The sequence below is a fragment of the Caballeronia pedi genome (genome assembly GCF_001544915.2).
Lineage (GTDB): Bacteria > Pseudomonadota > Gammaproteobacteria > Burkholderiales > Burkholderiaceae > Caballeronia > Caballeronia pedi.
On the sequence record NZ_FCOE02000031.1, the window covers coordinates 1 to 95,443 of the forward strand.

The 95,443-nt window shown below is 64.1% G+C and carries 80 protein-coding genes and 1 other RNA gene; 28 read left to right on the forward strand and 53 right to left on the reverse strand.

Translation table 11 applies throughout. The features are described from left to right. Positions 1 to 153: 153 nt before the first annotated feature. From phaC to AWB80_RS31480, 3 genes are all read right to left on the reverse strand, one after another. The gene (gene phaC / locus AWB80_RS31470) at positions 154 to 2,157 is read right to left on the reverse strand and encodes a class I poly(R)-hydroxyalkanoic acid synthase (protein ID WP_061178595.1); all 2,004 of its coding nucleotides are present in this window, start codon (positions 2,155 to 2,157) and stop codon (positions 154 to 156) included. Positions 2,158 to 2,474: 317 nt separating this feature from the next. Continuing rightward, positions 2,475 to 3,311: a peptidoglycan editing factor PgeF gene (gene pgeF / locus AWB80_RS31475; protein ID WP_061178596.1), complete on the reverse strand. Its 837-nt coding sequence runs from the start codon at positions 3,309 to 3,311 to the stop codon at positions 2,475 to 2,477. Further along, positions 3,308 to 4,468: an RluA family pseudouridine synthase gene (locus tag AWB80_RS31480; RefSeq protein ID WP_061178662.1), complete on the reverse strand. Its 1,161-nt coding sequence runs from the start codon at positions 4,466 to 4,468 to the stop codon at positions 3,308 to 3,310. Before AWB80_RS31480 ends, pgeF begins: the two co-directional genes overlap by 4 nt. A gap of 86 nt (positions 4,469 to 4,554) precedes the next feature. On the opposite strand from AWB80_RS31480, the gene AWB80_RS31485 reads away from it, so the two are divergent. Next, on the forward strand, positions 4,555 to 5,388 hold the full coding sequence (locus AWB80_RS31485; protein WP_061178597.1) for an outer membrane protein assembly factor BamD: 834 nt from the start codon (positions 4,555 to 4,557) through the stop codon (positions 5,386 to 5,388). Positions 5,389 to 5,465: 77 nt separating this feature from the next. On the opposite strand, the gene yoaA is transcribed toward AWB80_RS31485, so the two are convergent. From yoaA to AWB80_RS31500, 3 genes are all read right to left on the reverse strand, one after another. Beyond that, entirely contained in the window at positions 5,466 to 7,694 is a 2,229-nt protein-coding gene (gene yoaA / locus AWB80_RS31490; protein WP_061178598.1) for a DNA repair helicase YoaA, read from the reverse strand. A 95-nt stretch (positions 7,695 to 7,789) separates the two neighbouring features. Next, positions 7,790 to 7,975, reverse strand: coding sequence for a DUF465 domain-containing protein (locus tag AWB80_RS31495; protein WP_061178599.1), 186 nt, complete (start codon positions 7,973 to 7,975; stop codon positions 7,790 to 7,792). A 111-nt stretch (positions 7,976 to 8,086) separates the two neighbouring features. After that, entirely contained in the window at positions 8,087 to 8,887 is an 801-nt protein-coding gene (locus AWB80_RS31500) for a flotillin family protein (protein ID WP_061178664.1), read from the reverse strand. A gap of 264 nt (positions 8,888 to 9,151) precedes the next feature. On the opposite strand from AWB80_RS31500, the gene AWB80_RS31505 reads away from it, so the two are divergent. Continuing rightward, positions 9,152 to 11,491 (forward strand): Tex family protein, encoded by a 2,340-nt coding sequence (locus tag AWB80_RS31505; protein ID WP_061178663.1) that lies wholly within the window; start codon positions 9,152 to 9,154, stop codon positions 11,489 to 11,491. Between the two features lie 77 nt (positions 11,492 to 11,568). Here AWB80_RS31505 and AWB80_RS31510 read toward each other — a convergent pair whose 3' ends face one another. The 17 genes from AWB80_RS31510 to ndk form a co-directional block, all read right to left on the reverse strand. Next, the gene (locus AWB80_RS31510) at positions 11,569 to 13,461 is read right to left on the reverse strand and encodes a potassium transporter Kup (RefSeq protein WP_061178600.1); all 1,893 of its coding nucleotides are present in this window, start codon (positions 13,459 to 13,461) and stop codon (positions 11,569 to 11,571) included. 262 nt (positions 13,462 to 13,723) lie between these two features. Then, positions 13,724 to 14,284: a phosphoribosyltransferase gene (locus AWB80_RS31515; RefSeq protein WP_008349397.1), complete on the reverse strand. Its 561-nt coding sequence runs from the start codon at positions 14,282 to 14,284 to the stop codon at positions 13,724 to 13,726. Between the two features lie 101 nt (positions 14,285 to 14,385). Further along, positions 14,386 to 15,732, reverse strand: coding sequence for an adenylosuccinate synthase (locus AWB80_RS31520; RefSeq protein ID WP_061178601.1), 1,347 nt, complete (start codon positions 15,730 to 15,732; stop codon positions 14,386 to 14,388). 152 nt (positions 15,733 to 15,884) lie between these two features. After that, on the reverse strand, positions 15,885 to 17,036 hold the full coding sequence (locus tag AWB80_RS31525) for an ATP phosphoribosyltransferase regulatory subunit (protein WP_061178602.1): 1,152 nt from the start codon (positions 17,034 to 17,036) through the stop codon (positions 15,885 to 15,887). Between the two features lie 126 nt (positions 17,037 to 17,162). After that, positions 17,163 to 17,348 (reverse strand): DUF2065 domain-containing protein, encoded by a 186-nt coding sequence (locus tag AWB80_RS31530; protein ID WP_061178603.1) that lies wholly within the window; start codon positions 17,346 to 17,348, stop codon positions 17,163 to 17,165. 60 nt (positions 17,349 to 17,408) lie between these two features. Next, positions 17,409 to 18,311 carry a protease modulator HflC gene (hflC, locus tag AWB80_RS31535; protein ID WP_061178604.1) on the reverse strand — a complete coding sequence of 301 codons (903 nt, stop codon included), beginning with the start codon at positions 18,309 to 18,311 and terminating at the stop codon, positions 17,409 to 17,411. 11 nt (positions 18,312 to 18,322) lie between these two features. Next, entirely contained in the window at positions 18,323 to 19,726 is a 1,404-nt protein-coding gene (gene hflK / locus AWB80_RS31540) for an FtsH protease activity modulator HflK (protein WP_061178665.1), read from the reverse strand. 67 nt (positions 19,727 to 19,793) lie between these two features. Then, on the reverse strand, positions 19,794 to 21,062 hold the full coding sequence (gene hflX, locus AWB80_RS31545) for a GTPase HflX (protein WP_061178605.1): 1,269 nt from the start codon (positions 21,060 to 21,062) through the stop codon (positions 19,794 to 19,796). An 88-nt stretch (positions 21,063 to 21,150) separates the two neighbouring features. Further along, positions 21,151 to 21,387 (reverse strand): RNA chaperone Hfq, encoded by a 237-nt coding sequence (hfq, locus tag AWB80_RS31550; protein ID WP_035930711.1) that lies wholly within the window; start codon positions 21,385 to 21,387, stop codon positions 21,151 to 21,153. A gap of 161 nt (positions 21,388 to 21,548) precedes the next feature. Then, entirely contained in the window at positions 21,549 to 22,889 is a 1,341-nt protein-coding gene (gene der / locus AWB80_RS31555) for a ribosome biogenesis GTPase Der (protein ID WP_061178606.1), read from the reverse strand. Between the two features lie 394 nt (positions 22,890 to 23,283). Next, entirely contained in the window at positions 23,284 to 24,429 is a 1,146-nt protein-coding gene (gene bamB, locus AWB80_RS31560; RefSeq protein WP_061178607.1) for an outer membrane protein assembly factor BamB, read from the reverse strand. A 124-nt stretch (positions 24,430 to 24,553) separates the two neighbouring features. Further along, the gene (locus tag AWB80_RS31565) at positions 24,554 to 25,183 is read right to left on the reverse strand and encodes a tetratricopeptide repeat protein (RefSeq protein WP_061178608.1); all 630 of its coding nucleotides are present in this window, start codon (positions 25,181 to 25,183) and stop codon (positions 24,554 to 24,556) included. A gap of 102 nt (positions 25,184 to 25,285) precedes the next feature. Beyond that, positions 25,286 to 26,635 (reverse strand): histidine--tRNA ligase, encoded by a 1,350-nt coding sequence (hisS, locus tag AWB80_RS31570; RefSeq protein ID WP_061178609.1) that lies wholly within the window; start codon positions 26,633 to 26,635, stop codon positions 25,286 to 25,288. 6 nt (positions 26,636 to 26,641) lie between these two features. Then, positions 26,642 to 27,970 (reverse strand): flavodoxin-dependent (E)-4-hydroxy-3-methylbut-2-enyl-diphosphate synthase, encoded by a 1,329-nt coding sequence (ispG, locus tag AWB80_RS31575; RefSeq protein WP_061178610.1) that lies wholly within the window; start codon positions 27,968 to 27,970, stop codon positions 26,642 to 26,644. 135 nt (positions 27,971 to 28,105) lie between these two features. Then, positions 28,106 to 29,218 carry a helix-turn-helix domain-containing protein gene (locus tag AWB80_RS31580; protein ID WP_061178611.1) on the reverse strand — a complete coding sequence of 371 codons (1,113 nt, stop codon included), beginning with the start codon at positions 29,216 to 29,218 and terminating at the stop codon, positions 28,106 to 28,108. Between the two features lie 161 nt (positions 29,219 to 29,379). After that, positions 29,380 to 30,522, reverse strand: coding sequence for a dual-specificity RNA methyltransferase RlmN (rlmN, locus tag AWB80_RS31585; RefSeq protein ID WP_061178666.1), 1,143 nt, complete (start codon positions 30,520 to 30,522; stop codon positions 29,380 to 29,382). Between the two features lie 153 nt (positions 30,523 to 30,675). Next, the gene (gene ndk / locus AWB80_RS31590) at positions 30,676 to 31,101 is read right to left on the reverse strand and encodes a nucleoside-diphosphate kinase (protein ID WP_061178612.1); all 426 of its coding nucleotides are present in this window, start codon (positions 31,099 to 31,101) and stop codon (positions 30,676 to 30,678) included. Positions 31,102 to 31,436: 335 nt separating this feature from the next. Between ndk and AWB80_RS31595 the strand changes: the two genes are divergently transcribed. After that, the gene (locus AWB80_RS31595) at positions 31,437 to 32,135 is read left to right on the forward strand and encodes a Bax inhibitor-1/YccA family protein (protein WP_061178613.1); all 699 of its coding nucleotides are present in this window, start codon (positions 31,437 to 31,439) and stop codon (positions 32,133 to 32,135) included. A gap of 82 nt (positions 32,136 to 32,217) precedes the next feature. On the opposite strand, the gene rlmD is transcribed toward AWB80_RS31595, so the two are convergent. From rlmD to surE, 6 genes are all read right to left on the reverse strand, one after another. After that, a complete protein-coding gene (rlmD, locus tag AWB80_RS31600) occupies positions 32,218 to 33,543 on the reverse strand; it encodes a 23S rRNA (uracil(1939)-C(5))-methyltransferase RlmD (protein ID WP_279628679.1) in 1,326 nt (441 codons plus the stop codon). 148 nt (positions 33,544 to 33,691) lie between these two features. Further along, entirely contained in the window at positions 33,692 to 34,468 is a 777-nt protein-coding gene (locus AWB80_RS31605; protein ID WP_061178615.1) for a 3'-5' exonuclease, read from the reverse strand. Between the two features lie 48 nt (positions 34,469 to 34,516). Continuing rightward, the gene (gene rpoS, locus AWB80_RS31610; RefSeq protein ID WP_061178616.1) at positions 34,517 to 35,614 is read right to left on the reverse strand and encodes an RNA polymerase sigma factor RpoS; all 1,098 of its coding nucleotides are present in this window, start codon (positions 35,612 to 35,614) and stop codon (positions 34,517 to 34,519) included. A 12-nt stretch (positions 35,615 to 35,626) separates the two neighbouring features. Beyond that, the gene (locus AWB80_RS31615) at positions 35,627 to 36,580 is read right to left on the reverse strand and encodes a peptidoglycan DD-metalloendopeptidase family protein (RefSeq protein ID WP_061178617.1); all 954 of its coding nucleotides are present in this window, start codon (positions 36,578 to 36,580) and stop codon (positions 35,627 to 35,629) included. A 4-nt stretch (positions 36,581 to 36,584) separates the two neighbouring features. Further along, a complete protein-coding gene (locus AWB80_RS31620) occupies positions 36,585 to 37,679 on the reverse strand; it encodes a protein-L-isoaspartate(D-aspartate) O-methyltransferase (RefSeq protein ID WP_425266902.1) in 1,095 nt (364 codons plus the stop codon). Beyond that, complete coding sequence (surE, locus tag AWB80_RS31625; RefSeq protein WP_061178667.1) at positions 37,649 to 38,407, reverse strand: 5'/3'-nucleotidase SurE; 759 nt, start codon at positions 38,405 to 38,407, stop codon at positions 37,649 to 37,651. Before surE ends, AWB80_RS31620 begins: the two co-directional genes overlap by 31 nt. A gap of 103 nt (positions 38,408 to 38,510) precedes the next feature. Between surE and AWB80_RS31630 the strand changes: the two genes are divergently transcribed. Beyond that, entirely contained in the window at positions 38,511 to 39,485 is a 975-nt protein-coding gene (locus AWB80_RS31630; RefSeq protein ID WP_061178619.1) for an NADPH:quinone oxidoreductase family protein, read from the forward strand. Positions 39,486 to 39,533: 48 nt separating this feature from the next. Then, positions 39,534 to 40,520, forward strand: a complete 987-nt coding sequence (locus tag AWB80_RS31635; RefSeq protein ID WP_061178620.1) for a glycosyltransferase — start codon at positions 39,534 to 39,536, stop codon at positions 40,518 to 40,520. A 10-nt stretch (positions 40,521 to 40,530) separates the two neighbouring features. Here the strand turns inward: AWB80_RS31635 and AWB80_RS31640 are convergent, their stop codons facing one another. The 10 genes from AWB80_RS31640 to ffs all read right to left on the reverse strand — a co-directional run bounded on the left by AWB80_RS31640 (position 40,531) and on the right by ffs (position 49,565). Then, positions 40,531 to 41,505, reverse strand: a complete 975-nt coding sequence (locus AWB80_RS31640) for a glycosyltransferase family 9 protein (RefSeq protein WP_061178621.1) — start codon at positions 41,503 to 41,505, stop codon at positions 40,531 to 40,533. Between the two features lie 235 nt (positions 41,506 to 41,740). Then, on the reverse strand, positions 41,741 to 42,565 hold the full coding sequence (locus AWB80_RS31645; protein WP_061178622.1) for an ABC transporter permease: 825 nt from the start codon (positions 42,563 to 42,565) through the stop codon (positions 41,741 to 41,743). Between the two features lie 13 nt (positions 42,566 to 42,578). Next, complete coding sequence (locus tag AWB80_RS31650) at positions 42,579 to 43,406, reverse strand: ABC transporter ATP-binding protein (RefSeq protein ID WP_061178623.1); 828 nt, start codon at positions 43,404 to 43,406, stop codon at positions 42,579 to 42,581. Between the two features lie 3 nt (positions 43,407 to 43,409). Beyond that, a complete protein-coding gene (locus AWB80_RS31655) occupies positions 43,410 to 44,447 on the reverse strand; it encodes an ABC transporter substrate-binding protein (RefSeq protein WP_061178624.1) in 1,038 nt (345 codons plus the stop codon). Between the two features lie 50 nt (positions 44,448 to 44,497). Further along, positions 44,498 to 45,703 (reverse strand): CaiB/BaiF CoA transferase family protein, encoded by a 1,206-nt coding sequence (locus tag AWB80_RS31660; protein ID WP_061178625.1) that lies wholly within the window; start codon positions 45,701 to 45,703, stop codon positions 44,498 to 44,500. A gap of 30 nt (positions 45,704 to 45,733) precedes the next feature. After that, entirely contained in the window at positions 45,734 to 45,958 is a 225-nt protein-coding gene (locus AWB80_RS31665) for a DUF1653 domain-containing protein (protein WP_061178626.1), read from the reverse strand. Positions 45,959 to 45,971: 13 nt separating this feature from the next. Further along, the gene (gene recR, locus AWB80_RS31670) at positions 45,972 to 46,568 is read right to left on the reverse strand and encodes a recombination mediator RecR (RefSeq protein ID WP_061178627.1); all 597 of its coding nucleotides are present in this window, start codon (positions 46,566 to 46,568) and stop codon (positions 45,972 to 45,974) included. A gap of 40 nt (positions 46,569 to 46,608) precedes the next feature. Further along, a complete protein-coding gene (locus AWB80_RS31675; protein WP_061178628.1) occupies positions 46,609 to 46,935 on the reverse strand; it encodes a YbaB/EbfC family nucleoid-associated protein in 327 nt (108 codons plus the stop codon). A gap of 105 nt (positions 46,936 to 47,040) precedes the next feature. Further along, positions 47,041 to 49,302, reverse strand: coding sequence for a DNA polymerase III subunit gamma/tau (locus AWB80_RS31680; RefSeq protein WP_061178629.1), 2,262 nt, complete (start codon positions 49,300 to 49,302; stop codon positions 47,041 to 47,043). A 164-nt stretch (positions 49,303 to 49,466) separates the two neighbouring features. Continuing rightward, positions 49,467 to 49,565, reverse strand: an RNA gene (gene ffs / locus AWB80_RS31685) — signal recognition particle sRNA small type. 343 nt (positions 49,566 to 49,908) lie between these two features. Here ffs and trxA point away from each other — a divergent pair. The 10 genes from trxA to AWB80_RS31735 all read left to right on the forward strand — a co-directional run bounded on the left by trxA (position 49,909) and on the right by AWB80_RS31735 (position 66,180). Further along, on the forward strand, positions 49,909 to 50,235 hold the full coding sequence (gene trxA, locus AWB80_RS31690; protein ID WP_008349330.1) for a thioredoxin TrxA: 327 nt from the start codon (positions 49,909 to 49,911) through the stop codon (positions 50,233 to 50,235). Between the two features lie 274 nt (positions 50,236 to 50,509). Beyond that, positions 50,510 to 51,775 carry a transcription termination factor Rho gene (rho, locus tag AWB80_RS31695; protein WP_035501035.1) on the forward strand — a complete coding sequence of 422 codons (1,266 nt, stop codon included), beginning with the start codon at positions 50,510 to 50,512 and terminating at the stop codon, positions 51,773 to 51,775. 109 nt (positions 51,776 to 51,884) lie between these two features. Beyond that, positions 51,885 to 52,712, forward strand: coding sequence for a M90 family metallopeptidase (locus AWB80_RS31700; RefSeq protein ID WP_061178630.1), 828 nt, complete (start codon positions 51,885 to 51,887; stop codon positions 52,710 to 52,712). 138 nt (positions 52,713 to 52,850) lie between these two features. Next, the gene (locus AWB80_RS31705; protein ID WP_061178668.1) at positions 52,851 to 53,105 is read left to right on the forward strand and encodes a type B 50S ribosomal protein L31; all 255 of its coding nucleotides are present in this window, start codon (positions 52,851 to 52,853) and stop codon (positions 53,103 to 53,105) included. 215 nt (positions 53,106 to 53,320) lie between these two features. Continuing rightward, positions 53,321 to 55,084, forward strand: a complete 1,764-nt coding sequence (locus AWB80_RS31710; RefSeq protein WP_061178631.1) for an ArnT family glycosyltransferase — start codon at positions 53,321 to 53,323, stop codon at positions 55,082 to 55,084. A 40-nt stretch (positions 55,085 to 55,124) separates the two neighbouring features. Beyond that, positions 55,125 to 56,486: an MATE family efflux transporter gene (locus AWB80_RS31715; protein ID WP_061178669.1), complete on the forward strand. Its 1,362-nt coding sequence runs from the start codon at positions 55,125 to 55,127 to the stop codon at positions 56,484 to 56,486. 92 nt (positions 56,487 to 56,578) lie between these two features. After that, entirely contained in the window at positions 56,579 to 62,584 is a 6,006-nt protein-coding gene (locus AWB80_RS31720; RefSeq protein ID WP_061178632.1) for an Ig-like domain-containing alpha-2-macroglobulin family protein, read from the forward strand. A 4-nt stretch (positions 62,585 to 62,588) separates the two neighbouring features. Next, positions 62,589 to 64,793 (forward strand): penicillin-binding protein 1C, encoded by a 2,205-nt coding sequence (gene pbpC / locus AWB80_RS31725; protein WP_061178633.1) that lies wholly within the window; start codon positions 62,589 to 62,591, stop codon positions 64,791 to 64,793. Between the two features lie 197 nt (positions 64,794 to 64,990). Further along, positions 64,991 to 65,566 (forward strand): ComEA family DNA-binding protein, encoded by a 576-nt coding sequence (locus tag AWB80_RS31730; protein ID WP_061178634.1) that lies wholly within the window; start codon positions 64,991 to 64,993, stop codon positions 65,564 to 65,566. A 149-nt stretch (positions 65,567 to 65,715) separates the two neighbouring features. Further along, positions 65,716 to 66,180, forward strand: a complete 465-nt coding sequence (locus AWB80_RS31735) for a YidB family protein (RefSeq protein ID WP_061178635.1) — start codon at positions 65,716 to 65,718, stop codon at positions 66,178 to 66,180. 165 nt (positions 66,181 to 66,345) lie between these two features. Here AWB80_RS31735 and clpB read toward each other — a convergent pair whose 3' ends face one another. After that, the gene (clpB, locus tag AWB80_RS31740) at positions 66,346 to 68,943 is read right to left on the reverse strand and encodes an ATP-dependent chaperone ClpB (protein WP_061178636.1); all 2,598 of its coding nucleotides are present in this window, start codon (positions 68,941 to 68,943) and stop codon (positions 66,346 to 66,348) included. Between the two features lie 157 nt (positions 68,944 to 69,100). Continuing rightward, the gene (locus AWB80_RS31745) at positions 69,101 to 69,598 is read right to left on the reverse strand and encodes an Rrf2 family transcriptional regulator (protein WP_061178637.1); all 498 of its coding nucleotides are present in this window, start codon (positions 69,596 to 69,598) and stop codon (positions 69,101 to 69,103) included. Positions 69,599 to 69,864: 266 nt separating this feature from the next. On the opposite strand from AWB80_RS31745, the gene AWB80_RS31750 reads away from it, so the two are divergent. Next, on the forward strand, positions 69,865 to 70,404 hold the full coding sequence (locus AWB80_RS31750; RefSeq protein ID WP_087131754.1) for a group III truncated hemoglobin: 540 nt from the start codon (positions 69,865 to 69,867) through the stop codon (positions 70,402 to 70,404). 24 nt (positions 70,405 to 70,428) lie between these two features. On the opposite strand, the gene AWB80_RS31755 is transcribed toward AWB80_RS31750, so the two are convergent. From AWB80_RS31755 to AWB80_RS31765, 3 genes are read right to left on the reverse strand one after another with little or no spacing between them, the layout of a single operon-like run. Next, positions 70,429 to 70,902: a molybdenum cofactor biosynthesis protein MoaE gene (locus AWB80_RS31755; RefSeq protein WP_061178638.1), complete on the reverse strand. Its 474-nt coding sequence runs from the start codon at positions 70,900 to 70,902 to the stop codon at positions 70,429 to 70,431. A 1-nt stretch (position 70,903) separates the two neighbouring features. Continuing rightward, entirely contained in the window at positions 70,904 to 71,161 is a 258-nt protein-coding gene (gene moaD / locus AWB80_RS31760) for a molybdopterin converting factor subunit 1 (RefSeq protein WP_061178639.1), read from the reverse strand. Further along, positions 71,158 to 72,381, reverse strand: coding sequence for a molybdopterin molybdotransferase MoeA (locus tag AWB80_RS31765; protein ID WP_341866845.1), 1,224 nt, complete (start codon positions 72,379 to 72,381; stop codon positions 71,158 to 71,160). Before AWB80_RS31765 ends, moaD begins: the two co-directional genes overlap by 4 nt. A 245-nt stretch (positions 72,382 to 72,626) precedes the next feature. Here AWB80_RS31765 and AWB80_RS31770 point away from each other — a divergent pair, with 245 nt between their 5' ends. The 6 genes from AWB80_RS31770 to AWB80_RS31795 all read left to right on the forward strand — a co-directional run bounded on the left by AWB80_RS31770 (position 72,627) and on the right by AWB80_RS31795 (position 77,662). Beyond that, complete coding sequence (locus AWB80_RS31770; RefSeq protein ID WP_061178641.1) at positions 72,627 to 73,172, forward strand: NUDIX hydrolase; 546 nt, start codon at positions 72,627 to 72,629, stop codon at positions 73,170 to 73,172. Between the two features lie 18 nt (positions 73,173 to 73,190). Next, positions 73,191 to 73,922 carry a leucyl/phenylalanyl-tRNA--protein transferase gene (aat, locus tag AWB80_RS31775; RefSeq protein ID WP_061178642.1) on the forward strand — a complete coding sequence of 244 codons (732 nt, stop codon included), beginning with the start codon at positions 73,191 to 73,193 and terminating at the stop codon, positions 73,920 to 73,922. A gap of 94 nt (positions 73,923 to 74,016) precedes the next feature. Next, on the forward strand, positions 74,017 to 74,844 hold the full coding sequence (locus tag AWB80_RS31780) for an arginyltransferase (protein WP_061178643.1): 828 nt from the start codon (positions 74,017 to 74,019) through the stop codon (positions 74,842 to 74,844). A gap of 96 nt (positions 74,845 to 74,940) precedes the next feature. Further along, entirely contained in the window at positions 74,941 to 75,963 is a 1,023-nt protein-coding gene (locus AWB80_RS31785) for a quinone-dependent dihydroorotate dehydrogenase (RefSeq protein ID WP_061178644.1), read from the forward strand. A 112-nt stretch (positions 75,964 to 76,075) separates the two neighbouring features. Beyond that, positions 76,076 to 76,876 carry a cystine ABC transporter substrate-binding protein gene (locus tag AWB80_RS31790; RefSeq protein ID WP_061178645.1) on the forward strand — a complete coding sequence of 267 codons (801 nt, stop codon included), beginning with the start codon at positions 76,076 to 76,078 and terminating at the stop codon, positions 76,874 to 76,876. 126 nt (positions 76,877 to 77,002) lie between these two features. Further along, a complete protein-coding gene (locus tag AWB80_RS31795; RefSeq protein ID WP_061178646.1) occupies positions 77,003 to 77,662 on the forward strand; it encodes an amino acid ABC transporter permease in 660 nt (219 codons plus the stop codon). Between the two features lie 21 nt (positions 77,663 to 77,683). Here AWB80_RS31795 and AWB80_RS31800 read toward each other — a convergent pair whose 3' ends face one another. From AWB80_RS31800 to AWB80_RS31815, 4 genes are all read right to left on the reverse strand, one after another. After that, positions 77,684 to 78,733 (reverse strand): Gfo/Idh/MocA family protein, encoded by a 1,050-nt coding sequence (locus AWB80_RS31800; RefSeq protein WP_425266903.1) that lies wholly within the window; start codon positions 78,731 to 78,733, stop codon positions 77,684 to 77,686. A gap of 92 nt (positions 78,734 to 78,825) precedes the next feature. Further along, a complete protein-coding gene (locus tag AWB80_RS31805; protein ID WP_061178648.1) occupies positions 78,826 to 79,578 on the reverse strand; it encodes a FadR/GntR family transcriptional regulator in 753 nt (250 codons plus the stop codon). 481 nt (positions 79,579 to 80,059) lie between these two features. Continuing rightward, positions 80,060 to 81,211: a glycosyltransferase family 4 protein gene (locus AWB80_RS31810; RefSeq protein WP_061178649.1), complete on the reverse strand. Its 1,152-nt coding sequence runs from the start codon at positions 81,209 to 81,211 to the stop codon at positions 80,060 to 80,062. Positions 81,212 to 81,403: 192 nt separating this feature from the next. Continuing rightward, the gene (locus AWB80_RS31815; RefSeq protein WP_061178650.1) at positions 81,404 to 81,910 is read right to left on the reverse strand and encodes a GNAT family N-acetyltransferase; all 507 of its coding nucleotides are present in this window, start codon (positions 81,908 to 81,910) and stop codon (positions 81,404 to 81,406) included. Positions 81,911 to 82,292: 382 nt separating this feature from the next. On the opposite strand from AWB80_RS31815, the gene AWB80_RS31820 reads away from it, so the two are divergent. The 3 genes from AWB80_RS31820 (at position 82,293) to AWB80_RS31835 (ending at position 86,510) form a co-directional block, all read left to right on the forward strand. Next, positions 82,293 to 83,315 (forward strand): DUF1839 family protein, encoded by a 1,023-nt coding sequence (locus tag AWB80_RS31820; RefSeq protein ID WP_061178651.1) that lies wholly within the window; start codon positions 82,293 to 82,295, stop codon positions 83,313 to 83,315. A gap of 992 nt (positions 83,316 to 84,307) precedes the next feature. After that, a complete protein-coding gene (locus AWB80_RS31830) occupies positions 84,308 to 85,054 on the forward strand; it encodes a Crp/Fnr family transcriptional regulator (RefSeq protein ID WP_014191659.1) in 747 nt (248 codons plus the stop codon). A gap of 34 nt (positions 85,055 to 85,088) precedes the next feature. Further along, positions 85,089 to 86,510: an undecaprenyl-phosphate glucose phosphotransferase gene (locus AWB80_RS31835; RefSeq protein WP_061178671.1), complete on the forward strand. Its 1,422-nt coding sequence runs from the start codon at positions 85,089 to 85,091 to the stop codon at positions 86,508 to 86,510. 67 nt (positions 86,511 to 86,577) lie between these two features. Here AWB80_RS31835 and rpiA read toward each other — a convergent pair whose 3' ends face one another. The 3 genes from rpiA to AWB80_RS31850 all read right to left on the reverse strand — a co-directional run bounded on the left by rpiA (position 86,578) and on the right by AWB80_RS31850 (position 88,578). Then, positions 86,578 to 87,267, reverse strand: a complete 690-nt coding sequence (gene rpiA, locus AWB80_RS31840) for a ribose-5-phosphate isomerase RpiA (RefSeq protein WP_061178653.1) — start codon at positions 87,265 to 87,267, stop codon at positions 86,578 to 86,580. Positions 87,268 to 87,332: 65 nt separating this feature from the next. Continuing rightward, positions 87,333 to 87,728: a SirB2 family protein gene (locus AWB80_RS31845; protein ID WP_061178654.1), complete on the reverse strand. Its 396-nt coding sequence runs from the start codon at positions 87,726 to 87,728 to the stop codon at positions 87,333 to 87,335. Between the two features lie 13 nt (positions 87,729 to 87,741). Further along, positions 87,742 to 88,578, reverse strand: coding sequence for an N-acetylmuramoyl-L-alanine amidase (locus tag AWB80_RS31850; protein ID WP_061178655.1), 837 nt, complete (start codon positions 88,576 to 88,578; stop codon positions 87,742 to 87,744). Between the two features lie 217 nt (positions 88,579 to 88,795). Between AWB80_RS31850 and dcm the strand changes: the two genes are divergently transcribed. From dcm to AWB80_RS31865, 3 genes are read left to right on the forward strand one after another with little or no spacing between them, the layout of a single operon-like run. After that, complete coding sequence (gene dcm / locus AWB80_RS31855; protein ID WP_061178656.1) at positions 88,796 to 90,067, forward strand: DNA (cytosine-5-)-methyltransferase; 1,272 nt, start codon at positions 88,796 to 88,798, stop codon at positions 90,065 to 90,067. Next, positions 90,067 to 90,513: a very short patch repair endonuclease gene (locus AWB80_RS31860; RefSeq protein WP_087131751.1), complete on the forward strand. Its 447-nt coding sequence runs from the start codon at positions 90,067 to 90,069 to the stop codon at positions 90,511 to 90,513. The genes dcm and AWB80_RS31860 overlap by 1 nt, the downstream gene beginning before the upstream one ends. Further along, complete coding sequence (locus tag AWB80_RS31865; RefSeq protein ID WP_061178659.1) at positions 90,510 to 91,760, forward strand: type II restriction endonuclease; 1,251 nt, start codon at positions 90,510 to 90,512, stop codon at positions 91,758 to 91,760. Before AWB80_RS31860 ends, AWB80_RS31865 begins: the two co-directional genes overlap by 4 nt. A 44-nt stretch (positions 91,761 to 91,804) precedes the next feature. On the opposite strand, the gene rlmB is transcribed toward AWB80_RS31865, so the two are convergent. Continuing rightward, positions 91,805 to 92,548 (reverse strand): 23S rRNA (guanosine(2251)-2'-O)-methyltransferase RlmB, encoded by a 744-nt coding sequence (rlmB, locus tag AWB80_RS31870; protein ID WP_061178660.1) that lies wholly within the window; start codon positions 92,546 to 92,548, stop codon positions 91,805 to 91,807. 102 nt (positions 92,549 to 92,650) lie between these two features. Further along, a complete protein-coding gene (rnr, locus tag AWB80_RS31875; protein ID WP_061178661.1) occupies positions 92,651 to 95,119 on the reverse strand; it encodes a ribonuclease R in 2,469 nt (822 codons plus the stop codon). Positions 95,120 to 95,443 lie beyond the last annotated feature (324 nt).

Sequence of the window (95,443 nt, forward strand, 5' to 3'; positions counted from 1 at the left end):
CGCGATCTTCGCGAGCGAACCGCCGAACTTGCCTACCGCCGTACGCGCGGCCGATACGATCACTACGTCAGTCATTTCAGTTTCCTTTGGCATCGAATGTTAATGCGGTTCCGAACGGTCTAATGCGCTCTCGCGCACAGTCACACGCGCCGTTCAGATATCGCGTTCCAATACGTAACGGCCAGGTGCGGCCTCGATCACCGGATAGGTCTTCGACCCCTGCGCGCCCGGCTTGACCTGCTCGCCGGCCTGCGCGGCGAGCCACTTCGACCAGGTCGGCCACCAGCTTCCGGGATGCTCCGCCGCAGCCTCGAACCACGCATCGGGGTTCTCGGGCAGATGCTCGTCGTTGCTGTCGATCATCCAGAAACTGCGCTTGTTCTTCGACGGCGGATTGATCACGCCCGCGATGTGCCCCGACGCGCCGAGCACGAAGGTCTGCGGACCGTTCAGCACCGGCGCGGACGCATACGCCGATTTCCACGGCACGATATGGTCTTCGCGCGAACCGTAGATGAAGGTCGGCAGCGTGAGACGCGACAGGTCGACCTTCTCGCCGCATACCGTCAGCGCATTCGGATTCTTCAGCTTGTTCTCGAGATACGTATTGCGCAGATACCAGACGCACATCGGGCCCGGCAGGTTCGTCGAATCGCTGTTCCAGAAGAGCAGATCGAACGCCTGCGGCGTGCGGCCCTTCAGGTAGTTGTCGACGACGTAGTTCCACACCAGATCGTTCGGGCGCAGATACGAGAACGTGTTCGCGAACTCGACGCCGCGCATGAGACCGGCAGGCGCGCCGTTCTTGCCGCCGATCGACTGCTCGCGCATCTGCACGTGCGCCTCGTCGACGAACACGTCGAGCACGCCGGTGTCCGAGAAGTCGAGCATCGACGTGAGCAGCGTCATCGATGCCGCCGGCTCCTCGCCGCGCGCCGCCGCCACGGCGAGCGCGGTCGCGAGTATCGTTCCGCCGATGCAGAAGCCGAGCGTATTGATCTGATCCTCGCCGGTGATCTCCCGCACGACGCCGATGCTCTCGAGCACGCCCTCTTCGACGTAGTCGTCCCAGGTCTTATGCGCGATCGACTGATCCGCATTGCGCCACGACAGGATGAACACCTGATGCCCTTCTTCGAGCGCGTAGCGCACGAGCGAGCTTTCCGGCGAGAGATCGAGGATGTAGAACTTGTTGATGCAAGGCGGCACGATCAGGAGCGGGCGTGCGTACACCTTCGGCGCGAGCGGCTTGTACTGGATCAGTTGCAGCAGCTCGTTCTCAAAGACGACCGAGCCTTCCGTCGACGCGATGTTCTTGCCGACCAGAAAACGCGATTCGTCCGACTGGGAGATCTTGCCGCGCTGCATGTCGTTCAGCAGGTTCATCATGCCCTGCCGCAGGCTTTCGCCCTTGCTCTCGATCAGCGCTTTCTGCGCTTCGGGATTGAGCGCGAGGAAATTGCTCGGCGCGGCGGCGGCGGCCCATTGCTGAATGGTGAAGCGGATGCGTTCGCGCGTTTTCGGATCGCTCTGCACCGCGTCCGCGAGTTCCTGCAGATAGCGCGCGTTCAGCAGATACCACGCGGCGGTGAACGCGTACGCGGGCGTCGATTGCCACGAGATGTCGGTGAAGCGGCGGTCCTTCAGCGCAGTCGGATCGATGCTCTGCGCGCCCGCCTGCTTCAGCAGTTCACCCGCATCGCGCGAATAATTGCTCTGCAATTCGTGAAGACGCTCGGGCGGAATCGCGGCGGTCGGAATTTTCGGGAGCGTCGGCAAACCCTGCATCGCCGCGCCGAAGCCCGGCATGCTGCTCGCCAGCTTCGCAAATTCCGCAAGGCCGTTCATCTTCGTGAAGTCGGGCATTTGCGGCATCGCGCCCAGTGTCGGGAACGCGGAGGGGAAACCGTTCGGGAAACCATTGGCGAACGCGCTGAATGCGGCAAACGGATTTGCAGCCGCGCCAGCGGCGTCACTCGCGGCATTCGTCTGTGGAGAGAATTTCGACCATTGCGCGGGATCGGCGACGGAGCGCCACGCATTGAGCCATTGATCGAACGCCTGCTGTACGCCAGTCGTATCGGCCGGTGATGCCTCGGCCGAAGTGCTGTCGGCGGTACGGGAGCGGGAAGATGAGGAAGTAGATTTGGAAGCCATACCCGCTATTGACCTGTGAGTCTCGCAAGACTTGGATTGCTAACGCAGGCATCGCCGGGCTTTCCTCGACCAGCGCGCAAGTGTTGGTGCGCCTTATGCGCGTGGCAAGTAGTGCCTTGCTACGCCGTGCCCGATTGAATGAATTCCAGGAACATTCTTGCTCCAGGATGTCAGGCATGTCAATGCTTCGTCCCGATTTTGCCGCAGTGCGATATTTTTTTAATTATCGTTTTCCCCCATGCGAAATATTACGCTCATACGAGGCTTCGTCATGGGAAGGAAACGGTTGTCGGGCACACTGCGACTGCTGACTCCGGTCAATCTGCGAGCCAGATCATCGCTGCCATGCGGCCAGTCACGCGGTCACGCCGATACGAATAAAAACGCTCGTTTTCCGTGACCGTGCAATGCGTGCCGCCATAAATGCGCGCGGCGTCCACGCCCAGATCGGCGAGACGCAGGCGTGCGAGCGCGTAGATATCGGCGAAATATTTGGCAGGCGCGCCGCCCGCCGGTCTGAACGCGGCTTTCGTCATATCGCGACGATCCGGCCGCGCGGCCGCGACAAAGGCATCGAGCACGTCCTCACCGACTTCGAACGCCGCCGGACCGATCGCCGGCCCGAGAAAGGCGTTGAGCGTCGACGCCGGCACGCCCGCGAGCGTCGCCACGCGCTCGCCCGTCTTCTCGATGATGCCGCCCGCGAGACCCCGCCAGCCCGCGTGCGCGGCGCCGACCGCGCGGCCGTCGTCATCGCAGAAGAGCACGGGCAGGCAGTCGGCCGTCATCACGACGCACACGATATCCGCGCGATCCGTCACGCTGGCGTCGGCGCGCGTGCGATCGCCGTGCGCGAGGCGGTCGATGACCACGTGCGCATCCTCGACCTGCGTGCCGTGGATCTGTTCGAGCCACGCAGCCGGGCGATTACCCGTCGATGCGAGCGCGCGGCGGCGATTTTCCTTTACCGCCTCCGGCGCATCGCCCGACGAAAAGCCGAGATTGAGTCCGCCCGCGCCGGGCGTGCCGCCGCCGTATGGCGCCTCGCTCACGCCGCCCGCGCGCGTCGACACGAATGCCCGCACGCGCGGCGAAACGCGCCAATGCGGCCACAGACAGTCATTCGGTTGCAGTTCGGCTGCGTCGCGCGTCATGCTTCGTCGTCCTCGTCATCTTCGTCGTCCCAGTCGTCTTCGTCCGTGCCCATTTCATAGGCTTCGGCGAAGTCGTCGTCCTCGTCGAATTCGACGTTCTCGTCATGCCCGAAACCGAGTTCGGTCGCGAGCGCCGCGAGATCGTCGGGCACGTCCGCGCGCCAGTGCACCTCCTTGCCCGTCGCCGGATGAATCAGGCCGAGCCGCCACGCGTGCAGCGCCTGACGCGCGAAATCGTTGGGCAGCGGCCGAACCGATCGTTTGCCGCGCGCGTGCCCGTACACCGGATCGCCCAGCAGCGGATGCTGGATGTGCGCGCAGTGCACGCGAATCTGATGCGTGCGGCCGGTTTCAAGGTCGCAGTGGATCGCGCTGACCGGCTGACCGTGCCACGTCGCCCGGTCGATGGTCCGGAAATGCGTGCGCGCCGGCTTTCCCGATGCGGTCTTCACGACCGCCATGCGCGTGCGCTCGCGCGGATCGCGGCCGATGGGCGCGTCGATCGTGCCGTCTTCGGGCATCGTGCCCCACACGAACGCGACATAGCGGCGCTTCACCGTGCGCGCCTGCAACTGGCGCACGAGGTCGGTCTGCGCCTCGAGCGTGCGCGCGACGACCATCAGTCCGGACGTTTCCTTGTCCAGCCGATGCACGATGCCCGCACGCGGCAGGCCGGCGGCGGCATCGCCGTAACGATGCAGCAGGCCGTTGAGCAGCGTGCCGCTCCAGTTGCCCGCGGCCGGATGCACGACCATGCCCGCCGGCTTGTTGACGACGACGAGCGTGTCGTCCTCATACACGATATGCAGCGGCACTGGCTCGGGCGCGAACGCGAGCTGCTCCGGCAGGAGGTCCGGCACGAGCGTGATCGTCGCGCCGAGCGGCACGGGCTGACGCACTTTCGCGCCCGCGCCGTCGACCAGCACGCGCCCTTCCTCGATCCAGCTCTGCAGGCGGCTGCGCGAGAACTCCGGAAAAAGTTTGGCGAGCACCTTGTCGAGCCGGTCGCCCGCAAGTGCGTCGGGCACGCGCGCCTCGCGCGGCGCTTCGCGGCCCGCGCCGCCGGTCGAATCGGCGGATGCTGAGCCGGCGCGGGTGGCGCATGGGCTATAATCTTCAGGTTGGTCTTTGGTACTACGAGTACTTGAGCGGGTCATTTGAACGAGATTCGGCGGCATGATTTGAATGCCGCGCCGGAAATACAGCTAGAACAGCGAGAATCAGCCAGGAATAGCAAGCACTGATGCGAGCCTTCAACACCATTCATCTCTCGATGCGTCAATCGATCAAGTATCTGGCACTGGCCGCGAGCGTCGCCATCGTAACGGCCTGTCATGGCCTGCCCGAGAAGACCGACGAAACGGCAACGTGGAATAACAACAAATTATATACGGAGGCACAGGACGCGCTATCCGGCAGCGACTGGGGCAAGTGCGCCAAGTATTTCGAAGCGCTCGAAGGCCGCGACCCGTTCGGCCATTTCGCGCAGCAGGCGCAGATCAACGTCGCGTACTGCAACTGGAAGGATAGCGAAACCGCCAACGCCGACCAGGCCATCGACCGTTTCATCAAGCTGCACCCGGATCATCCCGAGATCGCCTATGCGTACTATCTCAAGGGCATGATCCACTTCAACGACGACCTCGGCCTCTTCGGCCGCTTCTCGGGTCAGGACATGAGCGAGCGCGATCCGAAATCGCTGCGCGAGTCCTATGACGCGTTCAAGGTCGTCGTCGACAAATATCCGCAAAGCAAGTACGCGCCCGACGCCGCGCAGCGCATGCGCTATATCGTCAACGCGCTCGCGTCGCACGAAGTGCATGCGGCGGATTATTACTATCGCCGTGGCGCGTATGTGGCCGCGATCAACCGCGCGCAACTCGCGATCCGCGAGTACAAGAACGCGCCGGCGACGGAAGACGCGCTGCACATCATGATGCTGTCGTACGAGAAGCTCGATCAGCCGCAACTCGCCGACGACACCAAGCGCGTGCTCGCCGCGACGTTCCCGGACAGCCCGTATGTCACAGGCAAGCGCCGCGCGAACGCCGACAAGCCCTGGTATCAGATCTGGTAACACGCTTCCAGACAGAAACGGCCGGTTGAATCAACCGGCCGTTTTTTTGCATCGACGAAAACTTAGGATGCCGATCGTTATTCGGCCAGCTCCGTCTTCCATTTCGCCGCATCACTGAAGAATTCGCGCACGACGTCGAGTTCGCGCGTGCGCTTGAACGGCGGCAGGCTTTGCCAGATGCGTCGCCCGTAGGGTTTGTCGACGAGCCGCGTGTCGCAGATCATCAGCACGCCTCGATCCGTCTCCGCGCGAATCAGACGCCCCGCGCCCTGCTTGAGCGTGATCACCGCCTGCGGCAACTGGTGCACCGCGAACGGGCTCAGGCCTTTTTTCGTCAGTGCGTCGAGACGCGCGGCAAGCACCGGATCGTCGGGCGGCGCGAACGGCAATTTGTCGATGACGACGAGCGACAGCGCATCGCCGCGCACATCGACGCCTTCCCAGAAGCTCTGGCTGCCCACGAGAATCGCGTTGCCGTACGCGCGGAATCGATCGAGCAACTCGGTGCGGCTCGCGTCGCCCTGCACGAGCAGCGGATTGTCCCAGCCGCGCCGCTCGATCACATCGCGCAGACGCGTGGCGATCCGGTCCACCGCGCGCAGCGTCGTGCACAGCACGAACACGCCGCCACCCGCCGACTCGATCACGGGCAGCGCGGCTTCGAACACGGCATCGGTGAATTGCGGCGAGGAAGGCTGCGGCAGATTGCGCGGAACGTACAGCAAGCCTTGCGACGGGTAATCGAACGGGCTCGGCAAGGTCATCGAACGGCGCGCGTTGAGGCCCATCTGCGCCGCGTAATGCGTGAAGTCGCCGCGCACCGAAAGCGTCGCCGATGTGAAGATCCACGCGCGTGGCACGCCCGCGCGCTGTTTCGCGAAGATCGGCGCGACCGACAGCGGCGTCTCGTGCAACTGAACCGTGTGCGAGAACACTTCGATCCAGCGCACCATTTCGTTCGGCTCTTCCTTCGCGGCTTGCCTCGCAGTCTCTTCGTCGCCGACGACGGCGCGTTCGAGCGAAGTCGGCGGCGTGGTCCAACCGGCCAGCAGATCCTGCAATTCGCGCGCGCGACGAACCAGCGCCTGCAGCGATTCCGCGCGCTCCGCATGAGACGCCAGCGCGGACGTGAGCGCCGACAGATGCGTCTCCAGCGTGTCGAGCGCTTCGAAGAGCGGATGGCCGTCAGGCAACTGCCCGAGCGACAGGCGCACCGAATCTTCCTTGAACACGAGCCGCAGATCGCGCGCCGCGCGCTCCAGCGCCGCGCCGAGCTTGGTCCAGTCCGCCGCATCGCGCGCGTGCGAAAGACCTTCGGCGACCGTATCGCGCGCGAGTTCGAGCAACTGCGTGGTCGAGAGCGTCTCGCCGAAAAAGAGCGTCGCCGTCTCGGGCAACTGATGCGCTTCGTCGAAGACGATGGTGTTCGCGGTCGGCAGAAGTTCGGCCATGCCGGTGTCGCGCAGCATCACATCGGCAAAAAAGAGGTGATGATTTACCACGACGATGTCTGCCTGCTGCGCTTCCTTGCGCGCCTGCATCACGAAACATTCCTTGTAATGCGGGCATTCCTGGCCGAGACAGTTGTCGCGCGTGGACGTGACCATCGGCCAGACCGGCGAATTTTCCGGCACGCTCGCAAGCTCGGCCTTGTCGCCGGTGCGGGTGATCTTCGCGAAACGGATGATTTCCTGCAGATGCGACGTGTCCTGGCGCGTCGGCAGGCGGCCGTTGTCGGCGGTGCGTTCCAGGTAGTAATGGCACAGGTAGTTGGCGCGGCCCTTGAGCATCGCGATGGACACCGGCACCGCGAGCGCGTCGCGCACGGTCGGGATATCGCGCTGAAAGAGCTGATCCTGCAGATGCTTGGTGCCCGTCGACACAATGACCTTGCCGCCCCACAGCATGGCCGGGACGAGATACGCGTAGGTCTTGCCCGTGCCCGTGCCCGCCTCGACGATGAGCGTGTTCTCGCCGCCGTCGATGGCCGCGTTCGCCGTCGCGATGCCGATGTCGTCGGCCGGCTGCTCGTCGGACGCGTACGGCTTGTCCGACGGCCCGAGCTTGCGCGCGGGGCGGCGTTGCGCCTCGAACATCGCGGGCTCGGGCATCGCGCGGCCCGACGCTTCCATCGCGGCCGCGACCGAGCGCGCCATTTCGATCTGCGAGGCGCGCGGCCGGTAACCGTCGATCGCGCGCGCGAGCAGGCCTTGCGCGGCGAAGATGGCATCCAGCTCGACGCCGCGCTTGCTGGTCAACGCGAGCGGCGCGTTCGCGTCGTCAGTGTTTTGTGTGGGTGAGTTCAAGGCGTGCTAGATCCTGCGGCGGGTTTCGGCGAGATTCGGCGGCCGCGCACGCGAAGCGCCGACGCCAGCACGAGCCCGCGGCCGGCGCGCGGCGTTCAGTGCGCGTCCGAGTCCAGCTGCAATTGCAGCAGGAGTATGGTGTCCTTCACCTTGAGCTTGCGCTTTTTCAGGCGCCTCAGCTCCAGGTCGTCGATGCCGGACAGCTTGTCGATCAGCGTGTCCAGGCTATGGTGCTCTTCCTGCAACTGCGCGATGCGATCGCGAAGCACGGCGGCATCCATGGCGGGTTGTCGGGGTGCGTGCGGGGATTCACTCAAGCGCTGCTGCATGCTCGCCTCCTTTCATCCACTTTGCTCGGGCCAGCCCGCGTTCGCGCGGCGAGTCCGACGGTCCTACTTGGCTTGCTGTTGTTGCTGTTGCTGCAGTTTCAGCTGCTCCTGGCGCTCCTGTTCCTGCTGCTGCGCCTTTTCCTGCGCCTTTCTGGCGGCTTCCTTCTGACGGGCCTCGACTTCCGCGCGATGTTGCGCGGCTTCCTGCTGCTTCTGGTCGAAGCGCTGAGCCTTTTGCTCGCGCTCCTGCGCATCCTGCACGCCGCGCGCGCGCGCTTCGTCCAGCTTCTTCTGATAGTCCGCCTGCTTTTGATCGTACGCCGCCTGATTGGCCGCGCGCTGCGGCGCCTCGGCGTTGCGTTCGGCGGCGGCGAGCGCGTTCTGGCGCTGCCTGTCCTCGAAAGCCTTCTGGCTCGCCTGCTCGCTCGCCGCGCGCTGCGGCGCTTCCGCCTCATATTGCGCCCGTTTGATCGCCGTCTGCTGGTCGCGTTGCTTCGCGCGTTCGGCGCGCTGCTCGTCGTCGAGTGCGAGTTGTTGCTGGCGGATCTGCTGACGCGTCTCGCGCATTTCGTTGCGCGCGTTGTCGAGACAGTGGTTCACGAAGAACTTGCTGTAGCAGTCGTGCTGCTTCACGCCGTAGCGGTAATTGTTTTCCTCGGTGCGCTGATCCAGCGCCTTCTGACGCTGGGCGAACTCGCCTTTCAGCGCGTCATCGGCGCTTTGTTCAGCGGACGGCGCCGCGTCGAGCGGACGCGCGCTCACGGACGTACCGGGATCGATCGGCTTTGCGGATTGAGCGAGCGCGCCGTGCGGCGCGAGTGCGCCCGACGCGCACAGCAGCGCCAGAGCCGCGGCGGCAGGCACATTTGAAAGGCGAAAGTTGTGCAAATGGATGAACGGCAACGTGATAAAGAATCAGGTGCAGAAAGGTATGCATTAGGCCTGTGCGATGTCCAAATTCTATCACCGCGCGCCGGAGCGCTCCGCCATTTATGGCAAAATGCCCCGCTCAGTATCCCGGTCCGAACCCCGCTCGCCATGCGGCCGCCCGCCCGCAGCGCCTCGCCTACGCGAATCGGCGCGCCCGGAGCGGAGCTGCCGCCGCCGAGCCGCAGACAGCGCAGAATCATGACGGAAACCGTAGCACTCAAGATCGTACAGCGCATTGCCACCGAACTCACCGTGCAGCCGCGCCAGGTCGCCGCCGCCGTGCAGCTTCTCGACGAAGGCTCGACTGTCCCGTTCATCGCCCGGTATCGCAAGGAAGTCACCGGCAATCTCGACGACACCCAGTTGCGCACGCTCGAAGAGCGCCTGCTCTATCTGCGCGAACTCGAAGACCGCCGCGCGACGATCCTGCAAAGCATCGACGAGCAAGGCAAGCTCTCCGACGAACTGCGCGGCGCCATCGAAGGCGCGGACAGCAAGCAGGTGCTCGAAGATCTCTACCTGCCGTACAAGCCGAAGCGCCGCACGCGCGCGCAGATCGCCCGCGAAGCCGGTCTCGAACCGCTCGCACAGGCGCTGCTCGCCGATCCCACGCTCGATCCGCAAGCCGAAGCCGCGAAGTTCGTCGATGCGGAGAAAGGCGTCGCCGATACCAAAGCCGCGCTCGACGGCGCACGCGACATCCTCTCCGAGCAGTTCGGCGAAACGGCCGAAGTCCTCGGCAAGCTGCGCGAGCATCTGTTCGGTCAGGGTTTCGTCATGTCGAGCGTGGTGGACGGCAAGCAAGGCGAGGAAGGCGAGAAGTTCCGCGACTACTACGACTACAGCGAGACGATCCGCACCGTGCCGTCGCATCGCGCGCTCGCGCTCTTTCGCGGCCGCAATGCGGGCGTGTTGAGCGTCAAGCTCGGTCTCGGCGAGGAACTCGACGCGCAGATTCCGCACCCGTGCGAAGCGATGATCGCGCAGAAGGTCGGCATCGCCAATCGTGGCCGCGCCGCCGACAAATGGCTCTCCGACGTATGCCGCTGGTGCTGGCGCGTGAAGGTGCAGCCGCATATCGAAACCGAACTGCTCACGCAGTTGCGCGAACAAGCCGAGCACGAGGCGATTCACGTGTTCGCGCGCAATCTGAAGGATTTGCTGCTCGCGGCGCCGGCCGGCCCGAAGGCCGTGATCGGTCTCGATCCGGGTCTGCGCACGGGCGTGAAGGTCGCGGTCGTCGATCGAACCGGCAAGCTGCTCGCCACCGACACCATCTATCCGCACGAGCCGCGCCGCGACTGGGACGGCTCGCTCGCGAAGCTCGCCCGCATCGCGCAGGCGACGCAGGCCGAACTGATCTCCATCGGCAACGGCACCGCGTCGCGCGAAACCGACAAGCTCGCGAGCGAGCTGATCGCGAAGCATCCGGAACTGAAGTTGCAGAAGATCGTCGTGTCCGAAGCGGGCGCGTCGGTGTATTCGGCCTCCGAGCTTGCCGCGAAGGAGTTTCCGCAACTCGACGTCTCGCTGCGCGGCGCGGTATCGATCGCGCGGCGTCTGCAGGACCCGCTCGCCGAGCTCGTGAAAATCGAGCCGAAGGCGATCGGCGTGGGCCAGTACCAGCACGACGTGAATCAGCGCGAACTGGCGCGCTCGCTCGATGCAACCGTCGAGGATTGCGTGAACGCCGTGGGCGTCGATGCGAACACCGCGTCCGTCGCGCTGCTCGCGCGCGTGTCGGGTTTGAACGCGACGCTCGCGCGCAATATCGTCGAGTATCGCGATACCAACGGGCCGTTCCCGTCGCGCGAGCATCTGAAGAAGGTGCCGCGCCTCGGCGACAAGACCTTCGAGCAGGCGGCGGGCTTCCTGCGCATCAACAACGGTGAGAATCCGCTCGATCGTTCGTCGGTGCACCCGGAGGCGTATCCGGTCGTCGAGCGCATTCTCGCGAAGATCAAGAAGCATATCGGCGATGTGCTCGGCAAGCGCGAAGCGTTGACGGGACTTTCGCCGACCGAATTCGTCGACGAACGTTTCGGCCTGCCGACCGTGCGCGACATTCTCACCGAACTGGAAAAACCCGGCCGCGATCCGCGCCCCGAGTTCAAGACGGCGACCTTCAAGGAAGGCATCGAGAAGATTTCGGACCTCGTGCCGGGCATGATCCTCGAAGGCGTCGTGACGAACGTTGCGGCGTTCGGCGCGTTCGTCGATATCGGCGTGCATCAGGACGGGCTCGTGCACGTCTCGGCGTTGTCGACGAAATTCATCAAGGACCCGCACGAAGTGGTGAAGGCGGGTCAGGTCGTCAAGGTGAAAGTGCTGGAAACCGATGTGAAGCGCCAGCGCATCGCGCTGACGATGCGCCTCGACGACGACCTCGCGCCCGCGACGCCGGGCAATGCGGGCGCGCCATCGCGCGGCGGGCAGGACCGCCGTTCGGGCGGCGGACGCGATAACCGCCCGAACCAGCGTCGCGAGCCGGAACAGGCCGGCGCGATGGCCGCCGCGTTCGCGAAACTGAAACGCTGACGCGCAAGGCTGCCAAACAAAAACCCCACGTCTTGCGACGTGGGGTTTTCTTTTTGCGCTGCCGAAGAAACGAAGCGTCAGATCTCGATCTTGGTGCCCAATTCGACCACGCGATTCGCGGGAATACTGAAGAAATCCGTCGGCTTGGCCGCGTTCTGATGCATCCACGCGAACACGCGCTCACGCCACACCGACATGCCCGGCAATTCCGTCGGCACGACGGTCTCGCGCGCCATGAAGAACGACGTGTCCATCAGTTCGAAGGTCATCGCATGCGTGCGCGTGATCTGCTCCAGCACGGCCTTCACATCGGGGGTTTCGTTGAAGCCGTAAGCCGCCTTCGTGAGGAACAGCCCGCCGCCGATATCCTTCACTTCGAGACGATGCGCATCGTCGACATAGGGAATGTCGCGCGTCGTGAAGTTCATGAAGATGGTGCGTTCGTGCAGCACCTTGTTGTGCTTCAGGTTGTGCAGCAGACTCACGGGCACGAGCGAATCGCTGCCGGTGAGATAGATCGCCGTGCCCGACACGCGATGCGGCGGATGCGCGAGCAAGCCCTGCAGGAACGGCATCAGCGGGATACCGTCCGCGGCCGTGCGATCCTTCACGATCATCCGGCCCTTGTACCACGTCATCAGCAGGAAGAAGAGCGCCCCGCCGATACACAACGGCAGCCAGCCGCCCTGCTCGATCTTCAGCAGGCTCGCGCCGAAGAAGCCGATGTCGATCATCAGGAACACGGCGATCATCCCGCCGACGAGAAAACGGTTCCAGCCCCACAGATTCACCATCACGACCGACACCAGAATGGTGGTCGTGAGCATCGTCGCGGTGACGGCGAGGCCGTACGCGGCGGCGAGATTCTCGGAGCTCTTGAAGCCGATGACGATGCACAGGATGATGAAAAGCAGCATCCAGTTGACGAGCGGAATATAGATCTGGCCGATCGCCAGTTCCGACGTATGCAGGATCTTCATGCGCGGCACGTAGCCGAGCTGGATCGCCTGGCTCGTCAGCGAATACGCGCCGGAAATGACCGCCTGCGATGCGATCACGGTCGCGACCGTCGACAGGATCACGAGCGGCAGCAACGCCCAGTCGGGCGCGAGCAGGAAGAACGGGTTCTCGATGGCCTGCGGCGAGTGCATCAGCAACGCGCCCTGACCGAAATAGTTCAGCAACAGCGACGGCATCACGAAGCCATACCAGCCGTAGCGAATCGGCTTCACGCCGAAGTGACCCATGTCCGCGTACAGCGCTTCCGCGCCGGTCAGCACCAGCACGACCGAGCCGAGCACGATATACGCCTGCACGACGTGCTGCGCCATGAAGGAAAAGGCGTAGTAAGGATTGAGCGCGGCGATGATGCGCGGCTCCATGACGATATGCATGGCGCCGAGCACCGCGAGCGTCGCGAACCACACGACCATGATCGGCCCGAACAGCCTGCCGACCACCGCCGTGCCGTGGCGCTGAATCCAGAACAGCGCGATGAGGATCACGATGGTGATCGGCAGCACGTACGGCGTGAGCTTGGGCGCGGCGATCTCGAGACCTTCGACCGCCGACAGCACGGACATCGCCGGCGTGATGACCGCATCGCCATAGAACATGCATGCGCCGAAGATGCCGAGCATCATCAGCACGCCCGAGACCTTGCCCGCCCCGCCCACGCTGCGCAGCGCGAGTGTGGTCATCGCGAACACGCCGCCTTCGCCGTTGTTGTCGGCGCGCATGACGAACAGCACGTATTTGACGGCGACCACCATGACGATCGCCCAGAAAAGCAGAGAGATGACGCCGAGGATCGACGCCTCGGACAAGCCGATGCCGTGCGATGGGCTAAAGGCTTCCTTCAATGAGTAGAGAGGACTCGTGCCGATGTCGCCGAAGACGACGCCGATGGCCGCCAGCGCAAGCGAAGACATCGGTTGTTTATGCTCGTGCGCGTGAGTCGTGTTAGTCATAAGAGCGGAGTATCCGTCCAGGGCGGAAAAAAACGAACGCCATTCTATCCAACGTCGCACGATAAGACGCCTGCCCGGGTGTTGCTGCAACGCCACGAGAGACGCGAGTGAGAGTTTAGCATCGTGCCCCGCGTGCGTCGGCGGGGATGCTCGTCACCATTTGTCGCTGCTTCGTCCGGTTCCACGAAAGCAAAACGCCGTTGCGCCCGGCTGCGTGCCAGGCGAACGGCGTCGGTCCTGCGTGACGATCAGGCGCGGCGAATCATCCGCGTCCGTTTTGCGTGCCTCGCTTGATCCACGCGCCGAGGTTGTGCGGGCGCACCGTGTCCCATTCCTCGAACGGCTGATGAATCCACGGATTCGTTTCAAGATGCTGAACGTGATAGTCGGGCTTGACCTTGGAGCACGCCTTGTACCAGAGCACCGCCGAGCGCACCGCCGTGATCGCCGGATAACGCTCCTTCAGATGCTCCTGCACGCGCGCGAGCGTCACGCCCGAATCGACCAGATCGTCGACCAGCAACACGTTGCCGGACAAATCGCCGCGCGTCATCGTGATGTACTGCGCGATGTCGAGATCGCCCTGCTCCGTGCCCGCGGCTTCGCGATACGAACTCGTGGCCAAAATGGCGAGCGGCAGATCGTAAATGCGCGAAAGCTGATCGCCCACGCGCAGCCCGCCGCGCGCGAGACACAGGATCTTGTCGAACTTCCAGCCCGACTCGTGCACCTTCAGCGCGAGGAGTTCGATCAGCCGGTGGTATTCATCCCAGCCGACCCAGAGGTTCTTGTCGTCGTTGCGCGGGTCCGTCATCGCGATCATGGTGAGGCTCTTTCAAATGCTTAGGTTATATACGAAATGTGGCCGCAGGGAGGCGGCCACATTCTTTACAGCGTCCGAATCAGGTTGAGGCTCTTGGGCGCTCAGACCTTGAACGGATGGCGCAGCAGGATGGTTTCGTCACGGTCCGGACCGGTCGACACCATGTCGATCGGCACGCCGGCCACTTCCTGCACGCGCGACAGATACTTGCGCGCGTTTTCCGGCAGGCTGTCCCATTGCGTGATGCCGATGGTGCTTTCCTTCCAGCCGCCGAAGGTTTCGTACACCGGCTCGCAACGCGCCACTTCCGAAGCGCCGCGCGGCAGGATGTCGACCAGCTTGCCGTCGAGCGTGTAGCCCGTGCACAGCTTCACTTCGTCGAGGCCGTCGAGCACGTCGAGCTTGGTCATGCAGAGGCCCGAGATGCCGTTGATCTGGATCGAGCGGCGCAGCGCGGCGGCGTCGAGCCAGCCGGTGCGGCGCGGACGGCCGGTGACCGAGCCGAATTCCTTGCCGACGGTCGCGAGATTCAGTCCGATCTGATCCTGACGCTCGGCGTTGTCGGCGTCGTACAGCTCGCTCGGGAACGGGCCCGAACCGACGCGCGTGCAATACGCCTTGGTGATGCCGAGAATGTAGTTCAGACGCTGCGGCCCGATGCCCGCGCCTGCAGTGGCCGCGCCCGCGACGCAATTGCTCGACGTGACGTACGGATACGTGCCGTGGTCGATATCGAGCAGCGTGCCTTGCGCGCCTTCGAACAGCAGGTTGCGGCCGGCGTGGTTTTCGTCGTAGAGGCGACGGGAGACGTCCGTGACCATCGGCGCGAGACGGTCGGCGTAACCGAGCATCGTTTCGAGCGTTTCCTGAAAGTCGACGGCCTTCGCGCCGAGATACTGGGTCAGCACGAAGTTATGGAATTCGAGCGTTTCGCGCAGGCGTTCTTCGAACACCGTACGGTCGAAGAGATCCTGCACGCGCAGACCGCGACGAGCCACCTTGTCTTCGTACGCCGGGCCGATGCCGCGGCCGGTCGTGCCGATCTTGCCCGCGCCGCGCTTGGCTTCGCGCGCCTGGTCGATGGCGACGTGATACGGAAGAACGAGCGTGGCGGCTTCGGAAATGAAGAGGCGCTTGCAGACGTCGACGCCCGCGGCTTCCAGTTCGTCGATTTCCTTGAAGAGCGCTTCCGGCGACAACACGACGCCATTGCCGATGTAACAGGCCGTGCCCGCGCGCATGATGCCCGAAGGAATGAGGCGCAGAATGGTTTTCTTGCCGCCGATGATGAGCGTATGGCCGGCATTGTGACCGCCCTGGAAGCGCACGACGCCCTGGGCGTGGTCCGTCAGCCAGTCGACGATCTTGCCCTTGCCCTCATCACCCCACTGGGTGCCCACCACGACGACATTGCGCCCGGGGTTCACATTCACTGCACTGGCAGACATGTTGATTCGTTAGCTGGTTAAAAACGTATTTTACCTATGTTCGCGAAAGGTTCCGAGTTTTTCGGGCCGTGCTTCGCGAATTCGTCACGCTCGTGTGATTGGCATGGACTAAGAAAAAGTCCTTGCCGATCAAGCGATTGTATTCGTCGCGCTCAGGCGCGCGCCTCGACCGTCCACGTGCCGTCGCGCTCGACGAGCACGCGGTCGAACGCAAACTCGTCCAGATCGTGATCGTGGCCGGGCAGCGCCTGAATCACCACTTCGCCGGCGTCGCGCAGCGCCAGAATCGCCGCGAGCAGCGGCTCGTCGTGCTTCCACGGCGCGAGGATCGCGCTGCCGCGCGCATCGACCGGTGAAATGCGCGCCACTTCGCGCAGATCGAGCGAAAAGCCCGTCGCGGGCCGCGCACGTCCGTACGCAAGACCGACGTCGTCGTAACGGCCGCCGCGCGCGACCGCGTTCGGCACGCCATCGACGTAAGCGGAAAACATGACGCCGCTGTGATACGCGTACCCGCGCAGGTCCGCGAGATCGATCATCAGCTCCGCGCCTTCGACCCGGCCGGCGAGGAACGCGAGATCGTCGAGCGCGCGCGCGATGACCGGCAGATTCGGCAGACGCCCGCGCGCGATCTGCAGCACCGACGCATCGCCATACAGCGACGGCAGCGCGCGCAGCGCCTCGCGCGGCACCTGCCCGAGATGCGCGGTGAGTTCGTTCAGACGCGGCACGTCCTTGCTCGCGAGCGCGTCGTACAGCGCTTCGCCCAGCGATGCCGCCGCGGGCTCCAGTTCCAGCAGCGCGGCCAGCACGCCCGCATGACACAGATCGAGACGCACTTTCTTCAGACCCGCGAGATGCAGCGAGTCGAGCATCAGTTGCTGAATCTCGAGATCCGCTTCGAGGCCTGCATGGCCGTAGATTTCTGCGCCGATCTGAATCTGCTCGCGCGTCGCATGCAGTCCGCGCGGACGCGTGTGCAGCACGACGCCCGCGTAGCACAGGCGCGTCACGCCCTGCCGGTTCAGCAGATGCGCATCGATGCGCGATACCTGCGGCGTGATATCCGCGCGCAGGCCGAGCGTGCGCCCGGACAGTTGATCGACGAGCTTGAAGGTGCGCAGATTGAGATCGCTTCCGCCGCTCGTCAGCAACGATTCGAGATACTCGAGCATCGGCGGCATCACGAGCTCGTAGCCGTACGAACGAAAACGGTCGAGCAGACGGCGGCGCAGCTCTTCGATCTTGCGGGCTTCCGACGGCAAGACGTCGGCGATATTCTCGGGCAGTAACCAGGTGGACATCGATACGTTTCCTACGGGACGCGAGGCTCGGCGCATTTCACGCGGCGCTCGCGGACTTCAACGGTCAGGGACGAAAGGATAAGGACAAGATAGGCGAAATGGCGGCGTGCTGCCGGTGTCGCCGGCTCACGTCGCGATCAGCAGCAGAATCAGGCCGAGCACCATCGCGATCAGCCCGCCGATGCGGATATGGTGCAGCGGCCGCTCCGCGATGCGGCGAAAGGTATCGCGCCACGCGGTCGGAAAAACGAAGGGAAACATGCCTTCGATAATCAGCATCAACGCAAGAGCGAGCAGTAACGTCTCGGCCATGTCCGGGGAAATTGAAGCGCCGCGCGACGGACATAGTCCAGCGCGCGGCGCGGGCGATGATCAGCGCTTCGCCGTGGCGGGGGCCGACGTATCCGGCGCGCCGCCCGTCGGGCTCTTCATGAAACGGAAGAAATCGCTGCTCGGATCGACGACGATCACGTCGCCCGGCTTGAACGTCTTCTTGTACGCTTCGAGGCTCTGATAGAACTGGTAGAACTGCGGATCGCGTCCGTACGCATCGGCCGCGATGGCTGCCGCCTTGCTGTCGCCTTCGCCCTTGATCGACTGCGCCTGGCTGTAGGCGTCCGCGAGAATCGCCTGTTGCGTGCGTTCGGCGTCGGCCTTGATCTTGTCCGCTTCCGCCGTGCCCTTCGCGCGCTCGTTCGCCGCCGCCTGCTGGCGCGCCGCGATCATGCGCTTGTAGACAGAATCCGCCACCGCCGACGGAAAGTCGATGCGCGTCATCTGCAAATCGACGAGTTGCACGCCGAACGCCGCGGCCGCGGCCTCGACGCTCTTCTGCGCTTCGCTGGCGAGCGTCTGCTGGTTGCCGAGCGCGTCGGTCAGCGAACGCTTCGCGAAGCCGCTCGCGAGCGACGCGCGAGTGAGCGCGACGATGCGCTCCTCGGCCGTCTGCGTGTTCTTCTCGTTGCTTTCGAAGAGCTTCAGAGGATCGGCGACGCGGTATTTGATCACCGTGTTCACCAGCACTTCGTTCTTGTCCGCGGTCGAGAAGCGATCGGCGCCGGATTCGTCGATGGTGAGCGTGCGCGTGTCGATGAGCGTAAGCGTCTGGAACGGCGGCGGCAGCTTGAAGTGCAGGCCGGGGCCTTCCTGTCGCGGATTGCCTTCGCCATGTGCGGCGACGATGGCGGCATGTCTTTCGTCGACGGTGAAGATCATCGACGAACCGATGAACAGCACGATGACGACGGCGACGACGAGCGCAATGATTCGATTCATGTTCGCGCTCCTTATTGCAGGTCTTCCGACCGGCTGCGGGAGCGGAACGCGTCGCGCGAGCGCAGCGGATCGCCGCCGGCACTCGCGCTCGCTCCACTGGCGGCACTCGCCGCGCTGGCAGGCGCAGTCGCAGCCGGCGCGGATGCGCTCGCAGGACCCTGCGCACGCGCCTGCGGAGCTTCGGCCGTGGCCGGAGCACCCGATGCGGCCACGCCGCTCGTGCCTTCCGTGGATTCCTTCACCTGCTGACGATTGGCTTCGATGAGCTTGTCGAGCGGCAGATAGACCACGTTATTGCCGGCCTTGCTGTCGACGAACACCTTTGTAGTGCGCGAGTAGATCTGCTGCATCGTGTCCAGGTACATGCGTTGACGAATGACCGCGGGCGCCTTCGAATACTCCGCGTACACCTCCTTGAAGCGTTCCGCGTCGCCCTGCGCCTGCGTGACCTCGCGATTGCTGTACGCCCTCGCCTCGTCGATCAGCTTGCCCGCGTCCGCCTTTGCGCGCGGCAGCAACTGATCCGCGTAGGCTTGCGCCGTGTCGCGCGCGCGTTCGTTGTCCTGGCGCACGCGCGCCGCTTCCTCGAACGCGGACTGCACCTGTTGCGGCACCTGCACGCTCTGCACCGCGACGCCCGTGACCTGCAAACCGGTGCGGTACGTGTCGAGCGAACGCTGGATCGCTTCGATCAGGCGCGCGCGCAGCGCCTCGCGATCCTTGTAGAGCATGTCGTCCGTCTTGAGTCCGCCCGCGATCTCGCGAATCGCCGCCTGCGCGGCCTGCGTGACGCTGTCGTCCGCGTTGACGCTGCGGAACAGGAAATCGGTGGGCGACTTGATCTGATACTGCACGGCGAAGCGCACGTCGACGATATCGGCGTCGTTCGTCAGCAGCGATGCGTCGCGCACGTTACCTTGCGACAGCGCGGTGCCGCGCCCCACTTCGACCGAACGGATCTGCGAGGTATCGACGATGTCGTTCGACTGGAACGGATACGGCAGACGCCAGTGGATGCCTTGCGCGACCGTCTGACGATACTTGCCGAACTGCGAAACCACGCCGACATGGCCGTCCTGAACGACGAACACGCCGCTGCCGAGATAGATGGCGATCAGCACGCCGATCACGATGCCGACGCCGATCTTCGTGCCGCGCCCGTTGTCGCGCGGCGCGCCGCCGTTGCCGTTGCCGGGCTTGCGTCCGAACACGCCTGCGAGGCGGCGATTGAACTCGCGCCACATCTCGTCGAGATCGGGCGGACCTTCGTCCTTGCCGTTCGGGCGCTTGCCGTCTTGCGGACGCTTCGTGTCGTTCTTCACGCCATTGCCTTCGCCCCGACCCCAGCGCGGATCGTCGATCGAAAAGACGGCATGCTCAGCTTGCCGGTTAGTCCGCTCTTTGTAGTCGTTCACTCGGTGATTCACCATTAGACAGCCGGTCGGCCGGGTCGATGCCGGGGCGATGCGATTCCGAAGCAGCTCAATGTCCGTGCTCGGGAACCTTTCGATCGTCACGCTCAACGGGCGGCCGATGGTCGTCCGGCTGCGCGTTGGTGTCGTGTATGGCGTTTGACCCGGACTGCGTGGATTGCGTTGCTTCGGACGCCTCGTGCGACTCCGGAAATTCGGCGAGCACGCTGGGCAGTCCCGCGTCGGGTTCGTCGGATTCCGCCGTGGCGATTTCGGCGATGGCAGCGCGCAGCGCATCGAGCCCCTGACCCGTGCGTGCACTCAAGAAAACGCGCGAAATATTACCATACTCGTCCCTTTCAACCGCCTCGTCGCGGGCCGCGAGTTCGGGCACCGCATCGATCTTGTTGAAGACGAGAATCTGGCGGATATTGTCCGCGCCGATGCCGCGCAACACCTCGTTCACCTGATCGATCTGATCGAGGCGCACCGCGCTCGATGCATCGACGACATGCAGCAGCACGTCCGCGTGAATGGTTTCCTCCAGCGTCGCGCGGAAAGCCGCGACGAGCTGGTGCGGCAATTCGCGGATGAACCCGACCGTGTCCGACACGACCACATGCCCCGCTTCCTCGCCGAGGAACACGCGGCGCGACGTCGTATCGAGCGTGGCGAAGAGCTGGTCGGCGGCGTACGCCTGCGCCTTCGTGAGCGCGTTGAAGAGCGTCGATTTGCCCGCGTTCGTATAGCCGACGAGCGACACCGACATCGTCCGGTTGCGCACCCGCTGACGCCGCTGCGTACCGTGCTGGCGGCGCAGCTTTTCGAGCCGCGACTTGAGCGCCTTGATGCGCTCGCCGATCAGACGGCGGTCGGTTTCGAGCTGCGTTTCGCCGGGTCCGCGCAGGCCGATACCGCCCTTCTGCCGTTCCAGGTGAGTCCATGCGCGAATCAGGCGCGTCGACAGATATTGCAACTGCGCGAGTTCCACCTGCAGCTTGCCTTCGTGGCTGCGGGCGCGCTGCGCGAAGATATCGAGAATGAGACTGGTGCGATCGACCACGCGGCGATTCAGCGCAACCTCGAGATTGCGTTGCTGCGCGGGCGCGAGCGCGTGATTGAAGATGACGAGTTCGACGTCGTTTGCTTCGCACTGCAGGCGCAGTTCCTCGACCTTGCCGCTGCCGATGAACATTTTGGCATCGGGGCTCGAACGGCGGCCGGTGAGCGTGACGGCGGGATGGGCGCCCGCACTTTGTGCGAGCAGGCTGAGTTCTTCCAGACTGGCTTCGAAATCGATCTTGCCGAAGTCGATGCCGACGAGCGCTGCGTTGATCAAATTGATGTGTTCAGGTTTTTTGAAGCGACCGGCGAGTTGCTTAATGTTCGCTTTAGAAGTGGCAAATTAGCGCCGGCCGCAACGATGTTTAGGACGTTTCAGCGTCCGGGTGGAAATTCACCGGACGGGCGGGCACGACCGTGGAAATGGCGTGCTTGTAGACCATCTGGGTGACCGTATTTCGGAGCAACACGACGTACTGGTCGAACGATTCGATGTTCCCTTGAAGCTTGATGCCGTTGACCAAATAGATCGACACCGGCACGTGCTCTTTACGCAGTGCGTTCAAAAACGGGTCTTGTAACAATTGCCCTTTGTTGCTCATAGCAAACTCCGTGTTTTTTTGCAGGTTGGAAGTATTGTGGACGAAGAAAAAGAGATCCGCCGACAATCGCTACACTATAGCCGATTTTCGCTGTTTTACGTTTCCGGCCCCCGTCGGCCGAATGGCCAGCGAACGCCGTAACGCAAGGCTTCACGCGGTTCTCACTCCTTGTCCGCGTAAGGATTCCGGCTCGACCGGAACTCTATGCGAAGTGGAGTGCCGGCGAGCCCAAAAGTTTCGCGAAAGCGCCCTTCCAGATAACGCTTGTAGGTATCCGTGATCGCGTCGAGCGCGTTGCCGTGCACGACGATGATCGGCGGATTCTGGCCGCCCTGGTGCGCGTAACGCAGCTTCGGCCGCACCGGGCCGCGGCGGCGCGGTTGCTGGAATTCCACCGCGTCGATCAGCGCGCGCGTGAGCTTCGGCGTCGGCAGTTTGGCCATCGCGGCGGCGTAGGCGTCGTCGACCGATTTCATCAGCGCGCCGATGCCCGTCTTTTCCAGCGCGGAAACGTAGTGGAATTTAGCAAAGTCCAAAAACTTGAGCTTGCGCGTGAGGTCCGCCTTCGTGCGCTCACGCACATGCGAATCCAGCCCGTCCCACTTGTTCACGCCCACCACCAGCGCGCGCCCCTGTTCGACCACGAAGCCCGCGATGTGCGCGTCCTGTTCCGAAATATCCTGCTGCGCATCGAGCAGCAGGATCACGACGTTGGCGTCCGAAATCGACTGCAGCGTCTTCACGACCGAGAACTTTTCGATCGCTTCGAACACCTTGCCGCGACGGCGCAGGCCGGCCGTGTCGATCAACGTGTATTTGCGGCCTTGCCGCTCGAAATCAACATAGATCGAATCGCGCGTAGTGCCGGGCATATCGAACGCGATCACGCGCTCCTCGCCGATCAGCGTGTTCACGAGCGTCGACTTGCCGACGTTCGGACGCCCGACGATCGCGATCTTGACGCCGTGCTGCGCCTTCTCTTCCTCCGATTCTTCCGGCTGATCCTTGTACGCGAGATCGAGCGCGTCGTTGATCATCTCGAGGACGCCATCGCCATGCGCGGCCGAGATCGCGCGCGGGTCGCCCAGGCCGAGCTCATAGAAGTCCGACGCGACCGCCGTGTACTTCATGCCCTCCGCCTTGTTCACGACCAGAAAGAGCGGCCGGCCGGTCTTGCGCAGATAGTCGGCGATCGCCTTGTCCTGCGGCGCGAGGCCGTTGCGCCCGTCGACGATGAACACGACGACGTCGGCCTCTTCGACCGCCTGGCGCGTCTGGCGCGCCATCTCGTGCAGGATGCCGTCCTTCGCCACCGGCTCGAAGCCGCCCGTGTCCACCACGAGATACGGCCGCTCGCCGCCCAGACGGCCTTCGCCGTAATGGCGGTCACGGGTGAGGCCGGGCAAGTCCGCGACGAGCGCGTCGCGCGAGCGCGTGAGCCGGTTGAAAAGGGTCGATTTCCCCACATTGGGGCGCCCGACGAGGGCAATCACGGGTTTCATCTGATTTTGTTCAAGGTTGAACGCAAGGCGAACGCGGAACGGGCGGTAGAAACATCTCGTTGCGTTCCGCTACGCCGCGCAATGGCTGCGCTTGTCGAAAATTAGCATGGATTCGGCTTGCCGCACGCGAGGCGCGTCGGCCGACCAGACTTGACGGCGATCATTCGCCGGTTTGCCTCTCGGGAGGCTCATCTTGCGCGACGCTTACGCGCGACGCGCTTCATTCTTGCGACCCTGCTCTTGCATGCGGGTTTTATCGCGATGCGCGCGCGGCGCACCGCTTCTTTCTCGTGCGGCTCGTCGTGGCGAGCCTGCCGCGCCGCCGGGAATCGCGGCGCGCTTGCTGCTGACGACCGCGAGCGCGCGTCAAACGCGCACGCGGCCGTGCTTCGGATCAGTTGCCAGGCCGGAAGCCGTAGAGATCACCGTCATGCGTCTGCACGACGAGCGTGTTGCCCGCCAGCACCGGCGCGGCGGTGATCGCACTGCCGTCGGTCGGCGCGCGGCCGACCAGCTCGCCGTTTTCCACATTGAGGAAGTGCAGGAAGCCCTGATAATCGCCCACCACGACAGCACGGCCGAGGATATACGGCACGCTGACGCTGCGGTTCTTCAGCGTATCCGTTTTCCAGATCTGCGAGCCGTCCGACGCGCGGAACGCGTTGACGACCGACCAGTCGTCGCCGGCCGCGACGATCTGCTCGTCCTGCGCGAGGCCGCTGTCGCTCGAGAAGTTCTTCTCCCACACCGGACGGCCCGAGTTCGCATCGAAGCAGCCGATGCGGCCCTGGAACGTCACCGCGCAGGTCTGCGCGCCGACGAGGCCCGGCGCGCCGGTCACGTCGTTGATGCGCTCGACTTCGGTCACGCCCTTCGGATACGACACCGGCGCCTGCCAGTAGGCATCGCCCGTCTGCAGGTTGATCGCCGCGAACGTGCCGCCGGGGAAGCCCGCGAGCACGGCCTGATTGCCGGCGAAGGTCATGCCCGCCGCGACACGCAGGTTCAGCGGCACGGCGCGCAACTGGAACACCCACTTCTGTTCGCCGGTCTGCGCGCTGTACGCGATGACCTTGCCGTCGATCGTGCGCACGATCACGAGATCGTTGCCGACGAGCGGCGGCGAGACGATCTCGCCCGGCGCCGTGGCGGTCCACAGCAGCTTGCCGTCGGAGCCGAGCACATCGACCTGGCCCTTCAGGCCGCCCACGGCCGTCAGATTGCCGTCGCTGCCGACGCCTGCGGAGAGATCGTCCTTGAGCTTGGTGCGCCAGACGTCCTGACCGGTCTTCGAATCGATCTTGGCGACGGTGCCGTTCGTGCCCGCGGCGAAGACGTAATCGCCCACGGCGACCGGCGAGAACAGATAGCGGCCTGCCTTGCCGACGCTCGCCTTCCACGCCTGGTTGACGTTCAACACCGGCTTGAAGTTCGCGAGCGGCACCGGCACGCGGCGCTCATCCTTGGTCGACGAGCAAGCGGCCAACAAGACGGTCATCGCGCAAGTGAGCGGCACAGCGTAGCGTTTCAAAAAAGTCATCGGTGGACGCAACATGAATGGGTGAATTGGGTTGATCGGCGCTCTCCGCCGCGTCGCCTCGTGGCGACGCTTTGGGGCGGCGGCTCAATTGAGCAAGATTGGATCGATACGAAAACGCTGCGGATCAGCCGCCGAGCGCGTCGAGCTTGAACTGGATCAACTGACGCGCGGACGTGTCGTTCTCGGGCAGCGCGGCGAGCGCGACCTGGTAAGCCGCGCGCGCATCGTCGCGTTTGCCCTGCGCGGCGAGCAGGTCGCCGCGGCGATCCGCGATCACGCCCTTGAACGCATCGAGCGGTTGATCCGCGAGCAGTTTCAGGCCCGCGTCGTAGTTCTTCTCGTCGAGCAGAACGAGCGCGAGACGCAGCTTCGCGATCTGCTTGTACTCGTCGTCCTTCGCGTGGTCGATGGCCCATTGCAACTGAGTCTTCGCACCCGCCGCGTTGCCCGCCATGTAAAACGATTTGGCGGCCGCGAGCGCCGACATCTGCGCGTAACCCGTGCCGCCGAACTTGTCTTCCATGTCCGTCGCCACGCGGGTGACGAGCGCCTGGTCGTTGCCGTTCACCGCCTGCTGCAAGTGGTCGTACAGCACCGATGCCTCGGCTGCCTGCCGGCGCTGCCAGTAATTCCAGCCGTTGTAGCCGGCCGCAATGATGAGCGCCACGAGCACGATCCAGGTCGTGGCATTGCCCCATTTGGCCCACCAGGCCTTTACGCTTTCAAGTGATTCTTGTTCGTCGTGATAGCTCATCGTCCAGCTATTCCTTCCTGCGTTTCAAATTCCTCAACGAGCGGCGCGCGCGAAGCGGATTCGTTCCGAACCCGCCGATGCGCGCGGTCAGGCGCCTGAATTTCAGGCACCCTCGTCATCGGCGGTTGCAACCATCGCATTGATTAGGTATTCGGTCAAGTCTTCCGCCGGAACGTTCACCTGCTCGTTCTTTTGCCCGTCGGACATTTCGTTGCCCGAACGGCGCAGCGGTTTGACGCCGATCATGCCTTGCGCGAGTTCGTCCTCGCCGAGCACGACCGCGAAGGCCGCGCCGCTCGCGTCGGCCTTCTTCATCTGCGACTTGAAGCTCGAGATCGCACCGTCCGGGCTGCAATGCAGGATGACGTCGAGACCGGTATCGCGCAGACGCTCGGCGACGATGAACGCCTGCTCCGCCGCCTGTTCGCCCTGATGCACCACGTAGACATCCGTGCCTTCCGCTTCGGGCACGAGCTGCTCTTCCTTCAGCAATTCGAGGATGCGCTCGACGCCCATCGCCCAGCCGCACGCGGCCGTCGGCTTGCCGCCGAGCTGCTCGATCAGCGGATCATAGCGACCGCCGCCCGCGACCGTGCCTTGCGCGCCGAGCTTTTCGGTGACCCACTCGAACACGGTGAGGTTGTAGTAGTCGAGACCGCGCACGAGACGCGGATTGATGGTGAACGGAATATTGTTCGCCTTGAGCAGGCGCTGCACGCCGTCGAAGTGCTTGCGCGACGCATCGCCCAGAAAATCGACGAGCTTCGGCGCGTTCTGCGCGATCTCCTGCATGGCCGGATTCTTCGTGTCGAGCACGCGCAGCGGGTTCGTATAGAGACGGCGCTTCGCTTCTTCATCGAGCGAATCGACGTGCTTCTCCAGATACGCGATCAGTTCCTTGCGATGCGCCGCGCGCTCCTCGGCCTGCCCGAGCGAATTCAGTTCGAGGCGAATGCCGGTGAGCCCGAGATCGTCCCAGAGACGCTGGCACATCATGATGATTTCGGCGTCGGTATCCGGGCCCGTGAAGCCGAGCGCTTCCACGCCGACCTGATGAAACTGCCGGTAACGCCCGCGCTGCGGACGCTCGTGACGGAACATCGGGCCGACGTACCACAGGCGCTTCGGGCCGTCGTACAGCAGGTTGTGCTCGATGGTCGCGCGCACCACCGCCGCGGTATTCTCCGGGCGCATCGTCAGATGCTCGCCGTTCAGAGAATCCGTGAAGCTGTACATCTCTTTCTCGACGATATCGGTCACTTCGCCGATTCCGCGCGTGAACAACTGCGTATGCTCGACGATAGGCGTGCGGATGTTCTGATATCCGTACGCGCGCAGCATCGACTTGACGGTGGTTTCGAAGAAATCCCACAACGCGGCATCCTGCGGGAGGATGTCGTTCATGCCCTTTACGCCGCTCAGTTTTTCGAGCCGTTTCTTCTGTTCAGTCATCTGTCTTCAAAGGGTTGCGGTAGACGTTTCTTCACGCTTGCCTGCTTCCTGCCCGTAGGTGCGCTCGACATAGTCGCTGACGATTTGCTGGAATTCCTCGGCGATGCGCTCGCCGCGCAGCGTCTTCACCTTGACGCCGTCGATGAACACGGGCGCCGCCGGATTCTCGCCCGAACCCGGCAAACTGATGCCGATGTTCGCGTGCTTCGATTCGCCCGGCCCGTTGACGATGCAGCCCATCACCGCGACATGCATCTTCTCGACTCCGGGGAAACGGTCACGCCACGTGGGCATCGAGTTGCGCAGGTACGACTGGATTTGCGAGGCGAGTTCCTGGAACAGCGTACTGGTGGTGCGGCCGCAGCCAGGGCACGCGATGACCATCGGCGTAAACGAACGCAGGCCCATCGTCTGGAGGATTTCCTGGCCGACGATCACTTCGCCCGTGCGCGCGCCGCCCGGCTCGGGCGTGAGCGAGATGCGGATCGTGTCGCCGATGCCTTCCTGCAGCAGCACCGACAGCGCCGCCGTCGAGGCGACGATACCCTTCGAACCCATGCCCGCTTCGGTCAATCCGAGGTGCAGCGCGAAGCTGCAACGCTTCGCGAGTTCGCGGTACACGGCGATGAGATCCTGCACGCCGCTGACCTTGCACGACAGGATGATCTTGTCGCGCCCGAGGCCCAGTTCGACCGCACGCTCCGCCGAGCCGATCGCCGACTGGATCAGCGCCTCGTACATCACGCTTTGCAGCTCCCACGGCGTCGAGCGCGCGGCATTTTCGTCCATCATGCGCGCGAGCAGGTCCTGATCGAGACTGCCCCAGTTCACGCCGATTCGCACCGGCTTGTCATATTTGATCGCGGCTTCGATCATCTGCGCGAACTGCGTATCGCGCTTCGCGCCCTGCCCGACGTTGCCCGGATTGATGCGGTACTTCGAGAGCGTCTCGGCGCACGCGGGATAGTCGCGCAGCAGCAGATGGCCGTTGTAATGAAAGTCGCCGACGAGCGGCACCGTGACGCCCATGCGATCGAGCTGCTCGCGTACATGCGGCACGGCGGCGGCCGCTTCCGGCGTGTTCACGGTGATGCGCACGAGTTCGGAGCCGGCCTGCGCGAGTTCCTTGATCTGGATCGCCGTGCCGATCGCGTCGGCGGTGTCGGTGTTGGTCATCGACTGCACGCGCACCGGCGCGTCGCCGCCGATCGTGACGAGCTGGCCGCCCCAGCGCACATCGACCGCATGCGATGCGCGACGCGCCAATGACCCGCCGAAGACCGGTTCGGTCGAACAAATCTTGCTGCTAATCAGAGATTGAGCTTCGGATTGCATCGAAAAACCCTTTGGCAACCGTCGCGCCGTTCAGGCAGCGAGTTGCGTGTGTTTAATCTCAAACGGGCGTCACGGCCTGCACCGTGACGCCCCTGACTGATCGGTCGCGCGTTTTGCTCAGACGACCTCGCGCGCTCAAGGCAGCGAGAGGCGCGCGACGTTTCCGCGTGCGGATGAATAGCGCTTGGCGTCGACCGGTTCGTCGTCGACCGACAGGGATTCGACACCCTTCACGTTGCCGACGGTCACCTTGAACGGCGCCTCGCCTTCCACGCGCTGCGTATTGCCGGCGCGCACGAGGCCGGAAAACAGCTCCTTGCCATCCTTGCCGCGCACGCTGAACCAGCTATCTTCCTTCACTTTCAATTCGACTGCGCCAGAGCCGCTGCCTGCGACCGCCGGAGCGGACGCCGCGGCGCCAGCCACGGCCGGCGTCGCCTTCGTCGCCGACGCGGGCGCCGGTGCGTTCGCGCCCTGCACCGCGGACAGCGTCGAAGACGAAGCCGGCAGCGCGTTCGTGCCGAGTGGACGCGGCATCGGCTGCTCGCCGGGCGCGGCCGCTACTTCGGGCAGCGACGCTTCGCCCGTGTTCGCCGCGGCGGCCTCGTCGGGCGTCGGAGCGGACGACGTGGCGACCGGCTCGTTCGACGTCGATGTCGGCATTGACGAAAGGCCAACGCCCGTGCTCGCCTTCAGGCGCGCGAGCCAGTTGCTCGAATCGCCGCCGGTGTGCCACATCACGAGCGCCGCCAGCACGACGATGATCGCGAGCACGCCCCACATCCACGAACGCCGGCGACCCGACGACTTGCCGAGCGGCACCGACACGCGTCCGCGCGGCAGACCCGCGCCCGCCGATGCCGGCACTTTCAGATTCTGCTCGATGTCGCCGCCATCGCGCCGGAACGCCTGCGTAAAGGGTGCCGGATCGGCGCCGAGAATTTTCGCGTAACTGCGCACGATGCCCGCGGCAAACGTGCGATCGGGCAGATGACTGATATCGCCGGATTCGAGCGCGAGCAGCTTCGACGGCGACACCTTGAGGCGCGCCGAAACATCGTCGATCGACCATGCCTTCGCCTGACGGAGCTGCGCGAGACGCGCGCCGACCGCCTGTATCGAGTCCAGGGGCCCCGCCTGACTCGGATTGGACGCCGCCCCTTCCGCACCGGTCTGACCGTCGTGCTGACTGCCGGGCCGGTTGCCGGTTTGACCGCCGAAAGGCGTCGGGTGCTGCGGCTCACTCATGCCAAATTCCTCGCATCGATTCTTCTATATAGCGCTATTGCTACGTTCGGTTCGAAAAAACCACGTGAACGATACAACCCCGGCGCCATTGCAGACCGCTTTATAACAAAATGTTCGGCTTTTCGTGCCGCGTGCTGGCGTTTTGCCACGCCTTTCAGACGTCAGACCGCGCGCACCTCGATTGTCTTGCCGCCCGTCCGGCTCATGCGCTCGGCGAGACGCGTGCGATCCTGCACCGCGCCCGCGAGCTGGCCACAGGCAGCGTCGATGTCGTCGCCGCGCGTCTTGCGCACCGTAGTCACGACGCCCGCGTCCATCAGAACCTGCGCGAAACGCTTGATCTGCTCGTTCTTCGAACGCGTCAGGCCCGATTCCGGGAACGGATTGAACGGGATGAGGTTGAACTTGCACGGCACGTCGCGCGTGACGGCGAGCAGTTCGCGCGCGTGCGCTTCGGTGTCGTTCACGCCGTCGAGCATGCAATATTCGAACGTGATGAAGTCGCGCGGCGCAACCTTCAGGTAGCGCTGGCACGCGGCCATCAGTTCGCGCAACGGATACTTCTTGTTGAGCGGCACCAGCATGTCGCGCAGCGGATCGTTCGGCGCATGCAGCGACACCGCGAGCGCGACCGGCAAGTCCGCCGCCAGACGGTCCATCATCGGCACGACGCCGGAGGTGGACAGCGTCACGCGCCGGCGCGACAGGCCGTAGGCGTTGTCGTCGAGCATCAGGCGCATGGCCGGCACGACGGCGTCGTAATTGAGCATCGGCTCGCCCATGCCCATCATCACGACGTTCGTGACTACGCGCTCGCCCTTGCCGGGGCCGCCGACTTCACGCCCGAGCGACCGGCGCAGCGCGAACTCCGCCATGCGCAACTGACCGATGATCTCGCCCGTGGTCAGGTTGCGGGAAAAGCCCTGCTTGCCGGTGGAACAGAACCGGCAGTTCACCGCGCACCCCGCCTGCGACGACACGCACAGCGTGCCGCGCGTTTCTTCGGGGATGAACACGGTTTCGACCGCGTTGCCGTTGCCGACGTCGATCAGCCACTTGCGCGTGCCGTCGGTGGAAACGTGGTCCTGAATGATGTCGGGCATCGCCATGTTGGCGCGCCCCTTGAGTTTTTCGCGCAGCGATTTCGCGAGGTCCGTCATGCCGTCGAAGTCGTCGGCACCGTATTGATGGATCCAGCGCTGCAATTGCTTGGCGCGAAACGGCTTTTCGCCCAGGCTGGCGCAATATGCGGTGAGCCCGGCGGCGTCGAGATCGAGAAGATTGACGGTGGTGCTGCTCGTCATGTCGAATTCTGCCATTTCAGATTTGCGAAGCCCGGAAGCTGTCTTCCGGGACCGTTCGCGCCATTTCCTGCTTCTGTTCGTACCGCTTTTTCTTGCGTCGAGGCGCGATGCGCGCGACGATCATGCGGACCGTCGCGCTGTACAACGCGGAAATTAACGCGAGTAGACGTTGACTTCCGGGAAGAAGAAAGAAACTTCCTGCTTTGCGGTTTCCGGAGCGTCCGAACCGTGCACGGCGTTGGCGTCGATGCTGTCTGCGAAGTCGGCGCGGATCGTGCCCTTGTCCGCCTTCTTCGGATCGGTCGCGCCCATCAGGTCGCGGTGTTTGGCGATCGCGTTCTCACCTTCCAGCACCTGAATCACGACCGGGCCGGAAATCATGAATTCCACGAGATCCTTGAAGAACGGGCGTGCAGCGTGCACGGCGTAGAACTTTTCCGCGTCGCCGCGCGACAGATGAACCATGCGCGACGCAATGATCTTGAGACCTGCGTTCTCGAAACGGCTGTAGATCTGGCCGATAACGTTTTTTGCCACTGCGTCCGGCTTGATAATCGACAGGGTGCGCTCGATCGCCATGAAAAACTCCAAATAATGAACGGTTTACGGATTAAAACGAATCGACAATTGTAGCACGAAGCAAGGTATCATTGCGATTGAAACCTTACGGTACCGTAAGGATCAAACACAGCGAGGACTTAAACGCTGGAACGCCCGGATCAAGCTTTCGAACTATTGAATTCGGCGCGCGCCGGGGTCATATTGGAGCCGTACGCTGCGTTGCAACCTGGCGCACCATGCCGCGGATGCACCAGAACGGTCCTAATACTGGTTTAAGTCCGGCAACCTATCATTCGCGTGTGACGGGCGTAGCGGGAAGACCAAACCACAGACAATTGGAGCAAGGAGAAACCATGAACGAATCACCCTACGGCTTTGGCCGGAATGGCAGCGTCACCTCGGTGGAGGTGCGCAACCGCGTGCTGCGCAACACCTACTGGCTGCTCGCGCTCTCGATGGTGCCGACGGTGCTCGGCGCGTGGGTCGGCGTCGCGACGGGCTTCTCGCTGTTCGCCGCCACCAGCCCGGCGATGAGCTTCATCGCGTTTCTCGCCATCGCGTTCGGCTTCATGTTCGCGATCGAGAAGACCAAGGACAGCGGCATGGGGGTCGTGGTCCTGCTCGGCTTCACGTTCTTCATGGGCCTGATGCTGTCGCGTCTGCTGAGCTTCATCCTCGGCTTCTCGAACGGTCCGCAGCTCATCATGATGGCCTTCGGCGGCACGGGCGTGATTTTCGCCGCGATGGCGACCATCGCCACCGTCAGCAAGCGCGATTTTTCGGGCCTGGGCAAGTTCCTGTTCATGGGCGTGATCGTCATTCTGCTGGCGGCGTTCGCGAACATCTTCCTGCAACTGCCCGCGCTGATGATGACGATCTCCGTGCTCGCCATCGTGATCTTCTCGGCGTACATGTTGTTCGACGTGCAGCGCGTGGTGAACGGCGGTGAAACGAACTACATCAGCGCGACGCTCGCGATCTACCTCGATCTGTACAACGTGTTCACGAACCTGCTGGCGCTGCTGGGCATTTTTGGCGGCAACCGCAACTGATCGGCGGTTCGTTTCCAGAAACGAAAAACCGGCCTTCGGGCCGGTTTTTTTGTGCCTGCGGTCTTCGTACGAAGCGCGCCGGTCAGTCACGCTCGAACAATGCGATCGACTCGACGTGCGACGTGTGCGGAAACATGTTCACCACGCCCGCGCCCTTCATCCGATAGCCGGCTTCATGCACCAGCAGGCCCGCGTCGCGTGCAAGCGTCGCCGGATTGCACGACACGTAGACGATGCGCTCCGGCAACGGACCGTCGCCGCTCTGCGCGATGTCCGCGAGCGCCTTCGCCACCGCGAGCGCGCCTTCGCGCGGCGGATCGACCAGAAACTTGTCGAACGCGCCGAGCGCACGAAGGTCGTCGGCGGTGACTTCGAACAGGTTGCGGCATGCGAACGACGTATGCCCGTCGACGCCATTGGCCTTCGCGTTCTCCAGCGCACGCGCGGTCAGCGCCTCGCTGCCCTCGATGCCCACCACTTCGCGCGACACCCGCGCGAGCGGCAGCGTGAAGTTGCCGATGCCGCAGAACAGATCGAGAACGCGGTCGGACTTTTCCGGCGCGAGCAGGCTGAGCGCCCGGCTCACCAGCACGCGATTGATCTGGTGATTCACCTGCGTGAAATCGGTCGGCTTGAACGGCATGCGGATATCGAATTCCGGCAGCGTGTAAGCCAGCTCCTGATCGAGCGGATAGAACGGATAGACCGTATCCGGGCCCTTCGGCTGGAGCCAGAACTGCACGCCGTGCTCGTCGGCGAAGGTGCGGATCAACGCTTCGTCGGCTTCTGTCAGCGGCTCCAGAATGCGCAGCACGAGCGCGGTGACCTCGGTGCCGAGCGCGAGTTCGATCTGCGGCATGCGATCGCGGATCGAAAGCCCGGCCACCAGATGACGCAGCGGCACGAGCATCGCGGAAACATGCGGCGGCAGCACTTCGCAGCTCGTCATGTCAGCGACATAGCTGCTCTTGCGCTCGTGGAAGCCCACCAGCACGCCGCCCTTCTTTTCGACATGTCGCACCGTGAGGCGCGCGCGATAGCGGTATCCCCACGACGGACCGTGAATCGGCCGGAACATGGTTTCCGCGCGCAGCTTCGACAGATGCTGCAGGTTGTCCTCGAGCACGCGCTGCTTCACCGCGATCTGCGCGCGCACGTCGAGGTGCTGCATCGAACAGCCGCCGCAGGTGCCGAAAAACTGACACTTCGGCTTCGTGCGCAGCACGCTCTCGCGCAACACGTTCACCACTTGCGCCTGCTCGAAACTCGGCTTCTTGCGAAAACTCGAATAGCTCACGCGTTCGCCCGGCAGCGCGCCTTCGACGAAGATCACCTTGCCCGGTTCGCCGTCCTCGTTGACCAGCCGGCCGACGCCGCGCGCTTCCATATCGAGCGACTCGATTTCGATTTCCGGAGCGACGAAGTTCGGATCGGGCGTGACGGATTTGGCCGGCGCGGCGCGGCGGCGATGGGGAGTTTTTCGGGCAGCTTCAGACACCTGCGTACTTCCTGGCTAACGAATGGCAAAGGCGAGATTGTAGACGAACGTCACCGCGTCAACTGCCGAACGCGGCCAGATACTCGGCCCAGTGCGGCGACGATTCCTGCGCGAGCGCGTTCTTCACGAAATTGATTTCGTCGGCGTATTCGTCGGGCGTGAAGCCGCCGCGCATCATCTGAAACCGGCAGTACATGAGGTAAGTATTCACCACATCGGTTTCGCAATAGTTGCGAATTTCGTCGATCTGACCGTCGCAATAGGCGTCCCACACCTTGCCGCCGTCCATGCCGAGCTTGCCGGGAAAGCCGCACAGCTTCGCGAGCGCATCGAGCGGCGCGTTGGCGCGCGCCTGATACATCGCGAGCACGTCCATCAGGTCGATGTGCCGCATGTGATAGCGGCCGATGTAGTTGTTGAACTTGAATTCGCGGTCGTCCTGGCCGAGGTCCCAGTAGCGCGGCGCGGCGATGCCGTGCACCAGCGCGCGGTAATGCAGCACGGGCAGATCGAAGCCGCCGCCATTCCACGAGACGAGCTGCGGCGTGTACTTTTCGATCACGCGATAGAACGACTGGATGAGCGCCGCTTCGCCGTCGGCGGTCGTGCCGAGCGAGCGCACGCGAAAGCCGCTGTTGTCGCGAAATACGCAGGAAATCGCCGCGACGCGTTGCAGATGATGCGGCAGAAAATCATTGCCGACGCGCTCGCGGCGTGCTTCGAACGCATGTTCGGCCACCTCGCGATCGGAGAGATCGTCGGGCAGATCTTCGAGACGGCGAATGCCGTCGACATCGGGGATGGTCTCGATGTCGAAAACGAGAATCGGTGTCATTGAATCCTGAAACGCGACGCCCCGTTTTTGAAGGGCGTCGCCAAAGCGTTAGAGCACGGCGTCCTTGCGAACGCCGTTGGAGGCGAAAAAGCGCTTGAGCCGCACGAGCGCCTCTTGCTGGATCTGGCGCACGCGTTCGCGCGTGAGGCCCATTTCATCGGCGAGTTCTTCGAGCGTGGCGGGTTCGATATGGTTCAGCCCGAAACGCCGTTCGATCACGTGCCGGTGTTTATCGGACAGGCGCGACAGCCACAGGCGCGTGAGCGATTCCAGTTCGCGATGCTGCACTTCCGCGTCGGGCGACTGGCTCTGATCGTCCGAAAGCAGATCGAGCAGGCTGCTGCCTGGATCGAGATCGAGCGGCGCGTCGAGCGAAGCCGTGTGCTCGTTGAGGGCGAGGATATCGGTGACTTCCTCGGGCGTCTTGCCGGTGAGATACGCGATATCGTCGATGCTCGCATCGCGGCGCTCGGGCGCGACGCTGTCAGCCGAATTGGCGGAATTTTTTTCCAGATGCCGCTTCGCGCGCAACACCTGATTGAGCTCGCGAATCACGTGCACCGGCAGACGCACGGTGCGCGCCTGATTCATGATCGCGCGTTCGATGCTCTGGCGGATCCACCACGTGGCGTAAGTCGAAAAACGAAAGCCGCGCGTCGGGTCGAATTTCTCGATGGCGTGCATGAGGCCGAGGTTGCCTTCCTCGATCAGATCGAGCAATGGCACGCCGCGATTCAGATACCCCTTCGCGATACTGACGACGAGCCGCAGATTGCGCTCGATCATCACCTGCCGCGCCTCGAATTCGCCCGCCTTCGCGAGCCGCGAATAGCGCTGCTCTTCCTCCACCGTCAGCAACGGCTTCACGCTGATGCGGTTGAGGTAATGCTGAATGGTGTCGGCCGTGAGTTCGGCCTGCAGGAGCGAACGAAAATCGTCGGCGTCCGGCTGGGGCTCGCTCGCGCCTTCGCTCGCTTCGTCGCTGCCCTTGCCGCGGCTCGAACCTTCTTCCTCGGAGTCGACATCGACATCGACGTTATCGATGTCGTCGTCATGAGTCGAAGCACCGTCTTCCACCGACACTTGCAAAGGTCGGCTGATCGTCTCAGTCTCGGCTTGCGGCAGGCGGCGCTTCGTTTTTGGCATGATGGTTTCGCTTTATTGCGGCGGCAAATACTTAAGTGGGTCAACAGGTTTTCCCTGCCGGCGAACTTCGAAATGCAACATCACGCGGTCCGAATCGCTGTTCCCCATCTCAGCGATCTTCTGCCCTTTAGTTACCGCGTCTCCTTCTTTTACCATCAAAGCGCGGTTATGTGCGTACGCAGTGAGAAAAGTCGCGTCATGTTTGATGATAATGAGATTGCCGTAGCCGCGCAGCCCATTTCCGGAATAAACGACCCGGCCATCCGCCGACGCATTGACCGCGTCTCCCGCCGCACCGCCAATATTCAAACCCTTGTTCTTCGCGTCGTCGAACGTGCCGAGAATCGGCCCGCGCGCCGGCCAGATGAACGCCGGCTGGCCCGAGGGCGCCGTCGCGTTCGCGTCCGCGCCAGGCGCAGCCGGCACGCCCGGCGTCGACGCCGCGCCCGGGGTTCCGGGCGCGGCGCCCATGCCCGAATTCGGACCGTAGTACGGCGGCTGCGCGGCCGCGCCCGCTTGCGGCGTGGCGTACGCGTTCGCGCCATTGAGCGGCTGCGTCTGCACGCCGCCGCCGATGATCGGCGCGGTCGCCACACCAGGAGTAGCCGCGGCGAGATTCGCGCCCGGAGGCGCCACACGCATCAACTGCCCGACTTCGATCTGGTTCGGGTTGGTCAGGTTATTCCACGTTGCGATGTCGTGATAATTCTGACCGTTTTCCAGTGCGATCCGATATAGGGTGTCGCCCGGTTTTACACGGTAATAGCCTGGCGGCGGCGGACCGTTGTCAGGCGTCTGGGCCGCCGTCGTGCCGATGGGCGCGCCCGTTCTGTCGACGACCGGCGCCATGTCCATGCGCGTCGAACACGCCGCCAGCGCGGACAACGCCAGCACGCACACGCCGCGCTGCGCCGCGCTCAGGCGTTGGTCCGCACTTCCTTCTCGCAAAGCACGCAGGATACTCATCGGGTCAAATCACTCCGGATTTTAAAGGTACAAAAAAGACGCGATCGAGCTGCTCTTCCCGCCACTGTGACGCCGACACGCGCGTGACGAGCGTCAGCACCTGCGACTGCGCGGCCTGCGATCCGACCGGCGCGACGAGCTTGCCGCCCACCGCCAGTTGATCGAGCAAGGCCTGCGGCACGTCGAGGCCCGCGCAGGCGATCACGATGGCGTCGAACGGCGCAGCCGCGGACAGGCCCAGGCGGCCGTCGCCGTAATGCAGCCGGATATTCGGCACGCGCAGCGGCCGAAGGTTGAGCTTGGCGCGCTCCGACAGCGGACGCACGCGCTCGATCGAATAAACCTCTGTGGCGACTTGAGACAGCACGGCCGCCTGATAGCCGCAGCCCGTGCCGATCTCCAGCACCTTGTTCAACGCGCGCCCCGTCGCGACCAGCTCGATCATGCGCGCGACGACGGACGGCTTCGAGATGGTCTGGTGATGACCGATCGGCAGCGCGGCGTCTTCGTAAGCCTGCGCGGCGAGCCCCGGATCGACGAACATGTGGCGCGGCACGACCGACATCGCGTTCAGCACGCGCGGATCGGTGATGCCGTTCGAGCGCAGCCGTTCGACCATGCGCTCGCGCACCCGTTCCGACGTGAGCGTCTGCGTGCTCGCGAGCGCGACGTTGGGCGCACCTTTGCGGGTCACGGTCGCGGAGGGAGCCGGGTCGCGCTCGGCCGGTCGCGGCGTGGCGCGCAATGCGCTCACGCGCGGCGCGTGAGACGCATGATTCTTGCTCGCGGACGGAACCGGTTTCGCCGTGCCAATCGTCGACTTCGTTTCGGAACGCGCGGGAAAAACGGACGTGGCCGGCTTCGCGGATGCCGCCGCAGTGGCGGGATTCTTCATCGGCGCATTCGGTGCGCGTGATGGAGACGCCTTGGCCGGTTGCATCGGCGTCGACTTGAGCGCTGAAACGGCGGCCGGTTTGCCGCGCGGATCCTGCGCGCGCGTCGCGGGCTTGCGTGGCTCGCGAACCAGATCCGCGAGCGCCAGCGGAAAGCGCTTGGCGCGCTCCTCGCTCATGTGCGACCGCTCCCGGCACGGGCCCATTCGCGCGTCTCGGCCATGAGCTTCGTATGAGTCAGGTCGAGTTGCAGCGGCGTGATCGAGACGAAACCGTTCGCGACCGCGTGGAAATCGGTGCCTTCGCTGGCATCGAGCGCGTCGCCGGACGGGCCGATCCAATAAATCGGATTGCCGCGCGGATCGCTCTGGCGGATCACCGGCTGCGAAGGATGACGCTTGCCGAGGCGCGTCACTTTCCATTCGCGCAGTTGATCGTAAGGCAGGCTCGGGATGTTCACGTTCAGCAGCGGATGGCCCGGCATCGGATGTTCGAGGAAATGCGCGACGATCTCCGCGGCGACCCGCGCGGCGTCTTCGAGATGGAGCCAGTCGCGGCCGACGAGCGAGAACGCGATCGCCGGAATGCCGAACATGAAGCCTTCGGTGGCCGCCGCGACCGTGCCCGAATACAGCGTGTCCTCGCCGACGTTCTGCCCGTTGTTGATGCCCGACACGACGAGATCCGGCTGCTGCTCGAGCATGCCGGTGAGCGCGATATGCACGGAATCGGTCGGCGTGCCGTTCACGAAATTGAAACCGTTCGGCGCCTGATGCACGCTCAGCGGCCGCGACAGCGTAAGCGAGTTGGAGGAGCCGCTGCAGTTCTGCTCCGGCGCCATCACGGTCACTTCGCCGAGCGGCTGCAGGACCTCGTGCAGCACATTGATGCCGCGCGCCAGATAACCGTCGTCGTTGCTGAGTAGGATTCGCATCCGATGATTGTAACCGAGGAACATGGCGCGACGACCACTCGCAGGCTCGCTCGCGACGTCGTCCCTGCCCTACACTGAGGCCACTTTTCCAAGAGGAGACGCCATGCGCGCCGTACGCTGCAACGAACACGGATTGCCCGACACCCTTTCCATCGAAACGCTGCCCGACCTGCTTCCGGAAGCGGGCGAAGTCGTCATCGACGTGAAAGCGGCGAGCGTCAATTTCCCCGACGTGCTGATCATCCAGAACAAGTACCAGTTCAAGCCGCCGCTGCCGTTCACGCCGGGCGCGGAGTTCGCGGGCATCGTGCGCGAAGTGGGCGCGGGCGTTACGCGCCTGTCGCCGGGCATGCGCGTGGCCGCCTACACCGCGCAGGGCGCGTTCGCCGAACAGGCGCGCGCGAAAGAAGCGGATTGCATAGCGCTGCCCGATGACGTCGATCTCGCCGACGCCGCCGCGTTCACGCTCGCGTACGGCACCTCGTACCACGCGCTGGTCGATCGCGGCGCGCTGCGGGCCGGCGACACCCTGCTCGTGCTGGGCGCGGCGGGCGGCGTCGGCGTCGCGGCGATCCAGATCGGCAAGATCGTCGGCGCGCGCGTGATCGCAGCGGCATCGAGCGCGGAGAAGCTCGCGTTCTGCCGCGCGCATGGCGCCGACGAGGTCATCGACTATGCGACGGAAGATTTGCGCGAACGCATCAAGGCGCTGACCGGTGGCAACGGGCCGGATGTCATTTTCGATCCCGTCGGCGGCGCGTATGCCGAACCCGCGTTTCGCAGCATCGGCTGGCGCGGGCGGTATCTGGTCGTCGGCTTCGCGAATGGAGAGATTCCGAAGCTGCCGCTCAACCTCGCGTTGCTGAAAGGCGCGAGCATCGTCGGCGTGTTCTGGGGTGGTCACATGCAGCGCGAGCACGGACTCGCCGATCAGGAGTTCGCGACGATGGTCGACTGGATCAAGGCCGGCAAGCTGCGCCCGGTCGTCACGAAACGCTATTCGCTCGATGAGACGCCGCAAGCCCTCGACGACATGATGAAGCGCCGCGTGACCGGCAAGATCGTGATCGAGCCGTGATGTGCGGCCTGCTATCATCGCGCGCTTTCGAAAAGCTTCAATTCAGACATGACGAGCACCCGTCCCGACGTCAGCGTCATCGTGCCGGTCTACGACTGCGAGCCGTGGCTTGAAGCGCAACTCCGCTCCGTGCTGGATCAGGAAGGCGTCGAACTCGAAGTCATTGCGATCTGTGACGGCGCGACGGACGGCAGTCTCGCCGTGCTCGAATCGATCGCGGCGCGCGATGCGCGCGTGCGTGTGGTGAAGCAGGAAAATCGTGGTGTATCGGCGGCGCGCAATGTCGGACTGACGCTCGCGCGCGGCGAATGGATCGTGTTCGCCGATGGCGACGACTGGATGAAGCCCGGCGCGTTGCGCAGCTGGATCGGCCACGGCCGCGAGCAGGGTCTCGATGTCGTCATCGGAAATGGCTTCGGCTTCGATGCGCTGCCGCCTGCCGTCGACCCGCAGCCGATGTACGCGGGGCAGCCGTGGGGCGAAATCTGCAGCGGCACGACGTGGCTCGAACGGACCGTGCCGGGCGACGACTGGGTCGTTTGCGTGTGGCTGCAATGCGTGAGACGCGAGTTCGTCGAAAAGCACAGCCTTCGTTTCGAGCCGGACGTCGTGCACGAGGACATCATCTGGTCGCTGCAACTGGCGCTGCGCGTACAGCGTGTCGGTTTCGTGCGCGAACCGTTCTACGGATATCGACGCAATCCGCTATCGATCACGAACGCGCCGTCGCCGGCCGCCGTTGCGCGCCGCGCCGCGGGTTATCTGCGCGTCATCGACGCGCTCGTGGCAGCCGCGCTCGATCCGCGGACCGATCGGCATCTGAGCCGCATTCTGTTGCGCCAGGCGAATCGTGAGGGTGGCCATCTTCTGCATCTGCTTCGAAAGCGCCTGCACGACGACGCACTGCGCAAGTCGGTCGCGCGTCAATTCCTGCGGTCCGGTCATTTCCGCGCCATGTTGAAAGGCGCGACCAACGCGAGCGAAGTGTGGCGCGCGCTTCGTTGCTGGCGCATCTACACACGCTTCGCGATGTAACCGCGACGGATTACAAACGCCGCGATTGCGCGCCGGGCACCATGCCGATGCGCGCCGCCTGCGTTGCGTTCGCGTCACCGAAACCGGCGGGCGCGTATCGATGCGCCGTGCGCGCATGCGTGCAATGCAGCGCCTGAAAAGCGGCCATCACACGCCGTACGGAAAGCAGGCGCTGCCATAACCGCTCCTTGAGCCCGCCGAACGGCAACACCGAAGGCGGCAACACGATCGCGCCCGGACCCCAACCCGGACGCCAGGAACGCGCGAGGCCCCGGCGCATGAAAAGCGAGAGCGTCGGCACGCCGATGCACGACGCGAGATGCCCGAGCCCGGAATCGTTGCCGATGAACCAGGACGACTCGGCGATCCACGTCGCGACTTCATTCAGACGCGGCAGCGCGTTGACTTCGCAGCCGTGCTCGGCGATATCCCCCCAGACGCCGAATTCGTCGGGCGCGACGAGAAAGCTCGGCTGCAACTGACGACGCGTGAGCACGCGCGACAGCGCGAGAAATTTTTTGCGCCCCCACATCTTCTCGGGATGACTGCCAGTTGGATGAATGACGACCCGATCGGCGAACCGCCCTTGCATGACGCCCGCCGGCACGACGAGCCCGTTCGCGCGCGTCACGTCGCGCAGGCCCAGCACCTTCGTCGCGATCTCGACGATACGATCCACCATGTGCTTCGAGCCGCCATACTCCGGCAGCGTCGCGACGCAGAGCGTCTTGCCCGAACGGCTCAGCGTCGAAGCGTAGCTGGTCGGCCGCAGTTCGATCACGGTGTCGAACGCACCGCGCCATGCGTCCGGTTGCCCGACGGCCATATGCGGAAACCAGTCGGCGAGCTGCTCCGCCACCCAGCCGAACACGACGGGCCTGTAACCGTTGCGGATGAGATTGTTGACGAGGACGAGCCCGATGAGGCTGTCGCCGATCGGCGATGGCAACACCACCGCTATCGAAGTGTCGGTACTCAGTTTCATTGTTGTTCTCGCGGGATCGCGCGGATGAACGCCGCGCCGATCCCGCGCGTGAGCGCCCAAATACAGAGTGTTGCCTGGTGTGCGTTACAGATTCATGTGCGCCCGGCGCTGATTCACCTCAAAGCACCTCGAGTCCGCCTCGACCCGACGCGCGGCGCCGTGTCAAGATAACCGATATGTCGGGTCAGGGTTGACATGTTTTGTCACATGCGCGCAGGCACGTGAAGGCGTTCCATCAGAGCTTTTCTGTTTCTCCGCTCTTCGGCTGCCACTTCATGAGCCGCCGCTCGACCAGCGCGACGAGCCCGTCGAGCACGAGCGCGAACGCCGTAAGCACGAGAATGCCGGCGAACACCGTGTTGATGTCGAAAGTGCCTTCGGCCTGCAGGATCAGATAGCCGACGCCGCGCGCCGAGCCGAGATATTCACCGACCACCGAGCCCACGAACGCCAGCCCGACCGACGTATGCAGGCTGGAAAACACCCAGCTCGTCGCGCTCGGCAGATAGACGTGCCGCAACAGTTGCCGGCGATTCGCGCCGAGCATGCGCGCGTTGGCCAGCACGACCGGGCTCACTTCCTTCACGCCCTGATAGACGTTGAAGAACACGATGAAAAACACGAGTGTCACGCCGAGCGCGACCTTCGACCAGATGCCGAGCCCGAACCACACCGCGAAGATCGGCGCGAGGATCACGCGCGGCATCGAGTTGGCGGCCTTGATGTACGGATCGAGCAGCGCGCTCATCGTCGGCGCGAGGGCGAGCCACAGACCGACCCCGAGTCCGAACACGGTGCCGATCACGAACGCCAGCACCGTTTCGATCAGCGTCACCCACAGGTGGATATAGATCTCGCCGCCGGTGAACCACTCCCAGATTCGCACGAGCACCTTCTGTGGCTCGCCGAAGAAGAACGCGGCCTTGTTGGCGTCGTCGAAATAGAAAGGCGGCAGGAGCGTCGGGCTCGTCAGCGCGTACCACAGCGCGAAACACACGAGCAGCAACAGCCATTGCCACACGATGAGATTCGCCCGATTCGGGCGCAGCTTGTTCCACATGGTCGGTCTTGTCTCAGTCGGCGGCGGGCTTCAGTTGCTGCTGATAGCCCTTCAATACTTCCTCGCGCAACACGCCCCAGATTTGCGCGTGCAATTCGACGAAGCGCGGATGCGAGCGGATTTCGGCGACATCGCGCGGGCGCGGCAGATCGATCACGAACTCGCCGATCGGATGCGTGCCCGGCCCCGCCGACAGCACGATCACGCGATCGGACATCGAGATCGCTTCGTCCAGATCGTGCGTGATGAAGAGCACGGCCTTGCGCTTCGCCGCCCACAGATCGAGCAGTTCGTTCTCCATCAGTTGACGGGTCTGGATATCCAGCGCGGAGAACGGCTCGTCCATCAGGATGATGTCGGGATCGAGGATGAGCGTCTGCGCCATCGCGACGCGCTTTCTCATGCCGCCCGAAAGCTGATGCGGATAACGGTCGCCGAAGCCGCCGAGTCCCACGCGCTTGAGCCATTCCTCGCCGCGCGCGTCGGCTTCGGCCTTCGGCACGCCGCGAAACGCGAGGCCGGCGCTCACGTTGTCGAGCGCGGAGCGCCACGGCATCAGGCCATCGGCCTGGAACATGTAACCCGCGCGCCGGTTGATGCCAAGAAGCGGGTCGCCGAAGACGCTCACCGTGCCCGACGAAGGCTCGAGCAGTCCCGCCGATACGTTGAGCAGCGTGGACTTGCCGCAGCCCGTCGGCCCGACCACGGAAACGAATTCGCCGGGCGCGATCGCGAGACTCGTATCGCGCACCGCGGTGTAGCGATCGCTGCGACGCTCACGCGAGGCGAACGTGCAGGTGACGTCTTCCAGCGCGAGCGCGGGTATCGAAGGCGCGCTCATCGGTCAGACCTTGACGGTGGCAAGCGCCTTCTTCACGAAGTCGTTGGTCCAGGTCTTCGACAGGTCGATCGGCTTGCCCTTCACGGTTTCGTCGAAGGCCTGCAAGGTCTTGAGCGAGGTCGTGGGACCGTCGGCGGGCATCAGGCCGTCCGGCGACAGTGCTTCCTTCACGTGCTGCCACGAATCGAGATAGAGCGCGCGGTCGCCGAGCAGATAGCCTTCCGGCACCGTCGAAATCAAGTCCTTGCCCGATGCCGTTTGCAGCCACTTGAGCGCGCGCACCATCGCGTTGGTGAGCGCCTGCGTCGTGCTGGGATTCTTCGTGATGAAGCTCTGCGATGCATACAGGCAACCGGCCGGCATGTTGCCGCCGAACACCTTGACGGTATCCGCGAGCGTGCGCGTGTCGGAGACGATACGGATATCGCCCGCACGGTCGAGCTTGGTCATCACAGGATCGAGATTGGCGATCGCGTCGATCTGGCCGGACTGCAGCGCGGCGATCGCGCCCGCGCCCGCACCCACGCCGATGAACGACACATCGCTCGCCTTCAACCCTGCCTGCGCGAGCACGAAGCTCGCCATGATCGACGTCGACGAACCCGGCGCCGTCACGCCGATCTTCTTGCCCTTCAGGTCCGCGACCGACTTGTAGTTCGGCATGGTCTTCTTCGAGACTGCAAGCACGATCTGCGGCGCGCGCCCCTGCAACACGAATTCGCGGAAATACTGGCTCTTCGCCTGCAGCAGCAGCGTGTGCTCGAACGCGCCGGACACCACGTCCGCGCTTCCGCCAACCGCCGCCTGCAAGGCCTTCGCGCCGCCCGCGAAATCGGCGATCTCGACTTCGAGCCCTTCGTCCTTGAAATAATTGCGGCGCTCGGCAATCGTGAGCGGCAGATAGTAGAAGAGATTCTTGCCGCCGACCGCGATCGATACCTTCGCCTGCTCGGGCTTGCTCTGCGCGAATGCGAGCGGCATCGCCGACCAGGCACTGCCCGCGAGCACGGCGCCGCTCGCGATGAACGTTCTGCGTTTCATCGTCTCTTGTCTCCTGTTTTCATCGTTGTCAGCGCGCTTCAGCTGAAGGCTCAGATCACCTTCGCCGCCCGCAGCCGCGCAATGTCGTCGGCATCATACCCGAGCGTTTGAAGTACTTCATCCGTGTGTTCACCGAGTTGCGGACCGAGCCAGCGCGTTTCGCCGGGTGTTTCGGACAGTTTCGGCGTGACGTTCGGCAGCGTGATCTCGCGGCCGTCCTGCCAGGGAAAGCGTTGCAGCATCTGGCGCGCGATGTATTGCGGATCGGTGAACATGTCCGCGACGCTGTAGATGCGCCCGGCCGGCACGTCGGCGGCATTGAGCACCGCGAGCGCTTCGTCGATGCTGCGTGTCGCGAGCCACGCGGCGATGGCGTCGTCGATTTCCTGCGTGCGCGGCACGCGGCCGTCGTTCGACGCGAGCGCGGGATCGTCCGCGAGATCCGCGCGGTCGATCGCGTTCATCAGGCGCTTGAAGATGGGATCGCTGTTGCCGCCGATCACGATGCTGCCGTCGCGGCACGGATACGTGTTCGACGGCACGATGCCCGGCAGCGACGCGCCGGTGCGTTCGCGCACCATGCCGTACACGCCGTATTCCGGCACGACGCTTTCCATCATGTTGAAGACGGCTTCGTACAGCGCGACATCGACCACCTGCCCCTTGCCGCCGTTCACCTGCCGGTGATGCAGCGCCATCAGCGCGCCGATCACGCCGTGCAGCGCGGCGATCGAATCGCCGATCGAAATGCCGATGCGCGGCGGCGGCAGATCGGGATAGCCGGTGATGTGACGCAGCCCGCCCATCGACTCCGCGATCGCGCCGAAGCCCGGACGATCGCGATAAGGACCGGTCTGTCCGTAGCCCGACAGACGCACCATCACGAGGCCGGGATTGTCGGCGGACAGCACTTCATAGCCGAGCCCGAGTTTTTCGAGCAGCCCGGGCCGGAAATTCTCGACGACGATATCGGCTTCCTTTGCGAGCCGCCGCACGATCTCCTTGCCCTCGTCGGCCTTGAGATTCACCGTCACCGATTTCTTGTTGCGCGCCTGGACCGCCCACCACAGCGACGTGCCGCCCACTTCGGGATACAGCTTGCGCCACTTGCGCAACGGGTCGCCGCCGTTGGGGTCTTCGATCTTGATGACGTCAGCGCCGAATTCGCCCATGAAGCGCGCGGCGAACGGCCCAGCGATGAGCGTGCCGAGCTCCAGCACTTTTACGCCGGCGAGCGGTCCAGTCGATGCGCTCATGATTTCGTCTCCCTTATTTTTGTACGGACTTCAAAGCGGGATGTCGAGCGGCCTGAAACGCGGCGTGCCGTCGGCGAGTGTCTCGTTGAACATCGCGGCCGGGCGGACCCACAAGCCGCGCTCGTGCGGCCACAGATGCTCGTAGACGATCATCGCTTCCTCGGTTTCCGAGTGACGCGCGACACCGATCACGCGATACAGGCCACCCTTGTAATGACGATGCGTCGCGAGCGCGAGAGCTTCGGTTTCTGTCATCGATTCGATTCCTTCAGACGGAGCGGCGATCGAGCATGGCGCGCGCGATCGTGCCCGCATCGACATATTCCAGCTCGCCGCCGACGGGCACGCCCCGCGCGAGCCGCGTGACCTTCAGTCCCTTCGACTTGAGCGTCTGCGCGAGATAGTGCGCGGTCGCCTCGCCTTCGTTGGTGAAGTTCGTGGCGAGCACCACTTCCTGCACGACGCCGTCGAGCGCGCGGCCGATGAGCCGCTCGAAGTGGATTTCCTTCGGACCGATGCCGTCGAGCGGACTCAGTCGCCCCATCAGCACGAAATAGAGGCCGCGATACGTGAGCGTCTGCTCCAGCATGATCTGATCAGCAGGCGTTTCGACGACGCATAGCAAGGCCGGGTCGCGTTCCTCGTCGAGGCAGACTTCGCAGATGTCGGCTTCGGTGAAGGTGTTGCACTTCTCGCAGTGCTTCAGATGCTCGGTCGCAAACAGGAGCGATGCACCGAGTTTTTCGGCGCCCGCGCGATCGTGCTGCATCAGGTGATACGCCATGCGCTGCGCCGACTTCGGTCCGACGCCGGGCAGCGCGCGCAGCGCCTCGACCAGCGCCGACAGGGCGGAAGGTTGTTTCATGTGTCCTCATGACGCGCCGGATTCGCTCCGGCGCGCGCGATTAGAACGGCAGCTTGAAGCCCGGCGGCATCGGCATGCCGGCGGTCATGCCGCTCATTTTTTCCTGCGTGGTGGCCTCGGCCTTGCGCACGGCGTCGTTGAACGCGGCGGCGACGAGATCCTCCAGCATGTCCTTGTCGTCGGCGAGCAGGCTCGGGTCGATCTGCACGCGACGCACGTCGTTCTTGCAGGTCATCGTCACCTTCACGAGACCGGCGCCGGACTGGCCCTCGACCTCGATCTGCGCGAGTTGCTCCTGCGCCTTCTTCATGTTTTCCTGCATCTGCTGAGCCTGTTTCATCAGCCCGGCGAGTTGGTTCTTCATCATGGTTCGGCTCCTTGCTCGAAAACGTGTGGCCCGAGCGCGCGGCAGGTGCGCGCCCGACTTTCAGTGCGGATGCGCGGCGTCGGACAACGCGCCGCGCGCTTCAGTTCATGGCGGGTTCGCGCCCGACGACGCGGCGATCGGCTTGATCGAACCCTGCACGATGCTCGCGCCGAAATCGCGGATCAGCGATTGCACGAACGGATCCTGCTTGATCTCCTGCTCGGCTTCCTGTTGACGTCGCGCGCGGTCGGCGGCATCGAGCGCGGCGGCGGTGCGGCGCACCGGCGCGACATTGACGCTGACTTCGATCGCGCGGCCGAGTTTCTCGGTGAGCGCGGTTTTGAGTTTCGCGACGTGCGAGGCATCGGTGTACATCTGCACCGCGACCGCGAGCGTGACGGAATTCGCGTCGCAGGCGGTCAGTTCGCTGTTGAACGCGAGCTGATAGGCGACGCCCTTGAGCGGCAGATCGACCGCGAGCGCCGGCCATTCGACGCTCACGCCGAGCGCGTCGAGCGGCACGGCGGGCGGCAGCGGCGCCGTGTCGATGACCGGCGCGGGCTGCGCCGCGGGCTGCTTTGCCGGTTCCGCGCCGAAGCGCATGTCGTCGGGGCCGCTGTCGAAGGCGGGCACGAAGCCGTCGTCAGGCGGCATGAAATATTCGTCTTCCGATCCCGCCGGCGGATAGTCGTCGGCCGGCATGTCTTCCCAAGGCGGGACGACTTTCGATTGACCCGCCTTGCTGGCTGCCGGCTTCGGCTCGGGCGCAGCAGGCGTTGCCGGCGCGCGGCGCGGCGTCGGCGCCTGAACCTGGACGGCGGGTTGCGCGGCAGGCTTCGGCGCAGCCGGCGCGGCGCGCGCGCCGCGATCGGACGTAAGGCGCATGCCCGCGCTGCGCAGCACTTCGAGCGCCGCGCTTGCGCCGCTTGCGCCGCTTGCGCCGCTGGCCGCGCGCGACGCAGCGGCCTCGGGCTCCGCGACACGCGAAGCAACGGGCGCGGCTTCTTCGACGGCTTGACGCGCGGCGCTGGGCACCGGCGCAGGTTTCGCGGGAACCGGCTCGCTCGCCTCGATGGTCGGCGCGGGCTTCGCGCTTTCGACCACTGTTTCGACCGATGGCGTCTCCTTCGCCTTGACGACGACGGCTTCCACAGGAGGCGTCGGGGCTTTCGCCACCGGCGCGGGTGCGACCGCACGCTCGGCCAGTGCGCCCGCGAGCGCCGCGCTGCGCGCAGGCTTCGCACCCGATGGCGCGTTCACGGCCACGCCGCCGCCCGACCCGCTCGCCGGTTCGAACGCAAGCATGCGCAGCAGCGTCATCGTGAAGCCGGCGTATTCGTCGGGCGCGAGACCGAGTTCGCTGCGCCCGACCGTGGCGATCTGATAGAAAAGCTGAACCTGCTCGACGGAAAGTTCCTCGCCAAAGCGGCGGATATCCGCGGCTTCCGGCCACTCGTCCAGCACCGACGACGGCGCGAACTGCCCCCACGCGATGCGATGCAGCAGGCTCGCGAGATCCTGCAATGCCGTCGAGAACGAAAGGCTGCGCAGCGCCATTTCGTCGGCGATCGCGAGCACGAGCGCGCCATCGCCGGCGGCGAGTGCATCGACGAGGCGAATCAGATAGCTTTGATCGAGCGCGCCGAGCATGCCGCGCACGGCTTCCTCGGTGACCTGGTTGGCCGAATAGGCGATAGCCTGATCGGTGAGCGAGAGCGCGTCGCGCATGCTGCCGTCCGCCGCGCGCGACAGAAGACGCAGCGCCTGCAACTCGAACGCGATGCTCTCCTGCTGAAGAATGCTTTCCAGATGCGACACGATGTGCCCCGCCGGCATCTGCTTCAGATTGAACTGGAGGCAGCGCGAGAGCACGGTGACCGGGATCTTCTGCGGATCGGTGGTCGCGAGGATGAACTTCACATGCGGCGGCGGCTCTTCGAGCGTCTTCAACATCGCGTTGAAGGCGTGGTTCGTGAGCATGTGCACTTCGTCGATCATATAGACCTTGAAGCGCGCATCGACCGGTGCGTACACGGCGCGTTCGAGCAGCGCCGCCATTTCATCGACACCGCGATTGCTGGCCGCATCCATTTCGACGTAATCGACGAAACGGCCTTCATCGATTTCCCGGCACGCACGGCACACGCCGCACGGCTTCGACGTGACGCCGGTTTCGCAATTGAGCGCCTTCGCGAAGATGCGCGAGAGCGTGGTCTTGCCGACGCCGCGCGTGCCCGTGAACAGATAGGCATGGTGCAGGCGGCCGCCATCGAGCGCGTGCGTGAGCGCACGGACGACGTGCTCCTGGCCGACGAGCGACTCGAAAGATTTCGGCCGCCATTTGCGTGCGAGAACTTGATAGGTCATGCGCGAAATTGTATCAGCAACGCCCTCGCGCAAACGCCGCGCCGAAAGGCATCGAGCGCGCTGCGCGGCGGCCCGGGAGCGCACGAAACCAGCGCGATCGAATGGCGCGGGAAGGAGCGAATGACGTGGAAAAAAGAGAGAGGAACAGCAGAAGAAAAGCGGAAGGTGACGAGCCCGACCCTCGGCACTGGTGGAAAACGGCTGTGGCTGCTTCGTTCCCGACCTGACCAGGTTGACCGCGCCACCATGCGAGGAGGCCCGTCACGACGAATCATACCACGGGGACACACTCGGCCGAAAGGCGTCGGCGAATTACGCGAGCCGCCATAGCCCGCTCCGGGCCCTCTTGTGCTTCGTGTTTTCGCCCTCAGATCGTCCCTATCAGCACCCGGCAACGGATAGCAAAGTAGGCTAAGATGGCAAATGAATTGTGCGGAAGCGGTGCATCGTGCCCTTTCGCGGATCATTCGCCGCCGCTTGCGAGTCGTTTCGGCGCACGGCGTGCGGGCCGAATCCTGCCCGTTGGCGACGAAAAATTTTTTCAGTTTTGGTGTATCGTGGCGAGCATTCAAACGCGGGCCTCGAATCAATAGAGGTATTCAGACAATGAGCGAATCAATCAAGCACATCAGCGACGCTTCTTTCGAGCAGGATGTCGTCAAGTCGGATAAACCTGTCCTGCTCGATTTCTGGGCGGAATGGTGCGGTCCCTGCAAGATGATTGCCCCGATCCTCGACGAAGTCGCGAAGGATTACGGCGATCGCCTGCAGATCGCGAAGATCAACGTGGACGAGCATCAGTCGACTCCGGTGAAGTTCGGCGTGCGCGGCATTCCCACGCTGATTCTTTTCAAGAACGGCGCCGTGGCCGCGCAAAAGGTTGGCGCATTGTCCAAGTCGCAACTCACCGCGTTCCTCGACAGCAACCTGTAACGGCAGCATCGGCGGGCGTCGGCACGATCCGGACGCCCGCCTCACGCATTCGAAGCGCCGCTCCGACATACCGGCCAGGCGCATCCGATATGCAGCCGATGTTGTCACGCGACAACATCGGCCGAAACGCCCCGCCCAAAGCCAACCCGAGGCTCCTGTGGCGTGTGCTATGCTAGAATCACAAGAGTTCAAGAAGTATTAAGTCTCGAGCGGTTCCGCTCACCTCTTCTCCCAAATCTTTCTGTCGTACCTCTCTCCCCGGCGGGAAATCCGTATGCATTTATCCGAGCTCAAGTCTCAGCACGTGTCTGCACTGATCGAGATGGCCAATGGCCTCGAGATCGAAAATGCGAACCGCCTGCGCAAGCAGGAACTCATGTTCGCGATTCTTAAAAAGCGCGCCAAAGCGGGCGACACGATTTTCGGCGACGGCACCCTCGAAGTGCTGCCCGATGGCTTTGGCTTCCTGCGTTCGCCCGAGACCTCGTATCTCGCGAGTACGGACGACATTTACATCAGCCCGTCGCAAATCCGCCGCTTCAATCTGCATACCGGCGACACGATCGAAGGCGAAGTGCGCACGCCGAAAGACGGCGAGCGTTATTTCGCGCTCGTGAAGGTGGACAAAGTCAACGGGCAGCCGCCCGAGGCCTCGAAACACAAGATCATGTTCGAGAACCTCACGCCGCTGCATCCGAACAAGCCGCTGCCGCTCGAACGCGAAATGCGCGGCGAAGAAAACGTCACGGGCCGGATCATCGACATGATCTCGCCGATCGGCAAGGGTCAGCGCGGCCTGCTCGTCGCGTCGCCGAAGTCGGGCAAGACTGTGATGCTCCAGCACATCGCGCATGCGGTGAAGGCCAATCATCCGGACGTCATCCTGTTCGTGCTGCTCATCGACGAACGCCCGGAAGAAGTGACGGAAATGCAGCGTTCGGTGCGCGGCGAAGTCATCGCGTCGACCTTCGACGAACCCGCCGCGCGTCACGTGCAGGTGGCCGAAATGGTCATCGAGAAGGCGAAGCGTCTCGTCGAAATGAAGCACGACGTCGTGATCCTGCTCGACTCCATCACGCGTCTCGCGCGCGCCTACAACACCGTCGTGCCGGCATCGGGCAAGGTGCTGACCGGTGGTGTCGACGCCAACGCGCTGCAACGTCCGAAGCGCTTCTTCGGCGCGGCGCGCAATATCGAGGAAGGCGGGTCGCTCACGATCATCGGCACGGCGCTCATCGAAACGGGCAGCCGCATGGACGACGTGATCTACGAAGAGTTCAAGGGCACCGGCAACATGGAAGTGCACCTCGAACGCCGCCTTGCGGAAAAGCGCGTGTATCCGTCGATCAACCTGAACAAGTCGGGCACGCGCCGCGAAGAATTGCTCATCAAGCCGGACCTGCTGCAAAAGGTCTGGGTGCTGCGCAAGTTCATTCACGACATGGACGAAGTCGAAGCCATGGAATTCCTGCTCGACAAGATCCGTCAGACGAAGAACAACGCCGAATTCTTCGACATGATGCGTCGCGGCGGCGGCTGATCTTCCCTGCGCCCCAAGCAAAACCGCCTGCTTCGTCAGGCGGTTTTTTTACGCCTCGCGTAAAGTCCGCTCCGTACAATCGGGTGTATCGAAGTCACCCGAACGACCGATGGCCAATCTTTTCACCCGCTGGTTCGGCGCGCAACGCCGCGAGCGCGCGCTGCGCAAATACGCAATCGACGACACCCTCTGGCAGCGCACGCTCGCCGCTTATCCGTGCTTCGGCCATCTGGACGCGAACGACCTCGGGCGTCTGCGCGAGATCGCGAGCCTGTTCATCGCGCAGAAGGAATTCTCGACCGCGCACGATCTCGAACTGACCGATCAGATGATCGTCTCTATCGCCGCGCAAGCCTGCCTGCCCGTGCTCAATCTCGACCTCGATCTGTATGACGGCTGGGTCGGCGTGATCGTCTATCCGGGCGAGTTCATCATCCGGAAAACAGTGGAGGACGAAGACGGCGTCGTGCACGAAGTCGAGCACGATGCGAGCGGCGAGGCATGGGAAGGCGGCCCGGTCGTGCTCTCCTGGGAGGACGCGCAAATGGCCGATGGCTCGGAGGCCTACAACGTCGTGATCCACGAGTTCGCGCACAAGATCGACATGGTGACGGGTGTCGCCGACGGTCATCCGCCGCTCTTTCGCCGCTGGCACGCACCGCTCGATTCCACCGCCTGGGCCGACATCTTCGACAACGCCTACGACCAGTTCTGCGCGCGCGTGGACGCCGTGCCGGAGCGTCGCTGGAGCCGCTTCGAGCGCGAATCGCTCATCGATCCCTATGCGGCCGATCATCCCTCGGAATTTTTCGCGGTGTGCAGCGAGGCGCTGTTCGTCACGCCACAGGCGTTCGAGACCGAGCATCCCGAGCTTTACCGGCTGCTCGCGCGCTACTACCGGCAGGACCCGGCGGGCGTCGGCGCGCTCGCCCCGTAAGCTGCGCCCGAGCCCCAAAAAAGATGTCAAGCGACTGATTTTCTGGCATAATCGCCGTTTTTCGACCCTAGGCAAGTGACTCGCGCGGTCATTTCGAAAGCGCAGCGGGTTGGCTACCGCCAGATACCAGGAAAGACCATGAAAGAAGGCATTCACCCGAATTATCGCGAAGTCCTGTTCGTCGACATGTCGAACGACTTCAAGTTCGTGACCCGTTCGACCATCCAGACGCGCGAAACCGCCGAATTCAACGGCAAGTCCTACCCGCTCGCGAAGATCGAAGTGTCGTCGGAATCGCATCCGTTCTACACCGGTCAGCAAAAGATCATGGACACGGCAGGTCGCGTCGAAAAGTTCAACAACAAGTTCGCTCGCTTCTCCACCAAAAAGTAAGTCGGCTTCGGGCTTCAAGGAAAAAGGGCAGCTTTGGCTGCCCTTTTTTGTCGCTGACTGCTTTTAGCTGCATTTGGTAAGCGTTGTTGCGCGCCGTTACGGCAAGCATCGATGAACCGCCCTTAAAGCCGCCGCGCGACTACAATGCCGGTTGCTCCAGCCCCACGCTCGCCTTGCGCGAGATCAGCGGACCGTTTTCCATCAAGCCTCTTCGCATGCGATCTGTCGTTCGTCTGACCGCCTCCGCCACCAGCGCCCTGCCGCGCTGGCTGCTGCTCGCCATCTGCATTACCTACGCGTCGTTCGGTCTGTTCGGCCGCGACCCGTGGAAAAACGAGGATGCGGCGGGCTTCGGCGTCATGTGGACGATGGCCAACGGCGACGCGCGCGACTGGCTGCTGCCGAACCTCGTCGGCCGCGCGCCCACCGCCGACGGCCCGCTGATGTACTGGCTGGGCGCGTCGGCCATCCGGCTGCTGAGCCCGTGGGTCGACGCGAGCAACGCCTCGCGCGTGGTCACCGGCCTGCTCTTCTGTCTCGCGTGCGCGTTCGTCTGGTATTCGGCCTATCTGCTCGGCCGCCGCGACGAGGCGCAGCCCTTCAAATACGCTTTCGGCGGCGAACCCGAGCCGCGCGACTACGGCCGCACGCTCGCGGATGGCGCGTTGCTCATCCTGCTCGCGTGCTTCGGCCTCGCCGAGCGCGGCCACGAAACCACGCCGCAGCTCGCGCAATTCGCCGGCACCGCGATGCTCCTCTACGGTCTCGTGCGCAGCCTCGACAAGCCGATCCACGGCGGCATCGTGTGGGGCGTGGCGATCGGCGTGGTCGGGTTGTCGAGTTCGCCCGTGCTCGTATTCGCATTGCTGCTCTGCACTCTGGCGATGACCATCATCGTGAAGCAGGTGCGCGCAGCGCCCCTCCTGATCTACGGCCTGCCGGTCGCGATCGTGCTGATCGCCGCATGGGTGCTGCCGACGCTGCATTATTTCCCCGACGACGGCGAATGGTGGCTGCGCCAATGGTGGCGCAACAGCTTCTCCTTCTTCTCCGGCACGCCGGGCTCGATCTTCGGCTACGCGATCAAGAACCTGCCGCTCTTCACGTGGCCCGCGTGGCCGCTCGCGGTGTGGGCGTTCGTCAGCTGGGGCGGGCTGCGCCGCTCGCCGCACGTGGGCGTGCCGCTGTCGATCATCGGGCCGCTGCTCGTGCTGGTCGTCCTGCAGGCGCACGAGACCAACCGGCTCTTCATGCTCCTGCTGCCGCCGCTTTCCGTGCTCGCAACCTTCGCGCTGCCCACGTTGAAGCGCGGCGCGATCAACGCGATCGACTGGTTCGCGATGCTGAGCTTCACCATCATCGGCTCGCTGGTGTGGCTCGTGTGGACCGCGGGCATGTTCGGCTTCCCTGCGTCGATGGCCCGCAACCTCGCACGCCTCGCGCCGGGCTTTCATTCCGAATTCAAGCTGATTTCGTTTGTTTGCGCGGTGGCCGTGACCGTCTGCTGGTTCCTGCTCGCGCGCTGGCGTCTGGCGCGTCATCCGAAGGTGCTGTGGCGCAGCGTCGTGCTGTCGAGCGCGGGCACCACGCTGATGTGGGTGCTGCTCATGACGCTGTGGCTGCCGGTGGTGAACTACAGCCGGACGTACCGCGACGTGGCCGAGCAGATCGCCGATCACCTGCCGCCCGACTACACCTGCATCTCGCCCGTGCGTCTCGGCGACGCACAGATCGCCACCTTCGCCTATTTCGGCGGCATGCACTTCGCGTTCGACGAGGACTGCGACGTGATCCTGCGCCAGGACCCGGCGGATTACGGCGAGCCGTCGTCGATGTCGGCGTTCCAGTGGAAGCTCGTGTGGGAAGGCCGGCGCGTCGCCGACCGCGACGAGCGCTTCCGGCTCTACGTGCGCATCGAGCGTCCCACGCCGCCGGCGAACAAGCCGCTGCGCCCGAAGAGCCTGCGCCGGACACAGTAACGCGATGCCCGCGATGCCGACCCCGACCAGCACGACCGGCATGCTGAGCGACGTGCGCAGGATCGCCACGCTCGCGTGGCCGGTGCTGATCGGCCAGCTTGCGGTGATCGCGTTCGGCGTGATCGATACCGCGATGGTCGGCCGCTTCTCCGCCACCGATCTGGCCGCGCTCGGCCTCGGCGGCTCCGTCTATATCTCGGTGTATATCGGCCTCACGGGCATTCTGGTCGCGTTGCAGCCGATCGCCGGGCAACTGTTCGGCGCGGGCCGCGAAAGCGAAATCGGCGAGGAGACGCGTCAGGCGTTCTGGCTCGCCGCCGTGCTCGCCGTGATCGGCTTCGTGCTGCTGTTCCATCCCGGGCCGCTGCTGTCGCTCGCGAAAACGCCGCCCGCGCTGCACGACCGTACCGTCGACTATCTGCGGATTCTGTCGTTCGGCCTGCCCGCGAGCCTTGCGTTTCGCGTCTACAGCTCGCTCACCAACGCGGTCGGCAAACCCCGGCTCGTGATGTTTCTGCAAGTCGGCGGCCTGCTGCTCAAGTTTCCGCTCAACACGTGGTTCATCTTCGGCGGCGCGGGCTTTCCCGCGCTCGGCGGTCCGGGCTGCGCGCTCGCGAGCACGCTCATCAACTGGGTGCTCGCGATCGTCGGCATGACGGTGCTCGTCAAGGTCGAGTTCTTCCGCCCGTTCGGCATCTTCTCGCACTTCTGCTGGCCGGTCTGGCGGCGTCAGCTCGCGCTACTGCGGCTCGGCATTCCGATGGGTCTCTCGTATCTCATCGAAGTGACGTCGTACACGTTCATGGCGCTCTTCATCTCGCGCTTCGGCACGACCACGCTCGCCGGTCATCAGATCGCCGGCAATCTCGGCGCGGTGCTGTACATGACGCCGTTGTCGATCGGCATCGCGTCGTCGACGCTCGTGTCGCAGGCGCTCGGCGCCGGACGATACGACGATGCGCGTTCGATCTCGCGTCACGGCATCGGCATGGCGTGCGTGCTGGCGCTCTTGTATGGCGTGCTCCTGATCGCCGCGCGCGCTCACGTGATCGCGGCCTATACGCCCGATGCGGGCGTCATCGCCGCCGCGATGCCGCTCGTGCTCATCATCTTCTTCTATCACTTCTGCGACGCGCTGCAGATCACCACCGCGTTCATCCTGCGCGCGTACAAGGTGACGCTCGTGCCGACCGTGATCTACGCCATCGCGCTGTGGGGCATCGGGCTCGGCGGCGGCTATCTGCTCGGCTTCGACGTGGGCGGCGGCGTGCCCGAGTGGCTACAGGGCGCGCGCGGCTTCTGGATCGCGAATTCGGCGAGTCTCGGTGTCGCGGGCGTCGGCCTGTTCCTCTACTGGCGGCGGGTGAGCGCGCGGCATCTGAACAAGGTCGACCCGACCTGATGTGTGGAAAAACATCATCGGTTCGCATCACGGGAAAGATTGACGTAAGGCTCCAGTAGAATTTCGCGTCGAGGGAAACTCGGAGCGAGTGGATGAGCCGCATTACAACGTCACAAAAAAAATGGATTCTGGCCGCAACCACGCTGATCGCCGCGCTTGGGTTCGGCGCCGCGCTGCATCGAGCCGATGCCGCGCGCATCGCGAGCGTGTCTCCGCAAGGCAAGGTCGCGCAAGTGCGCCAGGTCGTCGCCAAATTCGACGAACCGATGATCGCGTTCGGCAATGCGGCGGCGAGCGCGCCCGGCAAGCTCGCCTGTAGCGGCGCGAGCACGGCGGCGACCGCGGGCTCGGGCCGCTGGATCGACGCCAAGACTTGGGCGTTCGACTTCGAGCACGATCTTCCGCCCGGCGTGCGCTGCGCGCTCGATCTCGCGGACGGCCTCAAGTCCGTTGCCGGCAACGCGCTTGCCGGCCCGCGCCACTTCGCGTTTCAGACGGGCGGACCGTTCGTCACGCGCATCATGCCGAGCTACGGCGATATCGAAGAGAATCAGGCTTTCGTGCTGCGGCTGAACGGCCCGGCGACGCAGGCTTCGGTGCTCGAACACGTCTGGTGCGAATCGAGCGCGCTCGGCAACCGCATTCCGGTGCGTGCGGTCGATGACGCCACACGCACCGCCCTGCTCGACCATTTCAAGCTGCAGAAGGAAAGCGATCGCGTGCTCACGCTCGCGTGCCAGCAAACGTTGCCGTCGGCGACCAAAATGCAGCTCGTGTACGGCACGGGCGTGACGGGGCAAAGCGGCATCGCCAACGATGTCGAGAAGCGCTTCGACTTCAGCGTGCGCGAGCCCTTCACGGCGAACTTCTCTTGCGAGCGCGAGAACGCGAACGCGCCCTGCACGCCGCTGCGTCCGCTGCGCCTGAACTTCAGCGCGCCGATCAGCCGCGCCGATGCGCAGAAGTTCGTGCTGCACGGGCCGAAGGGCAACGCGTCGCCTCGTTTCGATGCGACCGACAAGGACGCCGAAGTCAGCGCCGTCGAATTCGCCGCGCCGCTGCCCGAGCGCGCCGATCTCACCATCGACGCCCCCGCGAACCTGAAGGACGTCAGCGGCCGTGCGCTCGCCAACGCCGATCTCTTCCCGCTCAAGACCTCGACCGCGCCGATGCCGCCGCTCGCGAAGTTCTCGTCGGGCACGTTCGGCATCATCGAGCGCTTTGCCGAACCGGACATGCCCGCGATGCTGCCGGTCACCCTGCGTCACGTCGAAGCGGATCTGCATGTGCAAGGGCTCGATTCCGGCACGTCGCAGATCACGAAGCTCAAGCTCGACGCCGACCAGGACATCCGCCAGTGGATGCGCGCCGTCGACCTGTTCGATGGCGTCGCGATGCCGCGCTCGATCATCGAGGAGCGCATGCCGGCGATGCTGCGCAACGGCATCGCGCCGGTCGTCATTCCGAACAGCGACGGCTCGGTGTCGAAAGACCCGCAGATCGACATTCGTTCGCTGTCGATGCTGGCGAAGCAGCGCGGCGTCGAAACGCTCACCCTGCCCGCCGCCGATCCGAAAGCCTTGCGGCCATTCGAAGTCGTCGGCATTCCGCTCACGAAGCCGGGCTTTTATGTCGTCGAACTGAACTCGCCCGCGCTCGGCGCGTCGCTGCTCGGCAAACAGCAGGCGATGTACGTACGCACGTCGGTGCTCGTCACCAATCTCGGCGTGCATTTCAAGCAAGGACGCGAGAACAGCCTCGTGTGGGTCACGACGCTCGACAAGGGCAAGCCGGTGGCCAACGCGCAAGTGCGCGTGACCGACTGCAACGGCGAGGAAATCGCCACCGCGAAAACCGACGCGCAAGGGCTCGCGAAGATCGGCAAGCCGCTCGCGGCCGCGCGCGAATGCAACGAACACAGCCTCGCGTGGGGCGGCTTCTTCGTGTCGGCGCGCGTGAACGATCCCGTCACCGGGCCGGACATGGCGTTCGTGCTGTCGGACTGGAATCGCGGCATCGAATCGTGGCGCTTCAACGTGCCGACCGACATGAGCGCGACGCGCACGACGCGCGCCCATACGGTGTTCGACCGCACGCTACTGCGCGCGGGCGAAACCGTGTCGATGAAGCATCTGTTGCGCGTCGAAACGCTCGGCGGCTTCGCGTTCCCGTCGAGCTATCCGAGCCGCGTGACGATCCGCCACGTCGGCAGCGGACAGACCTGGCATCTACCGCTCAAATGGTCGGCCGACCATAGCGCCGACTCGACGTTCACCGTGCCCGTCGCCGCGAAGCTCGGCGAATACAGCGTGACGCTCGACAACGGCGCTGCCGCTTCGAACGACAACGACGACGGCGACAACGACAACTCCGTCACGCAGTCGTACGAATCGGGCAGTTTCCGCGTCGAGGAATTCCGCCTGCCGGTGTTCAAAGGCGCGATCACGGCCGGCGACGCGAAATCGCCCGGACTCGTCGGCGCGCAGGAAGCGGCCGTCGCGGTGCGGCTCGAATACGTTCAGGGCGGACCGGCGTCGAATCTGCCGGTGCAGGTTTCGGCGCTCGTGCGCGATACGGCGCCGGCGTTTGCTTCTCAGTACGAGGCGTTCAGCTTCGCGCCCTATCGCAAACCGGCGAACGACGGTGCAAGCGCGCCCGCCGAAGACGAAGACAGCGAACAGCAGGACAACGCGACGACCAAGCTGATCGCGGACAAACTGCGCGTGACGCTCGATCGCGACGGCGCCGGCAAGGTCACGGTGAAGCCGTTGCCAGCGGTCGAATCGCCGAAGCGTCTCGCACTCGAAGCGAGCTTCGCCGATCCGAACGGCGAGATTCAAACAATCAGCGGCAGCACGACGCTGTGGCCGGCTGCGGTCGCCGTCGGCGTGAAGGCGGGACATTGGGTGTCGGTCGGCGGCGCGCTGCCGGTGCAGGCCATCGCGCTCGATTTGCAGGGCAAGCCGCGCGCGGGCGTATCGGTCGATATCAAGGCCGTCGCGCGCGTGATGTCGAGTTCGAGAAAGCGCATGGTCGGCGGTTTCTATGCGTACGACAACCACACCGAGATCAAGGATCTCGGCACGCTGTGCAGCGGCAAGAGCGATGATCACGGCATCGTCTCCTGCGACGCGAAGCTGAAAGAACCGGGCAACGTCGATCTGATCGCGGTCGCCAAGGACGGCGACGGCCGCGCGGCCAACGCGAGCACGTCGGTCTGGGTCACGCGTCAGGACGAGTTGTGGTTCGGCGGCGAGAACACCGATCGCATCGACGTCTTGCCCGAAAAGACCAGCTACGAGCCCGGCGAAACCGCGCGCTTCCAGGTGCGCATGCCGTTCCGTTCGGCGACAGCGCTCGTCGCGGTCGAGCGTGAAGGGATCGTGGAGACGCGGGTCGTCGAACTGAACGGCCGCGACCCGACCGTCGAGCTGAAGGTCGAGGAAGCGTGGGGGCCGAACGTCTACATGTCGGTGCTCGCGTTGCGCGGACGCATCCGCGAGGTGCCGTGGTACTCGTTCTTCACTTGGGGATGGAAGGCGCCGGTCGAATGGGCGCGCGCGTTCTGGTACGAAGGCCGGCAGTATCAGGCGCCGACGCCGCTCGTCGATCTGTCGAAGCCCGCGTTCCGTTACGGGCTCGCGTCGATCAAGGTCGGCACGGCGGCGCACCGGCTCGCGGTCAGCGTGAGCCCGGATGCGAAGTCGTACACGGTGAGAAGCCGCGCGCACGTCAAGGTGAAGGTCGCGCTGCCCGACGGCAAGCCCGCGCCCGCCGGCACGCAGATCGCCGTGGCAGCCGTCGATGAAGCGCTGCTCGAACTGATGCCGAATCGAAGCTGGGACGTGCTCGACGCGATGCTTCAACAGCGCGCCTACGGCGTCGAGACGGCGACCGCGCAAATGGAGATCATCGGGCGGCGTCACTTCGGACGCAAGGCGGTGCCCGCGGGCGGCGGCGGCGGACACAGCGCGACGCGCGAGCTGTTCGACACGCTGTTGCTGTGGAACCCGCGCGTCACGCTCGACGCGAAGGGTGAAGCCACCGTCGATGTACCGCTGAACGACGCGCTCACGCGGTTTCGGATCGTCGCGGTCGCCGCGGTCGGCGCGGGGCAGTTCGGCACCGGCAGCGCATCGATTCAAAGCACGCAGGACTTGCAACTGATCTCGGGATTGCCACCGCTCGTGCGCGTCGGCGACGCGTTCCGCGCGCAATTCACGCTGCGCAACACGACCGCGCGGACGATGCGCGTCGTCGTCACGCCGCGCGCCGGAACGCTCACGCTCGATGCGCGCACGGTGGAGCTGGCGCCGGAATCGTCGCAGGAAGTGGCCTGGGACGTCACGACGCCGGATGTGCTCGGCGCGAATTCCGCCGCGAGTCTCGCGTGGGAAGTCAGCGCGGCGGAACAGGCCGCACCCAAGGCAAGCGACGCCGTGAAGCTGATGCAAAAAGTCGTCGCGGCGATTCCCGTCACGGTGCAGCAGGCGACGATCACGCAAGTCGACGGCACGCTCACGCTGCCCGTCGCGCCGCCCGCCGACGCGAGCAAATCGGGCGATGGCGCCGTGCGCGGCGGCATCGCGGTATCCTTGCAGCCGAAGCTCGCGGACGGTCTGCCCGGCGTGCGCCGCTGGTTCGAGCGTTATCCGTACAACTGTCTCGAACAGCAGACTTCGCGCGCGCTCGGCCTGATGGATGCAGCGCAATGGCAAGGCGTGCTCACGAAGATGCCGTCGTATCTCGACCGCGACGGCCTCGCGAACTACTTCCCGCCCGCCGACGACGAACGCCCGACCGGCAGCCCTGCCCTCACCGCGTATCTGCTCGCCGTCACCGACGAAGCCGCGAAACAGGACAGCCGCTTCGCCCTGCCCGCCGATCTGCGCAATCAGATGGCGGCAGGCCTCGCGAATTTCGTCGATGGCAAGCTCGAACGCAAGTTCTGGACGCCACGCAACGATCGCGACTTCGAGAAGCTCGCGGCCATCGAGGCGCTGTCGCGCTACGGCCTCGCGCAGCCGCGCATGCTCGGCTCGATCACGGTCGCGCCGGATCAGTGGCCGACCTCGGCGGTGCTCGATTACTACGCGATCCTCTCGCGCGTCGATGGCATTCCGAATCGCGACGACAAGCGCGCGCAGGCGGAGCAGATCATCCGTGCGCGCCTGACGTATCAGGGCACGCGCCTCACCTTCTCGACCGAACGCGACGACGATCTCTGGTGGCTCATGACCGGCACCGAGACCAACGCCGCGCGCACCGCGCTCATTTTCGCGGACGCGCCCGGCTGGAAGGACGAAATGCCGCGCGTCGTCGCGGGCCTGCTGGCATTGCAGAAGAACGGCGCATGGCAGACGACCACCGCCAATCTGTGGGGCGCGCTCGCGGTCGGACGGTTCTCGCGCCTGTTCGAGAGCACGCCGGTCACGGGCCATACGTCGATTCAGCTCGGCGCTTCGACGCAAGGCGTGAACTGGAGCGCGCCTGCATCGAATGCGCCCGCTTCGGCCACGCCCGCGACCAAAACCGCGAGAGCGCGCAGCGTCATGCTGCCGTGGAGCACGGGTTCGCTCACGCTGACGCAGGACGGCACGGGCAAACCGTGGGCGACGATCGAAAGTCTCGCGGCCGTCGCGCTGAAAGCGCCGTTCGCGGCGGGCTATCGCATCGCGAAGACCGTCACGCCGATCGATCCGGCCGTGAAAGGCGTGCTCTCGCGCGGCGACATCGTGCGCGTGCATCTCGACATCGACGCGCAAAGCGACATGACCTGGGTCGTCGTCGACGATCCGATTCCCGCGGGCGCGACGATTCTCGGCTCCGGTCTCGGCCGCGACTCCGAAGCCGCGACATCGGGCGAGAAGCAGGATCGCGGCGCGTGGCCCGCGTTCGTCGAACGTGGCTTCGAGGGCTATCGCGCGTATTACGACTATCTGCCGAAGGGCAAGCTGACGGTCGAATACACGATGCGGCTGAACAATCCCGGCACCTTCGGCCTGCCGCCGACGCGCGTCGAGGCGCTTTACGCGCCCTCGTCGTTCGGCGCATTGCCGAATGCGGCGGTGACCGTGCAACCTGCGCCCGCGAAGTGACGCCATGAGACGCGCCGCCCTCTTCGTCATCGCGTGCGCGCTGTCGGCGGCGGCGCACGCGTCGCCGAGCTTCGACGACGTGCGCGCGAAGTGGCGCAGCTCGGACTGGGTGCTGCTCGCGCGCGACGGCGACCCGCTTGCCCGCACGCGCGTCGATACGAGCGCGCGGCGCGGCGACTGGGTCGCGCTCGCGGACGTGTCGCCGGCGCTGCGCGAGGCGATCGTCGTATCGGAAGACAAGCGCTTCTACGAACACGCGGGCGTCGACTGGCGCGGTGCGGCGGCGGCGGCATGGGGCAATTTGTGGAACACGCGCACGCGCGGCGCATCGACGGTGACGATGCAGCTCGACGGCCTCATCGACGATAAACCGGCAGGCCGGCGCTCGATCGGCGAAAAGGCCGGGCAGACGATCGGCGCGCTGTGGCTCGAACGCAGCTGGCGCAAGGATCAGATTCTGGAGGCGTATCTGAATCTCGTGCCGTTTCGCGGCGAGATCGTCGGGTTGTCGGCACTCTCTCAGACGCTGTTCGGCAAGGCGCCTTCAGGGCTCGACGAACGCGAAGCCGCGCTCGCCGCCGCGCTCGTGCGCGCGCCCAATGCGCCGTATCCGAAAGTCGCCGCGCGAACCTGCGCGATCCTGCGCGACATGCAGACGCTGCATGGCGTGCGTGACATCGATCCATGCGTCAATCTGGGCAGCTATGTCCAGCTCACGCTCACGCGCACGGCATCCGCGCCCGCCTTCGCTCAAGGCGATGCTGCGCTCGCGCCGCATCTCGCGCGGCGCATCGCCAACGAAGTGCATCCAGCGGCAGGCGCGCGCGTGCGCTCCACGCTCGACGCCCGCCTGCAACGCTTCGCCCGCGACACGCTCGCGCGCACGCTGGCCGAACTGAACGCGCGCGCGCATCCGCGCAATGTGCACGACGCGGCAGCCGTCGTGATCGACAACCGTTCGGGCGATGTGCTCGCGTGGGTCGGCTCGGCGGGCGGTCTGTCGAACGCGCCGGAAGTCGATGCCGCGCTGGCCGCGCGTCAGGCCGGCTCGACGCTCAAGCCCTTCCTCTATGCGCAGGCCATCGACGAGAAGCGCGTCACCGCCGCCACCCTGCTCGACGACGCCCCGCTCGATCTCGCAACCGGTGGCGGCCTCTATATCCCGCAGAACTACGATCACGATTTCAAGGGCTGGGTGAGCGTGCGCACCGCGCTGGGTTCCTCGCTGAACGTGCCCGCGGTGCGCACGCTCGTGATGGTGACGCCGCATCGTTTCGCGAAGACGCTCGTCGCGCTCGGCCTGCCGCTGACGCAGGCGGGCGATTACTACGGCTTCAGCCTCGCGCTCGGCAGCGCGGATGTCACGCTGGCGACGCTGACCAACGCGTACCGCACGCTTGCGAACGGCGGGATCGCGCGGCCGTTCTTCGATCTCATGCAGGATCGTCCCGCGCCCGCCGGCACGCGCATCTTCAGCCCTGAAGCAAGCTTCATCGTCACGGACATCCTCGCCGACAACAACGCGCGCACGCGCACCTTCGGCTTCGACAGCGTGCTCGCGACACGCACCTTCAGCGCGGTCAAGACCGGCACCAGCAAGGACATGCGCGACAACTGGGCGGTCGGTTTCACTTCGCGATACACCGTGGGCGTGTGGGTCGGCAATGCCGACGGCGCGCCGATGTGGGACGTTTCAGGCGTGACAGGCGCCGCGCCCGCGTGGAACGCGATCGTCAACTATCTGAACCGGCGATCGGATAGCCGTCCGCCGCAGACACCGTCGGGCGTCGTGACGACGCGCGTCACGTATCAGAACGAGATCGAGCCGGCGCGCAACGAGTGGTTCGTGCGCGGCACACAGATGAGCGCGATCGGCCTCACGGCCCATGCGGCGGAGGCCGCACGCGGCGCGCAATCCGATGCCAAGGCGGCACGCATCGGCGCGCCGACGAACGGCACGATCTTCGCGCTCGATCCGGACATTCCGCCCGCGCGGCAACGCGTGTGGTTCGAGCGCGTCGACAGCGGCGCGCGCCTCGCCTGGCGGCTCGACGGCAAGCCCTACGGCCACGATGCCCGCGCGGCATGGCTGCCGTGGCCGGGCCGTCACGTGCTGGAACTGATCGATCCGAACGGCGAAGTCGTCGATAAAATCGGCTTCGAGGTGCGCGGCGCGTTTGCGAAGACGCCCGCCGGTGCGCTCCGGTGAGAGACTGAATCGCAACGTCATCCGTTCGGCGTTTCGCAGCGTTAAAGATTGTGCGGAAGCGCGGTGCGCGCGGCGGGGTCGTGCACAATGCGAACCGTCATCGTTCGTGCCGGCTTTTTGCCCTATGCTTAACGGCATCTTCCCAATCGGCCCGAACTTATCGATTCATCCTTTCTCACCAAGCCTGGAGTGCCGTCATGCTGAAAAAGCTGCTGATGCTGTGCTTAGCGTTCATAGTGTCGATGGGTGTGGCCTTCGCCGCGGTCGACGTCAATACCGCCGATCAAGCCGCGCTGGAATCGGTAAAGGGTCTGGGGCCGGTGAAGTCCAAGGCGATCGTCGACGAGCGCACCAAGAACGGCCCGTTCAAGGACGCCGATGACCTCGCCACCCGCGTCAAGGGCCTCGGCACGAAGTCGGTGGCAAATCTGGAGCAGAACGGCCTGACGATCGGCGGTTCGTCGCTGCCGCCGACAGGCAAGACGGCCAAACCCACCACGACGCAAGGCGGCGCCGCGCCGAACTCGACGGTCAAATCGTCGACGGCGGCCACCGGCGCGACCGCGCCGACCGCCACCACGGCCCAGACGCCGGCCACGACGCCTGCTGCACCCGCATCGGGCACGAAGGCTTCGAAGAAGTCGAAGAAGGAAAGCGCCGCGTCGGCGACGGCCAGCGCATCGGGCCCGTCCGCCGCCAGCGACACGAAAGCAAGCAAGTCGAAGCGTAGCAAGAAAGACAAGGCCGCCAGCGCAGCGGCCGCCAGTCAGTAATTCTTCGGGGAACCTTGACGGAGGAAAGTTGCCTTCGCAGGACCATCGTTGAACGGCCGCTCGCGGCCGATGCCCGCGCCGCCGCCACGCTCGTTCGAGCGCGGCGGCGCGAGCGAACCCACCCCGTAACCTCTCGTAGTGAGATCGCCATGAGCCTACTCGATATCCTCGCCTCCACCCTTGGCAATTCGTCGCAACAACCGGGCGGCCAACCTGCCCAGTCCGGCCAGGCCGCGCTGATCACGGCGGCGCTCGCATTCGTCAACAGCCAGCCGGGCGGCCTGATGGGCCTGATCCAGCGCTTCCAGCAGCACGGCGCGGGCGATGTCGTGCAGTCCTGGATCGGCACGGGCGAGAACAAGCCGATCAGCCCCGACACGCTCACCAACGTGCTCGGTCAGGACAACGTCGGCGCGCTCGCGCAGAAAGCCGGCGTCTCGGGCGATCAGCTTTCGGGCATGCTGGCGGCGGTGTTGCCGCATGTCGTCGACCGCGCGACGCCCAATGGCGAAGTGCCGCCCGAAGGCCAGCTCGATCTGTCCAGCGTGCTCGGCTCGCTCGGCGGCCTTGGCGGCCTCTTTGGTGGCAAGAGCGAAGAGCCGAAGCAGGGCTGATCCGGCATTTCCGTATCGCATCGAGAGCCCCGCCGGCATCGCGCCGCGCGGGGCTTCTGCTTTGCCGACGGTGTTTCCGAGCGCGCCAAAAAGAAAAGGCAACGAATCGCTTCGTTGCCTTTTGTATGAATGGCTGACCCGCATGCGGGTCAGCCTCGGCGCGCCTCAATGCACCACGCGATCGAATACGAACTTCCCTTCCCGCACATCGACCGGAATGACGTCCTTCGGCCCGAACCGTCCGGCGAGAATCAGCTTGGCGACCGGATTTTCGATCTCCTGCTGAATCGCGCGCTTCAGCGGCCGCGCCCCGAACAGCGGATCGTAGCCGACCTTGCCGATCTGCTCGAGCGCCGTATCCGACACTTCGAGCTGCATATCGAGCTTCGCCAGACGCTCCTGCAGACGATGCAGCTGAATCTTCGCGATCGATTCGATATTGGTGCGATCGAGCGCATGGAACACGACGACATCGTCGATACGGTTCAGGAATTCCGGCCGGAAGTGCAGCTTCACTTCCTCCCAGACGGCGTCCTTCACCTGTTCCTGCGGCTCGCCGACCATGCCCTGAATGACTTGCGAACCGAGGTTCGAGGTCATCACGATCACCGTGTTCTTGAAGTCGACGGTGCGGCCCTGGCCATCGGTCATGCGGCCGTCGTCGAGCACCTGCAGGAGCACGTTGAACACGTCCGGATGCGCCTTCTCGATTTCGTCGAGCAAGATCACGCTATACGGCTTGCGACGCACCGCTTCGGTCAGATAACCGCCTTCTTCATAACCCACATACCCCGGCGGCGCGCCGATCAGTCTTGCAACGCTGTGCTTCTCCATGAACTCGCTCATGTCGATGCGGATGAGATGATCCTCCGAATCGAACAGGAACGCCGCGAGCGCCTTGCACAGTTCCGTCTTGCCGACGCCCGTAGGACCTAAGAACAGGAACGAGCCATACGGACGGTTCGGATCGGACAGACCCGCGCGCGAACGGCGAATCGCGTCCGCCACCGCGCCGATCGCCTCGTCCTGGCCAATCACGCGCTCGTGCAGCTTGCTCTCGATCTGCAACAGCTTTTCGCGCTCGCCCTGCATCATCCGCGACACGGGAATGCCGGTGGAACGCGACACGACTTCCGCGATTTCCTCCGCGCCGACCTGCGTGCGCAGCAGCCGCGGACGCGTCGGGTTGTTCTGCTCCTGCGATTCGGCCTGCGTCACCTGCTTCAGACGCGCTTCGAGTTCCGGCAGCTTGCCGTACTGCAACTCGGCGACCTTTTCGAGCTTGCCTTCGCGCTGCAGCCGCGTGATGTCCGCGCGCACCTTCTCGATTTCTTCCTTCAATTGCGCGCTGCCCTGCACGGCCGCTTTCTCGGCAGTCCAGATTTCTTCGAGATCGGAGTACTCGCGGTTCAGCCGATCGATTTCCTCTTCGATCAGTTGCAGACGCTTCTGCGACGCTTCGTCCTTCTCCTTCTTCACCGCCTCGCGCTCGATCTTCAGTTGAATGAGACGACGGTCCAGCTTGTCCATCTCTTCGGGCTTCGAATCGATTTCCATCTTGATGCGCGAGGCCGCTTCATCGATCAGATCGATGGCCTTGTCCGGCAGAAAGCGGTCCGTGATATAGCGATGCGACAGTTCTGCCGCCGCGACGATCGCCGGATCGGTGATATCGACGCCGTGATGCAGTTCGTACTTTTCCTGCAAGCCGCGCAGGATCGCGATGGTCGCTTCCACCGTCGGCTCGTCGACCAGCACCTTCTGGAAGCGGCGTTCCAGGGCCGCGTCCTTCTCGATGTACTTGCGGTATTCGTCGAGCGTGGTCGCGCCGACGCAATGCAGTTCGCCGCGCGAGAGCGCCGGCTTGAGCATGTTGCCCGCGTCCATCGCGCCTTCGGCCTTGCCCGCGCCGACCATCGTGTGAATTTCGTCGATGAAGACGATGGTCTGCCCTTCGTCCTTCGCGATGTCGTGCAGCACGGACTTCAGGCGCTCCTCGAACTCGCCGCGATACTTCGCGCCCGCGAGCAGCGCGGCCATGTCGAGCGACAGCACGCGCTTGTTCTTGAGCGTTTCCGGCACTTCGCCGTTGACGATGCGCTGCGCGAGCCCTTCGACGATCGCCGTCTTGCCGACGCCCGGCTCGCCGATCAGCACCGGATTGTTCTTCGTGCGGCGCTGGAGGATCTGGATCGCGCGACGGATTTCGTCGTCGCGGCCGATCACCGGATCGAGCTTGCCCGCGCGGGCGCGTTCCGTCAGATCGACGGTGTATTTCTTGAGCGCCTCGCGCTGGCTTTCGGCGTCCTGGCTGTTGACCTGCGCGCCGCCGCGCACGGCGTTGATCGCCGCTTCGAGCGCGCGGCGCGACAGGCCGTGCTGTTTCGCGATGCGGCCCGCTTCGCCACGGTCGTCCGCAACGGCGATCAGGAACATCTCGCTCGCGATGTAGGTGTCGTTGAGCTTTTGCGCTTCCTTGTCGGCGGCGTTGAGCAGGCCCGCGAGTTCGCGGCTCACTTGAACGTTGCCGTCCGTGCCCTGAACTTGCGGCAGACGCTTGATAGCGTCGTTCAGCGAAGTTTGCAGCGCCTGCACCTGCACGCCCGCATGCGACAGCAACGAACGTGCGGAACCGTCCTGCTGTGCGATCAGCGCCGCAAGCAGGTGCACCGGCTCGATGTACTGGTTGTCGTGTCCGACGGCCAGGCTTTGCGCGTCCGAGAGCGCTTCCTGGAATTTGGTGGTGAGTTTGTCGATTCTCATTTTTTGAAGCTCCAATTCTGAATACGATCAAAATGAGGCGCTTTCTGTCACTTTCAAGCGTTGTTTAGCTCGATAAGTGCACTTTTTTGCTTTTCGACAGGCTCTGGACCGAGCGCCGGCTTGCGGCCATCGATCGGTGTGGAATCGCTTGATTCGATCAGGAAGGCGCGCGGCTCGGCACCAGCGCGCTCGCCGCAACCGGCGTGATGGTGACGATGCCCAGCAGCCGCGCAAGCTCGTTCGCCGGCTCCGCGAGTTCGCGGACCGTGTACTTGTCGAGTTCGGCGAGAAACGCGTCGCGCGCGGCCGCGAGCACGCCGCGCAGACGGCATTGCGGCTGGATCACGCAGCGCTGACGCATGGCGGCATCCTGATCCGCGAAACAGCCGACGATCGCAAAGTCGCTCTCGGTCTTGCGCACGACGTCGCCGATGGTGAGATCGTTCGAGCGCGCCGACAGCCGCAGCCCGCCGTTGCGGCCACGCACGGTCTCGACCCAGCCAAGCTCGCCGAGCTGCTGGACGATCTTCATCAGATGATTCTTCGAGATGCCGTAGCCGTCCGAGATCTCCTGGATCGTCGAGAGCCCGGCCGGCCGGACGGCGAGATACAGCAGAACGCGCAGGGAGTAGTCGGTATAGTCGGTCAGTCGCATGGTGTCGCGCGCATGGGTTCAGGCGCCTGGGTGCGTCGGTGGGAGCGGCGTCATGTCGCGCCGGACCGCGAAAACCGCGCGGTGGCAAGGGAAATGACGGTCGTCTGCCCCGCAAGGGCTAGTATCGGCACGCGGGGAGCCCGAAAATGGCGCCGGCGCGGCGCTCGATGCAGGCCGCTGCCGGGGCAGCGCCCGCCCGAGTATCCGATATTGTGCGTCATATTATTGCTTTTCGTCAGCAAACCATCGGCTGGCGCTTGACCTTCATGAATTCAGAACTTCAACCTGCAGCCGATCCGCGCGATCGCGAACCCAGCGAGGCCAACGTGCGCGCGCTGGTCGACGCCTTTTATCGCCGCGTCGACGACGATCCGCTGCTCGGCCCGATCTTCTCCCGCGCGCTCGCGGGCCGCTGGGACGACCATCTCGCCAAAATGACGACGTTCTGGTCGAGCCTCGTGCTCGGCTCGAAGCAGTATCGCGGGAACGTGCAGGAAGCGCACCGGCCGATCGACGACATCGAGCCGCGCCATTTCGCGCGCTGGCTGTCGCTGTTTCTGAATACGGTCGAAGCGCGCTACGAACCGGCCGCCGCCGTGCAGTTCATGGAACCCGCGCTGCGCATCGCGCAAAGCCTGCAGCTCAGCAAGTTCGGCTGGGATTATCAGATTCCCGTCGAGCAGCAGGAACTGCTCGCGGCGCTCAAACGCCAGCGCACGGGCGGCGCGCCCGAGCCGCGCTTTCCAGAGCGCCCGGATGCCGAGCCGTTTCCGGCGAAGTTCATCGGCAAATCGGCCGACGAATAGTGTCGCCGGTTCAAACGTCCGCGCTCATTTGGCCACGTCTTGCCAGCGCGCGAGCGCCGCATCGTCGGTTTCGCGCGCGTCGACCCAGCGTTCGCCCGCCTCGGTTTTTTCCTTCTTCCAGAACGGCGCCTGCGTCTTGAGGTAATCCATCACGAACGCGCACGATTCGAACGCCTCCGCGCGATGCATCGCCGTCGTGGCGACGAGCACGATCTGATCGAGCGGTTTCAACTTGCCCACGCGATGCACGATCAGCACGTCGGAGCCGCGCCAGCGTTCGCGCGCCTGATCGGCGATCGCTTCCAGCGACTTTTCCGTCATGCCCGGATAGTGCTCCAGCTCCATCGTTTCGACGGCGCTGCCTTCGTTCAGGTCGCGCACCGTGCCGACGAAACACGCGACCGCGCCGACTTTCGGATTGTCGGCGCGCAGCGCGGCCACTTCCGCGCTGATGTCGAAATCGGCTTCCTGCACGCGGACTTTGGAACGCGTCGACATATCAGCCACCCGTGACCGGCGGAAAGAACGCCACTTCGCAGCCCTCGGTGATGCGCTGCGACGGATTCGTCATGACGTGATTGCAGGCCATGCGCAGCGCGCGGCCCTCGGCGAGCGCCTCTTCCCACGCGCCGCCGCGCATGCGCAGCCACGCGCGCACGTCGCCGACGTTGACCACCGTGTCCGGCACGCTGACCGTTTCGTTCGCGACGCCAAGCGCCTCGCGCACGCTCGCGAAAAATCTTAGTTCGACTTTCATATCAACTCGGAAAAAGGGATGAAGCGCACGATCTCGCCAGCACTGATGGCGTGATTCGGCGGGTTGTCGATGAGTCCGTCGCCCCAGACCGTCGATGTCAGCACGGCCGAACTCTGGTTCTCGAAGAGATCGAGCCCGCCCGACTCGTTCACGCGCGCGCGCAGGAATTCGTTGCGGCGATCGCCTTTTTTCTGGCTGAAATCGGCGCGCATCGAGTAGACGCGCGGCGTGACGTGCTTCACGCCCGCGAGACGCAGCAGAAACGGCCGCACGAACAGCAGAAACGTGCAGAAACTCGAAACCGGGTTGCCCGGCAGACCGATGAAAAAAGCCTCGTCTTCTTGATCACCACGCCGTACCGCGCCGAACGCGAGCGGCTTGCCCGGCTTCATCGCGATCTGCCACATCGAAATGCGCCCTTCGGCTTCCACCGCCGGCTTCACGTGATCTTCCTCGCCGACCGACACGCCGCCGCACGTCAGGATCAGGTCATGCTCGCCCGCCGCGCGCCGCAAAGTCTCGCGCGTCGCGTCGAGCCGGTCCGGCACGATGCCGAGATCCGTCACCTCGCAGCCGAGCTTCGCGAGCAACGCGCGCAGCGTGAAGCGGTTCGAGTTGTAGATCGCGCCGGGTTCGAGCGGCTCGCCCGGCATGCGCAACTCGTCGCCGGTGAAAAATATCGCGACGCGCACCGCGCGCACGACATCGAGTTGCGCGCAGCCGACCGAGGCCGCGAGTCCGAGCGCCTGCGGCGTGAGGCGCGTGCCCGCGGGGAGGATGACCGAGTCGCGGCGAATATCGGCGCCTTGCCGCGTGATCCATTCGCCCGCCGCGGGCGGCTGCGCGAACGCGACGCGGCCGTCATCCGATACCTGCGCCATTTCCTGCATGACGACGGTATCGGCGCCGGGCGGCACGGTCGCGCCGGTGAAAATGCGCGCAGCCGTGCCGGCCGCGAGCGGCGCGGCCGCATGGCCCGCCGGAATGCGCTGCGAGACCGGCAACGCGACGCTCGCGCCTTCGCTCGCGCCAGCGAGATCGGCGGCGCGGACCGCGTAGCCGTCCATGGAACTGGTGTGCATCGGCGGGACATCGAGCGGTGACGTGACGTCCACGGCGAGCACGCGATTGCCCGCGTCGAGCGTGTCGACGCGTTCGCGCCCGTCCACCTGACGCGCGGCGTCGAGCAAACGGCCGAGCGCATCGGCGGTGGCGAGCATCGGAGGACGGCTGGCAGCGGCTGGCGTGGATGACATGGCGTTCGCTTCGGGCGCACGAGGCGCCCCGATCGTGAAAAGGGACACTGCAATTAGAGTCAACTATTGTAGCGAGAAGGCAGGCGTCGCACCGTCGGCTCAGGGCGGGCCGATCATGCGGCCCGGCTGATGCCGCAAACCGTTTCGAGCGCCTCAAAGGCGCGCCGGTGCGGTGATACACTCGCACCACATATCCCACGTCCATTTCCATGAAATTCTGTTCCGTCTGCGGCCACGAGGTCGGCCTCGCCATTCCGCCCGGCGACAACCGTGAGCGCTTCGTCTGCAACAACTGCAACACCGTTCACTATCAGAATCCGCGCAACGTCGTGGGCACCGTGCCCGTGTGGGACGACAAGGTGCTGCTGTGCCGCCGCGCGATCGAGCCGCGCTACGGCTACTGGACGCTGCCCGCCGGCTTCATGGAAATGCAGGAGACGACGAGCGAAGGCGCCTCGCGCGAAACGCTTGAGGAAGCGGGCGCGCGCGTGGAGATTCAGAGTCTCTTCACGCTGCTCAACGTGCCGCACGTGCATCAGGTGCATCTCTTCTACCTCGCGCGGCTGCTCGACACCGATGTCGATCCGGGCGAGGAAAGCCTGGAAGTGAAGCTCTTCGACGAAAGCGAGATTCCGTGGGACGAAATCGCGTTCCCGACAGTCGGCCAGACGCTGCGGTTTTTCTTCGCCGACCGCGCTGCCGGCAACTTCACGCTGCATACGGGCGATATCTTCCGCACGCTGCGCGACGGCTGACCGCGTCCTTCCGAGAACATGGTTCCCTGGCTCGCCGACGACGATCCCTTTCCGCCCGTCGAGCGCGCGCTCGGCGTGTCGAGCGGCGCGCCGGGTCTGCTCGCCGCGAGCGCGGACCTGTTGCCGTCGCGGCTCATCGACGCCTATGGACGCGGCATTTTTCCGTGGTATTCGGATGGCCAGCCCGTGCTGTGGTGGTGCCCTGACCCGCGCATGGTGCTCTATCCGGCCGAGTTCAAGGTGTCGGATTCGCTGCGCAAGACGTTGAAGCGCGTGCTGCGCGACCCGCTCTGGGAGATTCGCGTCGACGACGATTTTCCCGCCGTGATGCGCGCCTGCGCCGACACCCCGCGCGACGGCCAGCGCGGCACGTGGATCACGCCGGACATCGTGGATGCGTACACGACGCTGCATCGCGCGGGCAGCGCGCACAGCATCGAAACCTGGTACGACGGCGCGCGCGTGGGCGGGCTTTACGGCGTGTCGTTCGGGCGCATGTTCTTCGGCGAATCGATGTTCGCGCACCGCACCGACGCGTCGAAAATCGCGCTGGCGGCGCTCGTCGGACACTTGCGCCGCAACAAAATAGAGATGATAGACTGCCAGCAGAACACGTCGCATCTGGCGTCGCTCGGGGGCCGCGAGATTGCCCGACGCGCGTTCGTCGCGCATCTCGGGCGGGCCACGGTGGAACCGGCGATCGGCTGGCGCTTCGATAAAACCGTCCTTCTCGACGCGCTGGCACGCTGAGCGACGAACGCAATGCAGCCGCCGGGCGCGCGCCTGAAATCGAACCCGCGCGCCGGCCGGCAACGACGAGACGACGCCTGCGAGAGCCGCCAACGTGACACATCCGAACGAGCTGCCGCTGTCACCGCTTTCCGCGCTGCAATTCTATGCAACAGCGCCCTACCCTTGCAGTTATCTGGAAGGGCGTGTCGCGCGCTCGCAAGTCGCCACGCCGAGCCATCTGATCAACTCCGACGTCTACACCGAACTCGTCAAGGCCGGCTTCCGGCGCTCGGGCGTATTCACCTATCGCCCGTACTGCGACGGCTGCCGCGCCTGCGTGCCGGTGCGCGTGCCGGTCGCGCGCTTCGTGCCGAACCGCACGCAGCGCCGCGTGTGGAAACAGCACGGCAATCTGGTGGCGAGCGTCGCGCCGCTGCATTACGACGAAGAGCATTACTCGCTCTACATGCGCTATCAGTCCGCGCGCCATGCGGGCGGCGGCATGGACCGCGACAGCCGCGACCAGTACGAACAGTTCCTGCTGCAAAGCCGGATCAATTCGCGTCTCGTCGAATTCCGCGAGCCGCGCGATCCGGCGCACCCGGACGAACCCGGCGTGCTGCGCATGATCAGCATGATCGATATTCTCGGCGACGGGCTGTCGTCGGTGTACACGTTCTTCGAGCCGGACATGCCGAAGACGAGCTACGGCACCTTCAATATCCTCTGGCAGATCGAGCAGGCGAAGAGTCTCGACTTGCCGCACGTCTACCTCGGCTACTGGATTCGCGAAAGCGAAAAAATGGCCTACAAGGCGAATTTCCGGCCGATGGAAGGCCTGGTGGACGGGCACTGGGCGCCGCTCGATCCCGCGAATACGCAATCCGCCGGCACTCTGCCGATGCCTGGGCGCATTCATGGACCGGGCCAGCCGAAATAGCCGCCGAAGCAGGCCCTGCACGGCCCGACCGGCGCGCCGCCCAAAGCCGCTAAAATAGCGGTCTTAAAAAAATTCGCCGTCGCCGGCTTTCATTTCGTGTTCAGCTCCCTCTACCCGCTCGCGCGTTCGCATCTCTTCAGGATGGACGCGGAAGATGCTCATCACCTGACACTGCGCATGCTCGGCGCGGCCGGCCGCACCGGGCTCGCCGGCATGCTCGCCGCGCGCGGCCCCGATTCGCCCCGCACCGTCATGGGCATCACGTTCCGCAATCCGGTCGGCCTCGCGGCGGGCCTCGACAAGGACGGCGCGTGCATCGACGGGCTGGCCGCGCTCGGCTTCGGCTTCATCGAAGTGGGCACCGTGACGCCGCGCGCGCAGCCCGGCAATCCGCGCCCGCGCATGTTCCGGCTGCCCGAGGCGAACGCGCTCATCAACCGGATGGGCTTCAACAATGGCGGCGTAGACCAGTTCGTCGCCAATGTGAAGGCGGCGCACTATCGCGGCGTGCTGGGCCTGAACATCGGCAAGAATGCCGATACGCCGATCGAGCGCGCCGCCGAAGACTACCTCTACTGTCTCGAACGCGTGTATCCGTTCGCGAGCTACGTGACGATCAACATTTCGTCGCCGAACACGAAGAATCTGCGGCAATTGCAGGGCGCGGGCGAACTCGATTCGCTGCTCGGCGCGCTGAAGGACAAGCAGGCGCGCCTGTCCGACCTGCACGGCAAGCTCGTGCCGCTCGCCCTGAAGATCGCGCCCGATCTCGACGACGAGCAGATCAAGTCGATCGCGGGCACACTGCTGGCTCACAGGATCGACGGCGTGATCGCCACGAACACGACGCTCTCGCGCACAGCCGTCACGGGCATGAAGCACGGCGACGAAGCCGGCGGCCTGTCCGGGCGCCCGGTCTTCGACGCGTCGAACGAGGTGATCCGCAAGCTGCGCGCGGAAGTCGGCACGGAGGTGCCGATCATCGGCGTGGGCGGAATTTTCTCGGGCGAGGACGCGCGCGCGAAACTGGCGGCGGGCGCTGCGCTCGTGCAGATTTACACGGGTCTGATCTATCGCGGCCCGGCGCTCGTCAAGGAGTGCGTCGAGGCGCTCGCGTGATCGGTCGATCCGCATATAGACATAAGCAAACGATATTACGCAGCGATTGCATTTTTACTATGATCGCCGCATCTAATAAAGACGCTGTGCCCATCAAGAGGAAAACAACACGATGAAACTGTCCACGCTCAAGAAGCTCGTCGCCGCCAGCCTGATCGGCGCGGCATTCACCGCCGTCACGACCGCCGCCCACGCCGACGACCTGCTCGATCAGGTCAAGCAGCGCGGCACGCTGCGCGTCGGCCTGGAAGGCACGTTCCCGCCGTTCAACTCGAAAGCGCCGAATGGCGAACTGGTCGGCTACGACGTCGATATCGCCAAGGCCGTCGCCGCCAAGCTCGGCGTGAAGCCCGAGTTCGTCACGACCGAATGGAGCGGCATCATCGCGGGCCTGCAGGCGGGCAAGTTCGACGTGATCGTGAACCAGGTCGGCATCACCGATGCGCGCAAGCAGACGCTCGATTTCTCGCCGGCGTACACGTACTCGAACGCGCAACTGATCCAGCGCAACGACGACAAGCGCGAGTTCAAGACGCTCGACGAACTGAAGGGCAAGAAGCTCGGCGTCGGCCTCGGCACGAACTACATGGACATGGCGAAGTCGGTGCCGGGCATCGACGTGAAGACGTATCCGGGCGCGCCCGAGTATCTGCGTGACCTCGCCGCCGGCCGTCTCGACGCGGCGCTCAACGACCGCCTGATGCTCGCGTATCTGCTGAAGAATTCGCAACTGCCGCTGCGCACGGGCGCGAACGTCGGCGCGGGCAACCCGTCGGGGATTCCGTTCAAGAAGGGCAATCCGAAGTTCGCCAAGGCGATCGACGACGCAATGACCCAGCTCGAAGCCGACGGCACCTTCACGAAGATTTCGGACAAGTGGTTCGGTATCGACGTGACGAAGCCGGCGAAGTAAGTCAGCGCGTTCAGCGCTCCAGGGCGGCATCGTTCGACGGTGCCGCCCTTCGTTTTTTGCCCGCCGGTTTATGATGTGCGAATTTTCCGATTCGCCACGCCGCAGTTCTCTTACGCTTCCCTGTTCATGTCCACGACATCCCTGCTCGTTCAATCGGCGCCCGTGCTGGCGCAAGGCGCGCTACTGACGATCAAGTTCGCGCTCTATTCGATGTTCTTCGGCCTCATCGCGGCCGTCGTGCTCGCGTTGATGGGCATCAGCCAGAATCGCGCGCTCGTCGCGATCGGGCGCTGCTATGTGAGCGTGATGCGCGGCACGCCGCTGCTCGTGCAGATCTTCGTCATCTATTACGGCCTGCCGAGCCTCGGCATCTCGCTCGAACCGACGCCCGCTGGCGTGATCGCGCTGTCGGCGAACGTCGCGGCGTATCTGTCCGAAAGCATGCGCGGCGCGATTCTCGGCATTCACGCCGGGCAATGGCTCGCGTCCTACAGTCTCGGGCTGTCGCGCACGCAGACGCTGCGCTACGTGATCGGGCCGCAGGCGCTGCGCATCGCGGTGCCGAGTCTGTCGAACAGTCTCATCAGTCTGATCAAGGACACGTCGCTCGTGTCCGTCATCACCGTGACCGAGCTGTTGCGCAGCGCGCAGGAAGTGATCGCGGCGACCTATCAGCCGTTGCCGCTCTATCTCGCGGCTGCGTTCGTCTACTGGATTCTGTGCAGCGTGCTCGAATTCGTGCAGCGGGTTTTCGAGCGACGCCTCGCGCTGCCAGGACGGCATTGACCGCGCATTCGCCTAAGTTCGTCAGTCGGTTTCGAAGGGAAAGCGCAGCTTCAGATCGCGCCGCGCGGCGTCGATGATCGCGATCATGCGCATCGACATCGCATGCGACATCACCGGACTTTCCGTTTCACCCGCGCGCAACAGCTCGCAGAAATGCGCGGTTTCGTAGTTGAGACCGCCGCCCGTGAAAGGCTCATCGAGTTCGATCCTGCGGCCATCCGTGTAAGCGATCGTCGCGCGCGCCGGATTCCACCAGTTCTCATGGATCGTCACCGTGCCGAGCGTGCCGCCGATCAGCGCGTCGCCGCGGCCCTGCAGATCGAGTCCGCAGAACAGTTGCGCGATGCCGCGTTCGTGCCGCACGTTGAGGCTCGCGAAGACGTCGACACCCGTTTCGCCCAGACGCCCGATGGTCTGCACGTCGAGCGCTTCGCCGAGCCAGTCGACCGCGAGAAACGCCTCATAGACACCGATGTCGAGCAGCGCGCCGCCGCCCGCTTGCAGTGAAAACGACGGATGATCGAGCGGCACGCCGGCCATCGAGCAGCCCGCGCGCACGAGCCCGATCTCGCCGATGGGATCGCGCGCCAGATGCTCGCGCAGGCGGCGATACAGCGGGTAGAACGGCGGCTTCATTGCTTCCATGAAGAGCAGCTTCGCCGCGCGCGCCGCGTCGATCATGCGCTGCAATTCGCGCGCATTCACGGCCGCGGGCTTTTCGCACAGCACGGGCTTGCCCGCCGCGAACGCGCGCAACGCGTACCCGGGATGGCTGTCCTGCAAGGTCGCGATATAGAGCGCGTCGATCTCTTCGAGCAGCGCGTCGAAATCCGCGAACGCGCGCGCATCGAAGGCATCGGCGAGCGCGCGCGCCGGTTCCTCGCGACGCGACCACACGCCCGCGAGCCGCGCGCCTTCGACATGCGAAAGACTCTCGGCGAAGCGCCGCGCGATGCGTCCCGCGCCGACGATGCCCCAGCGTATCGTTGTTCCGTCGATGTTCGTGTTGCTCAATCCTGCCTCCGTGCGCAATGTTCGTCGTGCGCCGCATTGTGCCTCATTGCATCGCATGGCGAGTTCGCGCGGCGCGCGCAGACGGCAAAAAGCCGGGACATGTCCCGGCTCCAGACCTGGCAAGCAACATCGACCGACGCTTAAGCGCCCTACACCCCCGCTGACGCGTTCACGCTCGGCGACGCGGGCTGACTGCTCGAGCGTTCCAGCGAGAAGGCGCGGCCTACTTCCTCGGCGGCGAGGTCGACGAGCGCGCGCGTCGCGGATTCCGCGGCGGAGGGGTCCTTCGCCTCGATCGCCTCGACCACGCTCTTCTGCGCCGCGAGCGTCGCCTCACGCACGGACTCGATGCCATCGACGATCGGATTCACCGTCACGAGCGCGCCGCGCACGATCGCCGTCATCTGGCGAAAGAACTGGTTGCCGCTCGCCGCCACGATGCGCGTGTGCAGCACTTCGTCCGCCGCCTGATATTCCGGCTCGCCAACCTGCAAACGCGAGAGCGCGTCGAACGCATCGCGGATGCCGGCGATCTCGTCGGGCGTCGCGCGCGCCGCCGCGAGCGCTGCCGCACGCGGTTCGATCAGCATGCGGAATTCGATTACATCCCGCAAAAATGTCTGATCGGGCTTTGCGCGAAAACGCCAGCTCACCACGTCCTCGTCGATGAGCCGCCAGTCGCTCATCGGACGAATACGCGTGCCGGTTTTTGGCCGCACGTCCAGCATGTGGCGCGCGAGCAGCATCGAGAGCGCCTCGCGCATGACGGTGCGGCTCACGTCGAACTCCTTCGAGAGGATGTCCTGCGGTGGCAGTATCGCGCCATATTTTTGCTCGACGATCCCTGAGACGAGTCCGTCCATCACCTTCGCCACCAGCGATCGCTCTTTGTTTTCATCCATCTCGCTTCTCCCCTTCTCGCCTGTTCCGTAGCCATGTGTATGAGCGCATCGCTTTCGCTTCCAGGCCTGCGAAAGGCACGACGGGTTCCCGACAGGTCCATTCGTCGTGCTTGATACGTTGCGTCTTCGTTGCTTCGAATGCCAGTCAGGAATTTCCTGACAGGGTAATCCCTCTGGCCCCGATGTCGATGATTCGTTTTTTTCTTTATTACCGCTTCACGTGCGTCTGCTGCGCTCGCGCCGCGCGCGCGTCGTCATTCATCAGGGAAACTGAAGAATGGCGGCGTCGCAGCGCGGCGAGTGCTTTTTTTCGCGGCCCTCATGTCGTCGGACCGATCATGCACTCATTTGAGCAAGCATCACGTAGGCTTTCTGTGCGAACGCGAACGGAAGGTTGCTGGCATGGGCCATTTGTATGATCGGACGTTTGGGTCGAAAGTACCGTGGCGCGGTGCAGCGCAGCCATTTGTCAGCGCTATGCTTAAATCGCGCCATCCGGCGTGCGGGTGCGTCGCGCCTCGAGTGTCATCTGCCGTCGTTGCAGCGATTCACGCTCCGTGAGCGTGTGCTGATAGATCGCCATGTATTCGCTGCTCACTCTTTCCAGCGATAAATGCTGCAGGTCCTGTCGCGCGCGTGCCGCGAGCTGGCCGCGCGCCTGCCGGTCGAGCAGCAGCCAGCGCAGCTTCGCCGCAGCCTGTTCGATATCGCCCGCGGGCACGAGCACGCCCGCCGCGCCTTCGTCGAGCATTTCGGGAATGCCGCCCACGCGCGTCGCCACGATCGCGCAGCCCGCCTCGCGCGCCTCGGCGATCACGAGCGGACCGGGGTCCTGATGCGAGAGCAGCGCGAATACATCGGCGCTGGCGAAGTACGGGCGGGCATCGGCGACGAAGCCGGTGAAATGCGTGACCTCCGCGATCCCGAGTTCGTCCGCGAGCGTTTCCAGCGAGCCGCGATCGGGACCGTCGCCGACGAGATAGAGATGCGGCTCGGCCATGAACTCGCGCTCGTTCGCGGACTGCTCGCGCACGAGCGCGAACGCCTGGAGAAGATCCGCGATGCCCTTTCTGCGGTACATGCCCGCCACGCAGACGACGTTCGGATGCATGAGACGCACCGGCTTCGCGGCGGGCCGGCACACGAGCCTCGGTGCGCCCACCGCGCCATTGAGCACGATCGACATGCGTTCAGGCCCGATGCCGCGCGCCTGGAGATCCAGCGCGACCGCGCGGCTCACGGCCACCATGCGATCGCCGGTGCGCACGAGCGACGCGCTTTTCTGCAGTTCGTGATGCACGGTCGTGACGAGCGCGAAGCGCCGCCGCATGCTGCCGAAACGCGAAATGAGCGCGCCGGTCATCATGTGGGCGTGAACGATATCGGGATCGAAGCGATCGATGAGACGATTGAAGCCCGCGATCATCGACGGCACGCGCCACGGCTGTCGCGATTGCTGCAGCGGGATATGCGTGATGCCGTGACGTCGCAACAGCGGCTCGAAGCCGCCGCCGGACGACGCCACGACGATGTCCTGACCCATGCGCGCCTGCATGCAGGCAAGATCGACCATCATGTTGACGGTGCCGTTGCCGATCGTCTGCGCGTGATTGGCGAGATGGACTATTCGCATGAGATAGGCTGTTTATACGCTCGCCGGTTCGTGCCGGCGGCGTTGATCTTATTGTTTCGAGGACACGTTTCGCGGCAGCTCGCGCCGCCTCGATCCTTGTTCCTGCCTCGATGCCTGGACTGTCCACGCCGTGATGCTGGCTTCTGTCGCTGCGCACCGGTTACGGCGCACGCAGCGTGTCTCCGGTGGCGCTTAGAGCAACTCGTAGGTGGTAGCGTTGTCACTTGCCGCGAACTGCACCTGACGGCTCTTTCTCGTCAGACCGATGTACGGCATGCCGTGCTCGAGAAACGGCCCTTCGGTCTTGCGAAAGCCGAACGCCTCATAGAAACCGCGCAGGCTGACGGGCGCCGTCAGACGCACGCCGCGGCCGGGCCAGCGCTCCGCCGTCACCGCGAGCAACCGTTCGATTAGCGCGTGCGCGGTGCCATCGCCGCGGCGCAGCGGGCTCGTCAAGATCTTGTCCACCACCACTTCGGGATCTTCCGCGTCGCCCGCGTGAATACGCGCATAGGCGAGCACCGGCATCGAACGGCTCATGTCTTCCGCCGCGAATATATGCGTGCCTGTTTCGTCGCGGCCATCCGGATCGAGATGGACGTGCGACTGTTCGACCACGAACACCGCACTGCGCGCGCGCAAAATCAAATAAAGCTCACGCGCAGTGAGTTGTTCGAAATCCAGGATTTTCCAGTTCATCGATTATCTCCATGCTTTACCGGTAATTACCGGCGTTGCGACGATTAAACCTTACGTGCCGACCCGCCTTAATTCAGTGCGCCATCGCACCGACCCCAACCCTGCGCGCCTTTCAAATAAGCTCGACCACACGCAGACAGGCGTCCCGGGGAAAAAGACGCCTGCCCGACGTTCGAAACGATCACGCGACGGCCCTCGCTGCGGGCCGCCGCGCGTGCTCGCATGGCGTCGATAGCGCTCGCGTAATAGGGCACCTTCATGGGAAAATCAAAATGCATACCGCCATCGAACGCGACGGGCGCGCACGATTAAAACCAAAAGCACACGCGCTTTCACGCATACGCGGTATCGGACGCCGGCCTTCCCGGCCCGAGGTCACGGCATGAGCGCGTTCCATACGAGCGGTGTGACGAATTCAGGCGCGAGTCGTTCCCGCGTCGTGTCGCTCGATCCTTTGCGCATGCGTGCGCGGCGTCATCATGCGCATGCGCTGCATCGGGGCGAGCGCATCTGGCGCGAAGGCGTCGCGCCCATCGACCTATGGATAGAACTCCTGCATGGCAACGGGCTCGAGCCGCGCGCGGCGCTTGCGTTCACCGTCGCTCAGGACTTCGAAGCCGATCAGTTCACGCTCGGCAAGCTGCCGTTCGAGGATATCGAAAAGCTGTACGGCTTGCAGGTGCAGGAGCTGGCGGTTTTCGACTCGCTGGAGGAACGCGCGCTCGTGCAGACGCGTCGCGGCAACACCGTGCTCGTCGAGGTCGATGCGTTCTTCCTGCCCGACATGCGCGCCGGTTCGTATCGCCGCGAGCATGCGAAGACGACCATCGGCATCGATGTGATCGACCCCGATGCGCGCCGTCTCGGCTACTTTCATCACACGGGTTATCACCTGCTCGACGGCGATGATTACGACGGCATCTTGCGTCCCGACGGCACGCACGAGCTCTTTCCGCATGTCGAATTCGTCAAGCGCGTGCGGGATTCGCTGTCAGGCACCTCGCGCGCCGAAGTCTCGGCGGACCTGTTGTGCGCGCATCTGCTGCGGCGACCGGCGGATAACCCCATCACACGCTGGCGCGCGGCGTTCCCCGAGCATGTCGAAGCGATGATCGCGCGCGGCGAGCCTTACGCGCGCTTCTATGCGTCCAACGTGATGCGACAGCTCGGCGCGAACTTCGAACTGCTCGCGCATTACCTGCAATGGATGCGTGAACAAGGCTTCGACATTCCTGTGCAGGCGAATGCGGCCGCGCGCAAGATCGCGAGCGAAACGATGGTCATGCAGTGCCGCCTCGCACGCGCGCTGTCGCGCGGCCGCAGCGAGCCATGCGATGCATCGTTCGATCTCATCGAGAATGCCTACGAACGCGTGATTCCCGCGCTCGCCGATATCGTGTGCTGATCAACTGATTCACTTCAGCACACGCTTGCTGCAAAAACATAGTTGAGCCTCTGTTTCAAGGGGTTTTTCATTCATTTACGTCCGCATTGCATATTCCTTTTTATGACCTCGTGATGTCCGAGAGGCATGCGGCGCGACGAGTAATTCACGCGCGTTAATCGGTTCCGCATGAAATTGTCCTCGATGAAACATTTCGCGACGCCTCCCGTGTGCGCGAACCAACGTTGCGCAAAGCATCAATCCGAGGACATCCGGGCAAACGTTTCGCGCAGGGGCCGTCGTCCGTCAGTTCGCTGTGGGATGCGCTACAAGCCCTGTGTGGGGCACCTCACGCAACATGCGTCGTGGCTGACGCATTTTCGCGCGCGGCGTGGCGCACGGATTTTTCAGAATGTGCAATCGGCGCAACCTTTCCACTTCGTGCAACGCCCGGCGGCAGACTTTGCGCATAAGCCGCAAAGCCCCGTCCACAAAGGCCTCGCGGGAAATTGCGCGCGCGCGAAAATTATGCGCGATCGCGGCCCCGCGAATCGCATGGAACACGGATGAATCAATTTCCAATGTCCCTACGAAAGAAGGTGTGCTGTAGAGGGGATGTCGACCTGTGAGGCTTGTCGCACGGTGGTCGGAAACGACCGGACCACCATTCGGGGGGATTGCGCAGAGGAAACTCATCGGGGCACAAAGGGATTCCTAAGACCACCAATGTTCAAGACTGAAACAAAAACGCTGCGCTGCGCTGCATCACGACCAGTACATCCGCTATGACGTCCCGCCAGCATTGCGATTGCCGTCATTGGCATAGTCCTCGCTATTAGAGACCCGCAACCCGAATCAGCGCGAACAACAAAATGGATTCAAGCGCGAACGGGTGGCTACGGGGCTGGTGTGATGCTCCTTCAATACGAACGCACGCGGAAATGTTCGAAGATGCTCACACCAGTAAATAAAAATTGAAGCGCAACGCGCGAAGTCACGAGAGAGAACAAATCATGCTGACCCTCCAGTCCGACCTGCACGGCAATCACCTCCTCGGCGCACTTCCGGCGCACGAATGGCAAGCGCTCACACCGCATCTCGAACTCGTTCAACTGCGCACCGAACAACTGCTGTGCGATTCGGGCCAACGCATTCATCACGTCTACTTCCCGACGACGGCGATCATCTCGCTGCTGCACACGATGGAAGACGGCGGCTCCGTCGAGATCGCCGCAGTGGGCCGCGAAGGCATGACGGGCGTGCCCGTGCTGACCGGCGGCGAAACGATGCCCACGCGCGTGCAGGTGCAGTGCCCCGGTTTCGCCTATCGCATGAGCGCGCAAGCCCTGCGCGAGCAATTCGGCCGCTCGGACTTTCTGCGCCGCCTGATGCTGCTCTATATGCAAGCGCTTCTTACGCAGGTCGCGCAGACGGCCGCATGCAATCGCCATCACTCGCTGAACAAGCAACTTTGCCGCTGGCTGTTGATCGAAATCGATCGTACCGCGTCGAACGAGCTGCAAGTCACGCAGCAACTGATCGCCGACATGCTGGGCGTGCGCCGTGAAGGCGTGACCGAAGCGGCGGGCAAGCTGCACGACGCCGGTCTTATCCATCACAGCCGCGGCTGCATCAAGGTCGTGGATCGCGAGGGCCTGGAAGCACGCGCATGCGAGTGCTACGGGCTCGTCAAGCGGGAATTCGACCGACTACTCCCGCGTCTCCGAGCAACCGAGGCCGCATCGGCCTCAAGTGTCTAACCGGTTTGGATGAATGCAAGAAAAAAATCACGATTTGTTTGGCTGGCTGGCGCGCTTTCTGGATGTATGTCTGATCATTGCGGGCGGATTGATCGCGCATGACGTACGCTTTTCGTCGCTGGATTTCAGCGACATCGAAAGGCTGCTGATCGCGTTCAACTCCGCGCTCGCCCTTCTCCTCTTCCCCGCATTCGGCGTGTACGAAGCCTGGCGTGGCAAGCCGCTCGCCATGATGCTGGCGCGCGTCACGCTCGCCTGGATGGCCGTGGTCGCCGCGGGCCTGCTGCTCGCGTTCACGCTGCATCGCATGGATGCGGTGTCGCGCCTGTGGTTCGCCTATTCCACACTGATTTCCGGTGCGCTCATCGTTGCGGCGAAATGCGTCGTGTATACCGGTCTGCGCCTGGTGCGCGGGCACGGACTCAACCAGCGCACGGTGGCTATCGTCGGCGCGCAGGGCTTTTCGCGCACCCTGCTCGCGCATCTGAGCAGCACGCCCGAGCAAGGCTTCACGCCCGTCTGCGTGCTCGACATGACCAGCGACGCGGAACTGCACGCGACCGGCGCCCACGGCGTGACCGCGCCGACGTCCGCAATCGGCATGGGAGGCAATCGTTTGCCGGTGCTGAACGATTTCGACGAGCTCGTCGAGAAGGTGCGCGCCGAGGACATCAATGAAGTGTGGCTCGCGCTGCCGCTGTCGCAGGAGCACACGATCTATCGCTTCGTGCACGCGCTGCGTCACGACTTCGTGAATCTGCGGCTGATTCCGGACACGCGCAGCATCTCGCTTTTCAATCACTCGATGACCGACGTCGGCGGGCTCGCCACCATCAACCTGACGACTTCGCCCGTCAGCACGCTGCAAATGTGGCCGAAGCTGCTGTTCGACCGGCTCTTCGCGGCGACGGCGCTGCTCGCGCTCGCTCCGCTGCTGATTTCCATCGCGATCGCGGTGAAGGCGACGTCGAGTGGTCCGGTGTTCTTCACGCAGAACCGCAAGGGCGCGGACGGACGGCCGTTCCGCATCTACAAGTTCCGCTCGATGGCGGTGCACCAGGAAAACCACGGCAACGTCACGCAGGCGACGCGCAACGATCCGCGCGTGACGAAGGTCGGCGCGTTCCTGCGGCGCACGAGCCTCGACGAACTGCCGCAGTTCCTGAACGTGCTGTTCGGGCACATGTCGGTGGTGGGGCCGCGCCCGCATGCGCTGGAACACGACGACCTCTACAAGGATCTCGTCTACGGATACATGTTCCGCTATCGCATCAAGCCGGGCATCACGGGCTGGGCGCAGGTGAACGGCTATCGCGGCGCGACCGAGAAAGTCGAAAAGATGCAGAGCCGCGTGAAGTTCGACCTGTTTTATATCCACAACTGGTCGTTCTGGTTCGACATCAAGATCGTCGCGATGACGATGTTCAAGGGCTTCATCGGACGCAACGCGTATTGATCGGCCTCGCAACGACAAAAGCCCGGCGACTCGCATCGCCGGGCTTTTGTCTTGTTTCGCGTCCGGACTACTTGTAGTCGATCCGCTCGACGCCCGTTTCCGTGCCGAGCAGACAGAGGTTCGCGCCGCGCGCCGCGAACAGCCCGACCGTCACGACACCCGGCCACGCGTTGATTTGCGCTTCGAGCGCGCGCGGATCGGTGATCGAAAGTCCTTTCACGTCGATGATCTCGTTGCCGTTGTCCGTGATGAACGGCGAGCCGTCCTTCGTCACGCGCACGATCGGCACGCCGCCCAGCGCCGCGAGCTTGCGGCCGATCGCGGTGCGCGCCATCGGCACGACTTCGACGGGCAGCGGGAATGTGCCCATCACCGGCACGCGCTTGCTCGCGTCCGCGATGCACACGAACACGTCCGCCACCGACGCGACGATTTTCTCGCGCGTGAGCGCGCCGCCGCCGCCCTTGATCATCGCGCCGGACGCGTCGATTTCGTCGGCGCCGTCGACGTAGATGGAGAGCGTTTCGATATCGTTCAGATCGAACACCTGAAAGCCGTGCGATTCGAGGCGCGCGGTGGTCGCGAGCGAACTCGACACCGCGCCGCGATAACGCGCTTTCGACTTCGCGATGGCGTCGATGAAGCAATTGGCCGTCGATCCGGTGCCGACGCCGATGATCGCGCCTTCCGGCACGGTCGCGTTCACGTAGTCGGCGGCGGCCTGGCCGACCAGTTGCTTGAGTTCGTCTTGAGTCATGGGTGCGGTGCTGCTTGTAGGAGAAAACTGAGATTTTATCGGAGCGCGGCGGGCGGCCGCGCGGATCATGCAATCGCGCGCAGGAAACCGAGCGGATCGTGCGTGCGCGCGACCGACGCGATGAACGCGAACACGATGATCGCGAGAACGCCGAAGACGGCGCGCGCGCCCTTCGTGCGGCCACGCTTCAACGCGAGCGTGCCGAGCACGATATAGACGACGAGGCCCGCGATTTTCGCGCCGAGCCACGCGGCGTTCGCGGAAAAGCCGATGATCGCGACCAGTGCGATCGCGCTCACGAGCAGCAGCGTGTCGACGATGTGCGGGAGGATTTTCGTGGCGCGCGCGTTCAGGTGACGCGAGTCCATCAGCATCCAGATCCAGCGCAGCACGAAACCCGCGATGGAAAGGCCCGCGCAGGTCATGTGAAGCGCGCGCAACGGCAGGAAATAGTCGCCCATGGCGGATTCCTTCTTAGTTGGCGATGTATTTGTCGAGCAAGGCCTGAGCGATGGCGTCGCTTTCGGCGTCGGCGTCGCCCGCGTAGTCCGACGGACGGAAGTGCATCTGGAACGCGCTGAAGACGTGACGCGTCTTGTCGTCGAGCACGCCGTCGGTGGCGACGTCGTAGCCGTAGCGCTTCAGCTTTTCCTGCAATGCGCGCACGTCGGATGGCGCTTTGCGATCGCGGCCGGCAAGGTGGGCGGCGACGGTGGCGTCGTCGGGCCATGCGCCTACGCCGGCATCGTATAGCGTGCGCCACGGAAAGAGCGGGCCTGGGTCGATCTTGCGTTGCGGCGCGATGTCGCTATGGCCGACGACGCGCGTCGGCGGGATGCGGTAACGCGCGACGATGTCGCGCGAGAGTCTGATGAGCGCGTCGACCTGCGCGGGCGGGTACGGTTGCCACTTTTCTTCGCCGCCTTGCTCGCCGATGGGTCCGAGATTCACGTTCTCGATGCCGATTGAGGACGCGTTCAGTTCGGTCGCGCCTTGCCATGCGCTTACGCCGGCGTGCCAGGCGCGCTTGTCTTCGGGCACGAGCTGGTAGACGACCGGTTCGCCGTTTTCGATGCGCGGGGCGTCGGGGACGATGTAGTGAACGCTGACCTGGTCGCCTGTAAGGACTTCGATCGAACGCACTTCGTCGATTTCGGTGTAGTGCATCACCAGGAAGCGGATGCGGGAGTCGGCGTTTTTGGCGTGGTGGTGCGTGTCGGCGATGTAGGTGCCGCGGTTTTGCATTGTGGTGGTGCAGGCGGTGAGCATGCAAACAAGAAGAGTTACAGCGCCAAGAAGCTGTTTTGTCATTGGAATGGAGACGCGCGTCTCATCCGTTCGGTCAGCAAGGAGGAAAGCGTCCGGATTGTACAGCCACCTTGTACATTCCCTTCCGATCGTAGCCCGCGACTCGCCACTCGCGAGTAGCCCAGCCTACCCATCTTTTACGGTCGCCAGCTTTCGGCCTAGACAAACGGATGAGGGATGGTCAAAATGTCCGCCAAAATACCCAGCGAGAACAAATAACATGACTGCCGTGGCACCCCTGAATCTGCTTGCAGAGGCTTTGAAGTTCTATACGCAAGGTGAAATAGCAGAGCGTGTCGGAAAAAACGTGAGGACTATTCGCCGGTGGGAGTCCGAGAAGGCTGGCTGCCCTGTCATCGCTGAAGCAGCCCTTCGCGAATTGCTTGCTGAAAGGATGCATCGATTGCCGGCGCCTGCACGTCCCGAGTTCACGTTCATTGACCTTTTTGCGGGCATCGGAGGAATTCGTCGAGGTTTCGAGGCTCACGGTGGCGAATGCGCATTCACCAGCGAATGGAACGATTTCTCGAAAAAGACATATATTGAGAACTTTGGTGTGGCCGGCCACCATTTTGTTGGTGACATTGTCCCGTTTCCTGCCGACGCCATCCCATCGCACGACGTGCTGCTGGCAGGATTTCCGTGTCAGCCCTTTAGCATCGCCGGCGTCAGCAAGAAGAATTCGCTTGGCCGACCACATGGATTCGAATGCACGACGCAAGGAACCTTGTTCTACGACGTCGCGCGCATCATCGATGCGAAACGGCCGGCCGCGTTCCTCCTCGAGAACGTCAAAAACCTCCTGTCGCATGACAAGGGAAATACCTTCAAAACAATTCTCTCCGTGTTGCGCGACGAGCTGAAATACGACGTGCATTACAGAGTCATCGATGGGCAACATTTCACTCCTCAGCATCGCGAGCGTATAGTCATTGTCGGATTCCGGGAAGCTACGGACTTCACGTTCAATGACCTGCTCTTGCCCTCAGCCAAGCCACGTCTTGGCTCAATCCTGCACAAGACTGACGGCACGGAACCGTTTCTTGAGCACGACCAAGACCGTTTCTTCGATCATGGCAGCGCCAAGGTGCAAAGCAAATACACCCTGACGCCAAAACTGTGGGAATACCTGCAGGCGTACGCAGATAAGCACCGGGCCGCCGGCAATGGATTCGGATTTGGGCTTGTTACACCAGAGAGCGTAACGCGCACCCTGTCCGCGCGATATTTCAAGGATGGCTCAGAGATCCTTGTCGCTCAGGATAGCGGTAGACGTCCGCGACGACTGACTCCGCGTGAGTGCGCCCGACTTATGGGCTTCCCAGACAGCTTCGTAATCCCGGTTAGCGACACGCAGTCCTATCGACAATTTGGCAATAGCGTAGTCGTGCCCGTCATGCAGGAAGTAGCGCGAATCATGATTCCACGAGTTAAGACTTTGCTCGGCAAATCGCGCGACGGTGCACAACAACGTTTGCCTCTGATCGTCTAGTGATCGATATTGTCGACAGCGCAACCCGAAGCCGGATGATGTCCGGCATCAGGGGGCGCAACACACGTCCTGAAGTTCTGATTCGCAGCCTCTTGCACCGTCGCGGCTTCCGCTTTCGTCTGAACGTGAAAAATCTGCCGGGGAAGCCAGACATCGTGCTCCCAAAATATCGCGCAGTGATCTTCGTGCATGGATGTTTCTGGCATGGCCACGACTGTCGACTCTTCAAATGGCCTCAGACCAGACCAGATTTCTGGCGCGCAAAGATTCATCGGAATCAGGAACGCGACGAAGAGGCTCTCACATTGCTCCTGGAAGCCGGATGGCGAGTTGCGACAATTTGGGAGTGTGCAATACGAAACCGGAAAGCTGACCCTGCTAAACTTGTGGACGAGGTTGCCGTTTGGTTAGGAACGCAGAATAAAATCTGGGAAGCAAGGGAATGAAACGCGGATACTTATCTGAATATTTTGAAGGTGTGGCCGTCAAAAGACTTAGTTGCGTAGAAGCAGACGTCTTGCATTCGAATCAGCATGAGTTCAACGGTGTCGAAGGTCTAAGAACGATACTAGGCGAACCCGATGGCAAGGTACGGTATGACGCCCGCCTACTCTACCTCACCGACCAGGACGCTGATCCCATCATGGAGGACGCGGTCTTCACATGGTATGACGCTCGGCAGCGGGCTCGAATCGAACGCAATGTTCAACGTTGGGAATATCGACTCTATTTCCCAACGACTAACGTGTCTCTCAATGCTGCTGTAGGCGATTTGCTCGTCATCGCGAAACGGCAAGATGGAGGGCTGCTGGTAATCATCGCAGAGAACGGGTCCAGCATTGCCCGTCAGATTGAGTGGCTGTTTGGACTCAATGATCTTACCCATCCAGGCTTCTCCATCAAGGCGGAACTCGAAACGGAACAAGACCGGATAGGATTCGCATCACGTTTCGTTCTCGAGAGCATCGGCATCGCTGTGGAAGCGTCCGAGGAGACTTTCCTCGAAGAGATGTTGCATAAGTTTGACGGAAAATTCCCGACAACTCGGTCTTTCTCTGAGTATGCGCGATCGACACTTCCAGAGATCCGCCCACGAGACAACCCTGACGCCGCTCTGATGGCATGGATGGAGCGAGAAGAGATTCTCTTTCGCACTATGGAGCGTTATCTGATTGCAGACCGACTCTCCGCCGGTTTCAATGTCCAAGGTCAGAGAAAAGTAGACGTTGACGGCTTCCTCACATTCTCATTGTCGGTGCAGAACCGACGGAAGAGCCGCGTTGGACTCGCCTTGGAAAACCACTTGGAGGTTCTGCTTATGGCCAACGGCGTGCGGTACAGCAGGACGGCTGCTACGGAAAACAAATCAAAACCGGACTTTCTCTTCCCCGGCGTCATTGAATATCACGACCGTGCATTCCTGGCAGCGCATCTGACTATGCTCGGAGTGAAGTCAACCTGCAAAGACCGCTGGCGTCAGGTTCTTTCGGAGGCAGATCGAATCAGCGAGAAGCACCTGCTGACCCTCGAAACGGCGATTTCGCAGCGTCAAACCGATGAGATGCGCTCCAAGGGACTTCAGTTAGTGCTTCCCCAGAAGCTTCACGGAAGCTACACCGCATCTCAGCAAACATGGTTGCTGGATATTACGCAGTTCCTGAGTGTCGTGCTTGGCAAACAAGACGCGAAGTAGTCGTGCGCCGGGCCATTTTGCGTTGGCCCGGCGAAGCGGATGCATTACTTCTTCACCGCCCTCTGCCTGACCGCCTCAAACAAACACACCCCACTCGCCACCGACACATTCAAACTCTCGACCGCTCCCGCCATCGGGATATTCATGATCTCGTCGCAAGTCTCGCGGGTCAGACGACGCATGCCCTCGCCTTCCGCGCCGACGACGATCGCCACAGGACCATCCAGCTTCGTCTCATAGAGCGAAGCCGTCGCCTCGCCCGCCGTCCCGATCACCCACACGCCGGCATCCTTCAACTCGCGCAGCGCGCGCGCCAGATTCGTCACCGTGATGTACGGCACGCTGTCCGCCGCTCCGCTCGCCACCTTCGCCGCCGTCGCGTTCAACCCCGCCGAGCGATCGCGCGGCGCGATCACTGCATGCGCGCCGGCCGCATCCGCGACGCGCAGGCACGCGCCGAGGTTATGCGGATCGGTGACGCCATCGAGCACCAGCAGCAAGGGCGTGCCCGAAATGCCATCGAGCAGTTCGGCGAGATTCTGCGCCAGCGGCAGATCGTTCGCGCGCGCGACGATGCCCTGATGCTGAATATTGCCCGCCAGCCCCCACAGCCGCGATTCATCCGCCGCGATCAGCCGTACGCCCGCTTCCTTCGCGGTCCGCAGAAAATCCTGCATGCGCCGATCCTTGCGCGTGGGGTCGTACAGCACCTCCTCGATCGACGATGCGTCCGCGCGCAAACGTGCGGTCACTGCGTGAAATCCGTATAGAACCTTGAGACGTGACATGACTGATCCGAACCTTCGGTGAAAACTTGAAAAGCACGACGCGGTCCGAAGCACGAAGCATCGGACCGCGCGTAGTGTGTGGCGGCGGCAGTGCGCGCCGCCCTATCGTTTCTTGCGCGCCGGCCGCCCCTGCGACGCCGACTTCGACGCCACCCCACGCTTCTTCGCCGCGCCGCCGCGCGGGCTTGCCGCGAGCGGTGCGCCCTTCTTGGTGCCGCCGCGCGCACGCGTGCTGGGCACGTCGTCATCGCCGAACGGGCGGATGCGCGGTCCCGCCGCGCCGCTGCCGACGCTCGCGGCATGCTCGCCCGCCACCGCCGACGGACGCGGCGACGGCGGCTTCACCGGCGTATCGCGCACGAGCCGGAAGTCGATCTTGCGGGCATCGAGATCGACGCGGCCCACCTGCACGCGCACGCGATCCGACATCCGGTAGCGGATGCCCGTGCGCTCGCCGCGCAGTTCGTTCTTGATCTCGTCGTACTGGAAGTAGTCGGAACCGAGCTCGGTCACATGCACGAGCCCTTCGATGAACAGCGAATCCAGTTGCACGAAGATACCGAACGACGTCACGCCGTTCACCATCCCGCCGTATTCCTCGCCGAGCTTGTCGCGCATGAAATAGCACTTGAGCCACGCTTCGACATCGCGCGAGGCTTCGTCGGCGCGGCGCTCGTTCGACGAACAATGCAGCCCGAGTTCTTCCCAGATCGCCACGCTGTTGCGCGCACGGCCGCGCGCGGTGTCGTCGGCTTTCTGCATCTCGCGTGCGGCCTTCGTGAGACCGGTGCTGAGCGGCACGTCGTGACCGATGTCCGGCAGATACTTCTTGCCCTGGAGGATCGCGTAGATCGCCCGGTGCGTGAGCAGATCGGGATAGCGGCGAATCGGGCTCGTGAAGTGCGCGTAAGCCTCGTACGCGAGCCCGAAGTGGCCGATGTTGTCCGGGCTGTACACCGCCTGCTGCATCGAGCGCAGCACCATCGACTGCAGCATCTGCGCGTCTGGCCGGTCGCGAATCTGCGCGATGAGCGCGGCATAATCGCTCGCGTGCGGCTTGGCGCCGCCGGTCAGCGTCAGGCCGACGCCACGCAGGAACGTGCGCAGGTTTTCGAGTTTCTCTTCCGTCGGGCCCGCATGCACGCGGTACAGGCCCGGATGCTTGTTGCGCTTCAGGAAATCCGCTGCGCAGACGTTCGCGGCCAGCATGCATTCTTCGATCAGCCGATGCGCGTCATTGCGATGGCGCGGCACGATCTGCTCGATCTTGCCCTGCGAGTTCACGACGATATACGTCTCCGTCGTGTCGAAGTCGATCGCGCCGCGCTTCTGGCGCGCCGCGTGCAGCGACTTGTACACGCCGTAGAGATTCTGCAGATGCGGCAGGATCTCGGCGCGCTTCGTCGCTTCCGGTCCCTTCGTGTTGGTGAGCACGGCGGCGACTTCGGTGTACGTGAGACGCGCCGACGAATGCATCACGCCCGGATAGAACTGATACGCCTTGATTTCGCCGCGCGCGGTGATGACCATGTCGCACACGAGCACGCAGCGGTCGACGTCCGGATTCAGCGAGCACAGACCGTTCGAGAGCTTCTCCGGCAGCATCGGGATCACGCGGCGCGGGAAGTACACCGACGTGCTGCGGTCGAGCGCGTCGACGTCCAGCGGTTCGCCCGGCTGCACGTAGTGCGACACGTCCGCGATGGCGACCAGCAGGCGATAACCCTGACCGCGCCCGACCGCGACCGGCTCGCAATACACGGCATCGTCGAAATCGCGGGCGTCTTCGCCGTCGATCGTGACGAGCGGCACGTCGCGCAGATCGACGCGATGGCGGATATCCACCGGACGCACTTCGTCAGGCAGCTTGGCGGCCGAGGCCAACGCGGCGTCGCTGAACTCATGCGGCACGCCGTACTTGCGCACCGCGATCTCGATTTCCATGCCGGGATCGTCGATATCGCCGATCACTTCGGCCACGCGCCCGAGCGGCTGCGAATGGCGGCTCGGGAAATCCGTCAGATCGACGGACACCACCTGCCCGACCTTCGCCTTCTTCGGATTCTGCGTGATCAGGATGTCGTGACCGATGCGCTTGTCTTCCGGTACCAGAATGAGCGCGCCGTTCTCGTTGACGAGTCGTCCGATCACGCGCTTGTTCGCGCGGTCCGTCACCTCGACGATATGGCCTTCGGGCCGCCCGCGCCGGTCATAACCGACGATGCGCGCGAGCACGCGATCGTTGTGCATGACCTTCTGCATTTCGCCGTTGGGCAGGAAGAGATCGTCCTGGCCGTCGTCGCGGATCAGGAAGCCGAAGCCGTCGCGATGCCCCTGGACGCGGCCCGCAACAAAATTCGACGGATGCGTGAGTTGATAGTGGCCGCGCTTGTCGAGGCGGATCTGCCCGTCGCGTTCCATCGCCGCCAGTCGCTTGAAAAATCCTTCGCGCTCCTGGCGCTTGATCGACAGCGCCTCGGCGATGTCGTTCGCGGCATGCGGTGTCTCGCTCGTGCGCAACACGCCGAGAATTTCTTCGCGGCTCGGAATCGGATACGGATATTTGCTCAAGGGCGTAGTCGTGATTTTTCTCGTTGGACGGGACTTTTGCGGTGCTTTGCAACCAGATAATGCGGCCATCGTTGCGGGCCATTCTAACACCCGTCTTTTAGACGCCACGGGGCTTGCGGGCGGATGCGGGGCCGCGCGGGTGTCTTCACGCGCGTTGCGTCGAAACGCTTGACACGCGCATTGGACTCGCTATAATGTCGTTCTTTGCTGCTGAACGCAAAACGAATTCGCAGCAAAACGCACCCTTGCCCAGGTGGCGGAATTGGTAGACGCACTAGGTTCAGGTCCTAGCGGTGGCAACACCGTGGAGGTTCGAGTCCTCTC

Excerpts from the sequence above, each read along its gene's own strand:
- AWB80_RS31850 (WP_061178655.1), bottom strand. The coding sequence starts at position 88,578 with ATGACAAAACAGCTTCTTGGCGCTGTAACTCTTCTTGTTTGCATGCTC.
- AWB80_RS31795 (WP_061178646.1), top strand. The coding sequence starts at position 77,003 with ATGTCCACGACATCCCTGCTCGTTCAATCGGCGCCCGTGCTGGCGCAA.
- AWB80_RS31815 (WP_061178650.1), bottom strand. The coding sequence starts at position 81,910 with ATGAACTGGAAAATCCTGGATTTCGAACAACTCACTGCGCGTGAGCTT.
- ndk (WP_061178612.1), bottom strand. The coding sequence starts at position 31,101 with ATGGCGATCGAGCGCACCCTGTCGATTATCAAGCCGGACGCAGTGGCA.
- bamB (WP_061178607.1), bottom strand. The coding sequence starts at position 24,429 with ATGACTTTTTTGAAACGCTACGCTGTGCCGCTCACTTGCGCGATGACC.
- AWB80_RS31805 (WP_061178648.1), bottom strand. The coding sequence starts at position 79,578 with ATGGATGAAAACAAAGAGCGATCGCTGGTGGCGAAGGTGATGGACGGA.
- hfq (WP_035930711.1), bottom strand. The coding sequence starts at position 21,387 with ATGAGCAACAAAGGGCAATTGTTACAAGACCCGTTTTTGAACGCACTG.
- rlmB (WP_061178660.1), bottom strand. The coding sequence starts at position 92,548 with ATGTCACGTCTCAAGGTTCTATACGGATTTCACGCAGTGACCGCACGT.
- AWB80_RS31735 (WP_061178635.1), top strand. The coding sequence starts at position 65,716 with ATGAGCCTACTCGATATCCTCGCCTCCACCCTTGGCAATTCGTCGCAA.
- AWB80_RS31830 (WP_014191659.1), top strand. The coding sequence starts at position 84,308 with ATGCTGACCCTCCAGTCCGACCTGCACGGCAATCACCTCCTCGGCGCA.
- rpoS (WP_061178616.1), bottom strand. The coding sequence starts at position 35,614 with ATGCCAAAAACGAAGCGCCGCCTGCCGCAAGCCGAGACTGAGACGATC.
- AWB80_RS31705 (WP_061178668.1), top strand. The coding sequence starts at position 52,851 with ATGAAAGAAGGCATTCACCCGAATTATCGCGAAGTCCTGTTCGTCGAC.
- AWB80_RS31485 (WP_061178597.1), top strand. The coding sequence starts at position 4,555 with ATGCGAGCCTTCAACACCATTCATCTCTCGATGCGTCAATCGATCAAG.
- AWB80_RS31525 (WP_061178602.1), bottom strand. The coding sequence starts at position 17,036 with ATGTCCACCTGGTTACTGCCCGAGAATATCGCCGACGTCTTGCCGTCG.
- hflC (WP_061178604.1), bottom strand. The coding sequence starts at position 18,311 with ATGAATCGAATCATTGCGCTCGTCGTCGCCGTCGTCATCGTGCTGTTC.
- AWB80_RS31750 (WP_087131754.1), top strand. The coding sequence starts at position 69,865 with ATGAATTCAGAACTTCAACCTGCAGCCGATCCGCGCGATCGCGAACCC.
- aat (WP_061178642.1), top strand. The coding sequence starts at position 73,191 with ATGGTTCCCTGGCTCGCCGACGACGATCCCTTTCCGCCCGTCGAGCGC.
- AWB80_RS31665 (WP_061178626.1), bottom strand. The coding sequence starts at position 45,958 with ATGACAGAAACCGAAGCTCTCGCGCTCGCGACGCATCGTCATTACAAG.
- clpB (WP_061178636.1), bottom strand. The coding sequence starts at position 68,943 with ATGAGAATCGACAAACTCACCACCAAATTCCAGGAAGCGCTCTCGGAC.
- dcm (WP_061178656.1), top strand. The coding sequence starts at position 88,796 with ATGACTGCCGTGGCACCCCTGAATCTGCTTGCAGAGGCTTTGAAGTTC.
- recR (WP_061178627.1), bottom strand. The coding sequence starts at position 46,568 with ATGAAACAACCTTCCGCCCTGTCGGCGCTGGTCGAGGCGCTGCGCGCG.
- AWB80_RS31675 (WP_061178628.1), bottom strand. The coding sequence starts at position 46,935 with ATGATGAAGAACCAACTCGCCGGGCTGATGAAACAGGCTCAGCAGATG.
- pbpC (WP_061178633.1), top strand. The coding sequence starts at position 62,589 with ATGAGACGCGCCGCCCTCTTCGTCATCGCGTGCGCGCTGTCGGCGGCG.
- AWB80_RS31595 (WP_061178613.1), top strand. The coding sequence starts at position 31,437 with ATGAACGAATCACCCTACGGCTTTGGCCGGAATGGCAGCGTCACCTCG.
- AWB80_RS31845 (WP_061178654.1), bottom strand. The coding sequence starts at position 87,728 with ATGGGCGACTATTTCCTGCCGTTGCGCGCGCTTCACATGACCTGCGCG.
- AWB80_RS31530 (WP_061178603.1), bottom strand. The coding sequence starts at position 17,348 with ATGGCCGAGACGTTACTGCTCGCTCTTGCGTTGATGCTGATTATCGAA.
- AWB80_RS31515 (WP_008349397.1), bottom strand. The coding sequence starts at position 14,284 with ATGATCGCGATGACGGACCCGCGCAACGACGACAAGAACCTCTGGGTC.
- der (WP_061178606.1), bottom strand. The coding sequence starts at position 22,889 with ATGAAACCCGTGATTGCCCTCGTCGGGCGCCCCAATGTGGGGAAATCG.
- pgeF (WP_061178596.1), bottom strand. The coding sequence starts at position 3,311 with ATGACGCGCGACGCAGCCGAACTGCAACCGAATGACTGTCTGTGGCCG.
- AWB80_RS31605 (WP_061178615.1), bottom strand. The coding sequence starts at position 34,468 with ATGACACCGATTCTCGTTTTCGACATCGAGACCATCCCCGATGTCGAC.
- AWB80_RS31700 (WP_061178630.1), top strand. The coding sequence starts at position 51,885 with ATGGCCAATCTTTTCACCCGCTGGTTCGGCGCGCAACGCCGCGAGCGC.
- AWB80_RS31800 (WP_425266903.1), bottom strand. The coding sequence starts at position 78,733 with ATGCGATGCAATGAGGCACAATGCGGCGCACGACGAACATTGCGCACG.
- phaC (WP_061178595.1), bottom strand. The coding sequence starts at position 2,157 with ATGGCTTCCAAATCTACTTCCTCATCTTCCCGCTCCCGTACCGCCGAC.
- AWB80_RS31745 (WP_061178637.1), bottom strand. The coding sequence starts at position 69,598 with ATGCGACTGACCGACTATACCGACTACTCCCTGCGCGTTCTGCTGTAT.
- AWB80_RS31510 (WP_061178600.1), bottom strand. The coding sequence starts at position 13,461 with ATGACTAACACGACTCACGCGCACGAGCATAAACAACCGATGTCTTCG.
- AWB80_RS31635 (WP_061178620.1), top strand. The coding sequence starts at position 39,534 with ATGACGAGCACCCGTCCCGACGTCAGCGTCATCGTGCCGGTCTACGAC.
- rho (WP_035501035.1), top strand. The coding sequence starts at position 50,510 with ATGCATTTATCCGAGCTCAAGTCTCAGCACGTGTCTGCACTGATCGAG.
- AWB80_RS31790 (WP_061178645.1), top strand. The coding sequence starts at position 76,076 with ATGAAACTGTCCACGCTCAAGAAGCTCGTCGCCGCCAGCCTGATCGGC.
- ispG (WP_061178610.1), bottom strand. The coding sequence starts at position 27,970 with ATGCAATCCGAAGCTCAATCTCTGATTAGCAGCAAGATTTGTTCGACC.
- AWB80_RS31615 (WP_061178617.1), bottom strand. The coding sequence starts at position 36,580 with ATGAGTATCCTGCGTGCTTTGCGAGAAGGAAGTGCGGACCAACGCCTG.
- rpiA (WP_061178653.1), bottom strand. The coding sequence starts at position 87,267 with ATGACTCAAGACGAACTCAAGCAACTGGTCGGCCAGGCCGCCGCCGAC.
- moaD (WP_061178639.1), bottom strand. The coding sequence starts at position 71,161 with ATGAAAGTCGAACTAAGATTTTTCGCGAGCGTGCGCGAGGCGCTTGGC.
- AWB80_RS31810 (WP_061178649.1), bottom strand. The coding sequence starts at position 81,211 with ATGCGAATAGTCCATCTCGCCAATCACGCGCAGACGATCGGCAACGGC.
- AWB80_RS31650 (WP_061178623.1), bottom strand. The coding sequence starts at position 43,406 with ATGAGCGCGCCTTCGATACCCGCGCTCGCGCTGGAAGACGTCACCTGC.
- AWB80_RS31565 (WP_061178608.1), bottom strand. The coding sequence starts at position 25,183 with ATGAGCTATCACGACGAACAAGAATCACTTGAAAGCGTAAAGGCCTGG.
- AWB80_RS31630 (WP_061178619.1), top strand. The coding sequence starts at position 38,511 with ATGCGCGCCGTACGCTGCAACGAACACGGATTGCCCGACACCCTTTCC.
- hisS (WP_061178609.1), bottom strand. The coding sequence starts at position 26,635 with ATGACTGAACAGAAGAAACGGCTCGAAAAACTGAGCGGCGTAAAGGGC.
- AWB80_RS31720 (WP_061178632.1), top strand. The coding sequence starts at position 56,579 with ATGAGCCGCATTACAACGTCACAAAAAAAATGGATTCTGGCCGCAACC.
- AWB80_RS31505 (WP_061178663.1), top strand. The coding sequence starts at position 9,152 with ATGACGGAAACCGTAGCACTCAAGATCGTACAGCGCATTGCCACCGAA.
- AWB80_RS31645 (WP_061178622.1), bottom strand. The coding sequence starts at position 42,565 with ATGTGGAACAAGCTGCGCCCGAATCGGGCGAATCTCATCGTGTGGCAA.
- AWB80_RS31660 (WP_061178625.1), bottom strand. The coding sequence starts at position 45,703 with ATGAGCGCATCGACTGGACCGCTCGCCGGCGTAAAAGTGCTGGAGCTC.
- AWB80_RS31580 (WP_061178611.1), bottom strand. The coding sequence starts at position 29,218 with ATGAGTGAGCCGCAGCACCCGACGCCTTTCGGCGGTCAAACCGGCAAC.
- rlmN (WP_061178666.1), bottom strand. The coding sequence starts at position 30,522 with ATGACGAGCAGCACCACCGTCAATCTTCTCGATCTCGACGCCGCCGGG.
- AWB80_RS31640 (WP_061178621.1), bottom strand. The coding sequence starts at position 41,505 with ATGAAACTGAGTACCGACACTTCGATAGCGGTGGTGTTGCCATCGCCG.
- AWB80_RS31770 (WP_061178641.1), top strand. The coding sequence starts at position 72,627 with ATGAAATTCTGTTCCGTCTGCGGCCACGAGGTCGGCCTCGCCATTCCG.
- AWB80_RS31820 (WP_061178651.1), top strand. The coding sequence starts at position 82,293 with ATGAGCGCGTTCCATACGAGCGGTGTGACGAATTCAGGCGCGAGTCGT.
- AWB80_RS31680 (WP_061178629.1), bottom strand. The coding sequence starts at position 49,302 with ATGACCTATCAAGTTCTCGCACGCAAATGGCGGCCGAAATCTTTCGAG.
- AWB80_RS31710 (WP_061178631.1), top strand. The coding sequence starts at position 53,321 with ATGCGATCTGTCGTTCGTCTGACCGCCTCCGCCACCAGCGCCCTGCCG.
- AWB80_RS31755 (WP_061178638.1), bottom strand. The coding sequence starts at position 70,902 with ATGTCGACGCGTTCCAAAGTCCGCGTGCAGGAAGCCGATTTCGACATC.
- AWB80_RS31765 (WP_341866845.1), bottom strand. The coding sequence starts at position 72,381 with ATGCTCGCCACCGCCGATGCGCTCGGCCGTTTGCTCGACGCCGCGCGT.
- AWB80_RS31495 (WP_061178599.1), bottom strand. The coding sequence starts at position 7,975 with ATGGATGCCGCCGTGCTTCGCGATCGCATCGCGCAGTTGCAGGAAGAG.
- trxA (WP_008349330.1), top strand. The coding sequence starts at position 49,909 with ATGAGCGAATCAATCAAGCACATCAGCGACGCTTCTTTCGAGCAGGAT.
- AWB80_RS31730 (WP_061178634.1), top strand. The coding sequence starts at position 64,991 with ATGCTGAAAAAGCTGCTGATGCTGTGCTTAGCGTTCATAGTGTCGATG.
- AWB80_RS31620 (WP_425266902.1), bottom strand. The coding sequence starts at position 37,679 with ATGGGCCCGTGCCGGGAGCGGTCGCACATGAGCGAGGAGCGCGCCAAG.
- AWB80_RS31480 (WP_061178662.1), bottom strand. The coding sequence starts at position 4,468 with ATGACCCGCTCAAGTACTCGTAGTACCAAAGACCAACCTGAAGATTAT.
- AWB80_RS31865 (WP_061178659.1), top strand. The coding sequence starts at position 90,510 with ATGAAACGCGGATACTTATCTGAATATTTTGAAGGTGTGGCCGTCAAA.
- surE (WP_061178667.1), bottom strand. The coding sequence starts at position 38,407 with ATGCGAATCCTACTCAGCAACGACGACGGTTATCTGGCGCGCGGCATC.
- AWB80_RS31520 (WP_061178601.1), bottom strand. The coding sequence starts at position 15,732 with ATGTCTGCCAGTGCAGTGAATGTGAACCCCGGGCGCAATGTCGTCGTG.
- AWB80_RS31655 (WP_061178624.1), bottom strand. The coding sequence starts at position 44,447 with ATGAAACGCAGAACGTTCATCGCGAGCGGCGCCGTGCTCGCGGGCAGT.
- AWB80_RS31715 (WP_061178669.1), top strand. The coding sequence starts at position 55,125 with ATGCTGAGCGACGTGCGCAGGATCGCCACGCTCGCGTGGCCGGTGCTG.